116 protein-coding genes and 1 tRNA gene (2 of these 117 cut by a window edge) are annotated in these 111,479 nt (G+C 64.2%); 85 read left to right on the top strand and 32 right to left on the bottom strand.

Annotation, left to right across the window (positions count from 1 at the left end; translation table 11 throughout):
- The 12 genes from QO014_RS11780 to QO014_RS11725 form a co-directional block, all read left to right on the top strand.
- On the top strand, positions 1–38 hold the final stretch of the coding sequence (locus QO014_RS11780; protein WP_266348905.1) for a hypothetical protein. It extends 766 nt beyond the left edge of the window; the window shows 38 of its 804 coding nt (coding positions 767–804); its start codon lies beyond the left edge, outside the window; the stop codon is at positions 36–38.
- On the top strand, positions 39–329 hold the full coding sequence (locus QO014_RS11775; protein WP_266348904.1) for a hypothetical protein: 291 nt from the start codon (positions 39–41) through the stop codon (positions 327–329).
- Positions 326–1,750 carry a DnaB-like helicase C-terminal domain-containing protein gene (locus tag QO014_RS11770; RefSeq protein WP_266348903.1) on the top strand — a complete coding sequence of 475 codons (1,425 nt, stop codon included), beginning with the start codon at positions 326–328 and terminating at the stop codon, positions 1,748–1,750. The genes QO014_RS11775 and QO014_RS11770 overlap by 4 nt, the downstream gene beginning before the upstream one ends.
- 12 nt (positions 1,751–1,762) lie before the next feature.
- A complete protein-coding gene (locus tag QO014_RS11765) occupies positions 1,763–2,674 on the top strand; it encodes a hypothetical protein (RefSeq protein WP_266348902.1) in 912 nt (303 codons plus the stop codon).
- 29 nt (positions 2,675–2,703) lie between these two features.
- A complete protein-coding gene (nusG, locus tag QO014_RS11760) occupies positions 2,704–3,330 on the top strand; it encodes a transcription termination/antitermination protein NusG (RefSeq protein WP_266348901.1) in 627 nt (208 codons plus the stop codon).
- Between the two features lie 145 nt (positions 3,331–3,475).
- Positions 3,476–3,552 (top strand) — tRNA-Met (locus QO014_RS11755).
- Positions 3,553–3,795: 243 nt separating this feature from the next.
- On the top strand, positions 3,796–3,948 hold the full coding sequence (locus QO014_RS11750; RefSeq protein WP_266348900.1) for a hypothetical protein: 153 nt from the start codon (positions 3,796–3,798) through the stop codon (positions 3,946–3,948).
- Positions 3,920–4,405 carry a hypothetical protein gene (locus QO014_RS11745; RefSeq protein ID WP_266348899.1) on the top strand — a complete coding sequence of 162 codons (486 nt, stop codon included), beginning with the start codon at positions 3,920–3,922 and terminating at the stop codon, positions 4,403–4,405. Before QO014_RS11750 ends, QO014_RS11745 begins: the two co-directional genes overlap by 29 nt.
- A complete protein-coding gene (gene terL / locus QO014_RS11740; protein WP_266348898.1) occupies positions 4,362–5,855 on the top strand; it encodes a phage terminase large subunit in 1,494 nt (497 codons plus the stop codon). The genes QO014_RS11745 and terL overlap by 44 nt, the downstream gene beginning before the upstream one ends.
- Positions 5,856–5,961: 106 nt before the next feature.
- On the top strand, positions 5,962–6,186 hold the full coding sequence (locus tag QO014_RS11735; RefSeq protein ID WP_266348897.1) for a hypothetical protein: 225 nt from the start codon (positions 5,962–5,964) through the stop codon (positions 6,184–6,186).
- Between the two features lie 17 nt (positions 6,187–6,203).
- Positions 6,204–7,670 (top strand): DUF1073 domain-containing protein, encoded by a 1,467-nt coding sequence (locus QO014_RS11730; protein WP_370877127.1) that lies wholly within the window; start codon positions 6,204–6,206, stop codon positions 7,668–7,670.
- Positions 7,567–8,355: a phage head morphogenesis protein gene (locus QO014_RS11725; protein ID WP_370877126.1), complete on the top strand. Its 789-nt coding sequence runs from the start codon at positions 7,567–7,569 to the stop codon at positions 8,353–8,355. The genes QO014_RS11730 and QO014_RS11725 overlap by 104 nt, the downstream gene beginning before the upstream one ends.
- Here the strand turns inward: QO014_RS11725 and QO014_RS11720 are convergent.
- A complete protein-coding gene (locus QO014_RS11720; protein ID WP_266348895.1) occupies positions 8,352–8,771 on the bottom strand; it encodes a hypothetical protein in 420 nt (139 codons plus the stop codon). The genes QO014_RS11725 and QO014_RS11720 overlap by 4 nt on opposite strands.
- Positions 8,772–9,128: 357 nt before the next feature.
- On the opposite strand from QO014_RS11720, the gene QO014_RS11715 reads away from it, so the two are divergent.
- Positions 9,129–9,299: a hypothetical protein gene (locus QO014_RS11715; RefSeq protein ID WP_266348894.1), complete on the top strand. Its 171-nt coding sequence runs from the start codon at positions 9,129–9,131 to the stop codon at positions 9,297–9,299.
- Positions 9,300–9,348: 49 nt separating this feature from the next.
- Here QO014_RS11715 and QO014_RS11710 read toward each other — a convergent pair whose 3' ends face one another.
- Complete coding sequence (locus QO014_RS11710) at positions 9,349–9,639, bottom strand: hypothetical protein (RefSeq protein ID WP_266348893.1); 291 nt, start codon at positions 9,637–9,639, stop codon at positions 9,349–9,351.
- Positions 9,640–9,677: 38 nt separating this feature from the next.
- Between QO014_RS11710 and QO014_RS11705 the strand changes: the two genes are divergently transcribed.
- The 11 genes from QO014_RS11705 to QO014_RS11655 all read left to right on the top strand — a co-directional run bounded on the left by QO014_RS11705 (position 9,678) and on the right by QO014_RS11655 (position 17,450).
- Entirely contained in the window at positions 9,678–10,148 is a 471-nt protein-coding gene (locus QO014_RS11705) for a hypothetical protein (protein WP_266348892.1), read from the top strand.
- Between the two features lie 15 nt (positions 10,149–10,163).
- Positions 10,164–11,498, top strand: a complete 1,335-nt coding sequence (locus tag QO014_RS11700; protein WP_266348891.1) for a DUF2213 domain-containing protein — start codon at positions 10,164–10,166, stop codon at positions 11,496–11,498.
- Positions 11,499–11,527: 29 nt separating this feature from the next.
- Positions 11,528–12,025 carry a structural cement protein Gp24 gene (locus QO014_RS11695; RefSeq protein ID WP_266348890.1) on the top strand — a complete coding sequence of 166 codons (498 nt, stop codon included), beginning with the start codon at positions 11,528–11,530 and terminating at the stop codon, positions 12,023–12,025.
- Between the two features lie 104 nt (positions 12,026–12,129).
- Positions 12,130–13,194 carry a DUF2184 domain-containing protein gene (locus QO014_RS11690; protein ID WP_266348889.1) on the top strand — a complete coding sequence of 355 codons (1,065 nt, stop codon included), beginning with the start codon at positions 12,130–12,132 and terminating at the stop codon, positions 13,192–13,194.
- A 60-nt stretch (positions 13,195–13,254) separates the two neighbouring features.
- Positions 13,255–13,644 carry an STY1053 family phage-associated protein gene (locus tag QO014_RS11685; RefSeq protein ID WP_266348888.1) on the top strand — a complete coding sequence of 130 codons (390 nt, stop codon included), beginning with the start codon at positions 13,255–13,257 and terminating at the stop codon, positions 13,642–13,644.
- Positions 13,641–14,030: a DUF4054 domain-containing protein gene (locus QO014_RS11680; protein ID WP_266348887.1), complete on the top strand. Its 390-nt coding sequence runs from the start codon at positions 13,641–13,643 to the stop codon at positions 14,028–14,030. Before QO014_RS11685 ends, QO014_RS11680 begins: the two co-directional genes overlap by 4 nt.
- On the top strand, positions 14,027–14,518 hold the full coding sequence (locus QO014_RS11675; protein ID WP_266348886.1) for a hypothetical protein: 492 nt from the start codon (positions 14,027–14,029) through the stop codon (positions 14,516–14,518). The genes QO014_RS11680 and QO014_RS11675 overlap by 4 nt, the downstream gene beginning before the upstream one ends.
- Before the next feature lies 1 nt (position 14,519).
- Complete coding sequence (locus QO014_RS11670) at positions 14,520–14,885, top strand: hypothetical protein (protein WP_266348885.1); 366 nt, start codon at positions 14,520–14,522, stop codon at positions 14,883–14,885.
- Positions 14,882–15,505: a phage neck terminator protein gene (locus QO014_RS11665; RefSeq protein ID WP_442358274.1), complete on the top strand. Its 624-nt coding sequence runs from the start codon at positions 14,882–14,884 to the stop codon at positions 15,503–15,505. The genes QO014_RS11670 and QO014_RS11665 overlap by 4 nt, the downstream gene beginning before the upstream one ends.
- Complete coding sequence (locus QO014_RS11660; RefSeq protein ID WP_266348883.1) at positions 15,502–16,983, top strand: DUF3383 domain-containing protein; 1,482 nt, start codon at positions 15,502–15,504, stop codon at positions 16,981–16,983. The genes QO014_RS11665 and QO014_RS11660 overlap by 4 nt, the downstream gene beginning before the upstream one ends.
- Before the next feature lie 11 nt (positions 16,984–16,994).
- Entirely contained in the window at positions 16,995–17,450 is a 456-nt protein-coding gene (locus tag QO014_RS11655; RefSeq protein WP_266348882.1) for a phage structural protein, read from the top strand.
- Here QO014_RS11655 and QO014_RS11650 read toward each other — a convergent pair.
- Positions 17,447–17,599: a hypothetical protein gene (locus QO014_RS11650; RefSeq protein ID WP_266348881.1), complete on the bottom strand. Its 153-nt coding sequence runs from the start codon at positions 17,597–17,599 to the stop codon at positions 17,447–17,449. The two genes, QO014_RS11655 and QO014_RS11650, sit on opposite strands and share 4 nt — an antisense overlap.
- A gap of 49 nt (positions 17,600–17,648) precedes the next feature.
- Between QO014_RS11650 and QO014_RS11645 the strand changes: the two genes are divergently transcribed.
- From QO014_RS11645 to QO014_RS11630, 4 genes are read left to right on the top strand one after another with little or no spacing between them, the layout of a single operon-like run.
- Positions 17,649–18,086: a phage tail assembly chaperone gene (locus QO014_RS11645; RefSeq protein WP_266348880.1), complete on the top strand. Its 438-nt coding sequence runs from the start codon at positions 17,649–17,651 to the stop codon at positions 18,084–18,086.
- Between the two features lie 47 nt (positions 18,087–18,133).
- Positions 18,134–18,283: a DUF6889 family protein gene (locus QO014_RS11640; protein ID WP_266348879.1), complete on the top strand. Its 150-nt coding sequence runs from the start codon at positions 18,134–18,136 to the stop codon at positions 18,281–18,283.
- Entirely contained in the window at positions 18,276–20,240 is a 1,965-nt protein-coding gene (locus QO014_RS11635; RefSeq protein ID WP_266348878.1) for a phage tail tape measure protein, read from the top strand. The genes QO014_RS11640 and QO014_RS11635 overlap by 8 nt, the downstream gene beginning before the upstream one ends.
- Before the next feature lie 26 nt (positions 20,241–20,266).
- Positions 20,267–20,767, top strand: a complete 501-nt coding sequence (locus QO014_RS11630) for a phage baseplate protein (RefSeq protein WP_266348877.1) — start codon at positions 20,267–20,269, stop codon at positions 20,765–20,767.
- Here the strand turns inward: QO014_RS11630 and QO014_RS11625 are convergent.
- Together QO014_RS11625 and QO014_RS11620 are read right to left on the bottom strand one after the other, a co-directional pair.
- Positions 20,764–21,135, bottom strand: a complete 372-nt coding sequence (locus QO014_RS11625) for a helix-turn-helix domain-containing protein (protein WP_266348876.1) — start codon at positions 21,133–21,135, stop codon at positions 20,764–20,766. The two genes, QO014_RS11630 and QO014_RS11625, sit on opposite strands and share 4 nt — an antisense overlap.
- 17 nt (positions 21,136–21,152) lie before the next feature.
- The gene (locus QO014_RS11620; protein ID WP_266348875.1) at positions 21,153–21,407 is read right to left on the bottom strand and encodes a type II toxin-antitoxin system RelE family toxin; all 255 of its coding nucleotides are present in this window, start codon (positions 21,405–21,407) and stop codon (positions 21,153–21,155) included.
- A 63-nt stretch (positions 21,408–21,470) separates the two neighbouring features.
- Between QO014_RS11620 and QO014_RS11615 the strand changes: the two genes are divergently transcribed.
- From QO014_RS11615 to QO014_RS11545, 15 genes are all read left to right on the top strand, one after another.
- Positions 21,471–21,785 (top strand): phage baseplate plug family protein, encoded by a 315-nt coding sequence (locus QO014_RS11615; RefSeq protein WP_266348874.1) that lies wholly within the window; start codon positions 21,471–21,473, stop codon positions 21,783–21,785.
- Positions 21,785–22,729 carry a phage protein gene (locus QO014_RS11610; protein ID WP_407660752.1) on the top strand — a complete coding sequence of 315 codons (945 nt, stop codon included), beginning with the start codon at positions 21,785–21,787 and terminating at the stop codon, positions 22,727–22,729. Before QO014_RS11615 ends, QO014_RS11610 begins: the two co-directional genes overlap by 1 nt.
- Positions 22,729–23,391, top strand: coding sequence for a Gp138 family membrane-puncturing spike protein (locus QO014_RS11605; RefSeq protein ID WP_266348872.1), 663 nt, complete (start codon positions 22,729–22,731; stop codon positions 23,389–23,391). The genes QO014_RS11610 and QO014_RS11605 overlap by 1 nt, the downstream gene beginning before the upstream one ends.
- A complete protein-coding gene (locus QO014_RS11600; protein WP_503128677.1) occupies positions 23,388–23,741 on the top strand; it encodes a contractile injection system sheath initiator in 354 nt (117 codons plus the stop codon). The genes QO014_RS11605 and QO014_RS11600 overlap by 4 nt, the downstream gene beginning before the upstream one ends.
- A complete protein-coding gene (locus QO014_RS11595) occupies positions 23,741–24,910 on the top strand; it encodes a baseplate J/gp47 family protein (protein ID WP_266348870.1) in 1,170 nt (389 codons plus the stop codon). Before QO014_RS11600 ends, QO014_RS11595 begins: the two co-directional genes overlap by 1 nt.
- Positions 24,910–25,611 (top strand): DUF2612 domain-containing protein, encoded by a 702-nt coding sequence (locus QO014_RS11590; RefSeq protein WP_266348869.1) that lies wholly within the window; start codon positions 24,910–24,912, stop codon positions 25,609–25,611. Before QO014_RS11595 ends, QO014_RS11590 begins: the two co-directional genes overlap by 1 nt.
- A 19-nt stretch (positions 25,612–25,630) precedes the next feature.
- On the top strand, positions 25,631–26,893 hold the full coding sequence (locus QO014_RS11585) for a glycine-rich domain-containing protein (RefSeq protein WP_266348868.1): 1,263 nt from the start codon (positions 25,631–25,633) through the stop codon (positions 26,891–26,893).
- 10 nt (positions 26,894–26,903) lie between these two features.
- The gene (locus QO014_RS11580; protein WP_266348867.1) at positions 26,904–27,428 is read left to right on the top strand and encodes a DUF4376 domain-containing protein; all 525 of its coding nucleotides are present in this window, start codon (positions 26,904–26,906) and stop codon (positions 27,426–27,428) included.
- Positions 27,428–27,865, top strand: coding sequence for a DUF7338 family protein (locus tag QO014_RS11575; RefSeq protein WP_266348866.1), 438 nt, complete (start codon positions 27,428–27,430; stop codon positions 27,863–27,865). Before QO014_RS11580 ends, QO014_RS11575 begins: the two co-directional genes overlap by 1 nt.
- Positions 27,862–27,990, top strand: a complete 129-nt coding sequence (locus QO014_RS11570) for a hypothetical protein (protein ID WP_266348865.1) — start codon at positions 27,862–27,864, stop codon at positions 27,988–27,990. Before QO014_RS11575 ends, QO014_RS11570 begins: the two co-directional genes overlap by 4 nt.
- A gap of 73 nt (positions 27,991–28,063) precedes the next feature.
- On the top strand, positions 28,064–28,327 hold the full coding sequence (locus QO014_RS11565) for a spike base protein, RCAP_Rcc01079 family (protein WP_266348864.1): 264 nt from the start codon (positions 28,064–28,066) through the stop codon (positions 28,325–28,327).
- Positions 28,328–28,330: 3 nt separating this feature from the next.
- A complete protein-coding gene (locus QO014_RS11560; RefSeq protein ID WP_266348863.1) occupies positions 28,331–30,388 on the top strand; it encodes a hypothetical protein in 2,058 nt (685 codons plus the stop codon).
- 306 nt (positions 30,389–30,694) lie between these two features.
- Complete coding sequence (locus tag QO014_RS11555) at positions 30,695–31,537, top strand: glycoside hydrolase family 19 protein (protein ID WP_266348862.1); 843 nt, start codon at positions 30,695–30,697, stop codon at positions 31,535–31,537.
- A complete protein-coding gene (locus QO014_RS11550) occupies positions 31,534–31,788 on the top strand; it encodes a hypothetical protein (RefSeq protein WP_266348861.1) in 255 nt (84 codons plus the stop codon). Before QO014_RS11555 ends, QO014_RS11550 begins: the two co-directional genes overlap by 4 nt.
- A 126-nt stretch (positions 31,789–31,914) precedes the next feature.
- The gene (locus tag QO014_RS11545; RefSeq protein ID WP_266348860.1) at positions 31,915–32,154 is read left to right on the top strand and encodes a hypothetical protein; all 240 of its coding nucleotides are present in this window, start codon (positions 31,915–31,917) and stop codon (positions 32,152–32,154) included.
- A 211-nt stretch (positions 32,155–32,365) separates the two neighbouring features.
- Here the strand turns inward: QO014_RS11545 and QO014_RS11540 are convergent, their stop codons facing one another.
- Positions 32,366–32,707, bottom strand: a complete 342-nt coding sequence (locus tag QO014_RS11540) for a hypothetical protein (protein WP_266348859.1) — start codon at positions 32,705–32,707, stop codon at positions 32,366–32,368.
- Positions 32,708–33,004: 297 nt separating this feature from the next.
- On the opposite strand from QO014_RS11540, the gene QO014_RS11535 reads away from it, so the two are divergent.
- The 5 genes from QO014_RS11535 to QO014_RS11515 all read left to right on the top strand — a co-directional run bounded on the left by QO014_RS11535 (position 33,005) and on the right by QO014_RS11515 (position 38,049).
- The gene (locus QO014_RS11535) at positions 33,005–33,856 is read left to right on the top strand and encodes an ABC transporter ATP-binding protein (RefSeq protein ID WP_266348858.1); all 852 of its coding nucleotides are present in this window, start codon (positions 33,005–33,007) and stop codon (positions 33,854–33,856) included.
- Positions 33,810–34,643, top strand: coding sequence for an ABC transporter permease (locus QO014_RS11530; protein ID WP_266348857.1), 834 nt, complete (start codon positions 33,810–33,812; stop codon positions 34,641–34,643). Before QO014_RS11535 ends, QO014_RS11530 begins: the two co-directional genes overlap by 47 nt.
- An 18-nt stretch (positions 34,644–34,661) precedes the next feature.
- Positions 34,662–34,874, top strand: a complete 213-nt coding sequence (locus tag QO014_RS11525) for a ChaB family protein (protein WP_266348856.1) — start codon at positions 34,662–34,664, stop codon at positions 34,872–34,874.
- Positions 34,859–37,435 carry a magnesium-translocating P-type ATPase gene (mgtA, locus tag QO014_RS11520; protein ID WP_266348855.1) on the top strand — a complete coding sequence of 859 codons (2,577 nt, stop codon included), beginning with the start codon at positions 34,859–34,861 and terminating at the stop codon, positions 37,433–37,435. The genes QO014_RS11525 and mgtA overlap by 16 nt, the downstream gene beginning before the upstream one ends.
- Before the next feature lie 155 nt (positions 37,436–37,590).
- Complete coding sequence (locus QO014_RS11515; protein ID WP_266348854.1) at positions 37,591–38,049, top strand: hypothetical protein; 459 nt, start codon at positions 37,591–37,593, stop codon at positions 38,047–38,049.
- Positions 38,050–38,051: 2 nt separating this feature from the next.
- On the opposite strand, the gene gltS is transcribed toward QO014_RS11515, so the two are convergent.
- Positions 38,052–39,257: a sodium/glutamate symporter gene (gene gltS, locus QO014_RS11510; protein WP_266348853.1), complete on the bottom strand. Its 1,206-nt coding sequence runs from the start codon at positions 39,255–39,257 to the stop codon at positions 38,052–38,054.
- A 615-nt stretch (positions 39,258–39,872) separates the two neighbouring features.
- On the opposite strand from gltS, the gene QO014_RS11505 reads away from it, so the two are divergent.
- The gene (locus QO014_RS11505; protein ID WP_266348852.1) at positions 39,873–41,060 is read left to right on the top strand and encodes an efflux RND transporter periplasmic adaptor subunit; all 1,188 of its coding nucleotides are present in this window, start codon (positions 39,873–39,875) and stop codon (positions 41,058–41,060) included.
- Positions 41,061–41,072: 12 nt separating this feature from the next.
- Positions 41,073–44,219, top strand: a complete 3,147-nt coding sequence (locus QO014_RS11500) for an efflux RND transporter permease subunit (RefSeq protein ID WP_266348851.1) — start codon at positions 41,073–41,075, stop codon at positions 44,217–44,219.
- Positions 44,220–44,327: 108 nt separating this feature from the next.
- Here QO014_RS11500 and QO014_RS11495 read toward each other — a convergent pair whose 3' ends face one another.
- The 6 genes from QO014_RS11495 to QO014_RS11470 all read right to left on the bottom strand — a co-directional run bounded on the left by QO014_RS11495 (position 44,328) and on the right by QO014_RS11470 (position 50,464).
- On the bottom strand, positions 44,328–44,819 hold the full coding sequence (locus QO014_RS11495) for a DUF2934 domain-containing protein (protein ID WP_266348850.1): 492 nt from the start codon (positions 44,817–44,819) through the stop codon (positions 44,328–44,330).
- A gap of 229 nt (positions 44,820–45,048) precedes the next feature.
- Positions 45,049–45,822: an ABC transporter permease gene (locus tag QO014_RS11490; RefSeq protein WP_266348849.1), complete on the bottom strand. Its 774-nt coding sequence runs from the start codon at positions 45,820–45,822 to the stop codon at positions 45,049–45,051.
- Positions 45,819–46,751: an ABC transporter ATP-binding protein gene (locus QO014_RS11485; protein WP_266348848.1), complete on the bottom strand. Its 933-nt coding sequence runs from the start codon at positions 46,749–46,751 to the stop codon at positions 45,819–45,821. The genes QO014_RS11490 and QO014_RS11485 overlap by 4 nt, the downstream gene beginning before the upstream one ends.
- Entirely contained in the window at positions 46,748–47,947 is a 1,200-nt protein-coding gene (locus QO014_RS11480) for an ABC transporter permease (protein ID WP_266348847.1), read from the bottom strand. The genes QO014_RS11485 and QO014_RS11480 overlap by 4 nt, the downstream gene beginning before the upstream one ends.
- A gap of 203 nt (positions 47,948–48,150) precedes the next feature.
- Entirely contained in the window at positions 48,151–49,068 is a 918-nt protein-coding gene (gene osmF, locus QO014_RS11475) for a glycine betaine ABC transporter substrate-binding protein OsmF (RefSeq protein WP_266349305.1), read from the bottom strand.
- Positions 49,069–49,342: 274 nt separating this feature from the next.
- On the bottom strand, positions 49,343–50,464 hold the full coding sequence (locus QO014_RS11470) for an acyltransferase family protein (protein WP_266348846.1): 1,122 nt from the start codon (positions 50,462–50,464) through the stop codon (positions 49,343–49,345).
- Positions 50,465–50,571: 107 nt separating this feature from the next.
- Here QO014_RS11470 and QO014_RS11465 point away from each other — a divergent pair, with 107 nt between their 5' ends.
- Positions 50,572–51,915: an SGNH/GDSL hydrolase family protein gene (locus QO014_RS11465; RefSeq protein WP_266348845.1), complete on the top strand. Its 1,344-nt coding sequence runs from the start codon at positions 50,572–50,574 to the stop codon at positions 51,913–51,915.
- 69 nt (positions 51,916–51,984) lie between these two features.
- Here the strand turns inward: QO014_RS11465 and QO014_RS11460 are convergent, their stop codons facing one another.
- From QO014_RS11460 to QO014_RS11450, 3 genes are read right to left on the bottom strand one after another with little or no spacing between them, the layout of a single operon-like run.
- Positions 51,985–52,752 carry a cysteine hydrolase family protein gene (locus QO014_RS11460; RefSeq protein WP_266348844.1) on the bottom strand — a complete coding sequence of 256 codons (768 nt, stop codon included), beginning with the start codon at positions 52,750–52,752 and terminating at the stop codon, positions 51,985–51,987.
- 4 nt (positions 52,753–52,756) lie between these two features.
- Entirely contained in the window at positions 52,757–53,182 is a 426-nt protein-coding gene (locus tag QO014_RS11455) for a cupin domain-containing protein (RefSeq protein ID WP_266348843.1), read from the bottom strand.
- Positions 53,183–53,209: 27 nt separating this feature from the next.
- Positions 53,210–54,763, bottom strand: coding sequence for an amidohydrolase family protein (locus QO014_RS11450; RefSeq protein ID WP_266348842.1), 1,554 nt, complete (start codon positions 54,761–54,763; stop codon positions 53,210–53,212).
- A 121-nt stretch (positions 54,764–54,884) separates the two neighbouring features.
- Between QO014_RS11450 and QO014_RS11445 the strand changes: the two genes are divergently transcribed.
- The 8 genes from QO014_RS11445 (at position 54,885) to QO014_RS11410 (ending at position 62,672) form a co-directional block, all read left to right on the top strand.
- Positions 54,885–55,865 (top strand): LysR family transcriptional regulator, encoded by a 981-nt coding sequence (locus tag QO014_RS11445; protein ID WP_266348841.1) that lies wholly within the window; start codon positions 54,885–54,887, stop codon positions 55,863–55,865.
- 117 nt (positions 55,866–55,982) lie between these two features.
- The gene (locus tag QO014_RS11440; RefSeq protein WP_266348840.1) at positions 55,983–57,002 is read left to right on the top strand and encodes an extracellular solute-binding protein; all 1,020 of its coding nucleotides are present in this window, start codon (positions 55,983–55,985) and stop codon (positions 57,000–57,002) included.
- A gap of 162 nt (positions 57,003–57,164) precedes the next feature.
- Positions 57,165–58,037 carry an ABC transporter permease gene (locus QO014_RS11435; RefSeq protein WP_266348839.1) on the top strand — a complete coding sequence of 291 codons (873 nt, stop codon included), beginning with the start codon at positions 57,165–57,167 and terminating at the stop codon, positions 58,035–58,037.
- Entirely contained in the window at positions 58,034–58,828 is a 795-nt protein-coding gene (locus tag QO014_RS11430) for an ABC transporter permease (RefSeq protein WP_266348838.1), read from the top strand. Before QO014_RS11435 ends, QO014_RS11430 begins: the two co-directional genes overlap by 4 nt.
- A gap of 9 nt (positions 58,829–58,837) precedes the next feature.
- Positions 58,838–59,650, top strand: coding sequence for a nucleoside phosphorylase (locus QO014_RS11425; RefSeq protein WP_266348837.1), 813 nt, complete (start codon positions 58,838–58,840; stop codon positions 59,648–59,650).
- Positions 59,647–60,744, top strand: coding sequence for an ABC transporter ATP-binding protein (locus tag QO014_RS11420; RefSeq protein WP_266348836.1), 1,098 nt, complete (start codon positions 59,647–59,649; stop codon positions 60,742–60,744). Before QO014_RS11425 ends, QO014_RS11420 begins: the two co-directional genes overlap by 4 nt.
- The gene (locus QO014_RS11415; protein ID WP_266348835.1) at positions 60,741–61,694 is read left to right on the top strand and encodes a carbohydrate kinase family protein; all 954 of its coding nucleotides are present in this window, start codon (positions 60,741–60,743) and stop codon (positions 61,692–61,694) included. Before QO014_RS11420 ends, QO014_RS11415 begins: the two co-directional genes overlap by 4 nt.
- Positions 61,695–61,859: 165 nt before the next feature.
- The gene (locus QO014_RS11410) at positions 61,860–62,672 is read left to right on the top strand and encodes a creatininase family protein (RefSeq protein WP_266348834.1); all 813 of its coding nucleotides are present in this window, start codon (positions 61,860–61,862) and stop codon (positions 62,670–62,672) included.
- A gap of 25 nt (positions 62,673–62,697) precedes the next feature.
- On the opposite strand, the gene QO014_RS11405 is transcribed toward QO014_RS11410, so the two are convergent.
- The 3 genes from QO014_RS11405 to QO014_RS11395 form a co-directional block, all read right to left on the bottom strand.
- Positions 62,698–63,105: a response regulator gene (locus QO014_RS11405; protein ID WP_266348833.1), complete on the bottom strand. Its 408-nt coding sequence runs from the start codon at positions 63,103–63,105 to the stop codon at positions 62,698–62,700.
- A gap of 126 nt (positions 63,106–63,231) precedes the next feature.
- Positions 63,232–63,870 carry a response regulator FixJ gene (fixJ, locus tag QO014_RS11400; protein ID WP_266348832.1) on the bottom strand — a complete coding sequence of 213 codons (639 nt, stop codon included), beginning with the start codon at positions 63,868–63,870 and terminating at the stop codon, positions 63,232–63,234.
- Positions 63,860–65,365, bottom strand: coding sequence for a PAS domain S-box protein (locus QO014_RS11395; protein ID WP_266348831.1), 1,506 nt, complete (start codon positions 65,363–65,365; stop codon positions 63,860–63,862). The genes fixJ and QO014_RS11395 overlap by 11 nt, the downstream gene beginning before the upstream one ends.
- A 181-nt stretch (positions 65,366–65,546) precedes the next feature.
- Here QO014_RS11395 and QO014_RS11390 point away from each other — a divergent pair, with 181 nt between their 5' ends.
- Positions 65,547–66,251, top strand: a complete 705-nt coding sequence (locus tag QO014_RS11390; protein ID WP_266348830.1) for a helix-turn-helix domain-containing protein — start codon at positions 65,547–65,549, stop codon at positions 66,249–66,251.
- An 80-nt stretch (positions 66,252–66,331) separates the two neighbouring features.
- The gene (locus tag QO014_RS11385; RefSeq protein WP_266348829.1) at positions 66,332–67,861 is read left to right on the top strand and encodes a CYTH and CHAD domain-containing protein; all 1,530 of its coding nucleotides are present in this window, start codon (positions 66,332–66,334) and stop codon (positions 67,859–67,861) included.
- A gap of 62 nt (positions 67,862–67,923) precedes the next feature.
- Here QO014_RS11385 and QO014_RS11380 read toward each other — a convergent pair whose 3' ends face one another.
- Entirely contained in the window at positions 67,924–68,997 is a 1,074-nt protein-coding gene (locus tag QO014_RS11380) for an NAD(P)-dependent alcohol dehydrogenase (RefSeq protein WP_266348828.1), read from the bottom strand.
- A 149-nt stretch (positions 68,998–69,146) separates the two neighbouring features.
- Here QO014_RS11380 and QO014_RS11375 point away from each other — a divergent pair, with 149 nt between their 5' ends.
- The 4 genes from QO014_RS11375 to QO014_RS11360 all read left to right on the top strand — a co-directional run bounded on the left by QO014_RS11375 (position 69,147) and on the right by QO014_RS11360 (position 74,502).
- Entirely contained in the window at positions 69,147–69,977 is an 831-nt protein-coding gene (locus QO014_RS11375) for a universal stress protein (RefSeq protein WP_266348827.1), read from the top strand.
- A 91-nt stretch (positions 69,978–70,068) separates the two neighbouring features.
- Positions 70,069–70,551, top strand: a complete 483-nt coding sequence (locus tag QO014_RS11370; protein ID WP_266348826.1) for a nucleoside deaminase — start codon at positions 70,069–70,071, stop codon at positions 70,549–70,551.
- 93 nt (positions 70,552–70,644) lie between these two features.
- Entirely contained in the window at positions 70,645–72,810 is a 2,166-nt protein-coding gene (locus QO014_RS11365) for a hybrid sensor histidine kinase/response regulator family protein (RefSeq protein WP_307258052.1), read from the top strand.
- Positions 72,811–72,870: 60 nt separating this feature from the next.
- Positions 72,871–74,502, top strand: a complete 1,632-nt coding sequence (locus QO014_RS11360; RefSeq protein WP_266348825.1) for an FMN-binding glutamate synthase family protein — start codon at positions 72,871–72,873, stop codon at positions 74,500–74,502.
- A 96-nt stretch (positions 74,503–74,598) separates the two neighbouring features.
- On the opposite strand, the gene QO014_RS11355 is transcribed toward QO014_RS11360, so the two are convergent.
- Positions 74,599–74,796, bottom strand: coding sequence for a hypothetical protein (locus QO014_RS11355; protein WP_266348824.1), 198 nt, complete (start codon positions 74,794–74,796; stop codon positions 74,599–74,601).
- 195 nt (positions 74,797–74,991) lie between these two features.
- Between QO014_RS11355 and QO014_RS11350 the strand changes: the two genes are divergently transcribed.
- Positions 74,992–75,165 (top strand): hypothetical protein, encoded by a 174-nt coding sequence (locus tag QO014_RS11350; protein WP_266348823.1) that lies wholly within the window; start codon positions 74,992–74,994, stop codon positions 75,163–75,165.
- A 230-nt stretch (positions 75,166–75,395) separates the two neighbouring features.
- Positions 75,396–75,755, top strand: a complete 360-nt coding sequence (locus QO014_RS11345; protein ID WP_266348822.1) for a hypothetical protein — start codon at positions 75,396–75,398, stop codon at positions 75,753–75,755.
- A 52-nt stretch (positions 75,756–75,807) separates the two neighbouring features.
- Here the strand turns inward: QO014_RS11345 and QO014_RS11340 are convergent, their stop codons facing one another.
- Genes QO014_RS11340 through QO014_RS11330 form a run of 3 tightly spaced genes read right to left on the bottom strand, consistent with a single transcriptional unit; the run spans position 75,808 to position 78,528 of the window.
- Positions 75,808–76,872, bottom strand: a complete 1,065-nt coding sequence (locus tag QO014_RS11340) for a D-TA family PLP-dependent enzyme (RefSeq protein WP_266348821.1) — start codon at positions 76,870–76,872, stop codon at positions 75,808–75,810.
- A gap of 9 nt (positions 76,873–76,881) precedes the next feature.
- Positions 76,882–77,763: a MurR/RpiR family transcriptional regulator gene (locus QO014_RS11335; protein ID WP_266348820.1), complete on the bottom strand. Its 882-nt coding sequence runs from the start codon at positions 77,761–77,763 to the stop codon at positions 76,882–76,884.
- Positions 77,764–77,766: 3 nt separating this feature from the next.
- A complete protein-coding gene (locus QO014_RS11330) occupies positions 77,767–78,528 on the bottom strand; it encodes an SDR family oxidoreductase (RefSeq protein WP_266348819.1) in 762 nt (253 codons plus the stop codon).
- 152 nt (positions 78,529–78,680) lie between these two features.
- Between QO014_RS11330 and QO014_RS11325 the strand changes: the two genes are divergently transcribed.
- The 16 genes from QO014_RS11325 (at position 78,681) to QO014_RS11250 (ending at position 100,536) form a co-directional block, all read left to right on the top strand.
- A complete protein-coding gene (locus QO014_RS11325) occupies positions 78,681–79,052 on the top strand; it encodes a RidA family protein (RefSeq protein WP_266348818.1) in 372 nt (123 codons plus the stop codon).
- 14 nt (positions 79,053–79,066) lie between these two features.
- Entirely contained in the window at positions 79,067–80,551 is a 1,485-nt protein-coding gene (locus QO014_RS11320; protein WP_266348817.1) for a M81 family metallopeptidase, read from the top strand.
- Positions 80,552–80,952: 401 nt separating this feature from the next.
- Positions 80,953–82,110: a Gfo/Idh/MocA family protein gene (locus QO014_RS11315; protein WP_266348816.1), complete on the top strand. Its 1,158-nt coding sequence runs from the start codon at positions 80,953–80,955 to the stop codon at positions 82,108–82,110.
- Between the two features lie 11 nt (positions 82,111–82,121).
- Positions 82,122–83,006: a carbohydrate ABC transporter permease gene (locus QO014_RS11310; protein ID WP_266348815.1), complete on the top strand. Its 885-nt coding sequence runs from the start codon at positions 82,122–82,124 to the stop codon at positions 83,004–83,006.
- Positions 83,003–83,860: a carbohydrate ABC transporter permease gene (locus tag QO014_RS11305; protein ID WP_266348814.1), complete on the top strand. Its 858-nt coding sequence runs from the start codon at positions 83,003–83,005 to the stop codon at positions 83,858–83,860. The genes QO014_RS11310 and QO014_RS11305 overlap by 4 nt, the downstream gene beginning before the upstream one ends.
- Before the next feature lie 49 nt (positions 83,861–83,909).
- Positions 83,910–85,121 carry an ABC transporter substrate-binding protein gene (locus tag QO014_RS11300; RefSeq protein ID WP_266348813.1) on the top strand — a complete coding sequence of 404 codons (1,212 nt, stop codon included), beginning with the start codon at positions 83,910–83,912 and terminating at the stop codon, positions 85,119–85,121.
- Between the two features lie 249 nt (positions 85,122–85,370).
- Positions 85,371–86,462, top strand: a complete 1,092-nt coding sequence (locus QO014_RS11295) for an ABC transporter ATP-binding protein (RefSeq protein ID WP_266348812.1) — start codon at positions 85,371–85,373, stop codon at positions 86,460–86,462.
- 66 nt (positions 86,463–86,528) lie between these two features.
- Entirely contained in the window at positions 86,529–87,395 is an 867-nt protein-coding gene (locus QO014_RS11290; protein WP_266348811.1) for a MurR/RpiR family transcriptional regulator, read from the top strand.
- A 54-nt stretch (positions 87,396–87,449) separates the two neighbouring features.
- Positions 87,450–89,486, top strand: coding sequence for a beta-N-acetylhexosaminidase (locus QO014_RS11285; protein WP_266348810.1), 2,037 nt, complete (start codon positions 87,450–87,452; stop codon positions 89,484–89,486).
- Positions 89,483–90,925 carry a M81 family metallopeptidase gene (locus tag QO014_RS11280; RefSeq protein WP_266348809.1) on the top strand — a complete coding sequence of 481 codons (1,443 nt, stop codon included), beginning with the start codon at positions 89,483–89,485 and terminating at the stop codon, positions 90,923–90,925. The genes QO014_RS11285 and QO014_RS11280 overlap by 4 nt, the downstream gene beginning before the upstream one ends.
- A 624-nt stretch (positions 90,926–91,549) precedes the next feature.
- Positions 91,550–91,930 carry an endonuclease domain-containing protein gene (locus QO014_RS11275; RefSeq protein ID WP_266348808.1) on the top strand — a complete coding sequence of 127 codons (381 nt, stop codon included), beginning with the start codon at positions 91,550–91,552 and terminating at the stop codon, positions 91,928–91,930.
- Between the two features lie 374 nt (positions 91,931–92,304).
- Positions 92,305–93,741 (top strand): MFS transporter, encoded by a 1,437-nt coding sequence (locus tag QO014_RS11270; RefSeq protein WP_266348807.1) that lies wholly within the window; start codon positions 92,305–92,307, stop codon positions 93,739–93,741.
- A gap of 55 nt (positions 93,742–93,796) precedes the next feature.
- A complete protein-coding gene (locus QO014_RS11265) occupies positions 93,797–95,050 on the top strand; it encodes an aminopeptidase (protein WP_266348806.1) in 1,254 nt (417 codons plus the stop codon).
- Between the two features lie 200 nt (positions 95,051–95,250).
- Entirely contained in the window at positions 95,251–97,929 is a 2,679-nt protein-coding gene (mprF, locus tag QO014_RS11260; RefSeq protein ID WP_266348805.1) for a bifunctional lysylphosphatidylglycerol flippase/synthetase MprF, read from the top strand.
- Positions 97,926–99,347, top strand: coding sequence for a virulence factor family protein (locus QO014_RS11255; RefSeq protein ID WP_266348804.1), 1,422 nt, complete (start codon positions 97,926–97,928; stop codon positions 99,345–99,347). Before mprF ends, QO014_RS11255 begins: the two co-directional genes overlap by 4 nt.
- Before the next feature lie 148 nt (positions 99,348–99,495).
- A complete protein-coding gene (locus tag QO014_RS11250) occupies positions 99,496–100,536 on the top strand; it encodes an endonuclease/exonuclease/phosphatase family protein (protein ID WP_266348803.1) in 1,041 nt (346 codons plus the stop codon).
- Positions 100,537–100,547: 11 nt separating this feature from the next.
- Here QO014_RS11250 and QO014_RS11245 read toward each other — a convergent pair whose 3' ends face one another.
- The 6 genes from QO014_RS11245 to QO014_RS11220 form a co-directional block, all read right to left on the bottom strand.
- Entirely contained in the window at positions 100,548–102,437 is a 1,890-nt protein-coding gene (locus QO014_RS11245; protein WP_266348802.1) for a DUF2207 domain-containing protein, read from the bottom strand.
- Between the two features lie 9 nt (positions 102,438–102,446).
- Positions 102,447–102,995 carry a LemA family protein gene (locus QO014_RS11240; RefSeq protein WP_266349303.1) on the bottom strand — a complete coding sequence of 183 codons (549 nt, stop codon included), beginning with the start codon at positions 102,993–102,995 and terminating at the stop codon, positions 102,447–102,449.
- Between the two features lie 129 nt (positions 102,996–103,124).
- Complete coding sequence (locus tag QO014_RS11235; protein ID WP_266348801.1) at positions 103,125–103,970, bottom strand: ABC transporter permease subunit; 846 nt, start codon at positions 103,968–103,970, stop codon at positions 103,125–103,127.
- Positions 103,967–104,737 carry a taurine ABC transporter ATP-binding protein gene (locus QO014_RS11230; RefSeq protein ID WP_266348800.1) on the bottom strand — a complete coding sequence of 257 codons (771 nt, stop codon included), beginning with the start codon at positions 104,735–104,737 and terminating at the stop codon, positions 103,967–103,969. Before QO014_RS11230 ends, QO014_RS11235 begins: the two co-directional genes overlap by 4 nt.
- A 157-nt stretch (positions 104,738–104,894) precedes the next feature.
- Positions 104,895–105,911 carry a taurine ABC transporter substrate-binding protein gene (gene tauA, locus QO014_RS11225; protein WP_266348799.1) on the bottom strand — a complete coding sequence of 339 codons (1,017 nt, stop codon included), beginning with the start codon at positions 105,909–105,911 and terminating at the stop codon, positions 104,895–104,897.
- Between the two features lie 480 nt (positions 105,912–106,391).
- A complete protein-coding gene (locus QO014_RS11220) occupies positions 106,392–106,937 on the bottom strand; it encodes an RBBP9/YdeN family alpha/beta hydrolase (RefSeq protein WP_266348798.1) in 546 nt (181 codons plus the stop codon).
- A 194-nt stretch (positions 106,938–107,131) separates the two neighbouring features.
- Here QO014_RS11220 and QO014_RS11215 point away from each other — a divergent pair, with 194 nt between their 5' ends.
- Positions 107,132–107,629: a 2,4'-dihydroxyacetophenone dioxygenase family protein gene (locus tag QO014_RS11215; protein ID WP_266348797.1), complete on the top strand. Its 498-nt coding sequence runs from the start codon at positions 107,132–107,134 to the stop codon at positions 107,627–107,629.
- Between the two features lie 6 nt (positions 107,630–107,635).
- Positions 107,636–108,382 (top strand): SDR family NAD(P)-dependent oxidoreductase, encoded by a 747-nt coding sequence (locus QO014_RS11210; protein WP_266348796.1) that lies wholly within the window; start codon positions 107,636–107,638, stop codon positions 108,380–108,382.
- Here the strand turns inward: QO014_RS11210 and QO014_RS11205 are convergent.
- Positions 108,375–109,115, bottom strand: a complete 741-nt coding sequence (locus QO014_RS11205; protein WP_266348795.1) for a sarcosine oxidase subunit gamma — start codon at positions 109,113–109,115, stop codon at positions 108,375–108,377. The genes QO014_RS11210 and QO014_RS11205 overlap by 8 nt on opposite strands.
- On the bottom strand, positions 109,108–111,479 hold the 3' portion of the coding sequence (locus QO014_RS11200) for a sarcosine oxidase subunit alpha family protein (protein WP_266348794.1). Its footprint extends 604 nt past the window's final position; 2,372 of the gene's 2,976 nt are visible here — the last part of the coding sequence; its start codon lies off the right edge, out of view; it ends in the stop codon at positions 109,108–109,110. Before QO014_RS11200 ends, QO014_RS11205 begins: the two co-directional genes overlap by 8 nt.

The raw sequence follows: 111,479 nt of genomic DNA, 5'->3' as shown, positions 1-111,479 counted from the left end.
TGGCGACGGCCCGGGATGCGCGCCGGAGGGTCGCCTAGATGGCCGATGACACTTTCACCCTTCCGGATGCCAGCTTCGCCGAGGTCGCCGTCGACCTCTTCCTGATCGCGCGGGATCTGGCGGGGATCGTCTCGCAGCTTGAGGTCTTCGCGGCGCGCTGGCCGAGCACGGCCGCGACCATAACGCTTACCGATACCAAGGCCAGCGCCGAGCGGGCAGGGCAGATGTATCGCTTCGTCAAGGCGATGATCCCGCACGAGGCGGCCATTCGGTCGGCTGTTCAGGCGCTGCAGCCCGTCGCCGCCCCTCGCGAGGAACGGGCAGCATGAACCAAGGCCAGCCCGGTACCGCGTCGCGCTTGTTGCCGCAGAATATCGATGTTGAGCAGGCGCTGCTTGGGGCCATACTGCTCAACAACAAAGCGCTCGATCGCGTTGCCGGGTTTCTGGAGCCGGAGCATTTCGCCGAGCCGGTGCATGGTCAGGTCTTCGACATCGCCACAAAGCTGATCCGGTCCGATCGGGTCGCCAGTCCGGTCACCCTGAAGAGCTTCCTGCCGCCCGATCTCGCCATTGGCGATCTGAACGTGCCGCAATATCTCGCGCGCCTGGCCGCCGAGGCGACGACGATCATCAACGCGGAGGATTATGGCCGCGCGATCTATGATCTCGCCGTCCGTCGCTCGCTGATCAAGATCGGCGAGGACGTCGTCAATATCGCCTATGACGCGCCCGTCGACATGACGGCACGATCCCAGATCGAGGACGCGGAGGCTCGCCTCCTGCAGCTCCTCTCTGGCTCGGCGACGCGGGAGCGAACTGATGCCGCGATCGGTGATATTGCCGATCGGATTGTCCAGAATGTCGAGAACGAAGATGCTGCTTCGCGCGACGTCTGCACTCCGACCGGCTTCAATAACCTCGATCGCCGTATCAGCGGCGGCTATCGCCCTGGGCGGCTCTATGTGATCGCCGGCCGGCCCGGCATGGGAAAATCGGTCTTCGGCGTAGCGTCCAGTCGCCGTGTGGCGCGTAAGGGCGGCGGCGCAGCCTTCTACTCGCTCGAGCTCGATCAGATGGAAATCGGCGCCCGTGTCATGGCATCGGAATTGTCGATGTCGTCACGGCCGATGACCTATGCCGAAATCCTTACCGGCAATCTCGAATCGGGTGGGTACGAGAACATCCGTTGGGCGCGCGACAACCTTGCCGCAGCGCCATTGCATATCGACGCGGCCGGCGGCTTGTCGATGCACGAGATCGAATCTCGCGTCCGTATCGTCAAGGACCGCTTCGAACGCGCCGGCACGCCGCTCCGTGTCGTCTATATCGACTATCTCGGGCTCATCAAGGCGACGGACCGCTACAAGGGCAACAAGGTCCACGAGATGGGCGAGATGGCGCTGCACGCGAAGACGATGGCGAAGCGCCTGGGGATCGCTGTCGTGCTGCTGGCGCAGCTGTCGCGCTCCGTCGAGCAACGCGATGTCAAGCGGCCGTTCATGTCCGATCTTCGCGACAGCGGCAACATCGAGGAGCACGCAGATGTCGTCGGGCTGCTCTACCGTCCGGCTTACTATCTCGCGCAGGACGCGCGCGTGAAGGCCGGCGACCCGGAAGCGATGCAGGAGCTCGCCGACTGCCAGAACACGCTGGATCTCGATCTGGGCAAGAACCGCCTCGGCCCGACCGGGAACGTGCCCCTCTGGTGCGACGTCTCGCTCTCCGCTGTATCAGACCGACAGATGTGATTGGGGATCGGCATGAGCGGCTCCCCCTGGATGAAATTCTACCCGAGAGACTGGCGCGGGGATCAGGCACTTCGTGCCGTCTCCATTGGCGCCCGCGGTCTTTGGATGGAATGCCTCTGCATCATGCACGAGGCAGAGCCGTATGGGCACCTCCTGCTCAACGGCGAGATACCTGGAGATGACGCATTAGCGCGCATGACAGGAACATCGGTGGACGAACTCCGCGAGCACTTAGCGGAGCTTCGACAAGCCGGAGTTCTGAGCGTGACACGCAAGGGCATCATAACCTCTCGCCGCATGATCAAGGACTTTTCCAAGGCTCAGAAGGGCACCAACGCGGTCAATAAGCGCTGGTCGCAAGTCACTGAAACCACAGAAAAAAAAGACGGACCTAATAGGTCACCTAATAGGGTACCTACGCATCCACCTAATACCCAGAAGCCAGAGTCCAGAATCCAGAAAGAAGATGCTTCGCTGCGCTCAGCATCCGCGCCGCGCGGCAAGCAGGAGCTCGATGGGATCGAAGCGCGATGTCGGCAGGCTGCCGGCCTCGTCGACGACGCATCGCCAAGCTTGCTCGATCTATCGCCGATCAGGACCCTGCTCGACAAAGGGTGGTCGCTAGAAACCGACATTTTGCCGGTTCTGCGTTCAGCCGAAGCGCGGGGAAAGCGTGGCCGAACTTGGCTCTACTACGTTCGAATGGTCGAGGAAGCGAAGGCGAAGAACGACGCAATCGGACGGCCGCCGCCGTCCTCGAAGATCCCGGCCGACCAGGCGTGGCGGAACAAGATCCTCGAGTTCAAGCGCTCCGGCCTATGGCTCGCCGACTGGGGAGAGCGGCCCGGATCAGCAGGATGCCAGGTCCCGGCCGATATCCTTATCGAATTTGGATACGGGCAGCCAAAAAACGAGCGGGTTTAGATCAACAAATGTCAGCGATAGGGCCGAAAATGTCAGCACAGACGACAAATCCCGCAGGGCGCTGGTTCGTCTGCGCGCTTGGGTTCGGGGCCACCAGAAAGGCGCCGTTGCGCGGTGGGGAACCATCCGAGCACGAAACGGTGGTTGAGCTTTCCATGGCCGAGGCCGGCTTCACGAGCTATGTGCCGCGGATGAAGCATCGCTTTCGCAATCCCCGGTCGCGCAAGATCGTGGAGCGGAAACGCATCCTGTTCACGGGCTATGTCTTCGTCGCCGAACCGCGCGGTGGCATGGATTGGCTTCGGCTCAGGGCCTGCGACGGCATCGGCAAACCGCTGCAAATGGACGGATGGGTGCTGACCTGCCCGAATGGCTATGTCGAGAAGATGCAGGATGCACAAGCGGCGGGCCGGTTCGATCGCGACGACATCGTGACCGACGCGGAGAGCGGCCGCGCCAAACGCCACCTTGCGCGGCACCGTTTCGCCGTCGGCACACCGGTCCGGGCGAAAGACGGACCCTTCGCCGGCTTCAGCGGGCTCGTCGAGGATGTCGTCGGGCAGGGCCTGATCAAGGTCGCGATTGAGATATTCGGTCGTGCAACGCCCGTTGAGTTTGCCGATAACCAGTTGGAGGCGTTGCGATCTGCATCTTGACATCGCCCGCGAACACGTCCCATATCTGGCGCCAGACGACATCGGGGCGCCAGTGCGGACCCAAGCGAACGCTTGGATGGCAATACGCCGGCCCATCAGGGGAGAGCTTCGTCGCTCCCCGTCATCAAAAACTCGACCAAAATTCTGCGGGATAGAGCAGCCAGGTAGCTCGTCAGGTTCATACCCTGAAGGCCGGTGGATCGAAGCCACCTCCCGCAACCAAAAAGCCCGATAGGGCTACAGAGGCCCTTGGGCATCAGGATGATGCGGGGACGTTCGCGACGTAGCGCTCGGTAACGGCGTCCCGGCCGGTAAAAGTCCGGCCCACTGGCAGTTCGGCGCGGTGCGCCCACGTCAGTCTCGCCCAACACAGCCGGGGTTTGCGCCGGTGAGGACCCGAGCAGTGGTCATGGCAACGCTGGTGGATGGGATCGCCGGCCCGCGTCGAAGCCTCTCCAAGATCTGGTGACCAGCATGACCTGCATCGCCTGCAGCCGTCGCCGTAAGGCCATCAAGGCCGCCGCCTCGAAGGCCGGCGCCACCCTCAACCAGGCCGTGACGCGCGTCATCGCCTTCAAGAAGCGTGTCGATGTCCGTCCTCCCAAACGCACGCCGTGAGGCGTTTGCCCGGGCGCTCGCCACGGGCGCCTCGATCTGCGACGCGCAGGAGCAGGCAGGCTACAAGCGCAGCCGCGCAGCCGGCAGCCGCCTTGCCGGGCTCCCAGACGTGGCCGAACGGGTTGCCGAGTTGCAGGCCGTGGCCGCGAAGCGGATGGAAGTCACCATCGATTCCCTCGCGAAGGAACTCGAAGAAGCCAGATTGATCGCCATCGCAGAAAAGCAGGCGGCTGCGGCCGTATCTGCCACCATGGGCAAGGCAAAACTGTTCGGCTTCGGCGTCGAGAACAAGCGCATCTCCGGCCCAGGCGGAGGCGCCATCCCGGTCGAAATCGACCTCTCGAAGGTCTCGAATGAACAGCTCGACGCGCTGGAAGCCCTCTTCGGCAAGATTGCCGGTGGATCCGGCGGCGATGATGACGGCGATCCGAGCGGAGAGGCGGAAGCGGGAGGCTGAGGCCGAGCGCGAGCGCCTTGCTCGCGATATCGAAAAGATCCGGGCGCGTTGCCAGACGCTGGCCGGGTTCGTTCATGAGGCGTGGCATGTGCTGGAGCCCAAGGCCCACCTGGTCTGGGGTTGGGCTCTGGATGCAATGGCAGATCATCTCGAGGCGGTCACGCGCGGGGAGATCACGCGCCTCCTGACGAACTGCCCGCCGGGCCTGATGAAATCGCTGTTGACGTCGGTGTTCTGGCCGGCGTGGGAATGGGGCGCGGCCGGCCTTCCGCATATGCGCTATCTCGCATCGTCCTACAGCCAGGACAACGTGATGCGCGACAACACGAAGATGCGCAGGCTGGTCGAAAGCGAGTGGTACCGAACGCTGTGGCCGGAAGTCGCGCTGTCGCCGGACCAGAACGCAAAAGGCAAATTCGAGAATACGAAGTCTGGCGGCCGGGAAGGGCGCCCGTTCGCATCCATGACGGGCGGCCGTGGTGACCGCGTCATCATCGACGACCCGCATTCGACGGAAACGGCCGAAAGCGCGATCGAACGGGCCAACACGATCCGCATCTTCCGGGAATCGATCTCCGATCGCCTCAATGATCTCGACCGGTCGGCCATTGTGATCATCATGCAGCGCCTGCATGCTGATGACGTCTCCGGAACAATCCAGAGGTTGGGGCTTCCCTACGAGCACCTCTGCCTGCCCATGGAATTCGAGGCGCCGCGGAAGGCGACTTCAATCGGCTTCATCGATCCGAGGACGCAGGATGGCGAGCTTCTTCTGCCCGAGCGGTTCAGTCGCGATGCAGTCGAGAAGCTGAAGGTCGTCAAGGGCTCCGTTGCCTATTCCGGCCAATATCAGCAGCGCCCGACGCCTCGCGAAGGTGGCTTGTTCAAACGCGCCTGGTTCGACGGCAAGATCATTCAGGTGGCGCCAGTCGGCACGCGCTGGTGGCGCCATTGGGATCTGGCTGCGACGGCCAAGAAGACATCGGCAAGAACGGCCGGCGTCAAGATCGGCAAGGCGCCGGACGGCAGGATCATCGTCGGCCATGTCATCACGACACAGTCCGAAGGGCACGAAGTTCGTAAGATCATCCGCGCCACGGCAGAAACCGACGGCCGCGACGTCCGCATCAGCCTTCCTCAGGACCCGGGGCAAGCGGGCAAGGTCCAAAAGGCCGATCTGGTGGCGATGCTCGAAGGCTTCGTCGTTCGCGCGGACCCGGAGACGGGCGACAAGGTGACCAGAGCCGAACCGTTCTCGTCGCAGTGCGAGGCGGGAAATGTCTACCTCGTGCGTGCCGAATGGAATGACCCTTATCTGGACGAGATCTGCTTGTTCCCAGGAGGGTCGTTCAAAGACCAAGTCGACGCGAGCTCGGGCGCTTTCGGGCGGCTTCTGGACCCAAACGCTCACAACCCGGAAACATGGATAAAGGCCTTCGCCGATGGCTAGCGCATATGTCGAGTACGGCGTCGTGGCCCTTCCCGCCCCGACAGGCTTTTCGAGTGGGGCGGGCAGCTCTGTCTATGGAAAGTGCGCCGCTACCGAGGTGCTGACGTTGAGCGCGTCGCAGGTGGTCGGCACCGTGACTGGTGGCGCCGGCAAGAATTCGGTCCGCGTGACCGTGGATGCAGCCGCGTTCGTCGCGAAGGGGTCGACGCCGGACGCGTCCGCCACCACGGCCACATCTGCAACGGATGCAAAGCGCTATTTGGCGGCGGGAACGTCGATCGATCTTATCCTCTACGCAGGGCAAAAGATCGCCGTCCTGGCTGCATCGTAGTCGACTGACGAGGCATCATGACCAAGAAGCCTCGCTATCGGGTCCAGGCCGCCCAGCACCAGACGGCAGATTCGTTCCAGAATTTCGCAGCGCGCCTCGGCATCGGGGCGGAGAATGTCTCGTCCAGTGCGAACTATGGCTTCAACCCGATCACGCGCAACCGCGTGCTGTTGGAGTTCATGTACCGGGGCTCGTGGCTCGTTGGCCAGGCCGTCGATTGCGTCGCGGAGGACATGACGCGGGCTGGCATCGACATCGTGTCGGACGGCGCCCCGGATGACCTCGGCAAGGTCAATGAGGCGTTTGTCGATCTCGGTATCTGGGAAAGGCTCTCGGAAACCATCAAGTGGTCGCGTCTCTACGGCGGTGCGCTGGCGGTCTTACTTATCGATGGGCAGGACGTGGGAACTCCACTCAGGTTCGATACGATCAAGCGTGGTCAGTTCAAGGGCCTCCTCGTCCTCGATCGATGGATGGTCACCCCGGAATTGGCTGAGGAGGTCAAGGAACTCGGACCCGATCTTGGCCGCCCAGCATTCTACACCGTCACGGCGAACGCGCCGGCATATCGCGGAAAGAAGATCCACTACAGCCGCGTCATCCGTCTGGATGGCGTCGAACTACCATACTGGCAGCGGATTTCAGAGAACGGCTGGGGGATTTCGGTCCTCGAACGGCTCTACGACCGGATGGTCGCGTTCGACAGCACGTCGACCGGCGTCGCGCAACTGGTCTACAAAGCGCACCTGCGGACAGTATCCGTCGATGGACTTCGTGAAATCCTCGCGGCAGGCGGCGCGCCGGAAGCCGCTCTGATCAAGCAGTTCGAAATGATCCGCCTGATGCAGTCGAATGAGGGCCTAACCCTGATCGACGCGAAGGACACGTTCGAGGCGCACAACTACACATTCTCGGGCCTGTCAGACGTGCTGCTGCAGTTCGCACAGCAATTGTCCGGCGCCTTGCAGATCCCGCTCGTTAGGCTGTTCGGACAATCGCCGGCCGGGCTGAACGCCACCGGCGAAAGCGACATCCGCAATTATTACGATGGCATCGCAGCGCAGCAAAAGTCCAAGCTTCGCGGCGGTGTTTCGAAAATCCTCGATCTCGCCTGGCGGTCGTCGATCGGTGGGAACCCGCCGTCGAGCTACAGTTTCGTATTCAATTCGCTCTGGCTGATGTCGGATACAGAAAAGGCCACGATTGCCGTTGGCGTCACCGGCGCCGTCGCGCAGGCTTACGAAGCCGGGATCGTCGACCGCGAGACGGCCATGCGCGAGCTACGGCAGTCCGCCGATGTGACCGGTGTCTGGACGAACATAACGGACGAGGAAATCCAGGCGGCGGATGACGACCCGCCAGAGCCTAGCGAGGGCGGCGATGTGCGAGAACTGCCTGACCTTGCCGCAATTGTCGCTGACCTCGGTGCTGACGGCGGATCGGGCAGGGGCGAAATCAGTCTGGATCCGGGCTCGGAAGGCTGAGACCAACTATGCGAAGCAGCTTCGCAAGGTGGCACGGCACGTCGGAGATATCGTCAGTGGGTTCGATGTCGAGGACCTGTCATCGGCGCCGCTGATCGAGGAAGCGTTGCGGCGGTATGCCGGCGTCATCTCAGGATGGGCCGAAGCTGCCGGCAGCGCCATGGTGGCGGAAGTCGCGGCGCGCGACCTGCAAGCGTGGAACAGCATTTCGAAGGAGATGGGCTCTAGGTTGCGACAGGAGATCGCGAACGCCCCGACAGGGCAGGCAATGCGGAAGGCGCTGAACGAACAGACGAGGCTCATCACCAGCCTGCCCACGGAAGCCGCTGATAGGGTGCGCCAGATCACTCTGGAAGGCATCACCAAAGGCACGCGAGCCTCTGAGATCGCTGCGGAGATCATGCGCACCGGAGAGGTGACGCAGGGCCGGGCAAATACGATTGCTCGAACCGAGGTGAGCCGCACGACGACCGAACTGACCAAGGCTCGAGCGGAGCATGTTGGGTCGACACATTTCATCTGGCGGACGGCGGGGGATAGCGATGTCCGGCCGACGCACCGGGCCCTGAACGGCAAGGCGTTCCGATGGGATGATCCGCCGGAATGCGACCCCGGCTATCACGCATTGCCGGGCGCGATCTGGAACTGCAGGTGCTGGCCTGAGGTGGTGGTGCCGGAGGATTAGGGCTGGAACTGGCGCTTTGGCGCTGTCAGTTGGTCCTTAATCGCTTGCTGATCTATGAGCATCAGCACGAGATCGTAGGTGTTCTGGTACACATACGGGTTGTGCTCATCCATGAGCCTCCCGATCATTCCAGACGCCTGGGCACGTATTTCGCCCGATAGGTTCGGCCATAGGCCGACGAGCATGTTGTAGGTTGCCTGCTCAATGCTGATGCATCGATTGTACGCGTAGCGGTTGTCATCGAACCGCCAACTGCATGCGCGGTCGACATCGACAATTGGCAATTCGCTTGCCGCGGCATGATGGGTGGATCCGACCGCGAACAAGACGATCAAGGCCAGCACGACAAAGACGCCGCGCAGGAAGCCTGGGAACAGGATCGCGAAAAGGATCAAAACCAGTATGGCGACGATCATGGTGCTCTTCCAGAGGAAGCCGGCACGATCGCATCGCCTCAACCGGAAGTCTAGTCTTCGGGCGGGGGCAGATACCCATGCCCGACAAGCCAGTCCCGGATGATTCGACGGATGGCCTCGGATCGGGAAGGTTTATCGGTCTCGGACGCCGCAAAAGCGTCAATGCCATCTAAGTCAAGCCGTTGAAGGCGTGATCTGACAAGCTCGGAATCGATAGGAGGGCGACCGACCTTCGGAATTTTTGTGCTCATCAATTGACGTGCATCGAATTTATGAGCATAAAAATAAACGAGCCGAGATGAGGGTGCAACCTCAATCTCGGCCCTAACCGAAGCCGATCATATGAGGATCGAACTAATGGCTGCTCACCAGTCTATCACGCATGGACGCTCGACCAAGGCCGCCGCCGCCGTGGCACTCATTCTTCTCAAGGCGACGTTGGTCGCCGTTGACCTTGACGATGGCGGTACGGGTATCACCGTCGTCTTCAATGGCCCGGTTCTTTCGGGCGGGGAAGTCGTCAGGTAGTTCATAGCCGACCCCAGGGTGTCGCCTTGGGCGATTGAGAGAGAAGACCCTAGAACTGCTGCCCGTTGATAAGGCGCGATGCCGGCGGCTCGAAATCGAGCGCGGATTCGGCAATGCCTGACGCAGGATCTTCACCGGCTGCAATGCGTTTGAGCGCATCCCGGTAGTGCACGATGACTTCGGCTGCCTCCCATTCTGTCGTTTCCTCGGGAACGCAGGTGGGGACGGCGATCACCTTCCCGAGCGGCCTATTGCCCTCGTTCATGAATGAGGCGGCTGAGGCCGCCATATCCCGCAGTTCTTCCAGCAAATCGTCAACATCATACGGCGTGCTCGACATGGGCGCGGCGGCTCTGCTCATCCATTGGAGGATGCACCATGGTTCTTCCCGCATACGTCCGCAAGGGCAAGGCCTCCGCTGCGGTTGGCGATTTCGCCTCCCTTGCCGTCACGGGCGGCGCGACAGTCGGCGGCATGGCCACCGTTACCGGCCTGCTCACGGCCACCGCGAATCTCGCCATCGGCGGATTCGAGGTCCAGTCTGCAGCCGACGCGCTCACGGCCTATGCGGGCGGCGGCCAGACCAATGCGCTGCAACTGGCCAAGGGCGTCAACCGCATCTCGACCGTCGCGACGGCGGCGGACTCCGTGAAACTGCCCGCAAGCGTCGCCGGCATGGTCGTGTTCGTCATCAACGGCGCCGCATCGAACTCGATGCAGGTCTTCGGTGCCGGAACCGACACGATCAATGACGTCGCCACCGCCACGGGCGTTGCCCAGGCAGCGGGCAAGTCGGCCGTCTACATCTGCCCGGTCGCGGGCAAATGGTACCGCGTTCTGTCGGCCTGACCCGGAAGAACCGCCATGTGGTTCCTGCCGGAGGAAAAGATCGGCCTCACCAGATATCGCACGCCGGAGGGGTTCCTGGTCTGCGAGTCCGTCCCGATCGCGCGCACCGGCATCATGGCTTACGGGCCGGGAGAAATCCCGATCGAGCCGGGTACGGACGGCATTATCCGGATCGAGCGCTCTGAGAGCGATGTGTTCGACCCGAAGACGATCGCATCTTTCGCCGGCAAGCCGGTGACCGACGATCATCCTGACGAGGATGTGACCCCGGCTAACTGGTCACAGCTCGCCAAGGGCGAAATCCACAATCCACGGCGCGGCGATGGGATCTGGTCCGATTGTCTCGTGGCGGACCTCTTCATCAAGGACGAGAACGCGATCCAGATCGTCCTCGACGGCAAGGTTGAAGTCTCGTGCGGCTATGACGCCGATTATGAGCAGATCGCCCCCGGCCGAGGGCGCCAGCACAACATCATCGGCAATCATGTCGCCCTGGTCGAGAACGGCCGGTGCGGTCCCAGATGCTCCATAGGAGACAAATCCATGACGGCGAAGAAGAGCTTCGCGGACCGCATCCGGGCCGCGTTCAAGGCACGCGACGTGGCCGAAGAAGAGTTGGAGGAGGCGCTGAAGGAAGGCGTCCCCGCCGGCGAAGAGGCCAATGGCGCAACGCATGTGCATGTTCATCTCAACGGCGGCGAAACCAAGGCTGTCGAAGCCGAGAAGGCCGCGGACGAGGGTGAGCCGGCAGACCCGATCGAAGCCCGTTTTGGAAAGATCGAGGCCGCGATCACCGCCATCGCCGAACAGGTCGGCAAGCTGGTCCAGGCTGAGAAGGCCGAAGCCGAAGTCACCAATGCCGATGAAGACCCGGAGAAGAAGGAAGGCGACGACGCGACCAAGGATGAGGACGTGCTCGAGGAAGGCGACGTCACGCCGGCCAAGACCGCCGATGCCGCCGGGCTCGCCTCCGAATTCACCGATACCATCGCACGGATCGAAATCCTTCTGCCCGGCACGCGCGTTCCGACCTTCGATGCCAAGGCCGACGCCAAGAAGGTGCGCGACAATCTGTGCGCCCTCCGCCGCAGGGCCATGACCCAGGCGCTCGATGACAGCCGCGCTTCGGCGTTCGTGAAGCCGTTCGCGAAGGACGCCGCCGCCATCAAGGCCATGACGTGCGATGCCGCGAAAACCGCCTTCATCGCGGCGTCCGAAGTTGCCAGCGTCACGAACAACTTCTCGGCGATCGGCGCCGACAAGGCGACCCGAGACGCTAGCAATGTCGGGGTCAAGAGTATCGCCGACATCAATAAGGCGCATCGCGATTTCTGGGCCGCCCGGTCCTGAAGCACTCCCGCAGCCAAGGAAACTGAACCATGGGTAATGCAATCACCTACCGCATGGCGGCCGGAGTGCCCGGCGCCGTGAACCGTGTCGAACACGCGACGATCACCCCCGAGGTCATCGATTCCGGTACGCCTCCGACCGTCTATGGTGCCTTCGTGAAGGTCGTCACCGGCAAGATCCAGCCGTTGGCCTCCGGCGATGCCGGCACCGTCGCCAAGGGCCTTCTCGTCCGCCCGTTCCCGACCTCCGGAAACGGCACCGACGGTCTTGGAACATCGACCCCTCCGACATCCGGTATCTGCGACGTGCTCCGTCGTGGCTACATCATGGCGACGCTAAAGCTCGGCACCGCCGCCAAGGATGGCCAGGTCTATGCGGTCACCACCGCGGGCGGTTCGGTCGTGGTCGGTGATATCGTCACCTCCGCGTCGCCGGCTGGCGGCGGCACCGGCGTGGCGGTCACCAACGCGTTCTTCACGGGCCCGGCCGATGCCGGCGGCATTGTCGAGATCGCCTACAACATCTGATCCGACGGCCCAAAGCGGCCGTCCTTCCCCCGCCTCGAACCGCCCTTAGGCAAGGCAAGTGGCGCGTCATCACGACGGGCCCGTCCCTTGATGGAGCCTCCTTCATGTCATTCCATGCCCGCAGCTTCGCAGGGTCGACGGCGCTCACCCCGTCCCGCCCTGCGCTGATCCGTGCTCGCACCCGCGACGCGGCCCTTACCTATGACCGTCGCACCGTGGACAGCACGGGCGCCTTCCTCATCGGCGAACTGGAGCGTCTGGACCAGACCCTCCATATGCCGCTGGTGTCGGTCACCTGGTCCCGCGATATCGACCTCCGCGAGGATGTGTCGATCGCCGATGAAACGTCGTCCTTCACGAACTCCTCGTTCGCGGCGGCAGGCGGCATCAATCCCGGCGGCAAGTCGTGGATCGGCAAGGACGCCAACGCAATCTCCGGCGTCTCGATCGATATCGGCAAGACGGCCAATCCTCTGTACCTCTGGGGCACCGAGGTATCGTGGACCTTGCCCGAGCTCGAATCGGCGATGAAGCTCGGCCGTCCGGTCGATGCGCAGAAGTTCGAGGCGATGCGCCTCAAGAACAACATGGACATCGACGAGATGGTCTATGTGGGCGACACGACGCTCACGAAATACGGTCTGGTCAACTCGACCGCCGTCACGAACGTGACCAACGTCGCCAATGGCGCCGGCGGCTCGCCGCTCTGGGCGAACAAGACCCCGGATGAAATCCTTCAGGACGTGAACGAGCTTCTGTCCAGCGTCTGGGCTGCTTCCGCCTGGGCGGTGATCCCGACGGAGCTCCGCCTGCCGCCGGCCCGCTACAGCTACATCGTCGCCAACAAGGTGTCGAACGCCGGTAACGTTTCGATCCTGAACTACCTCCGCGAGAACAACCTCGCTGCCTCGAACGGCCAGAAGCTGAATATCCAGCCGCTGAAGTGGCTGAACGGCTACGGCTCCGGTGGCACGGCGGGCGATGAAACCACGACCAGCCGCATGATGGCCTACACCAAGGACCCGCAGCGCGTCCGCTATCCCATGACCCCGCTGCAGCGCACGCCGCTCGAATACCGGTCGCTCTATCAGATGACGACCTATTTCGGGCGCCTCGGCGTCGTCGAGTTCGTCTATCCCGAGACGGCAGGATATCGCGACGGCCTCTGAGGCCGTCCCAGGGCCGGCGCGTAGGCGTGCCGGTCCCGTTCCCTTTGCCGGAGAGCCCGAATGTCGCAAATCACCGTCCTGACGCCGTTTCTGCTCAATCTCGGCGGCACGATCAGGAAGTTCGAAGCCGGCGTTGTTGAGGTGGATGAAGAGGTCGCCTCGCACTGGTACGTCAAGCTGTTTTCGGAACAAGTTGCCGAGCCGGAGCCCCAAGCCCCGGCGCCATCGGATGAAGCTCAGGGCGCGCCCGAGCCTGACCGCGGCGCTCATCCGGAAGAGTCATCCGTCGCCGTTGAGGATGATGGATCGACGCATGTCGACACGCCGGAAGATGTCGATGAGAAGACCGCTCTCAAGGCGGAAGCCGAAGGTCTCGGGATCGAGGTTGACGGCCGTTGGGGTGTCGCGCGGCTGATGGCCGAGATCGAGGCCAAGAAGAACGCCGCATGACCGTCACCGTCTCATCGTTCCGAGCTGACTTCCCAGAGTTCGCCAGCATCGTGACCTATCCGGATGCCATGGTGGCGTTCTGGTTGACCACGGCGGCCAAGCTCCTGTCGATCGACCGATGGGCTGAATTGCTCGATCTGGGCACCGAACTGTTCATCGCTCACAATCTGGCGCTCGGCGCGCGAGACCAGAAGGCAGCGGTGGCCGGCGGCATCGGCGGATCATCGGCCGGCCTTGTTGCTTCCAAGGCTGTCGACAAGGTCAGCGTGTCCTATGACACCGGCGCCGCTGCAATTGAGGGCGCGGGTGCGTGGAACCTCACGACCTATGGCACGCGCTACATCCAGCTTGCGCGGATGATCGGTGCCGGAGGCCTCCAGTTGTGACCATCAAGATCACTGTCGATCGCGTCGACGACCTGATGAAGGCCATCAAGAGCCTGACGCAGGACCGGGTGCTCGTGGGCGTCCCGGCCGACAAGGGCGAACGCCAGCCCGGCGATGAAGACGAAGGCCCGATCAACAATGCGGCCCTCGCCTATATCCACGACAACGGCGCGCCGGAGGCGAACATCCCAGCCCGGCAGTTCATGATCCCCGGAATCGAAAACGCCAAGGACGCCATCGCGAGCCGGCTCAAGGCAGGCGCCAAGAACGCTTTGCTCGGCAAAGTGGATGCGGCCGATATCGCGCTGAACCGGGCCGGGCTCATCGCCCAGAACTCGATCCGCAGCAAGATCGACGATGGGCCATTTACGCCCTTGGCGCCGGCCACGCTCGCCAATCGCAGGCGACGCGGCCGATCGGGTGAAAAGCCCCTGATCGACACGGCCCAGATGCAGCGCAGCATCACCTATGTGGTGAGGAAGAAATAGCATGCCCTTGCTGGACGTATCCGATGTGCTCGCGGACCCGGATTTCGCGGACACGCTCACCCTAACGCGCGCGACGCAATCGGTCGGATCAGACGGAATCGCGACTCGAGCCGAGGTGGTGAGCACCATTTCCGGTGTCGTTACTTCGAACAGCGGCGATGTCCTGAAGCGCTTCCCGGATATGGCGAGGGTCAGCGGTTCGATCCTCGTCCACACCACGGCCCGTCTCGTGGCGAGCGATGGCCCCACGGAGGCCGATCGGCTGACTTGGCAGGGCCGCGATTACACGGTGTCGGTGCTCAATGACTATTCGTCCTATGGCGCCGGCTTCGTCGTCGCGGGCTGCGAGCTGCTGCAACTGACATGAGCAACACGAGCGCCACGGGCGGCTATCTGGTTCCGACCGGAACGCCCCCGGCTGAAGACCTCGATCTGGCGAAGGCGCTGCAAGCCGCCGTGGCCGGCATCACCGGATTGCCCGGCGATTTGGTCCGTCCGCGTTGGCAACCGATCCCGCCACAACAGCCGGCCGCCGATATGACGTGGGCAGCCGTAGGTATTGTCCGCGCCACACCCGATGCCAACGCGTCGATCATGCATATCCCATCCGATGCCGGCGGGGATGGTGCCGATCATATGCAGCGGCATGAGACGATCGAGGCACTGGCTTCGTTCTACGGCCCGTCCGCCTCGGCCAATGCCGCCCGACTCCGCGACGGTCTCGCGCTGCCTCAGAACCGCGACATGATCCGAACCGCAACGACCGATGCGGGCGTCGATATCGGCATGTCGTTCATCGAATGCGGGACGGTCATCTCCGTTCCCGATCTCGTCAATCAAACGTGGCTTCGCCGCTGCGACCTCCCCCTCGTTTTCCGCCGTCGTGTCGATCGGGTCTACCCCGTCCTCAACCTGCTTTCGGCTGAAGGTACCATCGAAGCCGATTCCGGCCACATGCAATCCTGGGCAACGGAGCCATCCACATGACCGCAGGCCTTTCCGTCAGCGATGTCGTCAATGTCGACATCGTCATGTCCCCACTGGCGACGCCGTACCGCAATTTCGGCGCCGGCCTCGTCGTGGGCTCGACCAATGCAATCGATACGCGCGAGCGCATCCGCAGCTATGCGACGATCGACGGCGTTTCGGGCGACTTCTCGACCACGGACCCCGAGTACAAGGCCGCGCTGCGGTTCTTCTCCCAGAGCCCCCAGCCCGATCTCCTCTACATTGGCAAATGGGCCGCCACGGCGACGGCCGGCACGCTCAAGGGCGGCGTTCTGACGGCGTCCGAACAGGTCATCAGCAATTGGACCGCGATCACCACCGGATCGCTCAAGATCACGGTCAACGGCACGCTGAAGACGCTCACCGGGCTCGATTTCTCAGCCCAGACCAATCTCAACGGCGTCGCGACTGTCCTGACCACGGCGCTGTCCGGCGCGACGGTGGTGTGGAACGCCATCTATGGTCGGTTCGAGGTGACCAGCCCGACCACGGGCGCATCGTCGACCCTGACCTATGCCACAGCGGCCGGCTCCGGCACCGACATTTCGGCGCAGCTCAAGTTGACCTCCGGCCTTGCCTCGGCGCCCGTCGATGGCATCGTCGCAGAAACGCTTGTGACGGCCCTTCAGGCGCTCGCGAATGTTTCGGGGGATTGGTACGCGGCGCTGATCGCGGCGACGCTGCCGAGCAATTCTGACGTTCTGGCGGCGGCCTCCTATATCGAGGCCAGCGCCAAGAAGCGCATGCTCGGTATCACAGTGCAAGCCACCACGGCCATCGACGGCTCGTCGACCACGGATATCGGCTATCTGCTGAAGGTCGGCAACTACAAGCGGACATTCGTGCAGTACAGCACGTCGGACGCCTATGCGGTCGCATCCTTCTTCGGCCGTGCCGCCACGGTGAATTTTGATGGGTCCAACACGACCCTGACGATGAAGTTCAAGACCGAGCCCGGCATCGTTGCGGAAACGATCACCGAGACGCAAGCCGCCGCGCTCAAAGCCAAGCACATCAACGTCTTCGTCAACTACGACAACGGCGCCGCCATCATCCAGGAAGGCGTCATGTCGAACGGCTACTTCTTCGATGAAGTGCACGGCACCGACTGGCTGGAAAATCGCATCCAGACCGATGTCTGGAACCTGCTCTATACCAGCTCGACGAAGATCCCGCAGACCGACGCGGGAACCCACCTGATCGTCATCACGGTCGAGGCGGCTCTTGAACAGGCGGTCACGAATGGCCTCGTCGCGCCGGGCGTCTGGAACGCGGCCGGCTTCGGCCAACTCGCGCAGGGCGACACCCTGACCAAGGGCTACTACGTCTATGCCCCGCCGGTCTCGTCTCAGTCGCAGGCCGATCGTGAGGCGCGCAAGTCGGTCCCCATCCAGAGCGCAATCAAGCTCGCTGGCGCCGTGCATTCGTCTGACATCACCATCAACGTCAATCGGTAAGGGCCAGGCTCATGAGCGGCACGTATAGCTTTCTCGACGTACAGGCGGCCATCGAGGGGCCCGGAGGGAAATTTGAGCTTGGTTCGGGATCCGGCAATGCGGAAGAGGGCATCACGATCGCCCGCGCCGAAGACAAGAACACCCTCACTATGGGCGCCGATGGTTCCGGCATGCATTCGCTGCACGCCGGCCGGCATGGAACGGTGACGATCACGCTGCTCAAGACCTCTCCGAGGAACCAGCAGCTCATGACGATGTACAATTTCCAGCAGACCAGTTCGGCGAATTGGGGCCAGAACTTCATCTCGATCCGGAATTACATTTCCGGCGACGGAACGACCGCCAAGGCCTGTGCCTTCAAAAAGGTCCCGGACCTCACCTACGCGAAGGACGGCAACACGCACCAGTGGGTGTTCGATGCCATCGCGATCGATACCATTCTCGGCAGCGGCACGCCGGAACTCTAATGGGAACCGTAGTCAGGCTGGTATTCGCTCGCGTGGATGAGGGCGCCGACAAATTCGTCGATTATGCTTTGGGCCGCCACGGTGTGGATGCCATGGCCATAAGTGGCGAGTATCTGACCATCAAGTGCCGCGTCGCGCTCATCAGCCATCCAATTTGCCGAGTCATCACCTTGCGATATGAACCAGTGGAGGGTCCCCATGGCTGAATTCGAAGTCGCGGGCGTTCAGTACAATTCCCGCAAGATGGACGCCTTCCAGCAGTTCCACGTCGCGCGCAAACTGGCGCCGGCCGTGGCGCCGTTCATGAAAGCGATCGGCCCTATGCTGGTCGCCAGTCAGGCGGCCGAAACGCAGCCGGCCGCACTGGTCGAAAGTCTTCTCCCCCTCATGCAGGCCATCTCGGACATGCCGGCCGATGACTGCGACTTCATCGTCCAGAGTTGTCTTTCGGTGGTGAGCCGCAAGCAGGCCGGCGGCGGTGGATGGGCGCCGGTGTGGAACAAGGACGCCAAGGTGTTCATGTTCGACGATATCGACATGACGGCGATGCTCGCCATTGCCGCTCAGGTGATCCGCGAGAACGTCGGGTCTTTTTCACGCGCCCTTCCGTCAGTCTTGAGCACCGCGGGCCGGTAGGGCCGAAAATCGACTTTGCCAGGCTCCCAGACGGGGAGGACTGGATCATGCGGCCGGTGCTCCGAAATCTCTGCCGCTACGAAAGCCTGATCGACGGATCGATTGACCTCGTCGACGTGGCCCGCATGAACGACGCCCTCGACGTTCAGGACGAAAACGCAGCCCGATACCGCGAGGCGACAAAGTCGAATGGCTGACGAAAACGTCCTCCGCGAATATCTGATCGCGCTCGGCTTCAAGGTCGACGCGCAGAGTGAAAAGCGGTTCCAAGGGTCGCTTGAGGCGGCGGCGAAGACGGCAGCGGCCGTTGCGGCTGGCCTAACGGCGGCGGCGACAGCCATCGCGGCAACCGTCGTCAAGATCGCCAGTGGGTTCGACGACCTCTACTTCTCTGCCCAGCGGACCAACACGTCCGTCACGCAGATCAAGTCGCTGACCTATGCCCTGTCGCAGATCGGCGGCACGGCATCTCAGGCCACTGGAGCGATCGAGGGGATTGCCCGCGCTTTGCGGACCAACCCCGGAACCGAAAGCCTCGTGCGGTCTCTCGGCGTCGATACGCGGGACGCATCGGGCAACCTGCGCGACACGGTCGATATCCTTATCGACATGAACAAGGCTTTGGAAAAGAAGCCTTACTATGTCGCGGCACAGTATGCCGCCGCGCTCGGGCTTGACGAGCAGACGTTCTATGTCATCCGCACCCGCGCGGAAGAGATCAAGAAGTACCAGGAGGAGTACCGCAAGCGCGCCGCCGAGATGGGCGTGGACCCGGACAAGGCCGCGAAGGCCGCGAACGAGCTGATGACGAACTTCCGCGACCTGCAAATGCAGATCGGGTTGGTCATCGACAAAATCGCGCTCGACCTCGGGCCGACGATCACCGGCTACATGAACGAACTCAGCCTGTGGATCGCCAAACACAAAGACGAGATCATTCAGGCGGTCAAGAATATCTCGGATGCGTTCGTTGCTCTCGCAAAGGCTATCCCTCCAGCGGTTGGGGCTCTCCAGCCTCTTCTTCAGGGATTCAACGACCTGACGCAGTCGCTTATCGGCGAGAACGGGTTTCAGGCAGCTCTTGAGATTGTCCTGCTCTACATGACCGGGAAGTGGCTTCTCGGGATGCTCGGCGTCCTCGGGAAGGTCAATATCCAGTTGGCCGCGGCAATGGCGCTTGTGGCCGGGGCCGAATGGCTGACGAAGGACATTCCCCGCGATATCAAGCAGGACCCTGCGACGGGTCTTTACTACAACGGGTATTCAAGCCAGCCGCAAAACGGCGGCGGCGGCGAAAGCTGGTGGTCGCGCCGGCCTCAATGGATGGGTGGTAGCGGCGGTTGGTTCGGCAGCAAGAGCGGTGGGAAGTCTGGCAAGCCGATCAGCGCGACGGACCTATCCATCTCGCCGGAAGGCCGCGCGCTTCTCGATACGATTGGGGCGACCGAATCCCCCGGCTATGACGTGATGTATGGCGGTGGCAAGTTCACCGACTTTTCCGACCATCCACGTCAGCCCAAGGTCATCACCTCCGGCCCCAACGCCGGAAGGACGAGCACCGCAGCGGGCCGCTATCAGTTTCTCGCATCGACGTGGGACCAGATCAAGAACGAGACCGGATTGCCGGATTTCAGCCCAGAAAGCCAAGACAAGGCCGCATGGTACCTGGCGCAGAAACAGTACAAGAAGATGACGGGCCGCGATCTTGAGACCGATCTGAAGAGCGGCGACAAGGATGTAATCGCCAATGCCGGCCGTGTCCTAAGCGGAACGTGGACATCTCTGCCCGGCGGAATAGAGCAGGGGCAGGGCGAAGGAACCATGATCGGCAACTTCAATGCGGCGCTCGAACGGGAGCGCGCGCGTGAAGCCGCCAATAAGCCGGCACCAGCCCCGGAGCCACCTAAGACAAAATGGCCGGACAACTACAAGCCATCCACCGACGACTATTGGTCCCCGCATACGTCGGCGCCCTTGCTGCCTGATAGCGTTGTCAACAACAGTGCATCGAGCAAGTCCGCAACGCTGCACCAGAAGACGGAAATCAACGTCTACGGCAGTTCGGACCCGACCATCACCGGGTTGCAGGTCGAGAAGGCTCAGGGTCGGATCAACAACAACATCCTGAGCAACGTGCAGGGCGCCGTTCAATGACTATCCTCGACGACGCCGTTGCCATCATGATCAAGCCGCGCCGGATCATCGGCACGGTCATCCCGGACGTTGTGGTGGAGGAGGTGGCTCGCGACAACCTGTTCGTCACGCAGCACCCGGTCGAGCAGGGCGCCTCCATCTCCGACCATGCCTTTTCCATGCCGGTGGAACTGGAGATGCAATGCGGCTGGTCGAATAGCACGGCCGGCTATGTGGGCTATATCGATCTGGTCTACCAGGAGATGCTTAGTCTCCAGGCGATGCGCGAGCCGTTTACGGTCTACACGCCATATCGCGCCTATCCGAACATGCTCATCTCCGCTCTGGAGCGCACGACGGATGAGCGGTCGCCGGGTGCCCTCTTGCTCCGCGTCGGCATGCGAGAAGTGATTATCGTCTCGACCGAGGTTGCGTCGATCGGCAACGCGAAAAGCTCTCAGGCGATCCCGCAGAAGACCACGACATCAGTTTCGGCCGGGACGAAGCAGGTCAAGCCATCGAATGGCTATGCCGGCAACGGTGCCTAGACAAGATCATCGATCGCTACACCGAGCGCATGAGCAATCGCTTTCATGGCGCCAATGCTGCCTTCTTTCTTTCCTGTCTCAATCTCCGACAGATAGGGGGGGCCTATTCCGGCAGATGACGCTAGGTCGCGAGCCGACATATTGCGGTATTGGCGCCAAACGCGGACAGGGCTTTCCCCGGCTAGCAAGCGGTCAACGACAGCAGCAGGGATAAGCTCTTCCTCACCAGCCGCCATACGGGCACGGAAGCGATGAACGGCGGCAACGTCGGCCGCGCTTTCGCCGGCTTCAACCATTGCGAGGTATTCGGCCTCTGGGATGACGGCAAGGCGCTCGCCAGCCGGCGTGGTGATGACCTGATAGGACATGGGCGGCCCTCCTTGGCCTAGTCGTATGCTTCCCCTCGCGGGGCAATTCGGATGATGGCGATCACGGAGCCATCCTCACTGAAGATCACGCGCCAGTCGCCAACGCGAAGGCGCTGGATGCCGGCCTCACCTTTCAACTCAGTCACGTTGTTGGCGAGCGCGGCGGGGTTGGCGGCATAGAGATCGATTTTCGCGCGGATCGTCTTGGCGACGTTCGCCGGGATTTTCCGGAGAGTCCGCAGGGCGTCTTTGCTGAATGCGATCTGTTTCATGGGCTAACTATAGCTATTAGCGAACTTATACGCAAGAGAAATGTTCTCTGAAAGCGAATTAATGTGACCACAACCTATGAAATCCCGCTTTCGGCAACGCCGCAGACGTTCTCCATCACGCTCGGGACAACGCAATATCGGCTGGGGCTGGCCTATCTCGACACGATCGAGGGCAGTTGGATCCTGAATATCTCGGACACGGACGGCAACAGCATTCTTGCTGGCGTTCCTCTCGTGACCGGCCACGACCTGCTCGAACAGTATGCCTATCTCGGTTTCGCCGGAGCGCTCTACGTCGCGACGGATGCCGATCTGGACGCGGTCCCGACCTTCGAGAACTTGGGCACGTCCAGCCATCTCTATTTTCAGGTCGACTGATGGCTCAGCAGTGGATTCGCGCCGTCAAGCTGACGGTCGGAGATGATAGCGAGGAGATGGACCTGTCCGCGTTGCGGATCAGGTTCCAAGTCAGGCAAGGCGATCTTCAGACCCCCAATTGGGCAGAGATCACGGTGACCAATCCGTCACCGAATACGATCGCGAAGGCGAAGAAGGAATACACGAAGGTCGCGCTCCAGGCCGGCTATGCCGAGAATTTCGGCACGATCTTCGAGGGCGAAGTCCGGCAGATCCGCAGCGGGCGCGAGAACCCGACCGATACCTACCTGACCATCCTCGCGACCGATGGCGGCAAGGCTCACAACTACGCCGTGGTCAACAAGACACTGGCGGCCGGCAATACCTTCCGGCAGCAGGTCGACGCCTGTCTGGAACCGATGAAGGCCATGGGCGTGAAGGTCGGCTATATCGCGGACCTCGGCTCGGCAAAAATGCCCCGCGGGACGGTGCTTTTCGGGATGGCGCGGGACTGCCTCCGCAACATTGCGCAGTCGACGAATACGAGCTGGTCAATCCAGAACGGTACGTTCCAGATGATCAAGAACGGGTCCTATGCGCCCGGTGACGCGATCGTGGTTAACAGCCGAACCGGGATGATCGGCCTGCCGACGCAAACTATCGACGGGATCGAGGTGATGATGCTCTTGAACCCGATGGTTCAGCCGGGGCGGCGCATCAAGATCGACCAGGCCAGCATTCAACAGGCCGCTTTGAGCCCGGCTTATACGGCCGAAGTCGCGAATTCGATGATTCCGAGCACGGCGGACGACGGCGTCTATCGGGTTCTGGTCGTGGACCATGCCGGCGATACCCGAGGCAACCCCTATTACACGACCGTGATCTGCATCCGGGCCGATGGGCAAGGCGTTGCCCCGATCGGCTTGGCCTCGCGCGGCATCGTGCTTGACCCGAGTGACCATTAATGGATCTTCGCCAGCGGTTCGCCGACCCGACAGAGCAGCAAGACGCAGCCGGCCGGGGGCTCCAGGCCGGCATGTGGACCGCCGTCCCCTGTACCATCGTCAGCGTCGATTACGGCAAGCAGACATGCTCCGTGCAGCCCACGCAGAAGGTCGCGGTGCGTAAACCGGACGGGTCGCAGGAATGGCAATCTCTGCCGGTCCTCCCCGATGCCCCGCTGCACTTCCCAGGCGGCGGCGGCGTATCGCTGACGTTCCCGGTGAAAGCCGGTGATGAAGCGCTGGCGATCATCGCCTCGCGTCCCACAGATAGCTGGCAACAGTCCGGTGGGGAGCAACAGCAGAACGCGCGCCGGATGCACGACCTATCCGATGCATTCGTGATGGTCGGGTTCCGCAGCAATCCAAAAGCGCTTTCGGGCATGTCGTCGGACGCGGTGCAGCTTCGCTCCGATGACGGATTGGCGTCGATAGCGCTGAAGCCAAACGGGCAAATGGACATCAACACGCCCGGCGCGATCAACATCGCGGCGGCTTCGGACGTCAACTACACCGGCACGATCAACGTCACGGGCGACATCGTCCTGAACGGGATCAGCCTCAAGACCCACAAGCATACCGGCGTCACGACGGGCGGCGACAACACAGGCGGGCCGGTCTCTTGAGATATCGCAAGGTTGACGAGAACGGAGACATGCTCTTCGGCAATGGGCAGCGCGACTATTGGCGCGACGTTCCGGAGGCCCCGGCTCATGCCGTCATGTCGCGACTCTATCTGTTCGAGGGCGAATTCTTTCTCGACATCACCGATGGCACTGCGTGGAAGACGCAGGTGCTCGGGAAGTATACCGGCGACACGCGCGACCCGGTTATTCGCGCACGCATTCTTGGCACCCAGGGCGTCGTGTCAATCGATGCCTATGACAGCAACCTGAACCGCGAAACGCGGGAATTCAAGGTCGCGTCCACCATCACGACCGTCTATGGGCAAACCGTCGTCACGGGGACTTTCTGATGGCCGCTCCGGTTTGCACGATCGATGAAACCGGCATCCACGTGCCGTCATACGACAGCGTTCTGGCCTATTTCCAGACCGAATTCCGCACCATCTACGGCAGCGACGTCGACCTCGGCAACGATACGCAGGACGGCCAGTGGGTGGCGATCCTCGCGCTCGGTCATTACGACGCCTGCACGATGGCCGCGGCGGTCTACAATTCGTTCTCGCCATCCACGGGGCAGGGCGCCGGCCTATCGAGCAATGTCAAGTTGAACGGCATTTCTCGCGCCATCCCGACCAATTCCATGGTCGACCTGACCATTGTGGGGCAGGCCGGGACGATCATCACGTCCGGCATCGCCTCTGATGGGACGAACCGCTGGTTCCTGCCGGCCTCCGTAACGGTCCCCCCAGGCGGCGAAATCGTTGTGACCGCGACGGCTGAGGACGCAGGGGCGATCACGGCAGCGTCTGGCACCATCACGACGATCGCGACGCCGACGCGCGGATGGCAGACCGTCACCAATGTTCTAGCGGCCGATCCGGGCGCTCCTGTCGAGAAAGACGCAGATTTGCGGCGCCGGCAGCGTGTATCGACCGCATTGCCGTCCTTGACCGTCTTGGAGGGCATCACGGGCGCCGTGGCGACGATCGAGGGCGTCACGCGCTATGCACCCTATGAGAACGACACGGATGTCACCGACGGCGATGGTGTGCCGGCGCACTCCATTTCGATGGTGGTTGAAGGCGGTGACGCTCAACTGATCGCCAATGCCATTGCGGCCAAGAAGACGCCCGGCGCCTATACCTATGGGACGACGGCGCAAACTGTCGTCGACCGGTATGGTCTGGCGCACACGATCCGGTTCTTCCGGCCGACGGCGAAGCGCGTCAAGGTTCGCATCGCTCTCACATCCATGATCGGCTACACGTCCGGGATCGGCGACGAAATCGCGGCAGCCGTGGCGGACTACATCACGGCGCTCGCCATTGGCGGGGATGTCTACCTGCACCGCCTCTATCTGCCGGCCAACCTCAATGGCGCGGCCGACGGCACGAAATACAACATCACCGCCCTGACGATCGCCTTTGATGGCGACGTGCTCGGCACCGCCGATCTGGTCCTGGCCTTCAACGAAGCCGCGATCTGTGACCCGGCCGATGTGACGCTCGTGGTGACGTAATGGCGACGTCTGAAGACTATGTCGGACTGATCACGTCCTACCATCGCGGGAAGCCGAAGTTCACCGCGACGATCGAAGTCAGCGCGGATGCCTCCGTCGCTCAACAGGACATGATCCGGAGCATCGTTGAGGCGTTTGACCTCGATGTCTCGATCGGGGCCCAACTCGACGTTGACGGCGAATGGATTGGGCGCAACCGATACATCAGCACGCCGCTCGATAACGTCTGGTTCTCGTGGGACACAGCCGGCCTCGGCTGGGAGCAGGGCGTCTGGAAGGGTCCGTACGACTCCACGACGGGCCTGACGCGGCTCGATGACGAGACCTACCGGCTTCTTCTCCGTGCCAAGATCGCCGCGAATTCTTGGGACGGCACGGTCGACGGCGCTCAGAACGCGCTCGATTACATCTTTGCCGATACCGGCACGATCGTCTTCGTCGAAGACCCGCAGGACATGACGATGACGGTTGGCATTGCCGGCGTCATCCCGTCCGCGCTGTTTCTGTCGATCCTGATCGGCGGGTACATCCCGCTCAAGCCGGCCGGCGTCAAGGTCAACTATTACCTGACCTCTGTCATGGGAGACCCGATTTTCGGGTTCGATGTCCCGTCTGAGGACGGTGTCCCGATCGCCGGATGGGATGAGGCCGCTTGGGCCGTCTCCCCGGAATACGCGCTGACGCACGACCTAGTGCCGTAGCCCTTCACCGGAGCATCATATGCCAACGAATGATTTCTTGCCGTGGGCCAGCGGCACGAGCCCCAATGTCATGGACCAGGCGACCTATGCCGGGTCGAGCGCGCGCACCGGCGGCGTTGTTGCGGGTACGGCGTCGTCCCTGCTCTACAACAAGGCACAGCGCCAGGCGGCCAATATGGCGGCGGCGATTGCGGCCTTCATTGTTCAGGAAGGTTACGACGCGCTCGACAATGCGGACGTTACCGCACTGAAGAACAACTTCATCAGCGCTCTTGGAGTGCTGATTGCAAGTGGTGCGACGCCGTTCGCCACGCTCGCCGAGGTCACGGCTGGAACCATCACTGGCAAGGCCGTCGATCCGGCCAAGTTGGCGGCTGCGGTTCAGGCTGGAACGTGGCGCTCCGCAATCGCTGGCGGCACCGCTAACGCTCTGACCCTGACGCTCGCTCCGGCCCCAACAGCCTATACGAGCGGGATGATCATCCCGGTCATTATCGGCACCACGAACACTGGAGCCGCGACGATCAACGTCAACGGCCTTGGCGCCAAATCGATCGTGAAACCGTCCGGTATCGCATTGACTGCGGGAGACCTGACGGCAGGGGCTCCAGCCCTGCTGATCTACAATGGCACATCATTCTCGCTTGCTGGCCTCACGAACAGGTCGCCGGGCGGGTCCTTGTTCACCGCAACGCCCGGCTCTGGCTCATTCACGGTGCCCGCCGGTGTCTACAAGATTTTCGTACGCGTCTGGGGCGCCGGGGGTGGCGGCGGCGGCGCATTTGCAACGTCCCCGACCAATATGGGCGCCTGCGGTGGAAGTGGCGGCGGATACTCTGAGGGCTGGTTGAGCACGACACCAGGCGCGTCGATCTCCTACACGGTTGGCGCGGCCGGGGCCGCCGGGTCCTACAACGGATCGACGGGCCTTCCCGGTGGCAACGGTGGCACGTCGTCGTTTGGTACGATTTCCGCCACGGGTGGGCAGGGCGGTCTTGGCGCGTCGAACAACTTCCCGACGCCGACTGCATCTCCTGGGGTGGGGTCTGGCGGCGATCTCAATCTCACGGGCGTTGGTGGCTGGACTGGTTTCAACTGCGGCACTGGCAACGTCGGCGGGGCCGGCGGCCCGGCGGCGGGCGGTGGCGGCGGGATCACGCTCGGTACGATCGGTACTGCCGGATATCCGGGGCAAGCCCCTGGTGGCGGCGGTAGCGGCGCGGCGGCGAGCGGAAACATTGGCGGTGCTGGCACTGCCGGCCAAATCATCGTGAGCTGGTAGGAGCCGCATCATGCAGTTTGCACGTATCCAGTCTGGCGCCGTTGTCGAGATTATCCCTGACATCGGCGTGCCGATCGTGGAACGGTTCAGCGCGGCGATCGTCGAAACTCTGATTGAATGCGGGGACGACGTCGCCGAGGGCTGGTCATATGACGGCGGCTCCTTCGCCGCGCCGACGGCTCCAGTGCCGAGCACGAGTGAACTCAAGGCCTATGCAGCGGCAAAACGCTGGCAGGTCGAGACCGGCGGGGTCATGGTCGATGGCGTCGACATCCGCACGGACGAGAAATCGCAGAACCGGGTCTCCGGAGCGGCGCTCCTCGCCATCAGCGACCCGGACCTCGCCACGATCGATTGGGAGGCACAGCCTGGCGTCTGGATTGAAGTCCCGGCCGCGACCATGAAGGCGATCGGCATCGCAGTCGGCCGGCACGTGCAGGCGTGTTTCTCGGCTCTCAAGGTGGTGCAGGCGGATATCGATGCCGGCACCATCACGACGATCGCTGAAATCGACGCCGCGGCTTGGCCGTCCTGATGATCATCATCCTTTGTGTTCTGGCGGCGCTCGCCATCCTCTGCGTGGTCATCCCCTCATGGCGATGGGCTATCTTCGGCAACGATGATGACGGCCTCTACGGCGATCCCGGCTGGGAGGTGGCGAATGCCCATAAATGGTGGGCTCGGCGCCGCTGGACCCTTGCCGTCGCGTGGTGGATCCGGAACCCGTTCCACAATCTCGTGTGGCACGTCCTCAACGTCGACCATGTCAAATCGATCTGGGTCAGTGACGAGCCCGGCGCCGTGGTGACGCGGCAATGGCCTCGCAAGACGCCGGGCCACATGTTCGCGCTTTATGACCTCCGGCCCTATGCCGCGTTCCGAGGCCCGAAGTGGGAAGGCTATTTCGGCTGGCGCGGGAGCGATGCGCTCCAGGCCCGGCCCGGCATCGCATTGCGGAGGACCAAGGCATGATCCGCATCACTCTCTTCCTCGCCGTCTTTGCCCTCGCGGCTTGCGCCACGCCACCGCAAGAGGGCCGCAATGCGCCCTATTGGGGCGAACTGGCTCAGGGCGTCGGGCAGGCCTACGGCAAGTAGGCCACTAGCCGCCCATCATTCCGGACGACCCTGCCGATGCGCGGGGCCATGACGCATTGCAGGAGCACGATCCATGCCCCAAATCGATCCGACAAAAGAGTACCAGTCGGGCCTCATTGGTCCGGCACGCCGGTTCTATCTTGTTGTGCCCTCCGATAGCGCCGATCTGCCGATCCGCCCACGAGCGCTCTATTGTTCGGTTGCCGCAATGGCGACGATGCGCGACGAGACCGGCACGGAAGTGCCATGTACGATCCCGGCCGGAGCAATCGTGGATATCCAGCCAGTTCGCATTTTGGCGGCCGGCTATTCCGGCACTCTGATCGCGCTGTACTGAACCATGCCCGGCATCGGACTTGGCCTCGGTCTTTGGCTATCATCGACGGTCCTCTCCACACCCGTCATTACGCCCGTGGCCCCGTTCGCGGCGACCGTGGCGCCGATGGCGTGCTGGTCGCTGCGCCGCGTCAACCCAAGCTATGCGGGCAATTGCCTGATGGCGAGCGGCGACGTCGCCACGACCAATGTGGCTTATGGCTTCGCCGCCGCCGGCAAGGACGCGCTGATCAACGGCGCCGCGCTCGACGCGCTCTATACGGCGAACCCGACGAACACCGAGCTTCGGTGCCGGACGCTCTATGACCAGGCGACGGTCGGGCCCTACAATCTCGTCTCGACCGCATCCACGACCGGCCAGCGGGTCAAGCGCGTTTCAGAGGGCGTCGGCGGATCGCCCGGCCTGCGCGCGCTCGCCCAGACGCAGGGCCTGACGACCAATTCCGCGGCCTCGACGGGCCCGTTCAATATCGGCGGCGCCACGGACAATCTCACCGTGATCCTGTCGCTGGCGATCTGCGGCTGGGGCGCAGCAGCACCCTTCGGGACATCGACGCCGGGCAGCGCGTCCAATGCGGCCGGAACGGCGCTGGGGTTTGGCGCGTCGACCTCCGAATTCCTGAGCCTTGCGGAGACCGACGACATCAACAGCGGCGAAGCCGTCTATGGCAGCGTCTGCATCCTCCGCGATGAGATCAACGCGATGTTCGAACGGTCCACGTCGTGGAACCGTCTGCGAACGATCGCCCTGAAGTTCGAAGGCCAGAAGGTCACGGGCTACATGGGGCAGACGAAGTGCTTCTCCTACACCATGTCGTTCAGCGCTCTTACCGGCGTCCGGCTCTGGCTCGGCTGCGCCTCCGGGCCGGTGGCCTCGGCCAATGCGGAGATCAAGGAGGCGATCGTCTATAACGCTGCCCTGTCGGACAATGAAATCCTCAGCATCATGAAGGAGGTCGGGACCTTCTGGGGCGCGCTGGGCGGGCCGATTGAAACGCTCGACACGAACCTCCTGCTCTGGGGGCAGTCGGAAATCGGCTGGCTGGAACAGGATGGCTGGTCGCTGCTGCGCGCGGAGTTGGCCAGCCTTCTGGGCGGATCTCCGGCCGTTCACCGCATACCGACGCAGGCCAACAATTTCACCGCCTTTGGCGGCTCGGCCTCCCAGCAAGGTTCGGTCGACACCGGCAGCGCGTCGAACTACTGGCGCGTCTATCCGCTCGTCGCCGGCGCGCCAGGTCGCGGACCGAATGGAACGACCGCCTATAACGCCGTCTCGGCCTATGCGACGAAGAATCGTCGCACGATCGCGATCTGCGACTGGGGACAGCAGGACGCTGCGGCCTTGGGCGGCGTCGCTACAGCGGCCACGAACACAGTCGGCAACCCGCTTTATGGCACGGCCACCAAGGCCGGGTTCAAGCAGGCGGTCAAAGACGAACTCGACGATCTCGAGGCCGCGCTTGGCCATCCGGTGGCGGCCGTCATTTACAACCTGCTGCATCTTCAGACGCCCGCCGGCAGCTATGCGGCTGGCTGGGAAACCGTGCGCCAAGCCCAGATCGAATTGGCGGCTGAAAGCAATGGCAAGATCTTGCTGCTGTGGGGGGCGAACGACGCGACACTGCGCGATTACATCCACTACGACACGACCTTCATCCAGACGAAATGGATCAAGCGCATCGCGCGCAAGGCCGCGAATGTGGCCAAGCCGTCACTCGGGCTCGTCGACCGCGGGCCGCGTTTCGTTTCAGCCAGTTTCACTGACGGCACGAAGACGGGGATCCGGGTCGCCATCGCGCATGTCGGCGGCACCGACATCAGCCCGTCGACGGGGATTTCCGGTTTTCGGGTTGTCGACACCGGCGGCGTCAAGACGATCGCTTCCGCTATCCGCGAGACCGCGACGACGATGCTGGTGTCCCTGTCGGCATCCTGCGTCGGCGCGACGACCATCCAGCTGCCATATGGCACGGATTACGACCTCGCGAACTACCCGGTCGACAATGCGAGCGGGGTGAACTGGCCGGTTGAGGGCTTCGGGCCGGTCACCGTCACATAGGCCTCGGGTGCAGCCGGAACCCGACATTCCGGCTCCCGCACCGGCAGACGAGTGCTCGGCGAAAGGGCGTGTCGGGCCCGATCGCCTCGGTATCGCGTCCAAGCTTTACCGCCACCGCGCGAAGATCCAGCCAGCCGTGGTGCTGGCACGCATTGCAATAGGCCGAGACCGCCACCTCATCGTCGATCAGGTCGCCAATCGTGCTGAGCGTATAGACGCGGCCTCGCTGCATGGGGCCGTTCTGACATGAGCCGGCGCCGGATGTCCACGGCGCAATAGCTAACCCCACATCATCGGAGACGAGACATGACTGCATATTCAGCGGCGGACCTTCGCGCACTCGCGCCGAAGGGCCTGCCGGCCATTCTGAACAGCCTCGCGCCGACACTCGGCCCGGTGCTCGCGAAATACGGCATCGATACGCCGCTGCGCTTTGCTCATTTCATCGCGCAGGCGGCGCATGAGACCGACGGCTTCAAGACGCTGATCGAATATGGCAGCGAGGCCTATTTCAACAAGCGCTATGGGCCGCAGACCAGCGTCGGCAAGCGGCTCGGCAATATCGAGCCGGGCGATGGCGCGCGCTTTCGCGGGCGCGGCATCTTCCAATGCACCGGCCGGGCGAATTATCGCTTCTACGGGCAGAAGATCGGCATCGACCTGGTGGGCGCACCCGACATGGCCGCGCAGCCGGCGAACTCGCTGGCGATCGCCTGCGAATACTGGAAGGCGAAGGGGCTGAACGCGCTTGCCGACCGCGACGATATCGAAGGGATTACCCGCAAGATCAATGGCGGGCTGAACGGCCTCGCTGATCGCAAGGCCTATCTGGCCAAGGCCAAGAAGATCTGGCCGGCCACGGCCGCGCCGAGGCCGGTGACGTCGGCGCGGGCCGATCCTCTTGCCGATATCGGGGTGCCCGCGCCGGCGCCGCTTCCCGATGCGCCGATCGCGCTCGAGGCGCCGCCGCCGCTCGCCGAATCCAAGACCGTGCTCGGCGCGATCACGGCGGTCTCGGGCTCGGGCGCGCTCGGGGTGCTCTCCTATGTGCAGAACCCGTATGCGCTGGCGGCCTTCGCGCTCGTGGTGGCGGCGGCCGGCTTCATCATCTGGCAGCGGGCAAGGCAGCGGAAGGCGTTCGGAACATGAGCGCGATTGCCGCGTGGTTCGCCACATCGCGCCTCGGGCGCTGGCTCGCGGCGGCCGGCGCGATCGCGCTCGCCATCGGCATTGCCGTTTTGAAGCTGCTCGCCATGGGCCGCGCACAGGAGCGCGCGACCCAACAGAAGGCCAAACTCCAAGCCATTTCGCAAAGGAAGAAGTCCGATGAGGATGTGGATCGCATGCGGGCTGCTGACGTTGATCAGTCTCTCCGCAAGTGGATGCGTGACGGCCGGTGATTTCTGCGACGTTTCGAGGCCTATCCGACCATCTGTGACCGATACGCTCTCGACCGAGACCGCGCGACAGATCCTCGCGCATGACGCCTATGGCGAGAAAGCTTGCGGCTGGAAATGAGAGACCAGATGGAGCCGGCCGAAACCTATGCCGACCTTCCCGAGGAAACCCGCCGCATGCTGGAAGATCTCCGGCCGGACGAGGTCGAGTTCCTGCAAAAGCTGATCCGCATGATCATGTCGTTCGGCTCTGTCGGCAAGTTCCTCGCGCTCGTCGGCGGCGCCATCATCGGCCTGGTCATCGGGCTGCCGATGCTGATCGACGCGCTGATGCGGATCTGGTCATGGATCCCGCACAAGGGGCCATGAAGTGAAGATTGGTCAGCCCGATCGATAGGTGCCTAGCGAAATGATGCCGCCTGCCTGTCGGCCGAATTGATTGACACGGTCCTCCGCTACCAAATTCTTCAACGATATCAGCGAATTGACGAGCACGCGGTTCCCCGTGGGGCTCCGTTTTTGGTCTTTTGGCATATTGCGACACGGTTCCGAGGGGCGCTGGAGTCCCGGCGGATCGCGGTCAGGCGATCGGTGCCGTGCAATCGCAGCTGGGATCGCCGGCCCCAGGTCCGGTGCAAACGCAAGCACCGCCGCCTCCGGAATAGGGATGCCAAACGCAGGAGCACAGGGCGGCCGCGCCCTCGGGGGCCAACACGACCTCATCCCCCATCAACGCGAAGCGCAGCTTCACTGTAATGGGAACGGAGACATCAATGTGCCCGTGCTCTCTGTCGTATTCTCCGGCCAATATCGCAAGCTTCGCGCGCGCCAATCCCGCCTCAACGACTTGCTCCTCGATGGATTGGCCCCAGTCGAGACCCCACTCCTTCACACGTCGTATCGTTTCGTAAATGCTCTCCATTGCGGCCTCCCTTCCAAGTTGGTCCTATACTTTATCACAATTTTTGCGCGAGTTCTTCATTTCATGCGCGCGACATCACCATTCGAGTACCGGCGCTCGGTGGCTGCGACCTGCGTGCGGGATAGTCGGGGATCGGGGCGGAGCGCGACGGTGCCGGAGCCTTCGCCGAGTGCCAGGTGAGACCGCGCCGTTACGTCAGGTTTGTCCTGAATCAATGCGCCTTGCTATGACATGCCGCACGATCCAGCCTATCAGAAATAGGCGAGCGCTCGATCTTGGATCGAGAGAGGTCTGGGCATGGACATTCGAAACGTCCCGGCGGAAACGGCGTCTGTCGCGCCGGGGTTCGAACAGGGCTATGCCGTTCGGACACGCGGTCTGACGAAGGCGTTCGACGGTCACGTCGTGGTCGATCACGTCGATCTCGAGGTGCGCGACGGCGAGATCTTCGGGCTGATCGGGCCGAATGGCGCCGGCAAGTCGACGCTGATCAAGATGTTGACGACGTTGCTGCCGCCGACGAGCGGCGAGGCGACGGTCGCGGGCTGCGACCTGCTGCGTGAAGCCAGGCTCGTGCGGGCTCGCATCGGTTATGTGCCGCAATTGCTCTCGGCCGACGGGGCCCTGACCGGCCGCGAAAACCTGCTTCTCTCGGCCCGGCTCTATCTGCTCCCGCGCAAGGAGCGCGCGGAACGGATTGCCGAGGCGCTCGCGATGACGGGCCTGGAGGGCGCCGCCGACCGGCCGGCGCAGAACTATTCCGGCGGCATGCTGCGCCGGCTCGAGATCGCGCAGAGCACCTTGCACCGGCCGCGCCTGCTCATCATGGACGAGCCGACCGTTGGGCTCGATCCCGTCGCGCGCAATGCGATCTGGGACCATGTGCGCGACTTGAGGACGCGTTTCGGCACGACCATCCTGATCACGACGCATGTGATGGAGGAGGTCGAGGCACTTTGCGACCGGGTCGGCATCCTGCATCACGGCCGGCTGGAAAAAGTCGGCACGCCGGCGGCGCTGAAGGCCGAGATCGGGCCGGATGCGACGCTGGACGATGTCTTCGCGCAGATCGCCGGCACGGATATCGAGATGGGAGACGAGCATGGAAACGCCCGCGAATCGCGTCGCAGTGCCATCGGCCACGGCTAGCGGCATCCTCGCCGCGGTGGAGGGCTACGCCACGCAGGTTCAGGCCGTTGCGGGCGCGGAGGTGAGCAAGCTCCGCCACGATCCGAGCGAGATCCTGACCCGCGCCATCCAGCCGGCGATCTGGCTGGTGCTGTTCGGCGAGGTGATGGCGCAGGTGCGCGGCATCACCTCGGATTCGACCCGCTATCTCGATTTCCTCGCGCCGGGCATCCTCGCCCAGAGCGTGCTGTTCGCGGCGATCTTCTATGGCATCGCGGCGATCTGGGAGCGCGATCTCGGCGTGCTGCATCGCTACATGGTCAGCCCGGCGCCGCGGAGCGCGCTCGTGCTCGGCAAGGCGCTCTCGGCCGGCATTCGTGGGCTCACGCAATCGGTCGTGGTCTATATTCTCGCGATCGTGCTCGGCATCGGGGTCGATCTCAATCCGCTTCATCTTCTGGGCGTCGCGGTCATCATCGCGCTCGGCTCGGCGCTGTTCTCGACCTTCTCGCTGATCATTGCTTGCATTGTCCGGACGCGGGAGCGCTTCATGGGCATCGGCCAGGTTCTGACCATGCCGATCTTCTTCGCCAGCAACGCGATCTATCCGATCGACCTCATGCCGGGCTGGCTGCAGGCGATCTCGCGGGCCAATCCGCTGACCTATCAGGTCGATGCGCTGCGGGCGCTGATGCTGACCGGAGGGCAGAGCAAGTTCGGTCTGGGCGTGGATTGCGCCGTGCTGGTGCTCGCCACCACCGTTCTCGTCGTCATCGCCGCCCGCATCTATCCGCGCATGACCGCCTGAGCGAGCAGGGGAGTTCCGATGCCATACGCCTTCGTCGATGACCTGCCGCCCTCGGTGCGCACGCATCTGCCGCTCCACGCGCAGGAGATCTATCGCGCCGCCTTCAACAATGCCTGGGTCGAATATGCGAGCCGGGGCGCCGAGGCGCGCGAGCAGATCGCCCACCGCGTCGCCTGGGCCGCCGTCAAGCGCCAGTATCGGAAGGAAGGCGACCAATGGATCGCACTTTGAGTGCGGGCCAGCCGCCGAAGCACGGCAACCAGCCTGAAGGCGGGCAGACCGCGTTCTGGACCGCCTCGAACGACCAGTTGCTGCAATCGCTCGCCTCGCGGCCGACGGGGCTCAGCACGGCTGAGGCGAACGAGCGGCTGAACCGCTACGGCCCCAACCTCGCCATCGTCAATTTTCGCGCGAGCCTCCTCGCCAAGCTCGGCAAGCGGCTGGCGGAGCCGCTGATCGCCATTCTGCTGATCGCCGCCCTGATCTCCGGCCTGACCGGCGATTGGCAGAGCTTCGTGATCATCGTCATCATCGTGCTCTTCTCCATCGGCCTCGACATCGCGCAGGAGCGCCATGCCGAATCGACGGTCGATGCGCTCAAGCGATCGGTCTCGGTCACGGCTTCCGTGCGGCGCGACGGCAAGATTATCGAGTTGCTCGTCGAGGACATCGTCCCGGGCGACGTGGTGGAGCTGCGCGCCGGCGAGCTGGTGCCGGCCGACGGCGTGGTGCTCACGAGTCACGAGGCGCTCGCCAATGAGGCGGTGCTGACGGGCGAGCCCTATCTGGTCGAGAAGCGGCCGGGCCCCTCGGTCGGCGCCTCGCTTTCCGATGCCTTCAACGCCCTGTTCGGCGGCACCAGCATTGTCGCCGGCGAGGCGGTCATGCTGGTGACGGCGACCGGCGGGGCGAGCCGCTTCGGCGCCATCTCGGCGTCGGTCCAGGAGAACGAGCCGCCGACCGCCTTCGAGCGTGGCGTGCATGCGCTCGGCATGTTGATCCTGCGCCTGACCGGCTTTCTCGTCCTGTTCGTCCTGCTGACGCAGCTGCTGCATCACGGGCTCTCGCTGGAGAGTTTCCTCTTCGCCGTGGCGCTCGCCGTGGGCCTGACGCCCGAACTGCTGCCCATGGTGATGACCGTGACGCTGGCGCGCGGCGCGGCGCGCATGGCGGAGCGCAAGGTCGTGGTGAAACGGCTCAGCGCCATTCACGATCTCGGCGCCATGGACGTGCTGTGCACCGACAAGACCGGCACGCTGACCGAGGCGAAGATCGCCCATGTCGGCAGTTTCGACGTCGCTGGCGGCGACAGCGCGCGCGTCAGCGAGCTGATCCGCCTGAACAGCCGTTTTGTGAGCGGCATGCGCAGCAATCTCGACGATGCGATCCTTGCGGGTGCTTCTCTGGTCCCGAATGACGGCTGGACCCGGCTCGACGACCTGCCGTTCGATTTCGACCGGCGGCGCGCCTCCGTCCTCGTCGCGCGCGCGGGCGAGGTCGAAATGATCACCAAGGGAGCGCCGGAGGCCCTGCTCGATCTCTGCACGGAGGTCGAGCGGGCAGATGGCACGCGCGTTCCGCTCGACGCGGCGGTCCGGGCGAAATTCACCGACCTCATGGAGCAGAAGGGCCTGCAGGGCCTGCGGCTGCTCGGGGTGGCCTTCCGGCCGATGCCGGCGGATTGCCGTGAGATCACCATGGCTGACGAGGCCGGGCTCGTGCTGGTCGGTTGCGCCGCCTTCGTCGACCCGCCCAAGGCGTCGGCGACGGATGCGGTGGCGGGTCTCATCGCCGCCGGCGTCCGCGTCAAGATCATCTCGGGCGACGCCGCGCCGGTGGTGCACCATCTGGTCGAGACGCTGAAGCTGCCCACGCGCGGGATTATGACGGGCGAGGAGATATCGGGCCTGACCGATGCGGCGCTTGCCGCGCGCGCCCAGCAGACGGATCTCTTCGTCCGCGTCTCGCCCGATCAGAAGAGCCGCATCGTCCGCGCGCTCCGCCGGCGCCGCCACACGGTCGGCTTCATCGGCGACGGCATCAACGATGCGCCCGCCATTCACGCCGCCGATGTCGGATTGTCGGTCGAGGGCGGCACCGATGTCGCGCGCGAGGCGGCCGACATCATCCTGCTCGCGCCCGATCTCGGCGTGCTCGCGGCCGGTGTGGCCGAAGGGCGGCGCACCTATGCCAACATCATGAAATATGTGCGGATGGGCACGAGCTCGAACTTCGGCAACATGCTGTCGATGGCGCTCGCCTCGCTCGTCCTGCCGTTCCTGCCGCTGGCGCCGTTCCAGATCCTGCTCAACAACCTGATCTACGACCTCTCGGAAATCGGCATTCCCTTCGACACGGCCGACAAGGAAACGCTGGCCCGGCCGCAGGTCTGGGACATGCGGGCGGTGCTGCGCTTTACGCTGATCATGGGCCCGCTCTCCTCGCTGTTCGACATCACGACCTTCGCGCTGCTGCATTGGGGCTTCGGCACGGATGTCGACACGTTCCGCACCGCCTGGTTCGTCGAGTCGATCGCGACGCAGATCCTGGTCATCTTCATCATCCGCACCGCCAAGCCGGTCTGGACCAGCTGGCCGCATCCGGTGCTGATCAGCACCTCGCTCGGGGCGCTGGCGATCGGTCTTGTCCTGGCCCTGACACCGCTCGGCCATTTCGTCGGCTTCGTCGCGGTGCCGCCGCCGATCCTCCTCGCGATCATCGGGATCGTGGTGCTTTATCTGGTGGCGGCGGAGGGGCTGAAGCGGGTCGCCATGCGGCTTCCGCGCCATTGACAGTCGCCGTGCTCAGGCGGCTCTGTGCGGCCAGCCGTGCGCGGGCCGCGCCGGCAAGCCGTGGGGCGGACTACGATGACTGGACATTATAGGGCGTCGAGGCGCCTGGGGGCGGCGTCGCGCGCCGCCGCCGATCAGGCGATGGAGCGACAGTCATGAAGGAGGATATGGCAGACGCGATCGTCTGGAGCGCCGATTGGCTCTGGGGCTTGCCGCTCGTGGTCTCGATGCTGATGCTGCATGTGCTGGGGCTCGGCCTGATCGACGAGGTCATCATGCGTTTCGTCAGACCGCGAGGCCTCAGGCCGGGCTCGATCGGCAATTTCGTGCAGGTCATGACGGTGGCTATCCTGGCCGCCACCCTCCTGCACGGCATCGAGGCGAGCGCCTGGGCGATCTCATACCGCGCGCTCGGCGCCGTAGCCGACAGTCGCTCGGCCATGCTCTATTCGCTCAACGCCATCACCGCCTTCGGCCACGCCAATATCTATCTGGCGCCGCAATGGCAGTTGATGGGTGCCCTCGAGGCGCTGAACGGCATCATGATGTTCGGGCTCACGACCGCTTTCCTGTTCGCGATCATGCAACGCGTCTGGCCCGAGGGCCGGCGCTGAAATCAGCGCATCATGAAGCCGATGACGAGCGCATTGGCGATATCGATGAAGAAAGCCGAGACCAGTGGCAGGATGATGAAGGCCGCCGGTGCCGGGCCATGGGCCTTGGTGACGGCCGTCATGTTGGCGATGGCCGTGGGCGTCGCGCCGAGGCTGATGCCGCTGAAGCCGGCCGAGATCACCGCTGCCTGATAGTCGCGGCCCATGGCGGGGAACACCACGAAGATCATGTAGAGCACCGCCACGATCGTCTGCAGGCCGAGCACGATGACGAGCGAGGGCCCGAGCCCGCCCAGTGTCCAGAGCTGCATGCTCATCAGCGACATGGCGAGGAATATATTGAGCGAGAGGTCGGAGATCAGCGCCAGCGATCGCGATCGCGTCGGCCAGAGCAGGCGCGGCATGACGCGCGGAACCGTGTTGGTCAGCACGATCGCGACCAGCAGGCAGACGACGAAGAGCGGCAGCTTGATGCCGGTCTGCGCCACCACCTCGTCGACCGCGAAGCCGATCAATATGGCGACGTTCAGGATCAGGATGGTCCTGAGCAGGCTGACATGATCAATATCGTTGCCCGGTGCCGGCCGCTGGGCATCGGGAAGGCCGACCGACGGCGCCTCGGCCGTCGTGCCGCTCAGATGATAGCGATTGATCAGAAGGCGCGCGACCGGGCCGCCGACGAGGCTCGCCACGACGAGGCCCAGCGTCGCCGATGCGATGCCGACCTCGAGCGCGTTGGCGAGGTCGAAGCGCGCGCTGATCAGCGGCGCCCAGGCGATCGTCGTGCCGTGCCCGCCGATCAGGGAGACCGAGCCCAGCAGGATATCGATGCCGCGCGGCAGGCCGAGCGCGGCAGTGCTGCCGACGGCGACTAGATTCTGCAGCACGAGATAGACCAGCGTCAGCGCCAGCAGGATGACGAGAGGCCGTCCGCCCGCGACAAGATCGCCGAGACGGGCATTGAGGCCGATGCCGGTGAAGAAATAGAGCAGCAGCATGTCGCGGGCGTTGAGATCGAAGGTGACCTCGATCCCGAGGACGCGATACGCCAGCAACGTCACGAGCGCGGCGAGCAGGCCGCCGGTCACCGCCTCCGGGATGTTCCAGCGCCGAAGCGGCGCGATGACCCGGTTGAGGCCCGACCCGACGAAGAAGACGACGATGGCGATGGTGAAGGTGAGTAGACCGGGGACCTGGATCGACGTCATCGGGAGGATTGCCTCTACATTTCGGGTGCCTCGTCCCTGCAAGACGAAATCCACCATTCGTATCGGCAGCGTTACGACGCCGCGCCGCGATGGTCCATCCCCTCGGCATCGAGATTCTGCACGTTGAGACCGGTATGGAGAATGGAGGCAACTGCGGCGCCGCGCCTCCGGCGCTTCGTCCGAACGACACTGTTTCCGTTTGTGGCTCGATGGCGTGACGGCATCGTTCAGTTACAAAATACTGGCTTGAGTGTTGTTCTGGCGAATTGCGCAAGTAGAGCGACAATTTCAGTCTCCCCGCCGGCTCCGGAACGCGATTGATGTTCAGACGGCTCCCCTGGTTTGGGATCGCCAGATATTTATGCGATTTCAACGGGTTGCTGGCCTGTTGCGCCGGTCGGCCTTGTGATCGTGCTGATCTCTTCTGTCGCAATCAGGCCTCGGCCCTATCGGAACTTCCATGTTTCCGGGAAACAGACAGCAACAAAAATCCGTTCGACCAACGTGGAATGATCAGTCAGAAATCGGGCTCTTTTTCAAAAGAGGCAATCGGCTCGTGGAAGTCGATTGGAAGGGCTGAGTGGAATGCTTCGATCGCGCCGGTTTGCAGTCGTTTTGATCTTTTCTGTTCTATCGCTGGCCGGCTGTTCGCAATCGGAGACGAAGGGCGGCGCGCCGGGCGCGCCGGGTGCGGGGGCGGCCGTCGAGGTCGGCGTCGTGACGCTGCACGCCCAGCCGGTCATGATCACTGTGGAACTCCCAGGCCGGACCAAGGCATCGGCTACGGCCGAGATCAGGCCGCAGGTAGCCGGCATCATCAAGGAGGTCGCCTTTACGGAGGGCGGCCAGGTCAAGGCCGGAGACCTGCTCTACCGCATCGATCCCGCCAGCTATGAAGCGGCCTATCAAGCCGCGCTGGCCGCTCTGCAGAAGGCGCAGGCAGCCGTGCCGAGCGCTCAGGCGAAGGTGGATCGCTATTCGAAGCTCGCCGGGGTCAATACGATCACCGAGCAAAATCTCGACGATGCCAATGCCACACTGTTGCAGGCCAAGGCCGATGTTGCGTCGGCGCAGGCGGCCGTCGACACCGCCAAGATCAATCTCGACCACACCCGCGTCACGGCGCCGATCTCGGGCCTGATCGGCAATTCGAGCATAACGCAGGGCGCGCTGGTGACGGCGAACCAGACTGATGCGCTCGCGACCATCCGGCAGATCGATCCGATGAATGTCGACCTGACCGATTCCAGCACCAATCTGCTGAGGATTCGAAACCTGTTCGACAGTGGCCGCATCACCAGGGCCGGCGAGTTGCCCAAGGTTCGGCTGAAGCTCGATGACGGCAGCGAATATGACCAGCTGGGCACGCTCAAGTCGCGGGAGGCCGTGGTCAGCGAGACGAGCGGGACATTCTCCATGCGCGTCGGCATCGCCAATCCGGCGACCATGCTGTTGCCCGGCATGTATGTACGGGCGGTGATCGATCTCGGCGTTGACGAGAAGGGTTTCCTCGTGCCGCAGCGCGCCGTCAGTCGCAATGCGAAGGGTCAGGCTACGGCCATGTTCGTCGGGGCGGATGGCAAGGTCGAGACGCGCGTGCTGACTGCGCTGCAATCGGTCGGATCGAGCTGGCTCGTCGATGACGGCATCGTCGACGGCGATCGGTTGATCGTCGACGGGCTGCAGAAAATTCGAGACGGGCAGGCGGTCACGCCGCTGGACGTCACGCTCGATGCCGCCGGTGTTGTCCAGCAATCCGACGCCGGCGTCGCGCCCGCGGCGGCGGCTCCGGCGAAGAACTGAGGCGAACGATCCATGGCCCAGTTCTTCATCAACCGCCCGATCTTCGCCTGGGTGATCGCGATCACGATCATGCTCGGCGGGTTGCTTGGCATCTATTCGCTCTCGATCGCGCAATATCCCAACGTCGCACCCACCACGGTCCGCATCAGCGCCACCTATCCCGGCGCGACGGCCGAGACCGTCGAGAACTCGGTGACCAAGGTCATCGAACAGGGCATGACCGGCATCGAGAATCTGGACTACATGTCGTCCTCCAGTTCCGCGAGCGGCAGCGCCACGATCACGCTGACCTTCAACAGCACCGCCGATCCCGACATCGCCCAGGTCGACGTTCAGAACAAGCTGCAACTGGTCCAGTCGTCGCTGCCCGACGCCGTGGTCAATCAGGGCATCACGGTGACGCGCTCGACGTCGAGCATTCTGATGGTCGCCAATCTCGTCTCGACCGATGGCAGCCTGTCGGCGCTGGAACTGGGCGATTACGTCACCAGCAATTTCGAGGACACGATCAAGCGCGTCGAAGGCGTTGGCGGCATGCAACTGTTCGGCTCGGGCTTTGCGATGCGCATCTGGCTCGATCCGGACAAGCTCGCCAAGTTCGAACTGACGCCAGGCGACGTCTCGACCGCCATCAAGGCCCAGAACGCCCAGGTCTCGGCCGGCTCGCTCGGTGGCGCCCCGATTGCGAGCGGCCAGCAGATCAATGTCTCGATCACCGCCCAGAGCCAACTCACCACGCCAGAGCAGTTCCGCAACATCATCCTGAAGACCGCAACCGACGGCTCCGTCGTCCGTATCGACGATGTGGCCCGGGTGGAGATCGGCGCGGAGAGCTATGGCTCAAGCGGCCAGTATAATGGCAAGCCCGCCGCCGGCTTCGGCATCAACCTCGCGATCGGCGCCAACGCGATCGATACGGCCGCACGCGTGCGCACCGCCATCGACCGGCTTTCGGGCAGTCTGCCTTCGAATATCGAGGTCGTCTACGCCTATGACACGACGCCGTTCGTCGAGCTCTCGATCGAAAAGGTCATCGAGACGCTGTTCGAGGCCGTCGTGCTCGTCTTCATCGTCATGTTCGTCTTCCTGCAGAATATCCGCGCGACGCTGATCCCGACGATCGCGGTGCCCGTCGTCCTGCTGGGGACATTTGGCGTTCTCGCTATTGCCGGCTTCTCGATCAACACGCTGACGATGTTCGCGATGGTGCTGGCGATCGGCCTGCTCGTCGACGACGCGATCGTCGTGGTCGAGAATGTCGAGCGCGTCATGGCGCAGGAGGGGCTGGGCCCGCGCGAGGCGACGCAGAAATCAATGAAGGAAATCACCGGCGCACTGATCGGCATCGCGCTGGTGCTCTCGGCGGTCTTCATTCCGATGGCCTTCTTCAGCGGCTCGGTCGGCGTGATCTATCGGCAGTTTTCCGTCACGATCGTGTCCGCCATGCTATTTTCCGTGCTGGTGGCGCTGGTCCTCACGCCGGCCCTCTGCGCCACCATGCTGAAGCCGGTATCGGGCCACCATGAGCGCAAGGGTCTCTTCGGCTGGTTCAACCGAACCTTCGATCGCGGGGCACGCCGCTATGAGCGTGGCGTGCACGGCATCATCAAGCGCCCGCTGCGCGTCCTCGCCATTTTCGTGCTGATGATCGGCGGCGTCTATGCGCTTTTCACCAGCCTGCCGTCATCCTTTATTCCGGAGGAGGACCAGGGCATGCTGATGACGATGATCCAGTTGCCCAACGGGGCGACCGAGGAGCGGACCAAGGCCGTCATCAATCAGGTCGAGGATTATTTCCTGAACCAGGAGAAGGATGCGGTCGTCAGCGTGTTCTCGGCCTTAGGCTTCAGCTTCGGCGGTAGCGGCCAGAATGCGGCCATGGCCTTCGTCAAGCTCAAGGATTTCGACGAGCGGACCGACAAGCGGCTTTCGGCCCAAGCCGTGGCAGCGCGTGCCATGGGCGCTTTCTCGAAGATCCGCGACGCCCAGGTTTTCGCGCTCACCCCGCCGGCCCTGCCCAATATGGGCAACTCCGGCGGCTTCGAAATGTATCTGCAGGACACTGGCAATGCCGGCCATGACGCGCTGATGGCGGCGCGCGACCAGCTCCTCCAGGCGGCCGCCAAGAGCTCGCTCCTGTTCGGTGTGCGCCAGAACGGGCAGGATGACCGCGCGCAGTTCAAGATCAATATCGATCAGGAGAAGGCGACGGCACTGGGCATCGACCTTGCCGCCATCAATACGACGCTCTCGACCGCGTTCGCCGGCTCCTACGTCAATGATTTCATCGATCGCGGCAAGATCAAGCCCGTCTATGTCCAGGCCGATGCGCCGTTTCGTATGCAGCCCGAAAGCCTCAATCGCTGGTACGTCAAGAACGCCAGCGGCGACATGGTGCCTTTCTCGGCCTTCATGTCGACGGAATGGACGTTTGGCTCCCCCAATCTCGATCGCTATGACGGAATTTCCGCGATCGGCATCCAGGGTTCGGCTGCCCCCGGCGTCAGTTCGGGCGCTGCCATGGACGAGATGGATCGGATCGTTGCATCGCTGCCCGGCGGGTTCACGACGGCCTGGACCGGTCTCTCCTATCAGGAACGCCTCTCCGGCAACCAGGCGCCCGCGCTTTATGCGATTTCGATCCTGGTCGTGTTTCTCTGCCTCGCCGCCCTCTATGAGAGCTGGTCGATCCCCTTCTCCGTCATCCTGGCCGTGCCGATCGGCGTGCTCGGGGCGCTCATCGCCGCCAAGCTCTTTGGCCAGTCGAACGACGTCTATTTCAAGGTCGGCCTTCTCACGACGATCGGTCTCGCGGCGAAGAATGCGATCCTGATCGTCGAGTTCGCGAAGGATCAGCAGGCGGCCGGCAAGGGCCTGGTCGAGGCGACCCTGCATGCGGCGCGGATGCGCCTGCGCCCGATCCTGATGACGTCGCTCGCCTTCATCCTCGGCGTCTTGCCGCTGGCGATCGCGACAGGTGCGGGGTCCGCTGCCCAGAACGCCGTCGGCGTCGGCGTGATGGGCGGCATGCTCGCGGCGACCGTGATCGGCATCTTTTTCGTGCCGCTATTCTACGTCGTCGTTCGCGGCGTCTCCGATCGTCTCCGCCGCGCTGGATCACCCGCCAAGCCCAAAGCAGATCCTACCATCGCTCGGTAGAGACGAGGGTTGCCTGCTATTGAAGGCAATGGAAGCAACGCCAAATGCAACGCGGCAAGCACGAAACGAACCTCTGTTGCCTTCGTTTCGTGCGCCGCGAGGGCCGGTTCAGGCGTGGCTGGCCGGCTTCGGAGTCTTGGCGGTCTTGGACGCCTTGGGGGCAGTCGCGGCCTTTCCATTAGCCGTCTTCGCAGTCTTGCTGGCTGCCTTCTTCGGGGCTGTCTCGGCCGTTTCGAACGTTTCCACCTTGGCCTCGATCGCATCCGTCTTCGGCGCGGTGGCCTCGGCGGCTGACGCTTCCGCGACCACGGCTGTCGTCGGCGGCGTCACGACGGCTGCGGCAGGCTCAGCCTCCACGGCCTTGGCCTTCGCGGCACGCTTCTTCTTCGGCGCTGGTTCCTCAGCGATTTCAGTGGGATGGATTGCCTTGGCGAGTTTGGCGGCGGCCTTGCCAACCTTCGTCTTGGCGGTCTCGGCCATTTCGATCAGAAGCAGCCGCGCGCGGTGCCAATGCTCGTCGTGCTGGCCATGCGGTTGGCCATCGGCAAGCCAGAGTTCGTAGGCCTTCACGCGGATCGCTTCGTCGCTCGGTTCACTCATGGAGGTCTCCTTGTCCAAACAGCTCTGTCCCGACCGCCAACGCCTGAACCAGTATCCGCGTTCCCCCGCCGATAGTCGGTCTGGCCGTCGACCTTAGCCATTCAATATAGATCGACAATAACAGTCCAGACGCGAAGACACATGATTCAGGTCAAGCCGGGGCGTCGACTGCCGTGAACTTCGCGCTCGTCGCGGCATGCCTCAACACAATTCTGTGCGACCGCCTGGTTCAGCCTCGCTTCCAACGGCTGATGAACCCGCCCAGGCGTTCGAAGGCGAGGTCGATCACCACGGCGAGCGTGCCGACGATCAGAGCGCCTTGCAGGACATAGGCCGTATTGAAGCCGCTGAGGCCGATGATGATGGGGAGGCCCAGCGTCTTGGCCCCGACTGTGGAGGCAATCGCGGCGGTGCCGATATTGATGATGACCGACGTGCGAATGCCGGCGATCACGACGGGCGCCGCCAACGGCAACTCGACGCGCAGAAGTCGACCAAGATGGCCGAAACCCAGCCCGCGCGCGGCTTCGCACGCTGCTTCCGGTACTGATTCAAGCCCTGCGACCGTCGCCTCGGTGACGGGAAGCAGGCCGTAGAGCGCAAGGGCGATCAGCGCGGGGGCCGGCCCGAAGCCGAGCAGCGGCACCGCAACGGCGAGAACGGCGACAGGCGGAAAGGTCTGTCCTGTCGCGACGATGGTCTCGATCAGCGGCCGGAATTCCCGCCCCGCCGGACGAGTGACGAAGATGCCGGCGGCAACCCCGATGATGACGGATATCGAGCTGGAAACACCGACCAGCCAGAGATGGGCGAGCGTCAGCGACCAGAAACTGTCCTGCTCGTAGAGCGGGCGTTCCTGGCCCGGAAACAGGAAGGCAAAGACCGGCTTCAGCGCGGGCATGCCGAAGACGAGTGCCAATAGAAGCAGGAACGCCCATGGCAGGGGATCGCGCAGCCAGGATTCTAGCGCCGGCCGATGGGGCGAGGCTGCGATCTCGCTCATGGGTGCGGTCCGACCAGATCTGCAAGGTGGATGGCGCCAAGCGGGCTGCCATCACTGTCAGCGACGGGCAGGCTGTCAACGCCGCGCGCAACGAGGGTTGAAAGGGCGTTGCGAAGCGTTGCGGTGGCAGCGATCGGTTCGCCAGAAGCGCTCCCGTCCCGCCTTACGCGTGACGAGACGGTCTCGATCGACAGCAGCTTGATGCCGATATCTTCGCGGCCGACGAAATCGGATACGAAATCGTTCGCGGGCCGGGCCAGTATGTCGCGCGGCGACCCCGATTGCACGATCCGCCCGCCATCGAGGATCACGATGCGCGAGCCGAGACGGATTGCCTCGTCAATATCGTGGGTTACCAGGACGATGGTCTTGCCGGACGCCTTGTGGATCCGCAGCATCTCGAGTTGCAGCGTATCGCGCGTCACCGGGTCGAGCGCGCCGAACGGCTCATCCATGAGCAGCACGTCGGGATCTGCGGCGAGCGCACGGGCAACGCCGATGCGCTGTTGCTGACCACCCGAGAGATGGTGCGGATAACGGTCCCGATATTGGGCGGGATCGAGGTTCAGGAGTTCCAGCAGTTCCGTGACGCGGTCGCGGATCTTCGCCTTGGGCCATTTCAGAAGCGATGGAACGGTGCCGATATTCTCTTCCACCGTCCAATGCGGGAAAAGTCCAATCGACTGGATCGCATAGCCCATGCGCCGGCGCAGCTCTTCCGGCTTGAACGAGCGTATTTCAGCGCCCGCAAATAGGATGCGGCCGGAATCATGTTCGATCAGCCGGTTGATCATCTTGAGCGTCGTTGTCTTGCCGGATCCGGAGGGTCCGATGAGCACGCAGAACTCGCCCTCTGCGATCGAGAGCGAGAGATCTTCGATCGCCTGCCAGCCGCCATAGGTCTTTCCGACGTGTTCGAAATCGATCATGCGGCACGACCCTTCAGGATGGAGATGACGAGTTTCAGGCTCGCATCGACGATGACGGCCAGCGCGATCAGCGGCACGACCCCGAGCAGGACGAGGTCGAGTGCGCTCGATCCGAGGCCCTGGAAGATGATGGCGCCCAATCCGCCCGCGCCGATCAGCGCCGCCACGGCCGTCAACCCAACCGCCTGCACGATGGTGACGCGGAGGCCGGCGAGAAAGACGGGCAGGGCAAGCGGAATCTCGACGCTTCTGAAGATCTGCGACGGTGTCAGGCCCATGCCGCTCGCGGCGTCGATGACGGCGCCGGGCACCTGCTCGAGGCCCGCGGAGGTATTGCGAACGATCGGCAGCAGAGAATAGAGCGTCAGCGCTATGACGGCCGGCGCGACGCCTATCCCCGAAATGCCGAACTGGCTGAGCACCGGAAACGTCGCGACGAGGCCGGCGAGAGGCGCGATCAGCAGGCCGAACAGCGCGATCGAGGGGATCGTCTGGATGATGTTGAGGACCGCGAAGAGCGGCCCGCGCAACGAAGGACGGCGAAAGGCGAGTATGCCGAGCGGTACGCCGATCAGGAGCGTCGGCACGAGCGTCATGGCGACGATCTGGATATGGGTCACGACCGCCGCGCCGAAAACGTCGCGCCGGGTGGCATATTCCTTCATGATCGATAGCTGGTCGGCAGAACCGGAAACCAGGACCAGCGCGATCGGGACAACCAGGATCAGACTGATGCCGATGCGGGTCGCCGGCCCGAATCCGGCGCGCTGCAGGGCGTCCGCGATCGCCAGTGCCGTGATGGCCTCGATCACCCAGAAGGCACCCCCAAATGACGTTCGCGCCGATGTCGACGCCGGATCGGCGAGCCGTGACGCCGCATCGCCCGCCAGCCAGAACAGCAGCGCCGCAAAGGCCGCGCCGATGAGCGCGATCAATATGTGGTTCGTTCTGATCTGGCGCAGGAACGGCCCGATGAGAAGCGCGAGCCCGGGAAGCAGGCAGAGGAACCGACCATCAGCGAGGATGGCACTCCATGCGACCGGTCGACCCGAGATCAGCCGGTTTGGTGCATGCGTCAGGAAACTGAGGCCGAAGCCCCCGGCGAGCGCGATCAGCACGAGCACCAGCAGCACGCGGTTCCTCAAATACCCGCGTTCGGGCGCCACATCCGTGTCGGAGGCGAGAAGCGGCTGCATACGGACCCGTCTTCGACATTGCTAATGGGGCGAGGCAGTAGGCTGCAAGCCCGTGGGAGCAGGGGGTGCCGCGCAATCTCTCACGACTGGTCCCAGCGCGGCAATCTCTACCCCGGTCTGGTGGGGCGACTACCTTTGGACCAGAACCGCCGTCCATGATCGTCGCGGCCGGGATGGCACCGGCCGCGACGAGCCGTATCGAACTACTTCACGAAACCCTTCGACTTCAGATACTCGGCCGCAACGGCCTTCGCATCCTGGCCATCGACCGCAATCTTGGCATTCAGCGCCTGCAGGGTCGGCGCATCGAAGGACTTGAACACCGGATCGAGCACGTCCTTGATCTGCGGATAAGCCGTCAGCACCGCTTCGCGGATGATCGGCGTCGGGGCGTAGACCGGCTGTACGCCCTTGTCGTCCGTGAGGGCGACGAGGTCCAGTGCCGCCAGCGCGCCATCGGTGCCATAGGCGAGCGAGCCATTGACGCCGGACGTCTGCTCGGCGGCCGCCTTGATGAAGGTGGTCGTGTCGCCGCCGGCGAGCGTCAGGATCTGGTCCTGACCGAGCTTGAAGCCATAGGCGGACTGGAACGCCGGCAGGGCGGCCGGGCTCTCGACGAACTCAGCGGAGGCAGCGATCTTGAAGGTGCCGCCGCCATTGATCCACTTCGCAAAATCTTCGAGCGATTTCAGGTTGTTGGCGTCGGCGACATCCTTGCGGACAGCGATGACCCATGTATTGTCGGCAGGCGCCGGCGTAAGCCAGACGATCTTGTTGGCGTCGTAATCGAGCTGCTTGACCTTGTCGTAGCCAGCCTTGGCATCCTTCCAGGCCGGATCCGTATCGACGGAAAAGAAGAAGGCGCCGTTGCCCGTATACTCGGGATAAATATCGATCTCGCCGGCCGTGATCGCGCCGCGCACGATCTTCGTGTTGCCGAGGGAGACCTTATTCACCGTCGGAATGCCATTGGCCTCGAGCACCTGGATGATGACATTGCCGAGCAGAGAACCCTCGGTGTCGATCTTGGAGCCGACCTTGACCGCATCGGCGGCGTGGGCCAACGGGGCGGTGGCCAAGGGGGCATTGAGCGCGATGGCGGCGGCGATACCCAGAACCATGCGTCGATTGAGACGTGCGATCATTGTTCAATTCTCCCAGGCAGGCCGCTTCGTCTGAAGGCGGCGGACGGTCGGTCGAAGCGCTCTGCTCGAAGATAGAGCCCGCGGGCCTAATGTCGACCGCTGGGTTCTGTTCCTTGAGGCTCGCCTAACTTAGAGGAACGCCACGCGCTTGGCTTGCATGACTATGGCGAAAAGCTTGGTCAATTGAACGGATATTCTCCACTGTGACGGAGCAGCGCCAAATCATTCCCCGACAGAGGCGTCGACCTTTTCAGCTTGCTTCAGCAGGCGGCAGAGAGGCGGCGCGCTTGCCACTGGTAAGCCGCTTTCCGAAATGCATGGATGGTTCCTCTATGCAGCGATAGCCGATTTCCGCCGCCAGAAGGGTGAAGACCACCACAAGCCCAACGATAAGCCAGTCCGGAATCGTATCGTGGAAAGATCGGAATAATATCAGCAAGATCGGAAGATGGAACAGATAGAGGCTGAAGGACACCCGGCCAAGCCATTTCAAGGCGGGGAAATCGAGCGCTTGGCTGACACTTCGGTTTGCGGCAGCCAATAGGATGAAGAAGCTTGCGGCGACGCCATAGACGAGTTCGGCGCCCGGGACCGCTGCGGGAAGAGCGAGCAGCGATAGTGCAATCAGAGACAACCCCAAAATGCTTGCGGGGCCGAGTTTCTTCATCGCACGATCCAGAGTTCCGAAGTGGATAGCGAGCAGGGTCCCGGCACCGAAGAATATCGAGTAGCTGAACGTGTCGAGCCACGAATGGACCGTGCTGTCATCTGTAAAGAAGAGCTTTGCGGCGCTCGATACAATCCAGATCGATCCGAAAACCAAGACAGCCGGGATTAGTCCTCTCAGCGCGATAATCACGATGAGCGGGAATACGAGCGATATCCTCAGTTCATGGACGAGGCTCCACATGACGTTATTGAGTGTCATGTCGTCCTGGCCTCCAGACAGGAGGAGGTGCCGCATGACCAGTTCGGCCGTCGGCTCGCCAGTCCATGATTTCTCGTTGAACCACATGCTGAGCGTGCCAACAGGTTCAGTGAACGACAGGAGGCACAGGAGTACAGCGACAACGATCGATACGGCGAACGGCACGTAAATCCGGAAGAATCGGCGTGTTAAGTATTGGATATAATTCGGATTTCTTCCAGGGGAGAAGTATAGATAGAGAACGAACCCCGAAAGCACGAAGAACAATATGACGGCCGGGCGGCCGCCGATGATTGCGCGCAACGGTGTATAGCGAAAATAGGTCGCCGGCTCGTACCATGCCTCCAGCGAAAAGACATTGACGCTGGCGAGGGCCGAGGGAAAAGTCATAAACAGGTGCGCGATCAGCACACTCAGTGCTGCGATGCCGCGAATTGAGTCCAAAGATGCTATCCGCACACCCGCCCCCCGGCCGGTAACCCATTGAGATCCCGTTGCAGTGCTGTGCACAATTGTGCGTTACGCGACGATACATAATCAAGAGGTGTTTGATGACATGGATCAATCGACGCGCATTTCTTGGTTTGGGGAGTTCGCTGGCCACAGGCCTTTGGCTCGTGTCCCATGGTGCCAACGCATCCGAGTTTCGGCGGCGGGCGATGGAGGGCGGCGGTGATGGGCACGTCAGAATGTTTGCCGGCAGCCGGGCCGAATTCCCCTTTGCCTTCAAGTCTGTGGCGGGAGGCGCGGCGGAGTGGACCGTCTCAAGATTGGCGTTTGCCAACCCCGGATGCGAGAAGACGGATCTGGAGGCGGTCTTCGTCAATCTGGCTTTGCCGCCGGAGCGCGGCGGGGCGGAGACGCCGGGTCCTGCGACGATTCGGGTCGCCGCGGTGCTCAGGATTGAAGGGGCCGCCGGCCGGCTCGGTGTTGCAGCGCATGATAGAACCGCAGTCGTCGTCAGCGTCGCGCCGGGCGAGGTCGGCAGGATCATCTGGCCGGACACTACGATCGCGGCGGGCGCCCGCTACTATGTCGACAGCTTCGTGCAATCCGATGTCGAACAGGGTGTTCCTGTCGCATATCAGACGAATGCCGAGCGCGGCGAAGGTGTAGCGCTTCTCGGCACTAATATAGGCGACGATATCCCGATCGATGCGAAAGTAGAATTCGCGGACGGGCGCTCTGCATTCGGCCCGTCTGCGCTCCTGGCGCGCCCAGTGGGACAGCGGCGGGGGATATCAGCGGCCCTGATCGTCGATTCGATCGGAATGGGGGCAGCCGAGGCGCGCAGCGGCGGTGACCTCAATGGCCAGCGCGGCTTTCTGGGACGTGGGCTTGACAAACTGGGCGTCGATAGCGGCAAGCTCGGAATGCACGGCTCCGTCATCGCGTCGTTTCTCGGGGACGCCTTCAAGGTGCGGCGGCAGATCATGAATGAGGCGGCCGATCTGCTGGTATTTCAGGTCGGTAACAATGATCTCAATCGAAGCCTCAGTGACATCATCAAGGACTGGTCGGCAATGGCCGACAACCTGAGCGATGGCGGACGCCTTCCGGCGATCGGCGTCATGCCCGGACCCAAAACGCGTTCGACCGACAATTGGTCGAGCCTTGCCGGTCAATCGGTCTATCCATCGGATTCATTCGCCGATCCGTTGACGAGCGCGGAAATCCGATTTGGCTTCCGGCACTGGATGGCTTCGCAGGTTGGTGACCGGCTGCTCGGCGTGATTGATCCGCTGCCCTACTGGAGCGACGCGCCGCAGCGCCCCGACTACTGGAAGCCGGGCGCGACCGCCGACGGTACCCATCCCTCGGCAGCCGCGCAGCAGGAGGCCGTGAAGGCAACCATTGCGCCGGATATTGCACGAATACTGGCGGCGGACGGCTGACCTTCCGTATCCTTCTCGGTCGATCGCAGTTCATCGAGCAGGACGCAGGCCGACCGGACCGCCCGACCGTCAGCCGATCCCCTCGATCAATCCGGTCGAGCCGATCACGAAGCCGAAGCATTGGCGGACGTTGTAGATCGTTGCCTGCATACAGAACTCAGGCGACGTCGTCGCCGAGCAATCTTCCAGCATGATTGTGTCATAGCCGCGGAAATTGGCGTCCTGCAGCGTACAGAGAACGCATTGGTCCGCATTGACGCCTGCGAATAGAACGGTCGTTACGCCGAGATTGCGCAGGATACTGTCGAGGGGCGTGTCGACGAAGCCGGACATACGGTATTTCGCGACATGAATATCCGTTGGCTCGATGGTCAATTCATCGACAATACCGGCCGACCAACTGCCGAGCTCCAGGACATGGGCGCCGCTTCGGGGCAGCGGATCGCCGAGACCGACGCTGGCGCCGTCGCCATTATAGACGTGGAGAAGGGCAGGCGAGAGGTTGAGCCGGTCGGGACGGTTTCCCCAGTTCAGCCAGATCACCGGCACATTCTCGCGGCGGAGCACCGGCAAGAGCGCCTGAAGCGGCGCGATCGGCGCGCGGGCCGGCGTTACGTCGACGCCGATATGGGCGAGCCAGCCCTCCGGGTGGCAGAAATCATTCTGCATATCGATGACGATGATCGCAGTCCGCGCGAGGTCGAGCGTCAGCTTCTTGTTGCCTGCATCGACGTTTACGGGCCTCGGTGTTGCCTGCGCGCGGACCATGTTGGCCTCGCCGGCATCAACCTGCCAGCAATTGGCCGGCGCCGAGCCGAGGCGGTTCAGAGGTGCCATCGGGTCATGCCTTTCCGGAGAGGACGGCGACGTCTTCGGCGTCAAGCGCGATCGGTGTGCCGCCGCGGATCAGTTCGGCGAAACCCTGGTTCGGCGTCATCACAGTCAGCGTGTAGAGCTTGCTGTCGCCGGTGTTCCTGACGACGTGCTCGTTGCCCGGGTTGAGCAGCAGCGCGTCGCCCTTCTTGATCGGCAATTCCTTATCGCCGCAGCGGGCGATACCCTCGCCATGCAGCACATAGAAAAACTCATGCGCCTCCGAATGCTCGTTCGGCGGTGTGGCGCCGCCGCGATTGAAGATCTCGATGACGAAGATGTTCGAGATCGCGTCCTTTTCCTCGTCGAAGAGGATCGCGAAATAGTTCGTGTCGGTCGGTGAAATCTGGAACGCCTTGGCGTTCGCGACAGTCTCGAAGCTGAAGGTCTTCACGGCAATATCCTCGTCAATCCAATCGGTTCATTCGGCGGCGGCAGGGTAGCCGAGCGCCTTGGCGGTGGAGGGCGGCATGCGGAGCGGCAGATGTCCGGCCGGCACGTCGCGATTCGTCGCCATAGTGTGCATCTGGTCGAGCCAGGGCCGCACCACAGCAGCGCCCGCGCTCATCGCCGGGCAATAATCGCGCCGGAATCGCTCGGCCGCTTCCGAAATCTCGGCGCGGATCGACTCTTCGTCGATCAGGGCGAGCTTGCGGTCCTTCATGACGACGCGGCCGTCGACAATCGAGGTCTGTACGCTGTCGGAATTAGCGCTGAAGGCAATCTGCTGGATCGGGTCGTGCAGCGGCAGGAAGCCCCAGTCATAGCGGTCGAGCAGGACGATATCGGCCTTCTTGCCGACTTCGATCGAGCCGACCTCATCCTGCATCAGGCTGGAGCGGGCGGCATTCCTGGTCGCCATCTCATAAACCTCGTGCGCCGAAACCCACTGGCGATAATCATGCGTGCCGATCTTGTGGATGCCGGACGCCGCCTTGATCGCCTGGAAGATGTCGGCCGAATCGGCTGAGGCGACGCCGTCGCAGCCGAGCGCGACATTGACGCCGGCATTCTTGAGCTTGCGGACTGGTGCGACGCCGGAGCCGAGTTTCAGATTGGCGAGCGGGTTATGGGTGATCGAGGCGCCGACATCGCCCATCATGGCTATGTCCTCTTCGGTCAGCCAGATTGCGTGGTTCATGGTCAGGCGATGCGTCATGCAGCCGACATCGGCGAGGAAGGCCGGCAGCGTCTTGCCGTATTTCTCCTGACCCGTGACGGCCTGCGTCTTCGTCTCCAGGACATGGCAGTGGATCGGCAGGTCCATGCTCTCGGAGAGTGCCGCGACCTCTTCGAGCAGTTCCGGCGAACAGCGCTGCGGGCCGCAGGGGCCGAGGATGATGCGCATGCCATCCTTGTCGTGCCACTTGCCGTGCAGTTCGTGAAAGAGCTCGATCTGCTCCTTGCGGCCGGGCGTGTGCAGCGCATTCAGCCGCGCCTTCAGTTCGTCCGGCATGATCTGGTTCAGGAAGGGCAGGCTCTTCAGGAAGCCCTCATCCCACATCGAGGCGGTGATCCACCCCTTGAGGCCGAGGTCACGATAGGCGGTGGCCGTCGCGTCGACGGCATCGGCTGTGAACGCCATGTTGATGACGTCGTCCTGCAGCGCGGTGACGCCCGAGCGGACCGAGACGATGCCGACCAGCAGGGCGCGCAGATAATGCTCGCGCCAGGTCAGCGTCGGCGCGCCGAAGGGCGGATAGACCTCCGAAAGCCAGATTTCGAGGGGCAGATTGTCATAGCGCCCCATCTCGAAGCCTTCATTCGAGTGCATATGCGCGTCGACAAAGCCCGGCATGACGATGCGCTTGCCTGCCTCGATCACCTCGATCCCGGGATAGGCGGCGGCCTGCTCGCTGAGGTCCGCGCCGATCGCTGCGATCTTGTCGCCGACGATCAGTACATCGCCTTTGTCGAGAACCGTGCCGGCTGCGTCGTTGGTGTGGATATAGCCTTGGCGGATGAGCAGGGGCATCAGTTCAGGTCCTTCGATTTCGATTGATCGTGGTCCGGCCGGCGCGGCGGCACGGATCGTGCTTTCGCTGGCGGAAGGGGGGGGCGCTCGCTACGAGCGAAAATGGAAAGGTGGGTCTGCCATGCTTCGCCACCAGGATCACGGTCTGGATATCCGCCTGATGCGGACATTCCAGATTCTGCTCGATGAATGCAGCGTTTCGCGTACGGCCGTTATTCTCGGCCAGAGCCAGCCCGCCGTCAGCCTCGCGCTGAAGCGGCTGCGCGAAATCATCGGCGATCCTCTGCTCGTCCGAAGCGGCAGCCGCCTCGTGCCGACCGAACGCGGCATCGAACTCGGCGCGCGCATTGAGCGGGTCCTTGCTGAAATTGACGGCATGGTGACCGATCACGTGCAGTTCGACCCTTCCGTCGACACGCGCAACATCCGCATTCACGGCGTTAATTGCCTCGGCATGTTCTTCCTGCCGCGCATCGTCGAACTGCTCAGGCGCGAGGCGCCGCTGATGCAGGTCGATTTCTGCGGCACGCCGGACGAGCGCGAAATCTTCAACGAGATGGAATCGGGCGCGATCGACCTCGTCATCGGTAACTGGCTGATGCCACGTGACAATCTTCGCGTTGCGCCGCTGTTCGACACCGACATGGTTCTGGTCATGCGCCGCGATCATCCGATGGCCGCGCGGAGCATGCTCTCGCTCGACGAATATCTCTCGCTCGATCACCTCTCGCCGACGCCCTATATCAGCGCCGCGATCAGCCCGGTCGATGGACGGCTGGCGCAACTCGACAAGAAGCGCCGCATCGCGCTCACCGTTCCGGAATTCACGCTTGTGCCGCCGGTGCTGGCGCGCACGGATCTCGTCTTCACCTCCAGCCGCCCGTTTGCCGAGCAGATGGCCGCGACCATGCCCTTCGCCATCATCGAGGCGCCGGCCGAGTTCGAGACCATGAAGTTCTTTATGCTGTGGCATGAGCGGGTTCATCAATCGCCGTGCAGTCGTTGGCTGAGAGGCCTGGTGCGCCGCGTTGCGGGTGAACTCAACGAACTCGGCAACCTACATTCGCGCAAAGCCGGTCTGCGCGACATAATCCCGGCCTAATAGACACTATCAGCACTGCGGCACTTTCTCGTTTTCCCTGATCGGCTTCAATCGGATGCCGTTCATGCAAGAACCAGGGGAACGAAAGACATGCGCGCTCAAATGACTCACCGCGCGATGGCTGCCGCACTTGCGGCATCGATCGCTCTGCCGATGACCCTCTCGCCGGTCATGGCTCAGGATTTCAAGGGCAAGACCCTCGTGGTCGGTGTCTGGGGCGGCGATATCGAGCGTCTGCTGCGCCAGAACGTCGTCGGCCCGCTCGAGGCCGAGACCGGCGCCAAGGTCGAGCTGGTGCTCGGCGGCACCGGCGATCGCCTCGCCCGCATCTATGCCGAGAAGGCCAATCCGACGATGGATATCGCCTTCCTCAACATTTACGAGGCGCCCCAGGCGCTCAAGGACGGCGTCGTCGAGGCGCCCGATCCCAAGAGCCCGCTCTATACCGAGATCTGGGACGGCATGAACGATGGCTGCTACGCCATGTCGCTCGTCGGCCTCGGCATCGCCTACAACAAGAAGCTCGTGCCGAATGCGCCGGAATGGGCCGACATGTGGAAGCCGGAATACAAGGGCAAGATCGCTGTGGCGAGCTATCCGGGCTCGGAGGGCGACGGCCTGCTCGGCGTTGCAGCACGCCTTGCCGGCAAGGACGAGCATGATGCCGATGCGGCTTTCGCGAAAGTCTCCGAACTGAAGCCGATCGCGCTCACCTACACCAATCTCGACGAAGCCTTCGCCATGATGGATGCGGGCGAAGTCGCCATGGCGCCGATGATCTCCGGCTATGTGCTCTCAGCGCTCAAGACGCATCCCGATATCGGCTTCTCCTTCCCGAAGAACCCCGGCCCGGTCCTGGTTCGCGACATGCTCTGCCTCGTCAAGAACTCGCCCAATCCCGAGCTCGCCAAGAAGTTCGCTGAACTCGCACTCGGCGTGAAGAACCAGACGGACTATGCCGAGCAGCTCTATTTCGGCCCGACCAACAAGAACGTGAAGCTGCCGGAGAATGTCTCGGTCGACGTGATCGACACGCCGGACGAGGTCAAGGGCCTGCTGCAGATGGATTGGCCTTATGTGATCACGCAGCGCGCCGACTGGACGCAGCGCTGGAACAAGGACGTGCTCGGCCAGTAAGGCAGGCCCGACCCCTTCCTTCTCCTCTCCCGCTTGCGGGGAGGTTGGGAGGGGGCTTGCAAGACTCCGCCCGAGTCCAGCGGTCCCCTCTCCAACTCTCCCCGGCGAGCGGGAGAGAGGGCTCGCCGGAGCTATCCGGAGCCGACTAACAGCGAAGGTGCCATGAACAGTTCGAACCCATCCTCGAAGGCGGCGCTCTTCCTGCTTCCTGCCGTGCTGCTGTCGGCGGTCGTGTTCCTGCTGCCCTTCGTCTGGCTGGTCTATACGAGCTTCAAGACTCAAGGGTCCGGCTCGCTGCTCTTGGCCGACGGGCTGACACTGAAGAATTACGGCCGGCTGCTCGACGATCTCTATTTCGTGCAGGCCTTCGGGCGTACCGTCTGGATGAGCGCACTCGCGACTTTGCTCTGCCTCGTCATCGGCCTGCCGGTTGCCCGGTTGATCGCGACATGGTCGGGGCGCGCCAAGGGGCTGCTGCTCGCGCTGATGCTGGTGCCGCTCGTCTCTGGCGCGCTGCTCCCCTCGCTCGGCATGATCCATTTTCTGGGGCCGCTCGGCGTCGTGAACGGCACGCTCAAGATGTTCGGCCTCATCGACACGTCGATCAAGTTTCTCGGCACTACGACGGGCGTCATCCTCGGCATGGTGCAGGCCTTCCTGCCGCTGATGGTGCTGCCGCTGGTCAACACGCTGTCGCGCATGCCGCGTGATGTCGAGGCGGCGGCGAATTCGCTCGGCGCCGCGCCCGTCCGCGTCTGGTTGCGCGTGATCCTGCCGCTGGCGATGCCCGGCATTATTGCCGGGTCGGTGCTGGTCTTCTGCGCTGCGTTCACCTCCTTCGTGACGCCGCAGGTGCTGGGGCAGGGCAAGATCGCCACCTTCGGCACTGTCGCCTATCAGCAGGCGGCGCTGGTGCTCGACTGGCCGTTCGCCTCGACGCTCGCCGTCGTCGTGCTGGTGGCGATCGGCCTGCTCCTGATCCTCACGGCGCAGTTCAACCGGCTGATCGCTCGCAAGCGGAGGATCGCATCATGAGGCCCTCCATCGCCGCTCGGGTGGCCCAGACGATCTGGACGGTGCTCGCCTATGCCTTCCTGCTGGCACCGATCCTGGTGCTGATCCTTGCCTCGTTCAACGACGCCAAGTTCTTCCGCTTCCCGCCGCAGAGCTTCTCGCTGCATTGGTACGAAGCAGCGGCCGCCTCGGGCGAATATCGCAGCGCGCTCGCGTCGAGTTCGATCATCGCGCTGATCGCCGGCACGCTCTCCATCCTCGTCGGCTCGCTCGCGGCGTTCGCGCTGGTCCGCTTCGACATGCCGGGCAAGCGCTGGATCGAGGCGATCCTGCTCGCACCGCTCGTCCTGCCTCTGATCGTCTGGGCGATCGCGCTCTTACAGATCTATGCCTGGCTCGGCATGAGCGGCACGCTGGTCGGGCTGGTGCTGGCCCATGCTGTGATTACCGTGCCCTATACGGTGCGCATCATGGTTTCGACCTTCGAGCGCATCGATCCGGTGCTCGAATCGGCGGCGGCCAGCCTCGGGGCGACGCCTTTCGCGGTCGCGCGCCGTGTCATCATTCCGCTCGCCATGCCCGGCCTCGTCACCAGCGCCGCCTTCTCGCTGCTGATCTCGTTCAACGACGTCATCGTGTCGTCGCTGATCGCGGGCGCGCGCTGGATCACCTTTCCCGTCCGCCTCTACGCCCAGCTTCGCAGCGAAGGCGTGGATCCCATCACGCTGGCCATCGGCGCTACCATCATCGCGGTGATCCTGATCGCCGCGATCGTGGGCGAATACGCGCTGAAATGGTCGCGGCATCTGTGAGAAAACCCCATGAGCGCTGATTATCCCTATCTCGACCGCATGCCGAAATTCGAGCGCGACGGCATTCCCTCGCTGACCGGCTTTCGCCGCGAGACAATCGCGAAATCGGTTGTGCTCGCCGTGCGCGATCCGCTGGTGGTGGGCGAGGGCGCCTCGGAAGATGCGATCGCCTCCGAGCTCGAGGGCGCCGAGATGGTGGCGCGCACCGGCCTCTTCACCACGATCTCCGGCACCTATCGCGGCACGCCGGTCTCGGTCGTGCTCGGCGGTAGCGGCTCTCCGGAGGCCGAACTCGCGCTGATGGACCTCTTCAACTACACCGATTGCGACACCGTCATCCGCATTGGCGGCTGCGGCGGCTGGGGCAGACAAGTCAAGGTCGGCGATGTCGTGATCTCATCGGGCGCGGTGCGCGACGAGGGCATGACCAAGGCGCATGTGAAGGTCGAATATCCGGCGGTCGCGGATTACCGCGTCGTCGCCGCCATGGTCGCCGAGGCCGAGGCGATCGCAGCCCCCTATCATGTCGGCGTGACCCGTTCCGGCGACAGCGAATATACCGGCTGGGGCAAGCCGGGGCCGGGCGGCTACCTGCAGGAAGAGCACAAGCAGATCATCGACTATTGGAGCCGCGCGGGCATCCTCAACACCGATCGTGAGAGCGCCGCGATCCTGACGCTCTGCGCGCTTTATGGCCGTCGCGGCGGCTCGGTCTGTTCGGTCGGCGACAATGTCGTCACCGGCGAGGCGCATAAATCCGGCTCAGGCCAGAACAAGGCGATCCTCGTTGGGCTCGGCGCGCTGGCGCGGCTCGCCTCATGAGCGCGGCCGCCGCCCCCCATCTCAAGATCGAGCAGGTCACCAAGCGCTTCGGCGAAACCGAGGTGCTCAAGGACATTTCTCTCTCGATCCCGAAGGGCGCCTTCGTCGCGCTGCTTGGGCCGAGCGGCTGCGGCAAGTCGACCCTGCTCAAGATTATCGCCGGGCTCGAGGCGCCGTCGGGCGGGAGCGTCCATCTCGGCGGCCAGTCGCTGGATGGTGTGCCGGCTTACAAGCGCGATATCGGCGTCGTGTTCCAGAGCTACGCGCTGTTCCCGCACATGACGGTCAACGATAATGTGCGCTTCGGCCTCGACATGCGCGCGATGCCGAAGGCCGAGGCCGCCACGCGCGTGGGTGAGGCGCTGGAACTCGTGAAGCTTGGCGGCTATGGCGAGCGCATGCCGTCGGAGCTCTCCGGCGGACAGCAGCAGCGCGTCGCGCTCGCCCGTTCACTGGCGATCCGGCCGCGTCTGCTGCTCCTCGACGAGCCGCTCTCCAATCTCGACGCCGTGCTCAGGAAGAGCGTCCGCGTCGACATTCGCGAGCTGCACGAGCGCGTCGGCGCCACGACGGTCATGGTCACCCATGACCAGGAAGAGGCGATGAGCATGGCCGATACGGTCGCGGTCATGGCCGAGGGGCGCATCCTGCAACTCGGCACGCCGGAAGCGATCTATGAGAGGCCGGCGACGCGTTTCGTCGGCGGCTTCGTCGGCAATCCACCAGCCTCGCTTGTGCGGGCGCTGAAGCGCTTCGAGGGCGGCTGGCTGTTCGGCGATACGATCTGGCGGCCGGAGGACAGGCTCGCGGCCCGCATGGACCGCTTCAACCGCGTCGATCTCGTGGTCGGCCTTCGTCCCGAGCGGATCGCGATCGTCGCGCCTGACGCGCCCGGCGCCCTTCGGGCCGAAGTGCGCTCATCGGAATATCTGGGCGGTGGCCGTCTTGTTCATCTCGATCTCGGCGGGCAGAAGATTGCCGTCGAAGCCGCCGGGGCTGCGCCGAAGACGGGAACCTCCGTCGGACTCATGCCGGACGCCGGTGCGGTGATGCTGTTCGACGCGGAAACCGGCGTCAGATTGGAACGTGAATGACCAGGCCGCATGTCTACTGTCTCGGGACCGTGGTGCTCGACCGGATCGTCGAAGTCGATCGCCTGCCGGGGCCTGACGACAAGGTATTCGTCAAGGCGAAGCGGGAAGGGCCGGGCGGCCCGGCGCGCAATGCGGCCGCCGCACTCGCCGCCTGGGGCGAGACGGTATCGCTCGCCTCCGTCGTCGGCGACGATCCGATCGGCATGAAGCTGCTCGCGCGCCTCGATGACGAATCGATCGGTTCCGAGGCGATCGACGTGCTGCCCGACCTCGAGACGGCAGCGACGCTGATCATGGTCGATGACGCCGGCGAACGGGCGATCGTGATCGAGCCGGTTCCCGATGCCGTGCTCGCCAAGATCGGACGCAGCCTGAAGCCGGCGGCGGGTGACGCTGTCGTCGCGAATTTCTTCCATGTCGAGGCTCTCGCGAGCACGTTCGATCGTGCGCGGCAGGCGGGCGCCTTCGCCGTGCTTGATCTCGAACTGCCGGAGCTTCTGCGTTGGGGCTGGGACGCCGCATTCCGCGCCGCCGCGAGCGCCGATGTCGTCATCACCAACAGTCAGGTCGTGCGCGCCTTCGCCGAGCGCGAGGGGCTTGTTTCGGCCAGCGCCGAGGACGTGGCGCGATCGCTCGCCTCCCGCCTGCGGCCGGCCGGCGGACGCGTCTGCGTCACCCTCGGCGCAGCCGGCGTCGTTGCACGCGAGGGCGATGCGTTGATGAGGGTGGCAGCCCTTCCGGTCAAGCCGCGCGATACGACCGGCGCTGGGGACCGTTTCATGGCGGGGCTGGTGCGGGCGCTGCTCGACGGCGCCATGTTTGACGTCGCCTTGCGCCGGGCCGTCGCCGCGGCCGGGCTTCTCCTCTCCGGCGATCCGCATGACTGGGGCGATGCCGAACGGGCCGCGCGCAGCCTGACGCTGGTGACGCTCGGCGAGGCCGTGGGATGACCACCCTTCCTGCTCCTCTCCCGCTTGCGGGGGAGGTCGGGAGGGGGCTAGCCGCTCCGGACTGTCTGGGAGGCCCTTCTCCAACTCTCCCCCGCTTTGCGGGAGAGAGGGTGGCCGGAGCCTTCCGGCCCATTGCATCATTGATCTGGAATAGAGAGTTCAACCATGCCCCTCACGCTCCCGCCTTCACGCCAATGGATTGATCTGACGACATTCGAGGCGGGTGCTCTGCCGCGCGAGACGGTCGTGCTGCTGCCCGTCGCGGCCGTCGAGCAACATGGGCCGCATCTGCCGATCGGCACCGATGCGCTCATCAATCGCGGCATCGTCGCGCGCATGCTGGAACTGCTGCCGAAGGATGTGCCGTTTCTGGTCCTGCCGGAGCAGACAGCGGGAACGTCGCAGGAGCACATCGACTTCGCCGGCACGATTTCCTTCGAGCCGCCGCATCTCATGCGGATCTGGTCGCATGTGCTGGTGAACGTCCGGCGCGCCGGCATCAATCGCGTCATCATCTTCAACAGCCATGGCGGCCAGACGGGGCTGCTTGCGCCGGTTGCCGTGGACCTCCGCGCCAAGCTCGGCATGTTCGTCGCCTATGCGAGCTGGTTCGATGCGGGCTACCCGGAAGGCCTCTTCAGCGACGAGGAAATCCGGCACGGGATGCATGGCGGCGCGATCGAGACCAGCCTGATGCTGCACTTGCGCCCCGATCTCGTGCGGACCGATCTGATGGCGGACTTCCATTCGAAGTCGGTCGATCTGGACGTGGTTGCCAAGCAGATCTCAGCGAATCCAGGCGATGGGCGTCTGGGCGGATTTGGCTGGAAGGCGGCGGATCTGAACAGCCAGGGCGTGACCGGCGACGCATCGGTGGCAACGGCCGAGGCTGGCCGCATTCTGCTCGATCATCTCGCCGGTGCGCTCGCCCTGCTCGTCCAGGAGATGGCGAAAGCGGTCGACACGATCGAAGGCTGAACCCAACCCGCGCCGGGCGATGGTCTCAAGGCGATCGGGGGGGCGTCTGTCCGGCAATCGCGTTGCGGATATCCGTGAGGAGGCCGTTTTCCAGAAACGGCTTCTCGACGATCGGGACACCCAGGGCCGCAGCGCGGGCCTTCACCGCATTGGTCGCCCGGACGGTCATCAGAATTGCCGGCAGTGTCACGCCGGCTGCGCGCAGATGGTTCACCAATTGCAGGCCATCCATGGTCGGCAGGTAGTAATCCACGACAAGGCAGCCGCGCTGTGGCAATGCGCCTTCGGCCAACAGGGCGGCGGCATTCAGGTAAACCTTGGATTCCAACCCCTCCGTGTCGAGCGCGAATTTGAGGGAGTGGAGAATTGCCTTGTCGTCATCGACGATGATGACCACCGGATTTTCCGTCTCGTTCGATAGCAACTGATCCACATCGATATCCTGTATGCGAGCCTCCGGTCGAATATCATGCGGGGGAGTTTGCGCGGCTGCCTTGCGATGGATCAAACGCGGTTGAGGATGAGGTGCTTAGGCGACTTCGCTCATCACGCGGAAATCCTAAGCCGTCGGGCCGTCGTCCTGGGCGATGTTGATGCCGGCGGCCAGCGCCATGCGGACGAGATCGGACAGGCTGCTCGCGCGCATCTTGCTCATGACGTGGGCGCGATAGATCTCGATGGTGCGGGGGCTGATGTCGAGATCATACGCCATGCGCTTGTTGGCGTGACCGGCGACAAGTCCTTCGAGGACCTGCCGCTCGCGCTGTGACAACGTCGCGAGCCGCTCCAGGATCGAGCTGCGCTCTGCTTCCTTGCGGGCATCATGATGGTTGGTGTTGAGCGCAGCCCCGACAGCGGCAAGGATTGCATCGTCGCTGAACGGCTTCTCCAGAAAGTCGATGGCACCGCCCTTCATGGCGGTCACCGCCAACGGAACGTCGCCATGTCCGGTCATCACGATGACAGGCAGGACGATGCCGCGGTTCTTCAAGGTGACGAGCAGTTCGAGGCCGGTCATTTCGGGCATGCGGATATCGGTGACGATGCAGCCCGTCGTGTCGCCGGCGAAATCCTGCAGGAAGCGAACAGCCGAATCGTAGGTGCGTACGGTCAGCTCCGCAGAGGACAGCAGGAAGGCCAACGATTCACGCGCGCCCTCGTCGTCGTCAATGACGTGGATCATCCCTTCACTGGCCATCAGCCGTTTCGTCCTGCTGCGCTGCCCTTACCGTAAAGCGAAAGATCGTGCCACCTTCGGGATTGGAATCAACCCAAATTTCGCCGCCATGCGACTCGATGATGGTACGACAGATCGACAGTCCCACGCCCATGCCATGCGATTTGGTGGTGGCAAAGGCCTCGAAAAGTCGCGGTGCCATGTCCGGCGCAATGCCGCTGCCGGTGTCGGACACGCTGATCATGATCATGTCCTCGCGTCGCTCGTCGGATATGATCAGCTCGCGCCGCTCGCAATGTTCCATCGCCTCGATCGCATTGCGGATCAGGTTGAGCAGAACCTGCTCGATCTGGATCTTGTCGACCAGCACCAGATCCGCTTGAGGATTGATGCGCAGGCGGACGTTGATTCCCTTCTCCTTGACGCCGAGAAGCGCCAGGGCGCTCGCCTCCTCCAGCAGCTTCGCGACGCTCTCCACCTTCTTTTCGGTTTCGCCGCGGGAGACGAACGAGCGCAGGCGCTGAATGATCTGGCCTCCACGCAAGGCCTGCTCGGCGGCTTTCTCCAGGGCCTCGCCGATACGCGGCGAGAGGTCGGGCGTGCGTTCGATCAGCCGGCGCAAGCCGTTCAGATAGTTTGAAATCGCTGCCAGTGGCTGGTTCAGTTCGTGCGCCAGCGCGGATGCCATTTCGCCGAGCGCGGTCAGCCGCGTGATATGGACCAGTTCGCTCTGCAACTCCTGCAGGCGCGCCTCCGTCTTCTGTCGCTCGGAGAGATCCCTGATGAAGCCGGTGAAGTAGCGCTGATCACCCGACCGCATCTCGCCGACGGCCAGCTCGATCGGAAAGGTCGTGCCATCCTTGCGCTCGGCCGTGACGACGCGGCCGATACCGATGATCTTGCGCTCGCCAGTGTCCATGTAGCGATGCAGATACTGGTCGTGATTGCCGCGGTAGGGCGACGGCATCAGCCGTTTCACATTGGTGCCGATGACTTCGGCCGCGCTATAGCCGAACAGCCGCTCCGCAGTCGTGCTGAAGGAGCGGATGCCGCCGAATTCGTCGATGACGATCATCGCATCCGGCACGGTTTCCAGGATCGACTGGAGATGAGCCTCGCGCGCTACAAGATCGCGGGTTCGTGCGAGCGCGCGGATGCGCGAGCGCAACAGCCATTCGCCGAGCAGAGCGACGCTGATGCCGGTCAGGCCGAAGAGCACCGCCGCGCTCACCTCCGTCGCCATGTCGCCCTGGCTCGGCGTCACCCAGACACAGACGATGATGCTCAACGCGGTCGCCGTGATCCCCGGCGCAAGCCCACCAATGCCGGACGCGAACAGCACGGGCGGAACAAAGATCAGATAGCGCGCCTGGCTCTGGACGATATCGGAGAAGGCGAGGTCGAAGAGCAGCGCGATCAGCACCGCCGCGATAGCCAGCAGGTGGTGCATCCACTGTCGGCGCGGTGCGGCGAGGAATTGCCACAGCGCCTGACGTTCCTCGGTTTCGGTGGCCAATCCGCAGGTTCCAGCATTCGGGATTCGGTGATCGCGCCAGACTACTCGAATTTGTCGCGGTTGTCCGAGTCGCTCAGCTGGGACCCAACTAAGGGATGTCCCTTAGGGGGATGATCTGAATTTTCATGGCCCGGGCCGCGCGCTACCCCTTCGTCATCATCCCAACGTCGAGGTCGCGATCATGTTGATGTCGAACACGCAATCGCTGGAAGCCAAGCGTATTCCGAGTGCCGTGGACTGGGTCGCGTCGAGGAGCCTCGCTGGAGCCGGGCGCCGCGTCGAGGACGTGTTCGAGCAACTCGGCATCCCCGTCTCCTTCGAGAAGGACGGCGAGATTTGCGCGGAGTCGGAGCCGGCCGAATATATCTACAAGGTCGTGAGCGGCACGGTCAGGAGCACCAAGATCCTGGATGATGGCCGCCGCCAGATCGGCGCGTTCTACATGGCCGGTGACATATTCGGTCTCGAGCCCGGCGACGATTATCATTTCTCGGCCGAGGCGGTGACGCATGCCGAAGTTCTTGCCGTGAAGCGCAGCACCGCTTTCGCCTGGGCGAGCCAGGACGGCGATTTCGCCAGGCTGCTCTGGAACGTGACGGCCCAGCATCTGCAGCGCGCGCAGGATCATATCCTCCTCCTCGGCCGCAAGACCGCGCTGGAGCGTGTCGCGACTTTCATCCTTGAAATGGCCGATCGCCTCGCCAAGGAGGGTGCGCTCGAACTCCCGATGATGCGCCAGGATATTGCCGACTATCTCGGGCTGACGATCGAGACCGTGTCGCGCACGATGACGCATCTGGAAAGCACGCACGCTATATCGCTGAACAGCTCGCGCCAGATTGCGTTGCGCAGCCGTTCGGGCCTGAACCGCGTCAATGCCTGCTGAGGCGGCGGGCTAACGTTTTCCGGCCATTCGGCTATGATGGTCCAGTCCGAGGCCGTTGACGGCACGGGAGGCGGGCCGAAATGCCTGATTGTCGCGAACATGAGCTCAAGATCGCCATAGCGCCTGATCGGCTCGATGAAGCGATCGCCTTCGAACCGGATTCACAGGCCCTGACGCGGGGCCCGATGCAGACGCGACGACTCGTCAGCACTTACTTCGATACATCCGATCACGTCCTGTTCCGCCATGGCTATGTGCTCAGGATCAGGCAGGACGGCGTCGAGCCGACGCAATGCCTGAAGGGCACGACCCATTCCGGCTCGGTCGGCACACGGTTCGAGCATGAAGTCGCAGCCCCTGCGTCCACGCCGGACATCGACCTGTTCGGACCGACGGTTGCGGCAGAGCTGGAATCGATCCTGGAAGGCGCGCCGCTCGTCGCGATCTTCACAAGCCAGATCGAGCGCACGGTCAGGACGATCGAGTGGCACGGCGCCACCATCGAACTGGCGGCCGATAGCGGCGAGATCGTCGCTGGCAGCAAGGCTGAGCGGGTGGCCGAGTTCGAGATCGAACTGCGCGCCGGGCCGCTGCAGCCACTCTTTGAAATCGGGCTTCTCTTCGTTGATCGTTTCGCTGCCGGCCTGATGCAGCAGAGCAAGTCCGAGCGGGGCTTTGGTCTCCTCGGTCATGCGCCCGTGCCGTGCCCGTCCGAGCCACCCGAGCTTGACGAGGCGATGCCGACCGGACAGGCGATCGCGGCGGTTCTGCAGGCCTGTCTCGACGGTTTCGTCGGCAATTGGCCTGCCATCATCGTCGGACACAATGCGGACGCCGTTCACGAGGCCCGCGTGAGCCTGCGACAGCTTCGCTCGGCTCTCAGCCTGTTCGGGCCGTCTCTGCCGGCGGGACAGGCGCGCAGCCTGTCCGACGGCGCCAGGCGGATTGCGGCCGTGCTGGGCGAGGCGCGCAATCTCGATGTTCTGCACGACTTTCTGAGGGAGCCGGCTGGCGACGACCCCGAGGCGGCCAAAGCGCGTCGGCGCCTGATGCGACGAATAGCCAGGCGTCGGCACGCGGCCTATGCAGAGGCCGCCGCGAGGCTCGCGGACAGCAATACGGCGCGCTTCGTGCTCGCGCTGCAGCTTTGTATTCTCAATGTCGGCGAAATGCCGAATGCAACTTTTCCCGGTTCGATCGAGATGATCGCCGAGGAGGGGTTGGCGGCTTTGCTCGGGAAGGCGCTGAAGCGCCACAAGGATCCGGCCCGGCGTTCGCCCGTTTCTCGTCACAGGCTGCGCATCGCGCTCAAAAAGCTCCGCTATGCGGCGGACTTCTTCAGTAGCCTTTATGACGAGGATCAAGCGGGTCCCTATGTGGAGCGGCTCGGTTCGCTGCAACGAGATCTAGGCGAACTCAACGACCAAGTCATGATCGAGCGCCTGATTGCCACGCTGCAACTGGGCGATGTCGGCCGGTTCGTATCCATGCCGAAACTGCCAGGCCGCGAGATGCGCCGCACGCTCGGTTCCCTTTCCCGAGACTGGCGCCGCTTCCGCAAGGCGCGTCCCTTCTGGATTGCCAGGTCGCGCCGCTCGCGCACGGCCTGACGCTGTTTGCAGAGTTTGCAGATCGCGGGCGACACGATTGCCTGCGTCGCCCGCGATCTCGATCAGGGCGTGATCGCGACTTTCAGGACGCCATCGCGCTGGTTGGCGAAGAGTTCATAGGCCTCTTCGATCTGGTCCAGTTTGAAGCGATGCGTCACGAGCGGCTTGAGGTCGACCCGCTGCGATTCGATCACGCTCATCAGGCGGCGCATACGCTCCTTGCCTCCCGGGCAGAGCGTCGTGACGATCTTGTTGTCGCCAAGCCCGGCCGAAAAGGCATCGAGCGGAATGCGCAGATCGGTCGAATAGACACCCAGGCTCGACAGCGTCCCGCCGGGACGAAGCGCCCTCAGGCCCGATTCGAAGGTCGTCTGCGTGCCGAGCGCTTCAATCGCCACGTCGACGCCGCGTCCATCGGTGATGCGGGCAATGGCATCCAGCGGGTTCTCCGCCTTGAAGTCCACTACATGTGTGGCGCCGAGCTTCTTGGCGACCTCGAGGCGAGCCGGCACGGTGTCGACGCCAATGATGGTGGTGGCGCCCATGAGCTTGGCACCGGCGACGGCGCAGAGCCCGATGGGACCGAGCGCGAAGACGACGACCGCATCGCCGATCCGGATCTTGCCGCTCTCGGCGCCTGAAAAGCCAGTCGACATGATGTCTGGACACATCAGGACCTGCTCGTCGGTCAGGCCGTCCGGCACCGGGCTCAGATTGGCGATCGCATCGGGAACCAGCACATATTCCGCCTGGCAACCATCGATCGTATTGCCGAATTTCCAGCCGCCCATGGCCTTGAAGCCATGCTTGGTGCCGGCGCCGTCCTGGGAGCCGCAGCCGCAGAGGCAGGCATAGGAATGGCCGCTCGGCGTAATCGCGCCGGCGATCACACGCTGTCCCTCCCTGAAGCCCTGAACGGCGGAACCGAGCTTTTCGATGATGCCGACCGGTTCGTGGCCGATGGTGAGGCCCTTGGCGACCGGATATTCGCCCTTGAGGATGTGAACGTCGGTCCCGCAGATCGTGGTCGTGGTCAGGCGGATCAGCGCATCGAGAGGGCCGACATCGGGAATCGGCTTCTCGTCGAGCACGATCCGGCCCGGTTCGACAAAGATCGCGGCTTTCATCTTGGGCATGGCCATATTCCTCCGAACTTACCGACGATGACGCCATCATAGGTAGGGCGGCCGCTTGCCTCTGGCGTTGATCTGGGTCAACGCTCTCTGACCCCGAAAGCCTAGATTGCCGCGATCGGTTTGAGCGCGTGCGCCGCAGGAGATGAGCGATGAACCCGGCAACCTTGATGGTCCATGTCGATGATGGGAAGGCTGCGGCAGCGCGCATCCGTCTCGCCTGCGATCTGGCGGAGCGCTTCGGCGCCGTCCTGATCGGTATTGCCGGAGCCGTCCCGGAGCCGCCTTTGGCCGATCCCTTCGCGGCCGGAGCGATGGTGGGTGAACTCGCCATGCTCGAGCGGGAGCGGGCGGAAGACCTGCTGAAGAACGCAAAGGCGCTGTTTGATTCGGTTTCCGGCACCACGGCGCTGACGACCGAATGGCGTTCGGCGATTGCCTATCCATCCGATCTGATCGCGCGTCAGGCGCGGGCGGCGGATCTCATCATCGTCGGGCGCGATACCGGTACCAGCGCACCGAACCACTCCGTGAGCGCGGGCGACGTGCTGATGAAGACGGGACGTCCCGTCCTCATCGTACCGCCGCAGGCCGAGACACCGGCCGCCGACAATGTCCTTATCGCCTGGAAGGATGGGCGCGAGGCACAGCGTGCGGTTGTCGATGCGCTGCCATTTCTGCGCCTCGCGCAGAAGACCTCGATCCTCGCGATCCACGAGCCCGGCGAAGCCGAGCCGGCTGAGAACGCGGTGAAGGATGTTGCCGGTTTTCTCGCGCGGCACGGGGTGCCGTCGCAGACCTTCGTTCAGCCGACGACGCCCTACGCCGATGGTTCCCAGATCCTAGCCTTCGCCCATCAGCAGGGCGCTGATCTGGTCGTGATGGGTGGATATGGTCATGCCAGGCTGAGAGAATGGGTATTCGGCGGCGTTACGCATGACGTTCTCGCCGACAGCACGATCTGCTGCCTGCTCAGCCACTGAGTGGCCGCCGAGGCCGTTCGTCGGAATTCTCGCTTGCGTCAGGACGCGTCGAAGGCTTCGATGGCGCGCCCTGTATTCTTGGAGACGCCCGATGACCGCGCTGCCTGCGCTCGATCACGACCACTTCATGCGGCTGGCCTTTCGCGTGGCGGAGGAATCACACCGCAACGGCCAGCATCCCTTTGGCGCCATTCTCGTGGGGGCGGACGGCACCGTGCTCATGGAGCAGGGCAATGGCTACATGCCGAACCGCGACATGACCGGCCATGCCGAGCGCGTGCTGATGACACGGGCCGGCATCGAATATGGCCCGGAATTCCTCGCCGGGTGCACGATGTACACCTCCGCGGAGCCCTGCGCGATGTGCGCTGGGGCCGCCTATTGGGTCGGCCTCGGCCGCGTGGTCTACGGACTGAGTGAGCGCCAGCTCAAGGACATCACCGGAAACCACCCGGAGAATCCAACGCTCGATCTCTCCTGCGAGATCGTGTTCGCGGCCGGCCAGCGCCATGTCGAGGTCGTCGGCCCCATCCTCGTCGAGGAAGCGCAAAAGCTGCATGAGGGCGTCTGGTAGGCCTGTCGCGCAGTCCGGGTCTGGAGCCGTTAACGCTTTCAACCTATGAATTCCTCAATCGATTGAAGAACGACATCATCGAAGGGATCATTCATGCCGGCTTCCGGGCGCCGCCGCATTCAGTTCGACGTGACGCGGCTTGTCGCGCTGATCGGGCTGCTCGGCATCGTGTTGACGCTCGTCGGCTCGACCCTGATCTCATGGATGGAGTATCAGCGCCGCATTTCGGACGCGCGCGACGAGGTGGTGACGGAAGCGTTCTTCCTGTCGGACCACGCGCACCGGCTGTTCGAGGTCGGTCGCGTCGCGCTGACCGGCGCAGCGGTATTGGTCGCTGACCGGTCCTGGGACGACATTGCCGGTTCTTCCGCACTCCACGAGCAGATGACGGGCCTGATCCGGTCCATGCCCTATGTGGAAGACGTCTGGCTCAACGATCAGACAGGCCAATTGCGGGCGACGACATTTTCCTTCCCGGCTCCCGTCTCGAACGCCACCGATCGCGAGAATTTCAAGGCCGCGCAGCAGCCCGTCGACGAGATCTTCATCGGACCTCTCATCATCGGGCGCGTCACGCATCGGCCGACATTCCTGCTGAGCACGCGGATGGAGGACGACCAGAAGCGGTTCCGCGGCATGGTCTCGGTCACCGCCGATCTGACCTATTTCAGTGATTACTGGAAGGCCATCACGCTGCCCTATGATGCGCGCGTGACGCTGAGCCGCGCACCCACCATGGAAATGCTGGCGCAGGTTCCCGATGACGGGACGATGGTGCATCCGCCGGGGCTCGAAGCGGCGGTGGCCGAGTTGCCGGCCGAGGGCATCTATTCCGGCGACGAAGGCGGCGAGCGTTTCGGCGCGTTTCGCCGGGTCGGTGATTATCCGATCTATCTGAGTGTCGATATATCCCGCGCGGCGGTGGTGGGCGGCTGGCTAGCGTGGTTTGGGCGTTTCCTTCCCATCTCCCTCGGTGCCGTGGTGGTCTTCAGCGTGCTCACCTGGCTTGCCGTCCGCGCATCGCGCATGGAGCGGAACTCGAGCCTGTCGCTTTCGGAAGCCAATCGCGAGCTGACCTCGGAGATGGCGCGCCGCGAGAAGGCCGAGGATCAGGTTCGGCAGTTGCAGAAGATGGAAGCGATCGGCCAACTGACCGGTGGCATCGCCCATGACTTCAACAACATGCTGGCGATCATCATCGGAAGTCTGGGCCTGATCCAGAAGCGGATCGATCGTGGCAATTACGACGTCGCGAAATATGTCGCGTCCGCCCAGGACGGCGCGCATCGGGCCGCCGCGCTGACGCAGCGCCTGCTGGCCTTCGCCCGCAAGCAGCCGCTGGCGCCGCAGACGATCGACGCCAATCGCTTCGTGACCGGCATGTCGGAACTGATGCGTCGGGCGCTGACCGAGTCGATCCAGATCGAGACGGTCCTGAGCGCGGGACTGTGGAAGACGGCCGCCGATCCGGTTCAGCTTGAGAGTGCATTGCTCAATCTCGCCGTCAACGCACGCGACGCCATGCCGGATGGCGGCAAGCTGACGATCGAGACCGCCAATGCCAGCCTCGACCCGCCCTATGCCGCGCAGCACGAGGACATTCCGGCCGGGCAATATGTGTTGATCGCGGTGACCGACTCGGGAACCGGCATGGACACCCTGACGGTCGATCGCGCATTCGAGCCCTTCTTCACGACCAAGGGTGTCGGCAAGGGCAGTGGCTTGGGCTTGTCGCAGGTCTATGGCTTCGTTCGCCAGTCGGGCGGCCATGTGAAGATCTATTCCGAGAAGGGGCAGGGGACTACCGTCAAGATCTACCTGCCGCGCTATTATGGTTCAGACGCCGATGATGACCGCGCACGCGGCGCCGCCGAGCAGGCGCCGACCGGTTCGCCGGAAGAGGTCATTCTGGTGGTCGAGGATGAACCGGCCGTGCGTCGGCTCAGTGTCGATACGTTGCGCGATCTCGGCTATACGGTGCTTCATGCCGACCGGACTGCAGGAGCGCTCGATCTGATCGCCCAGCATCCGGAGATCAAGCTGCTGTTCACCGACATCGTCATGCCGGAAATGAACGGCCGCCAATTGGCCGAACGAGCGCAGGCGATGCGGCCCGGACTGAAAGTTCTCTACATGACCGGCTATACGAGAAACGCGGTCGTCCATAATGGACTTCTCGATCCGGGCGTTCGGCTTCTGGGCAAACCCTTCTCGATCGATCAGCTCGCGACGAGTGTTCGCGACGCCCTCGATTCCTGAAGCAGGACTACCGCCTGCAGCGTCATCGTTGCGGCTGCGTGCTCGGGAGGAGCCTGTTCGATGAACGTCAAGCCGTTCGCGGTCCCGTCGGTTGCGAATCGATACGCTGTCTTCTTCGCCTGCATCGTGCTGGCGCTGATATTTCTTGTCCTGGTGGTCGAGACGCACCGCTTCTGGCTGCCGCTAGCGATTTTTCTCGGGCTGGTGGTCGTGGGCGTGGTCGATGTGCTGCAGCGACATCATGCGGTGCTGCGCAATTATCCCGTGATCGGACATGCGCGCTTTCTGTTCGAAGCCGTTCGGCCGGAATTGCGCCAGTATCTGTTCGAGGACGACGACGCGCAACTGCCCTTCTCGCGCACGCAGCGTTCGCTCGTCTATCAGCGCGCCAAGGACGAGCCCGACGAGCGTCCGTTCGGCACACTGTTGGACGTCTACGCAGCCGGATACGAATTCATCGGCCACTCCATGCGCCCTGCGCCCGTTCGCGATCCGGCGACGTTTCGGGTCCGTGTCGGCAACGATCAGTGTACCCAACCTTATGATACGTCGGTCCTGAACATTTCCGCGATGAGCTTCGGCGCGCTCTCCGCCAATGCCATCCGAGCCTTGAACAAGGGCGCGAAGCTCGCTGGCTTTGCCCAGGATACGGGCGAAGGCAGTGTCAGCGCCTATCATCTGGAAAATGGCGGCGACCTGATCTGGCAGATCGCCAGCGGCTATTTCGGCTGCCGCACTGCGGATGGACGTTTCGATCCGGAGAAATTCGCACGCCGTGCCGCCGACCCCCATATCAAGATGATCGAGCTGAAGCTCAGCCAGGGGGCAAAGCCCGGCCATGGCGGCATCCTGCCGGCCGACAAGGTGAGCGTCGAGATCGCCGAGACACGCGGCGTTCCGGTCGGAGTGGCCTGCATTTCGCCAGCGCGCCATTCGAGTTTCGAGACGCCGATCGGCATGATGGAATTCCTGGCCGAGCTGCGGCGCCTTTCAGGCGGCAAGCCTGTCGGTTTCAAGCTGGCCGTGGGGCACCCATGGGAATTCATGAGCATCGTCAAGGCGATGCTGCATACCGGCATCGTGCCCGACTTCATCGTTGTCGACGGGTCCGAAGGCGGGACGGGCGCCGCGCCGGTCGAATTCACCGATCATATCGGTGTGCCGATGCGCGAAGCTCTGTTGCTCGTCCATAATACGCTGGTCGGGGCGGGCCTTCGTTCGCGGGTCAGGATCGGCGCCAGTGGCAAGATCATCTCCGCCTTCGACATCGCTGCGACGTTGGCCATCGGCGCCGACTGGGTCAACAGCGCCCGTGGCTTCATGTTCGCGGTCGGCTGCATCCAGTCGCTCAGTTGCCACACCAACAAATGCCCGACGGGCGTGGCGACGCAGGACAAGCTCAGGCAGCGAGCCCTGGTCGTGCCCGACAAGGCGGAGCGGGTGGCGCGCTTTCACGACAACACGATGCATGCACTCGCCGAAATGCTGGCTGCCGCCGGCCTCAATCATCCGTCGGAGCTCGCGCCGCACCATCTCGCACGACGTGTCTCGGCTACCGAGATCCGGCTTTTCTCAGATCTGCATCGTTTCCTGAAGCCCGGCGAACTGCTGACGGAGAGCAATGATGCTCCATTCTATACAGCGAGTTGGCGGACCGCGCAGGCCGAGAGCTTCGACCCACTTCCGAGCTGACCGATGCCGATCAGGTTCTCAGAGCCAGCAATGCAATTGGGCGTGTTGTTCGATGCGGCGAGAGCCGGAGAATATCAACAGGCCTTGGTCGATCTTTCAGTGAAAGCTGATCTCAAGATCTTCGATCTTGGGAACAAGATCACGATCATAAATCTCTCGCTGCGAATCATCGAGCGCAGTGACGCCGCCGTCGATCACCAGCTTAATGATGCGGCTTGCATTCGAGCGACGACTGATCGTCCCGTCCTCGATCAAGCGATCCAACGCGGTCGATAGGAAAATTCGACGCGACATATTCAACCATCCTGTCGATAGATCCTTTCAATAAGAATCTGCCTCATCGAGGATTCGGTCAAGGGATGGTCATGATCGGGGTGTGCTTGATGCAATTCGTCCACAATTTCATTGCAATGGCTTGCCGGCAGCGGGGAATTGCGCCATTGCAGGCTTCTTACCGGACTATCGAGTAGAGCCCACAGGAAGGTGCTCATGAACAAGAAGTTGGCCGCGCTTCGCGTGCGGCTTATCGAGGCGCAGCGCAAGCTCGTCGATCAGGCGGCTCAATCGGGCACTCTCCCTACCGACAGCGCCTTGCGCAAGATTTCCGATCTCGAGAACGCCATCATGGCCGTCGAGCACATGATGGAGGAAGCAACCGCCTGAGGCCGTTGTAATGTTGCCCGCCTGTTCGGTGATCCGCCTGGCAATCGATTGCAAGGGTGGCCGGGTTGTTAGAAAGCTGCGAAGATCGACTTCGCGTTCGTTACCTGGCTTCAACACCGCGTTATTGATGACTCATCGTCGCTTCGACGGTGACAAATCGTGGCGGCTCGGCTTAGGATCAACGACCTGCCGTATCGTCACCGTCAGCAATCGCGCTGTTAGGAGTCTGGATGTTATTCCCCCGCTTCCGCTCGAAGGAACGCGATCTTCGCGGCGATATAGAGCGTTTCGCGTCGATCGATTCTGCGGTCGCCCGGGCCATCACCGAGGCCGAGCAGGAGCTTGCGGGTCTGACGACACGCCTCGACGAGGCGCGTTCGCGTGCGGCGTTTCTCTACGGGGACGTGATTGATTCCGAGGATGACATCGACGAGCGAAGCACGACGCTGATCCAGGAAGCGGAACGCTTCCTGGTCCGTGGCGAGAAGCGCCGTGGTGAACTGGCCGAACATCTGGCCATGCTCGGCGCAATCCGCGATCAGGTGCAACTCGCGACCGACGCCGTGCGCGCCGATATGGCGAGTGAGTAGCGACGGCTCGTCGCTCTGCTCCTTCCGCCGCAATTTGGTTCGGCTTCGTTGCTCACTCCACCTTGCCGCGAGCTGACACGGCCGCCGTCTCGACGACGTGGTCGCCTGAAACCAGGTGAACCCTGTCATAGAGGTTCGAGACCGGACAGGCGTGGTTCGGCACGATGCGGAGGCGCTCGCCAATGGCGGGCTTTTGCGCCGATCCCGAGAGGTCGATCGTGCCGTGCTCCTCGCTCAAGCCGCTGATCACCGCATCGGGATATCCCTGGATGACGCCGAAACCGCTGAGGCCGAGGAGGTCGCTGGTCAGCGCCTTGGAGCCCGCGTCGATGATGGCCCGGTTCTCCGTCGGACGGCTCACGACCGTCGCGAGCACGGTCAGCGCGCAGTCCTCCAGCGTGCCGACGCCTTTCGCGACCTGATAGCGATCGAGATAGATGTAGGTACCCGGGCGGTATTCGGTCGCGATCGGCGTTTCATGGGCAGACCAGATGTCGGGCGTGCCGCCGGTCGAGACGATTCGCGGCGGAAGGCCAGCCGCGGACAGCTTCTCGACGGCCTCTCCCAGCCAGGCGCGCGCGGCCGGCGCCGCACCCGCCGCCGGATAGGTCATGATGCCCCCGAAGACGAGGCCGTTCCTCGACGCGATGATTCGGGCGAGGGCGACGGCGTCGTCGGGCGTCTGGACGCCACAGCGTCCCATGCCGGTGTCGCATTCGACGAGGACCGTCAGCGGCTTGCCGACATCGGCGAAGGTGCTGGCATAGCCATTGACCACGAATTCGCTGTCGGCCGTCACGGCGAGCGTGGTGCGCTCGTTCAGCGCGCGGAGACGGGACAGCTTTTCCGGCCCGACGAGGTTATAGGGCAGGAAAATGTCTTCGATGCCCGCATCGGCCATCACCTCCGCCTCGCCGAGCTTCTGGCATGTAATGCCGATCGCGCCGAGTTCGAGCTGGCGCTTGGCGAATAGCGGCAGCTTGTGCGTCTTGATATGGGGGCGCAAATGAACGCCATGCGCGTCGGCATAATCCTGCGCGCGCTTGAGATTGGCATCCGCGCGATCGATGTCGATCAGGACGCACGGCGTTTCAAGCGTATCGATACTCTGTGGCATGGGGGCTCTCTAGTCGCCGAGCGGCAGATTGGGGTCGTTGATCTTCAGGGTATTCAGGCTCTGCTTGATGCGCCGCAAGCCTTCGAGAACCTTGGGCCCAAGGGCGTCGGCCGTCGCCATGGCGAGCATGTCGACGATGCCGATCAGCGCGTAGCGTGCGGGTGAGGGACGATAGATGAGATTGCCATCCTCCGGAATGGCAAAGGTGATCGCAAGGTCGGCGGCCTGCGCCAGTGGCGAGCCTGGCGCCGTAGCGACGATGCTGCCGGCCCCATACTGACCGGCGATCGCGACAGAATCGACGACCGATTGCACATGGCCGGAAATCGAGAAGCCGACCACGATGGTGTCGCTGTTGGCGACCGAGGCGGTCATGCGCTGCAATTCGCCATCCGTGTGCGCCGTCACCAGCAGGCCGAGCCGGAAAAGGCGATGCTGCAATTCGATCGCGGCGATCGAAGATGATCCGCCGGAGCCGAAGGCGAGGACCGAGCGCGCGCGAGCGATACGCCGGCCGGCTTCGGCGACGAGCGTCGGATCAATCTGGTTGCGCAGCGTGTTGAGCGCGGCAATGCCGCCATCGGCAATGGTGTCGACGATGCGCCGCTCTCCGGAGATCTCGCTCGGCCGTTCCGAGAGATAGATGCCGCCGACGGCGATCGCCTGGGCCAGGCGGAACTTGAACTCGCGGATGCCGTCGCAGCCGAGCGCGCGGCAAAAGCGGGTCACCGTCGGCTCGCTGACGGTTGCCCGACGTGCCAGATCGACGATGGAGGCCTGCGAGGCGAATTCGAGATCGGCCAGCACGACCGTCGCGAGCTTGCGATCGGACCGGCTGCCGTCGGTCTCGATCCGCCTCAATCTCGCGATGACGTCGACGATCGGAAGCAAGACCTAGCCTCCGAGGATTTCCCGAACGAAGCGGAGATTGCCAGCCGTGAGCCCGGCATCGACGGCAATCGACAGGCCGGTGATGCCGCCGGAAAGCGGCGATGCCAGGAAGATGGCCGTGTTTGCGACCTCTTCCGGCGTGACGAGCCTTCCGAGCGGATAGTATTTGGCGACTTCCGCCAGGAGGCCCGGGTCCTTGGCGATCCTGTGATCCCAGGCCGGCGTGCGGACCGAACCGGGGCAGATGCAATTGGCGCGGATGCCGTCTCGGCCATTCTCCACGGCAAGAGCCCGCGCATAGGCGTTGAGAGCCGCCTTCGCTGCCGAATAGGCCGGATTGCCGAAATGCTGCAGCCCATTGACCGAGGACACCAGCACGATCGATCCGCCGCCGGCCGCGATCATCGGGCCGAGCGCCGGCGCGACCAGATTATACGTGCCGGTCAGGTTGATCGCGATCTCGCTGTCCCAGACTTCCGGCGTGACATGGGCCATCGTCTCTGCACGGGTGAAGCCTGCATTGCCGATAATGGCTGCGGGCGCACCGCTCCGGGCGATGATCGTGGCCATCGCGGCCGTCGTGGCGTCTCGATCCGTCAATTCGAAGACGGATGTATCGACGCCGTCCAGTCCTGCCAGGAGATCGGCGTCCCGGTCGCAGGCCGTGACGCGTGCGCCCGCCTGCCTGAAGGCCGACACCAGCGAACGTCCGATGCCGCCGCCGGCGCCCGTGATCACGACGTGTTTCGCTTCGAGTCCGAACATGCTGTGCCTCCGAATTGGTGTCAGCTTCGCTCCAATCTGAAAAAAAGCAACATGGTGTGGCTCAATTTTGCTGCTTGACGGCCGATTATGTTGGGAATTTACATGAGGCCTCGCGCGCTTCAGGCGCTGCTCACCCCTCGGAGCTCGATCCCATGTTGAAGAAGATCGCCTACGGCACGTCGCATGTGCCGCTGTCGCCGGCCGTTCGCGCGGGCGATTTCGTCTACATCTCGGGTCAGGTGCCGGTTGGATCGTTCGGCTCCATCGTCGAGGGCGGGATAGAGACGCAGACCCGGCAGGTGCTCGAAAACGTCAAGGCGGCGCTGGCGCTTGCCGGTTGCACGATGGATCAGGTCGTGAAAACCTTCGTCATCCTCGAGGATGCGCGTGATTTCGGCGGCTTCAACAAGGTCTACGCCACCTATTTCCCGACCGAGCCGCCGGCGCGGACGACGGTCGAGGCGCGGCTGATGGTCGACATCAAGATCGAGATTGAAGCCATCGCCTATGCGCCTCAGGCCTGACGGGCTGATCGATCATGCGCATCTTCGCTGCCTCGCTCGCAACCGAAACCAACACGTTCTCGCCGGTTCCAACGGACCGGGCGAGCTTCGAGATGGCCTTCTATGCAGGGCCGGGGCAGCATCCCGATACGCCGACGCTCTGCTCATCGCCGATCGTGGCGCTGAGGGCGCGCGCGAAGGCGGACGGGATCGACCTCGTCGAGGGCACGGCCACCTGGGCGGAGCCCGGCGGGCTCGTCCAGAAGGCGAGCTATGAGGGGCTTCGAGACGAAATTCTCGACCAACTCCGTGCCGCGATGCCGGTGGATGGTGTCGTGCTCGGCCTCCACGGGGCGATGGTCGCACAGGGCTATGACGATTGCGAGGGCGACCTGCTCGAACATGTCCGGGCGATTGTCGGTCCCGATATCATCGTTGCGGCGGAACTCGATCCGCACAGCCATCTGACGCCGAAGCGTGTCGCCAATGCCGACATATTGGCTTCGTTTCTGGAGTTTCCGCACACGGACTTCTATGAGCGTGGCGAGCATGTCGTCGACCTCGCGCTCAGGGCGATCCGTGGCGAGATCAAGCCCGTCATGTCGGTATTCGACTGCCTGATGATCGACGTGTTTCCGACCAGTCGCGAGCCGATGCGCTCCTTCGTCGATCGGATGAAGCTGTTGCAGGGCAAGGACGGTGTGCTGTCCGTATCGCTCATTCACGGCTTCATGGCGGGTGATGTTCCGGAACTCGGCACCAAGGTCCTCGTCATCACCGACGATCGGAAGGAAGAGGGCGACGCGCTGGCGAAGCGGCTCGGCCTCGAAGTGTTTTCGCTCCGCGGCAAGACGATGATGCCTCAACTCGACACCGAGGCGGGCCTCGACAAGGTCGCAGCGCTGGTGGCGGCGCGGCCCGGCAGGCCGGTGGTCGTTGCGGACACCTGGGACAATCCCGGCGGAGGCGTTGCGGGTGACGGGACGCTCATCCTGCGTCGTATCATCGAACGCGGCATGGACCGTGTCGGCGTTGCGACGATCTGGGATCCGATCGCGGTCACGTTCTGCCTCGCGGCCGGCGAGGGCGCCCGCATCCAGCTCCGCTTCGGCGGCAAGGCAGGGCCCGATGGCGGCGCGCCGATCGATGCAATGGTCGAGGTTCTGCGCGCAACACCCGAATCCTGGCAGAGCTTCGGCGCCAGCCGCGTCACGCTCGGGCCGACGGCGCTGATCCGCATCCTCGGCACCGAGATCGACGTGATCCTGAACACGAACCGGACTCAGACCTTCGAGCCGGACGTCTTCTCCAATCTCGGCCTCGATCCGTTGGCGAAGGACATCCTGCTCGTCAAATCGACCAACCATTTCTACGCCGGCTTCGTGAAGATCGCCTCGGAGATCGTCTATATCGATGCGGGCGCGCCCTATCCGTCGAACCCGAGGGTGACGGATTACAGGAAGCTGGCGCGCGGGATCTGGCCGCGGGTCGAGAACCCACATGGGGATCTGGTCGAGTAGCCGCTCACTGTTTCTGCGAGCGCGCTTGCGCGTGAAACCGCGTTCTGCGGGGCTGCGAAAGCGTGCCTATTGCATCTCCGGGCGCAGACTTGGGTGCGCGGACCGTTCCGTTCCGAATACACCCTCGATGAACGCCGACTTGTTCCTTGCCCCTTTTGGGTCGCGGGCGGCCCGCTGGCCTCTCCGCGCGGTCGGCTCTTCGCGACTGCCTCGCAGAAATAAAACCAATTCTGAAAAGGTATTACATCCTTCGACCAGAATTGAAATTTGTAATGGAAGAAAGCGTGTTTCCCGCTTGACACTTGCCGCCGCTGCGCCATGATCATGGAAACGATTTACATAAGGGTGGCTGGATCCGAAGAGATCTGGACTGCCTGCCCAGAGCGTTGAACGGGAATTTCATGAAAGTCGGCATTGTCGGCCTTGGCTATCGCCTTGGCTATCTCGCGCGCATTTTCCAGGCGTCGCTTCCGGATTTTCAGGTGGTCGGCTATGTCGATCCCGAGCCGGCTGGTCTCTCCTATACGAAGCAGTTCGATGTTCCCGTCGGCAATGCCTACGAGACGCTGACCGAGCTGCTGGAGAACGAGGCGCTCGACCTGCTGATGGTCGGCTCGCCGAACCATCTCCATCTCGGCCATATCCGCATCGGCCTCGATCATGGCGTGAAGGTCTTCAGCGAGAAGCCCGTCGTCACGACCGTCGAGGAAACGATGCAGCTGGCGCGGCTGATCGGCCAATACGGCTCCGACAATGTCATGGTCGGCCTCGTGCTGCGCTATGCGCCGCTCTATGTCGATCTGCGCAAGGCACAGGCCGATGGCCTTCTCGGCGATATCGTCTCGATCGAGGCGTCCGAGCACATCGCGCCCTATCATGGCGCGTTCTTCATGCGCGACTGGCGCCGCTATGAGAAGTATTCGGGCTCCTTCATGCTCGAAAAGTGCTGCCACGATCTCGATCTCTACAATGGCGTGATCGGCGCGCGGCCGGCACGGGTCGCGAGTTTCGGCGGTCGCAAGAGCTTCATCCCGCAGAACGCTCCGGAAGGGCTCGGCATCAATGATGTCGAGGTCTATCATCGCAAGCCGAGCGGCTGGATGGGCACCGACAAGGTGTTCGACAGCGACGCCGACATCATCGATTTCCAGACCGCGATCGTCGAATACGCCAACGGCGTTTCGATGACCTTCCACACCAATCTGAACGTGCCCGACGAATTCCGCCGTTTCTGCGTGATCGGCGCCAAGGGCATGGCGGAAGGCGATTTCGTGCGGAACTTCTTCAAGGTTCATGACGCGCGCACGTCGGCCAAGCTGATCGACACGACCTATTCCGGCTCGGAGCTCTCGGTCCATTACGGCGCCGACGAGCAGATGGCTCGCGATATTGGCGAGCACATGGTGCATGGCGCGCCGCTGCCGGTCTCGGTGGTCAACGCGCTCGAAGCCGGCCTGCTCGCCATCACCATGGACGAGGCGCGGCGGACCAAGTCGGTGGTCGATATGGCCGATATCTGGAAGCGCTTCGATACGGCGCTTGCCGACGGCGGCAGCTAAGGAGGGGGCGGATGACGCGGTCTCAAAGTGCCACGCTCTTCGCCTTCGCGCTTCTGGCTCCAGCGCTCATCTACATCGCCGCCATCGTCGCCTATCCCTTGGCTGACACGTTCCATCTGTCGTTTACCGATGCGGCGCTGAAGAAGGCCGTCAACTGGGTCGGCTTTGCCAATTACCAGAAGATGTTCCGCGGCAATTTCGCGGAAGTCATCGTGCGGACGTTCGTGTGGACCTTCTTCTCCGTCTCTTTCAAGATGGTGATCGGAACCTGCGCTGCCGTTCTGCTGAATGCGTCCGTGCCGGGCAAGACGCTCTTCCGTGTCCTGACCCTGCCGCCCTGGATCGTGCCGATGGCCATCGGCATCTTCATGTGGGGCTGGATGTATAACGGCCAGTTCGGGATGATCTCGGGCGTCCTCCAGAACATAGGCATTCTCGACCGGCCGCTGCCCTGGCTCGCCTTTGGCGGCACGGCATTCTGGGCCACGATCATCACCGATGTGTGGATCGGCGTGCCGATGGTGACGATCTACATGCTGGCCGCGATCCAGTCGATCCCGCGCGATCTCTATGAGGCGGCGTGGACCGACGGGGCAGGGCGCTTCTATCGCTTCCGCCGCATCACGCTGCCGATGATCCGCCCGTCCATGGTGACGATGTCGATGCTGTCGCTGATCGCGACGTTCAATTCGTTCGACATCATCTGGATCCTGACCCAGGGCGGCCCGAACGGCGCCACGACGACGATGATCATCGATACCTACAAGGTCGCGATCGGCTCCTACAAATATGGCGAGGGTGCCGCGCGTGCGGTGATGATCTGCATATTCCTCTCCGTGTTCTGCTTCTTCTACTTCAAGGTCATCAATCGGTTCTCGCGTGGAGAGACACGATGAGCGAACGGCCCATGATCGATCGCTACACCTGGTATGAGACGCTCGGCGTTTATCTGGGATTGCTGGTCTTCCTGTCCTTCGTGCTGGCGCCCTTCGTCGAGGGATTCCTGGTTTCGCTGAAGCCGTTGGAGCACCTCTTCTCATCGCCGTACCGCTTCTGGCCGGAGGATGGCTCGTTCGACGCCTATTTCACGATGTGGGAGCATGTTCCGCTTCTCGGCCGCTACATCGTGAACAGCCTCTTCATCTCCACGGTCATCACGATCGTCGTCGTGATCATCGTCGTGCCGGCCGCGTATGCCTTTGCACGGTTTGAGTTCCGCGGCAGCGGTCCGCTGCTCGGCATGTTCCTCGCCGTGAACATGTTCTCCGGCGCGGTGCTGCTGATCCCGCTCTACCGGCTGATGCGCACGCTGGGCCTGCTCAATACCTATTTCGCGATGATCGTGCCCGGCGTGGCCTTTCTGATCCCGACCGGGATCTGGCTGCTGCGCACCTACATGCTGCGCATTCCGCGCGAGCTCGAAGAGGCCGCCTGGGCCGATGGCGCCGGACGTCTCTATACGCTCAGGCGCGTCGTGCTGCCGATCGCGCTGCCCGGCATCGTGGTCGTCGCGATCGCAACCTTCATCGGCGCCTACGCCCAGCAATTCATCTTCGCCCTGACCTTCAACTCGAAGTCGGAATACATGCCGCTTGCCGTTGGTCTCTTCTCCTTCTTCGGCAAGGAGCGTGTCGTCTGGAACGAGCTGATGGCGGCAAGCTTCGCCGGCATCCTGCCGGTGATGATCGTGTTCGTTTTCCTGCAGCGCTACCTCGTCGCCGGCATCACCGCCGGTGCCGTTAAACAATGAAATTGCTCCCATCCAGAGGGGGCGGGTTGAAGGAAGGGATGGTTAAGTCATGACGGTTCATTCGAAAATCATCGGCGGGGCGATCGTCGCTCTGCTGGCCTCGACGGCGTTTTCGTTCGCCGAAGACAAGACGGTCAGCATGATCCAGTGCGGCGACGCGATCGCCGAGACCTATCCGGATCTGATCAAGGCCTGGGAAGCCAAGAATCCCGGCTTCAAGGTTTCGACCGAGATCGTCGGTTGGGCGCAGTGCCAGGACAAGATCACGACGCTCGCCGCCGCCGGCACGCCGGTCGGTCTCGCCTATGTCGGTTCGCGCACGCTGAAGCAGTTCGCGGACAACGACCTCATCATCCCGATCCCGATGACGGATGCCGAGAAGGCCGCCTATTATCCGCACATCGTCGAGACGGTCACGTTCAAGGATCAGGTCTGGGGTATCCCGGTCGCGTTCTCGACCAAGGCGCTGTTCTGGAACAAGGACCTCTTCGCCAAGGCTGGCCTCGACCCCGAGAAGGCGCCGACCACCTGGGACGAGCTCTATAACGACGCGAAGACGATCAAGGAAAAGACGGGTGTCCCCGGTTACGGCCTGCCGGCCAAGACCATGGACAACACGATGCACCAGTTCCTGCACTACGTGTACACGAACAACGGCACCGTGATCGACGGCGAGACCATCACGCTCGACAGCCCGCAGAACCTCGCCGCGCTCGAATTCATCAAGAAGCTCGTTCCCGTCTCGGAAGAAGGCCCTTCGGCCTATGACCAGGACGACATGATCAAGCTCTTCAGCGACGCCAAGGTCGCGATGATCGAAGGCGGCCCGTGGGTCCGCAACCAGACGAGCAAGGCCATCAAGTGGGGCGTTGCGCCGCTCCCGACCGGTCCCGAGGCCAAGGGCCCCGGCACGCTGCTGATCACCGACAGCATGGCCGTCTTCAAGGGCACCGGCGTCGAGGACCAGGCGGTCGACCTCGCCAAGCTCCTGACCAACCCGGAAAACCAGTTCGCCTATGAGAAGACCCATGGCCTGACGCCGCTGCGTCCGGTTGCCGGCGTCGACACGCTCGTCAGCGAAGATCCGAGCTGGAAGCCGTTCCTGGACGGTATCGCGAATGGTGGCCCGGAGCCGCTCTTCCTCGACTATAAGGGCTTCCAGAACGCCATGATCGACATGGTCCAGTCGGTCGTGACCGACAAGGCCACGCCGGCCGACGCGCTGAAGAAGGCCGCTGGCGAAATCGGCCAGTTCCAGTAAGCCGCAGGGTCCGCTCCGGCGCGGCCTTCGGGCCGGCCGGAGGGGCTTGAACCCTCTCCGCGCGAAAGGGTCGGGACCGCGCAAGCGGTCCCGCGACAGGCGCGGGACGCCGTTCGCCGGACGTTTGCGTCCACCGCATGACCGGCGCCCCGATCCTGAAAGTGCCTGCCGTGCTTTCGATCTCCCGTCGCGCGGGAGGTTCAGGACAGCTCTACGCCTTCGAACGCAGTACGACCGGAGACCGAAACGTTGAGTCAGCTCACCCTTTCCCGCCTGAAGAAGTCGTTCTCCGGAACCGACGTCATCAAGGGCGTCGATCTCGAAGTCTCGGAGGGCGAGTTCGTCGTTTTCGTCGGCCCGTCGGGCTGCGGAAAGTCGACCCTGCTCAGGATGATCGCCGGCCTCGAGGAGGTCACGTCCGGCGATATCGTCATCGCCGGCAAGACGGTGAACGACCTGCCGCCCGTCAAGCGCGGCATCGCCATGGTTTTCCAGTCCTATGCGCTCTATCCGCATATGACGGTGTTTGAGAACATCGCTTTTCCGCTCCGCGTCGAGAAGCGTCTCGAAAATGATATCCGCACGCGGGTCGAGGCGGCGGCGCGGGTGCTGCAGCTCGATACGAGGCTGGAGCAAAAGCCGGGCACGCTCTCGGGCGGCCAGCGCCAGCGTGTCGCGATCGGCCGCGCCATCGTGCGCGAACCCAAGATCTTCCTGTTCGACGAGCCGCTCTCCAATCTCGACGCGGCGCTACGCTCCGACATGCGGATCGAACTGACGCGCCTGCACAAGAAGCTCGGCGCGACCATGATCTATGTGACGCATGATCAGGTCGAGGCGCTGACGATGGCCGACAAGATCGTCGTGCTGAACGCCGGCCGGATCGAGCAGGTCGGCTCGCCGCTCGATCTCTATCACCGGCCGCAGAACCGCTTCGTCGCCGGCTTCATCGGCAATCCGAAGATGAACTTCCTCGAAGGCACCTGCACCGCCGCGAACGCGTCCGGTGTTTCGGTCGATCTCGGCCCGCTCGGCACGATCAACCTGCCGCGTGCCGGCGCTGCCGATCTGGTCGGCAAGCGGCTGACCGTCGGCATCCGGCCCGAGCATGTGCGTCTCGGCTCGGATGGCGCATTCGCCATGACGCTGCGGCCCGGCATCATCGAGCGGCTGGGCATCCACACCGTCGCCTATTCGCAATTGCCGAACGGCGACACCTTCATCGCGTTGTTCGAGGGCGATCCGGTGATGTCCGACGACGCGGATGTCGCGGTCTCGATCGTACCGGCCGATTGCCATCTGTTCGACGCCGAAGGCCAGGCCGTCGCCCGTCCGGCATGATCGACGGGCCAACGCGCTGAACGGCCGGCATGGATGCCGGCCCGGTTCGCGCCGGGAGGAATGATCATGCTCGATCTCGTCGGGCTGCTGCAGGCCGAAAGGGAGAGCTTCAGCCGCTCCGAGCGCCGGCTTGCCGATATCGTGCTCGCCGATGTGCAGGCCGCGGTGAACGCCTCGATCGTCGAGCTCGCGGCGCGCGCGGATATCTCGCCGCCGACGGTCACGCGCTTCTGCCGCCGTCTCGGCTGCCAGAGCTTCGGTGACTTCAAGGTCCGCCTCGCTCAAAGCCGCTTTCTCGGCCAGCGCTACCTGATCCCGCCAGCCGGTCCCGAGACCGCGAGCGAGATCGCGCGCCATATCGTCAACTGCGCCCAGTCCTCGCTCTATTCCTTCTTCGAGGCGATCGATGCCGATGCGATCGAGGATGCGGCGAGCCGCATCGTGGCGTCGAGCTATGTGCTCTCCTTCGGCTCCGGTGGCGCTTCCACCATGGTGGCGAACGAATTCGAGACGAGGCTCTTTCGTCTGGGACTGCGCGTCAGCGCCTCGACGGATCATCAGGCGCAGATGATGCGCACGGCAGGCGCGCCCAAGGGCACGGTCATCATCGCGTCCTCGACCAGCGGGCGGAACATGCAGCTCGCCAATACGCTGGCGATCGCCGGCGAATATCACATTGACCGGATCGTGCTGACCCGCCCCAATTCGCCCGTCGCCGAGCATGCCGATGTGCTGCTCGCCATCGACGTGCCGGAGCAGAACGACATATTGCGGCCGTCGCATGCCCGTTACGCTTTCCTCGCCATGATCGATACGGTCGCGCAGACGGTCGCGACCCGCATGCAGGGACGCGCGATCGAGAGCATGCGCCGGATCAAGCATCAGCTCGTCATCAACCGAGACGGCGACGATACCCAGCCGCTCGGTGACTGAACGGGTTCGTCCAGCCTTCATCTTGTTTTCTTCATCCGCACGGATCGACACAGAATGACCTTCGCTACGCCGGCCGCCTTCCGCCTCGAAACCCGATGGACTCCGCCCGCCGAGGGGCGTCCGCTCGCCTATGCGCTGACGCTGACCAATCTCTCCGCCGAGCCGATCCGTGACTTCCAGCTTTGCGTCAGCGGCCCGGCGCGGATCGATCCGGCCGCCACGATCGAGGGCGGCGCGCTCGTCGCGCGGCTTTCCAACCATTCCGCCTTCGCGCCGCCGGCCGGCTTCGTGCTGGAGCCGGGCAAGTCCTGGACGGTCACGGCGCATGGCCTTTCCTATCCGCTGCGCCACTGGAGCGACGGTACCAATGCCGCCTATGTCGCCTTCGCCGATGGCGTCACGGCGCCGGTCTCCGTCGAGGCGACGCAGTCGACCGGCGACAACGCGCCGCTGAAGCGGGGCGCCGTCATCTACAAGGTGCCGGCGCGGGCGCCCGTTACGATTTCGGTCGTGCCGTGGCCGAACGCTGTCGCCGTCACGGGCAGCGCGCCGACGCCGGTGGGCTTCGCCCCCGAGGGCGAGGCGCCTGAGGCCAAGGCGGCGATCGAGAGCTTCTCCATGCTCGCCGACGCGCTTTTCCCCGCCGATGCGATCGTGCGCGGCGCGGCCGAGGGCGGGCTCGCCGTGCGCCTCGTTGTCGAGGCCGGGCTTGCCGTCGAAGGCTATCGCCTGGCCTTCGCGCCGGACGCGGTGGTGCTGAAGGCCGCGACGGAAACGGGCTTCCTCTATGGCCTGATCACGCTCGGGCAGATGCTGCGCGGTGCACGCCGCTACCCCAACACGTTCCTGTTCCCGGCCGGCGGCACGATCGACGACGCGCCGGCGCAGGGCTGGCGCGGCACGCATCTGGACGTTTCCCGGCAGTTCTATTCGACCGGCGAGGTGAAGGCGTTCCTGCGCATTCTCGCCTGGAACAAGATGAACCGGTTCCACTGGCATCTCTCCGATGACGAGGCGTGGCGCATCGAGATCGAGGCCTATCCGGCATTGACCGAGATCGCGTCCTGGCGCGGCCATGGCCTCGCTCTGCCGCCTCTGCTCGGCTCGGGCCCGCAGCCGACCGGCGGCTATTACACCAAGGCGGCGGTGCGCGAGATCGTGGCGCTCGCCACCGCGCTCGGCATCGTCGTGGTGCCGGAGATCGACGTGCCTGGCCATTGCTATGCGATGCTGCAGGCGATCCCCGAATTGCGCGATCCCGACGAGCACGGCACCTACAGCTCGGTGCAGGGCTTCCCGAACAATTGCATCAATCCGGTGCGCGAGGAGACCTATCAGGTCCTCGAGACCATCTTTGACGAGCTGATCGAGCTCTTCCCGTCGAAGATCATCCATATCGGCGCCGATGAGGTGCCGCTCGGCGCCTGGTCGGGCTCGCCGCTGGCGCTCGCCAAGCTGCGCATGGTCGGCAGCCCGGAAATCGCCTATGCCCATAGCCGCCGCCTGAATGTCGAGACCAATCATGACGGCGCCGACGAGATCGACGGCTCCGGCGCTGCGATCCTGCAGGCGCTGTTCCTGGAGCGGATCAGCGCCTTTCTCGCCTCGCGCGGCTGCATCACCGGCGGCTGGCAGGAGGCCGCGCATGGCGATGTCATCGACAAGGCGAAGTCCTATCTCGTCGGCTGGCGCACGGTCGAGGCATCCGCCGAACTCGCCGGCCAGGGCTATGACATCGTGGTGAGCCCGGGACAGGCCTATTATCTCGACATGTCGAACGGCACCGAATGGTCGGAGCCGGGCGCGGGCTGGGCGGGCTGGTCGAGCCCGGAGAAGGCCTATCATTTCGACCCCGTGGCGGGTTGGAGCGACGCACAGAAAAGCCGTTTCCTGGGTGTCCAGGCCTGTATCTGGTCGGAGCCGATGACCGATCGTGCCATCTTCGACCGCCTCGTCTTCCCGCGCCTTTCGGCCATCGCCGAGACCGGCTGGACGAAGGCGGAGCGCAAATCCTGGCCGCGCTTCAAGGCGCTCGCCGGCTTGATGCCGATCCTTTACGGCTGGCAGGACAATGAGGCGGGCGAAGCATGAGGATCGCAGTTGGCGGCATCCATACGGAATGCTCGACCTATAATCCGCTCCTCGCCCGGCTCGAGGATTTCACCGTGCTGCGCGGCGCCGAGATTCCCGCCGCCGCCGATTTCGCCGTGCTCGGCGAATGGGACTGGCAGATCCTGCCGACGCTGCATGCCCGGGCCATTCCCGGCGGCCCCGTCGAGCGCGCGACCTATGAGGCGCTGAAGGCGGAGTTTCTCGACCGCCTGCAGGCGAGCCTGCCGATCGACGGGCTCTATCTCGCCATGCATGGCGCGATGAATGTCGAGGGCATGGACGATGCCGAGGGCGACTGGATCGCCGCCGCGCGGGCGATCGTCGGCGATGAATGTCCGATCTCGACGAGCTACGACCTGCACGGCAATGTGAGCGAGCGCGTCATCGACGCGATCGACATGTTCTCCGCCTATCGCACCGCGCCGCATATCGACGTCACCGAGACCAAGCGGCGAGCACTGGCGCTGCTCCATCAGCGCCTCACCACCGATGTCAGGCCCTTCGTGGTCTGGGCCAAGGTGCCTGTGTTGCTGCCGGGCGAGCGGACCAGCACGGTCGACGAGCCGGCGAAATCGCTCTATGCGCGCCTGCCGGAAGTCGATGCCGTGCCCGGCGTGCTCGATGCCTCGATCATGGTCGGCTATGTCTGGGCCGACGAGCCACGCGCCACCGCCTCGATCATCATGACCGGCACGGACCGGGCCGTGCTCGCCGCCGAGGCGGTAAAGCTCGCCGCGGCCTGTTGGGAGGCGCGGAACGATTTCGTCTTCGGGCCGAAGACCGGCTCGATCGAGGAATGCCTCGACTGGGCCGCCGAGGCGGGCACCAAGCCCGTCATCTTCGCCGAATCGGGCGATAACCCGACCGGCGGCGGCGTCGGCGACCGGGCCGACGTGCTCGGCGCCGTCCTTGCGCGAGGCGCGAGCCACGGCAAGGCGGTCTTTGCCGGCATCACCGACGCGCCCGCGACGGAGGCTGCCTATGCTGCCGGCGTCGGGGCCACGGTCACGCTTTCGATCGGCGCGACGCTCGACCCGTCGAGCACGCCGGTCAGCGTAGTGGCGGAGGTCGCCGTCCTGCTCGACGTTGCGGAGCCGGCCCGGCGCGAGGCCGTGGTGCGGGCAGGGGATGCGACCATCATCCTGACCGCGCGCCGGCGCCCGTTCCACGACATTGCCGACTTCACCAAGTTCGGTTTCCATCCGGGCGATTTCGATCTCGTCGTCGTCAAGTCCGGCTATCTCTCGCCGGAACTCGCACCACTCGCCAATCCGAACCTGATGGCGCTGTCGGAAGGCGTGGTCGACCAGGACATTCCCCGCATCGCCAATGTGCGGCGCACGCGGCCCGTCTTCCCGTTCGACGCGGATTTTGCGTTCACGCCCAGGGCGACGCCCTCGAAGCGCGCGCCGGGCTGACGGCGCGGCTGGCCGATGACGCGCCGTCTTCCCCATCCCGTGCCGTCATCCCCGCGAAAGCGGGGACCTCAGCCGAGGCCTCGGTTGTGACAGGCAAGAACCGCTCAGGCTGGATGGATCCCGGGTCTCCGCTTCGCTCCGCCCGGGATGACGGCCTGTGGCCGGGTTGGGCGGGTCGCTCGAACCGTCATGGCCGGGCTTGTCCCGGCCATCCACACCTTCCTGACAGGGGCCCGGCGCACCACGATCGCAAGCAAGACGTGGATGCCGACAATAATGCGGGCATGACGGCTCAGATGTTGGACCACAAGCGTCACCCCAAGCTCGATCCAAACCCTCCCCCTGAGGGAGGGTCAAAACCGCAAAGCGGTTTTGGGGAGGGGGCGCGTTGATCGGGCTGTCCCCTGTCCTATCCGACATCCGCCGACACCAACCGCCAAGCACGCTTCGGCAAGGGCCGAAGCTACCCCCGCCCCGAAAGTGCTGCGCACTTTCGACCCGCCCTCCAGGGGCGGGTTTGACGGCGCCTCATCCTACAAGAATCGACCGCTGGCTCGTGATCGCGCTTTACGACAACTTGTGCCTGTCGAATGATCGGCGTCAGAGACAGGTATTGGGGTCATCATGCCGCGACGCGAGGTCGAGCCGCGCTTGCGTGGTTTTGCGAAATCGATGCGCAAGGCCATGACGGAGGCGGAACTCCATCTCTGGATGCATCTGCGCCGTCAGAAACTGCGTGGCTTCAAGTTTCGCCGGCAGGTGCCGATCGGTCCCTTCATCGTCGATTTCTTCTGTGCGGAACTGCGATTGATCGTCGAGACCGATGGTGGCCAGCATTTCGACGACGAAGCCGTGGCCGCCGACGCGCGCCGCACGGCCTGGCTGCAGGCGCAAGGCTATCAGGTGCTTCGCTTCACCAATCGCGATATCGTGCAGAACATGGACGGCGTCTGGGCCGTCCTAGCGGAGTTGGCCCGCCAGCGCCGGCCCAAACCCTCCCCCTGAGGGAGGGTCAAAACCGCGAAGCGGTTTTGGGGAGGGGGCGCGTTGATCGGGCCGTCCCCTGTCCTATCCGACATCCGCCGACACCAACCGCCAAGCACGCTTCGGCAAGGGCCGAAGCTACCCCCGCCCCGAAAGTGCTCCGCACTTTCGACCCGCCCTCCGGGGGCGGGTTAAGCGGAGCCGCTGCCCCGCCGTCATATCTGGTCCAGCGTGGCCGTGCCCCTCTGCCAAACTGCCCTCCCGCGCGGCCCCCACATCTCCCACCATCCGCCCGATCCTTTCCCGCTTGGCAACACTCCCTTGATGATGATTTCCTTGTCCTGCGGCGGGGAACGCGCGATGAGAGGTCGAGGCCCACCAGAATATTCCCCGGCATGACCCTTTCAGACGCGCGTAAATCGAACTGGATCGCCTATCTCGTCGCCGGTGCCTTCTTCATGGAGAACCTCGACGGCACGGTGATCGCGACCGCCCTGCCGCAAATGGCGCATTCCTTCGGCGTTTCGGCCGTCGACATGAATGTCGGCATGTCGGCCTATATGCTGACGCTCGCGATCTTCATTCCGGCCAGCGGCTGGGTGGCCGACCGTTTCGGCGCGCGGACGGTGTTTGCCACCGCCGTCGCGATCTTCACGCTCGCCTCGCTCCTCTGCGCGATCAGCGAAGGCCTCGTCTCCTTCACGCTCGCGCGCATCCTGCAGGGCGCAGCCGGCGCGATGATGGTGCCGGTCGGCCGGCTGGTCGTGCTGCGCAACACGAGCAAGGCCGAGCTGATGCGCGCCATTGCGACGCTGACCTGGCCGGCTCTCTCCGCCCCGATCCTAGGGCCCCCGCTCGGCGGCTTCATCACCACCTATGCCTCTTGGCACTGGATCTTTCTCCTGAACCTGCCGCTCGGCATCGCGGCGCTGGCGCTTTCCTTCTGGCTGATCCCTAACGATCGCAGCCTCATGCGCCCGACCTTCGACTGGATCGGCTTCGTGCTGACGAGCCTTGCCTGCGCCGGGCTGATGTACGGCCTCGACCTGGTCGGGCAGACGGAGACGAAATGGCTGGTCGGGGCCGGCATCCTCGCGGCGAGCGTGGTGTTCGGCTGGGCCGCCTTGCGCCATTCGCGCCACCACGCCCATCCGATGCCCGATCTCTGGGGCCTCTCGGTGCAGACCTTCGCCGTGACGATGAGGGGCGGATCGCTCTTCCGCACCGCCGTCAGCGCCGTGCCCTTCCTGCTGCCGCTGATGCTGCAGATCGGCTTCGGGCTCGATCCGTTCCAGGCCGGCCTCTATGTGCTGGCGCTCTTTGCCGGCAATCTCGGCATGAAGCCAGGCACGAGCTGGGTCCTCAGGACCTTCGGCTTCCGCACGACGCTGATCGGCAATGGCATCTTCTTCATCCTGACCATGTTCGCCTGCGCCTTCCTGACGCCGGAGACCCCGCCCGCGATCCTCGTTGTCGTGTTCGTCCTCTCCGGCGCGGCGCGGTCGATGCAATATACGGCGATCAACACCATCGCCTTCGTCGATATTCCGCAGGAGAAGATGGCCGGCGCCAATACGCTGTTCAGCCTGGTGCAGCAGATCACCTTCGGCCTCGGCATTGCGCTCGGTGCGATCGCGCTGCGCCTGTCCGACATGTTCGCGACGACCGAAACGGCGACGCTGACGCTCTCCGACTTCCACACCGCCTTCCTGATTATCGGCGGCGTGGCGATCCTGGGGCTCGTCGACAGTTTTGCGCTGCCGCACGATGCCGGAGCCATCGTGAGCAAGCATCGCCGCCGCGAAAGCGCCACGGCTGCGCCTCGCTCTTGACGCGGTCGGCCGCGAGCCTGATATCTCGGCCCATAGCGCCATTGGAGTTCTTGCCATGACCATCGTTCAACGCGACCCGTTCCTGACCCACGACGTGAAGCTCGACCGCCTCGGCGAAGTCGCGGTTCGGGTCGGGCTCGGTCTGGAGAAGGGGCAGGAACTGGTCATGACCGCGTCGATCGACGCGCTGCCGCTGGTCCGCCGCATCACCGAACATGCCTACAAGGCCGGCGCCTCGCTGGTGACGACGCTGTTCTCGGATGAAGAATCGACGCTGATGCGCTTCAAGCACGCGCCGGACGGCTCGTTCGACGTCGCGTCGGGCTGGCTCTATGACGGCATGGCCTCGGCCTTCAGGAACGGCGCGGCACGCCTCGCCATCGCCGGCGAGAACCCGTCGCTGCTGTCGGGCCAGGACCCGGACAAGGTCTCGCGCGCCAATCGTGCGCGCTCGAAGGCCTACCAGCCGGCGCTGGAACTGATCGCCGGCTTCGACATCAACTGGACGATCGCCTCCTATGCGACGCCCTCCTGGGCCAAGGCGGTGTTCCCGAACGAGCCCGACTCGATCGGCGTCGCCAAGCTCTGGGATGCGATCTTCGCCGCTTCGCGCGTCGACCGCGTCGATCCGATCGCGGCCTGGGCGGAGCACAACAAGGCGCTGCACGCCCGCACCAAGCTCCTGAACGACAAGCGATACGCGGCCGTGCGGTTCATCGGGCCCGGCACGGATCTGACCGTCGGCCTCGCCGACGACCATGAATGGGAAGGCGGCGCGTCGACGGCCAAGAACGGCATCGTCTGCAACCCGAACATCCCCTCCGAGGAAGTCTTCACCACGCCGCACAAGGACCGCGTCTCGGGCCATGTGACGAGCACCAAGCCGCTCTCCTACCAGGGCACGCTGATCGAGGACATTGCGGTGCGCTTCGAGGAAGGCCGCATCGTCGAGGCGACGGCCCGCAAGGGCGCCGACGTGCTGTCCAAGGTGCTCGATACCGACGAGGGCTCGCGCCGGCTGGGCGAGGTCGCGCTGGTGCCGAACTCTTCGCCGATCTCGGCGAGCGGTCTTCTGTTTTACAATACGCTCTTCGACGAGAACGCGGCCTGCCATATCGCGCTCGGCCAAGCTTACGCCAAGTGCATCCGCGGCGGCGACAAGATGAGCCCCGAAGAACTGGCCGCCAAGGGCGCCAATAAGAGCTTGATCCACATTGATTGGATGATCGGATCGGGCCACATCGACATTGACGGCATCGGGTTTGACGGTCGCTCGGAGCCGATCATGCGGATGGGCGAGTGGGTCTGAGCCCCGCTCGCTACACTTTGGCGTGATCGGCGACGGAAACTGTTGCCTGTTGCGCCGCTGCGGCCTCAATGCGGCCCAATTCGGGGCTCTTCACACTGCATACAACGCAACCCAAGCAAGGGCGGTCGCGCCTCTCGAGCCGGATCCAGCCGGCGATTTGGTGCCGCGCGCTCGGGTAGACCATGATCGAAGACGTCTTGATGTCCGAAAGGCCGCGCGAGAGCAGGGTCGAGCAACGCCGCGAGAAGCCGGCGACCGTCGTCGTCCCGATTGCTGCGAATGACGATCCGTCAGTCGCGCCGCCGCCGGGACGGTTGAGGCGGATTGGCGACGCGATCGCGCCCTGGCGTCCGGCGATCACCGGCGTCGTCGCCATTGCGGTGCTGGTCCTGGTCTGGCTAGCGATCAGCAAGCTGATCCGCGAGGTGCGCTATGACGATGTGATCAGCGCGCTGCATGCGACGCCGATCTCGGCGATCGTCGCCGCCATCGTGCTGACCTTCCTGAGCTTTCTGTCGCTCACGGTCTATGACTATACCGCTATTCGCTACATCGGCCGCCGCGTGCCGCTGCCGCTGGTGGCGCTGACGGCGTTCTGCTCCTATGCGGTCGGCAATATGGCGGGTTTCGGCCCGCTGACCGGCGGCGCGATCCGCTATCGCTTCTATTCGCGCATGGGCTTCGAGCCGGCCGATGTCGGCCGCGTCGTCGCCTTCATTACGGTCGCCTTCGGCCTCGGCCTCGGCGGCGTGACGGCGCTGGGCCTCGTCTTCAACGCCAGCGAGGTCGCGGCGCCGATCAACCTGCCGCCGGTGCTGCTCACCGGCCTCGGTGTCGCGACGCTGCTGGGGCTGGTCGCGCTCGTCGCCTATTCGGCCTTCGGCAGCGGCCGGGTCGGCTTCCGCGGCATGGCGATCACCTTGCCCGGCCCCGGCATGATGATCGCGCAGTTCATCGGCACGCTGATCGACGTCACGACCTCGGCGGCGGTCCTCTGGGTGCTGCTGCCGGCCAATTCGGTCGACCTGCCGGCCTTCGTCGCCGTGTTCGCGGTCGCGATCGGCCTCGGCGTGGCGAGCCATGTCCCGGCCGGGCTCGGCGTGTTCGAGGCGGTGATCGTCGCCGTGATCGGCCGCACCGCGCCGCTCGACCAGATCCTCTCCGCGCTCTTCCTCTATCGCATCATCTATTACGGCCTGCCGCTGATCGTCGCCTCGGCGCTGGTGGCGACCATGGAGGTGCGGCGCGCCGCCGCCGGGCCGCGCGCCTCGCGCCTGCTTCGGACAGGCGCACGCCTGTCGCCACGCGTCCTCTCCGCGCTGACGCTGACGCTCGGCGCGGTGCTGATCCTCTCCGGCGTGACGCCGGCTGCCGATGAGCGGCTCGACCTGCTCTCGAACATCCTGCCGCTGCCGATCCTGGAAAGCGCGCATTTCATCGAGAGCGTGCTCGGCCTCTGCCTGATCGTCATCGCGCGCGGACTCGCCCATCGGCTGGACGGCGCCTGGTGGGCGGCCATCTGTATCGTCGGCGTCTCGGCTGTTCTGTCGCTCCTGAAGGCGCTCGCGATCACCGAATCGATCGCGCTGACGCTGCTCTTCTGCGCGCTGTTCGCCACGCGGCGCGAGTTCACCCGGCCCGCCTCGCTATTGCACCAGCGGCTTTCGCCGGGTTGGCTGCTCGCCATGGCGACGGTCGTGATCTGCGCCGTCGCGGTGCTGTTCTTCGTCTATAGCGATGTCGACTATTCGCACGAGCTCTGGTGGCAGTTCGAGTTCTCCGAGGAAGCGCCGCGCAGCCTTCGCGCCCTGCTGGGTGTCGTCATCGCCTCGGGCTTGATTGCGGGCTGGTCGCTGCTGCGGCCCTCCAAGGGCAAGACGGGCCTGCCGACGGCGGAGGAGATCCGCCTGGCGACTGAAATCGTCGCCCATCAGCCCCATCCCGACGCCAATCTGGTGCGCATGGGCGACAAGACGCTGCTCTTCTCCGAGGACGGCTCGGCCTTCATCATGTTCGGACGCCAGGCCCATTCCTGGGTCGCACTGTTCGATCCCGTCGGGCCGCGCAAGGCCTGGCCGGAGTTGGTCTGGCAGTTCGTCGAGATGGCGCATGCCGCCGGCGGGCGCGCGGTGTTCTATCAGGTTCAGCCGCAGAACCTGTCGCTCTATGCCGATTGCGGCCTGCGCGCCTACAAGCTCGGCGAGGCGGCGCAGGTCGACCTGACCCAGTTCGATTTGAAGGGCGCCAAGCGCGCCAGCCTGCGCCACGCCCATAATCGCGGCGCGCGCGACGGCCTCTCCTTCGACCTGCTCACGCCGGAGGAGGTCACGGCCGAGATCGACGCGCTGCAGGCCGTCTCCAATCTCTGGCTGTCGGAGCACAGGGCGCGCGAAAAGCGCTTCTCGCTCGGCGCCTTCGACCGCACCTATGTGTCCGGCCTGCCGGCGGCGGTGATCCGGCGCGAGGGGCGGATCGTCGCCTTCGCGACGCTGCTCACGACCAACCAGAAGCAGGAAGCGACCGTCGATCTGATGCGTTTTGCGCCCGACGTACCGCCCGGCACGATGGAATATCTCTTCGTCTGCCTGCTGCTCAGGCTGAAGAGCGAGGGCTATCACTGGTTCGATCTCGGCATGGCGCCGCTCTCCGGCCTCGCCGAGAGCCCGGCCGCGCCGTTCTGGCATCGCATGGGCCGCGCCGTCTTCGAGCACGGCGAGCGGTTCTATAATTTCAATGGGCTCAGGGCCTTCAAGGCGAAGTTCCAGCCCGAATGGCAACCCCGCTATCTCGTCATGTCCGGTGGCGCGAGCCCCGCGCTCGCGCTGACCGACGTGACCGTGCTGATCAGCGGCGGCCTCAAGGGTGTTGTGGGGAAATGATGCGTCGTCTCGCTCTGGCTCTCATCGCGTCATGCCTCGTCGCTCCCGCCTTCGCGCAGGATGCCGCGCCGGCGGCCGCCACGGCAAATCCCGCCGCCGCCACGCCGCCGCAGTTCACCGCCGGCCTGCTCGGCAAGCCCGAGATCCTGTTGCCCAAGGGTGATGTCACGGGCGCGGTGTTCCTGTTTTCCGATAAGGGCGGCTGGTCGGCCAATGAGGAGACGCTGGCCGCGACGCTGCAGAAATCGGGCGCGATCGTCGTCGGTGTCGACACGCCGAAATTCTTCGCCGGCCTCGAGGTCGACAAGGAGGACGAGTGCGTTTACCTCGTTTCCGATATCGAGGACCTGTCGCATCAGATCCAGCGCGCGCTCGGCACGCCGAACTATCATTCGCCGATCATTGCCGGCGTCGGCATTGCCGGCACGCTCGGCCTCGCCATTGCGGCGCAGACGCCGGACGCCACGATCGGGCACACCGTCGCCATCGATCCGGCCAAGGCGATCCCGCTGGTGAAGCCGCTCTGCACCGACGCGCCGCGCACGGTGGAGAATGGTGAGAGCGTCTATGGGCTCGCGACGGGCGACCTGACCAATCCGGTCGACGTGCTCTACACATCCGCCGCGCCCGCCGATGGCCGCGCCCATGTCGTCGAGTTGCAGAACCAGGGCTTCAAGATCAAGTCCAAGGACGCAAGCGTCGGCGCGTTCGCGGCGCTCGAGGCAAGGCTCGAGCGGATCCTCGCGCCGAAATCGACCAGCGACGATCCGTTGGCAGACCTGCCGCTGGTCGAACTGGAAGCGACGCCGAAATATTCCACCATGGCCGTGATCTATTCCGGCGATGGCGGCTGGCGCGATATCGACAAGTCGATCGGCGAAGCGTTGCAGAAGCAGGGCGTCCCGGTCGTCGGCGTCGACTCGCTGCGCTATTTCTGGTCGAAGAAGGAGCCGGCCCAGACGGCGGCCGACCTGAAGCGGATCATCGATACCTACACCGAGAAATGGGGCATCGATCACGTCGTGCTGATCGGCTATTCCTTCGGCGCGGATATCCTGCCCTCGGCCTATAACAATCTCGCCGTCGAGGAGAAGGACCAGGTGGCGGAGATATCGCTGCTCGGCCTGTCGCCGGATGTCGATTACGAGATTTCGGTCGGCGAGTTCCTCGGCACCAATTCCAGCGACGGGCAGACGCTGCCGGACCTGAAGCTGATCAAGCCGTCGCTCATCCAGTGCATCTATGGCGAGGAGGAGGACGATACGGTCTGTCCGAAGCTCGATGGCACCGGCGCGGAACTGATCAAGACGACGGGCGGCCATCATTTCGACGGGGATTATGACGCGCTTGCGGCCAAGATTCTCGACGGGCTGAAGCGCCGCGTGGCCGATGGCAGCAATCCGCAGGCGCAGAAATAACGCTGTGTCGGCCGGCCTGCGGCCCAAGACGGGGCTCGCCGCGGCGCACAAACTGCGCTAATTTCGCTGCAGCGCAGCATCAGGCCGCGCCGGTCTGCAAGCGGGTGCGGTCTCCATGTCGAACGATCAGGCGTCGCAGGACAGCGTCATGTTGAGTGCTGTCGCGTCGGACGCGTCCGTCTGGTCGTTCCTGCCGCCGCTCCTGATCGCGGCGAGCCGTTTCGCTTTCGATGCGTCTGTTCTGGTCGTATTCGGTCTCGCGGTAGCAGGCTATTTCGGCATGTCGGCCTGGCTGTTCGACATGACGAATTTCTTCCGCCCCCATATCGCCGCGCTCGCTCTTCTCGTGCTGCTCTTCGCGCTGTTGTCGCAATCGCCGTTGCGCGCGGTTGCGGGCCTCGTCGTGCTCATCATCGCCGCCTATCCGCTGATCATACGGTCCGTGCCGGCCGCGGCCGCTGCCCAAGGCGTCGCTGCCCAAGGTCCGGCCGACCTGCGCGTGATGAGCGCCAACGTCCTGTTCGACAACCACCATGCCGACGCGTTCCTGCGCCTCGTGGCGGATGCGAAGCCCGATATCATCGTCGGCGCCGAGGCTGGCGGGCACTGGCAGCCCGTGTTCAAGGCGATCCCGGGCCTGGACCATGTCGTCGGTCCGGAGTTCGGACCTCAGGAAGGCGTGGTGGTCGCGAGCCGCTATCCGCTCCGCGCGACGCAATTGAACTTTTCTGCCGGTTGGCCCCGTCCCGAGATCGGCGGCGGCGTGCCGCTCCGCGTCGAGGTCGATCGGCCGGGCGCGACGCGGCCGCTGGTCATCTATGCGATCCATCCGCCGACGCCGCGCTCCTGGGCTGGTTGGCGGTCGCGCAATCTCTATCTGGCGCAGATCGCCGCGATGGTGCGCAAGGAGGAGGCGACGGCGGATGTCATCGTCTCAGGCGATTGGAACACGCCGTCCTGGTCGCCCTTCTATCGCCGCTTCCTGGTCGATGCCGGCGCGTTTGCGACCGATGGCAGGGCGTGGCCCAGCCCGACGCGCTTCTTCCGCGAATTCGGCGCGCCGCCCGCGCTCGGCTCCCCCATCGACCATATTGCCGTGACGGGGAATATCGGGCTGGCGGGCATGCATGTCGGCAGCGATTTCGGCTCCGACCATCTGCCCGTCATCGCGAACCTGTCGTTCCACTGAGCGGGCAGACGTTACCAGCCCGATCCGCCGCCACCGCCGCCGCCACCGCCCGACGAGCCGCCGCCCGAAGAGCCTGAGCTCGAACCCGGCGCCGTTGCCGCCGCGGCGACGCTTTGCGACAGGCTCGATCCCAGCCGGTTGACCAGCCCCGTCGCGTCGCGATGGCTGCTCGTCATGTACCAGTGCGCCACCGCCGCCGAGGCGCCGGCCGCGGCGAGGACGTCGGCGAATTTCGCCGCCCAGGCGTTTTCGACGTCGAGCGCGATGGCATAGGGCAGGTAGCGCTCGAAGAGTTCGGGCGTCTTTTCCGGCGGGTGGAGCACGTCCAGCCGATGCTCCTCCGCAATGCCGAGATAGTGGCGGAAGCCGGCAATCGCGTCGCGCAGCTTCTGGCCGGCCGGTGTCGGCGAGCGCATCCAGAAGAAGGAGGAGGTGAGCGCCGGCATGAGCGCGAAGGGGAGCAGCAGGGTGACATAGTCGAGTGGCCCGCGTGCGACCGAGACGACCGCGCCGATGCCCGCGCCGGCAAAAGCGACCGCGAAGACCGTCACGATCAGGAAGCCGATGATGCGGGCGAACAGCCCGCCGCCGCTTCGATCGGCGCCGAGGGCGGTGGCGATGACGATGCTCGGCACGGAAGCGAACACCAGCCCGACCAGCGTAGCGACGCCGCGATCGCCGCCGGAGGTGAGGAAGAGGCCGACCGCGACGGCCCCATATATTGCGAGCGTCAGCGCCACGCCGGCCGAAAGCCAGCCCTTGTTCCAGCGGAAGATCGTGCCGGCATAGGCTGCCGCCAGTCCGCCCCGCAACGCGCCGCGGGCACTCGACAAGGCGACATGGTTCGCCTGCGCGACGACAAGCTCGTCGGCGCCGCGGAACAGCGCCTGCTCGGCGGCCTGTTCCGGCGCGGCGATGGGCTTGCCGCCGGATTGCCGGGAAAGTACCAGCTGGCGTTCATTGTCGGTCAGCTTCAGCCGGCCATGCACGCCGAGGTCGACGATCGCGGCGGTGAAGGCACGGTTGTCGAAATCCATCTCGGCGATATAGCGCGTCGCCGCCGCCGAGAGGCCTTCGGGCGGCGAGAACAGCGGGATGACCGGCCCGCGCTCCGGATCGCGGCCGACCCGCTGCCAGGCGACCAGGAAATAGCCGAGGCCACCGATCGTGCCGGCGATCGCGAGCAGGGCGGCGAGATTGTCGCTGAGCCACCATAAGGTGCGCTGGCCGCTGGTCGGTGGCTCGACCACGCCCTTCGGCCATGCGGCGGCGACGGTCAGCCCGCTGCCGGGCGGCAGCGGCATGATGGTGCGGAACACGATTTGCCCGGGCGTGCTCGACGCCACCAGCGCATCGCGGCCATTGGCGCCCTGCGGCCCGGTATAGACGGCGGTCTTTCCGAACGGGACCGGCTGGGGCAGGGTGATCCGCGCCTCCACCTTTTCGATCGGAAAGGTCCAGTCCGTCCCGGTCGCGTTCCAGTAGAGCTCGTCATAGGTGTCGAAGAAGCCGATCTGGCGCGTCGTGCGGTAGCGGATGGCGTATTCGTGCTCGCCCGGTGCGATGAAACTATCGGCCGAGCCGATGCGGATGCGCTCGCCATTGCCGAGCGATTCCATCGCATAGGGTTCGGCCGCGCCGTCGCGCTCGACCGACAGGACGGAGAAGCCGACGACGATCGAGGCGCCGTCCGGTCCGATATAGCTCGTGGGGAAGTCGCGCAGGATGCCGTGGCGGATCTGGTCTCCCTCGGCGACGATCCGGATCGTCTCGGTGACGTCGAGATCGCCGTTCTTCTCGACCGTGACATCGCTGACGAAGCGCAGGATGCGCTCCTCCGCCATGGCCGGCGCGAGGGCCGCGACGAGCAGCGCAATTCCCAGGATGAGGCGGCGCATCATGCCGCCGATCTAGAACGACACTTTGGGCGGTATCGAGGCGCTCGCGCGATCCTCGATCTCGTAGAACGGCTCGGCATGGAAGCCGAGCGGGCCGGCGACGAGCACGGCGGGGAAGGACTGGACGGCGATGTTCAGGTCGCGGACGGTGCCGTTATAATAGCGGCGCGCCATCTGCATCTGGTCCTCGATCTCGGCCAACTGGCCCTGCAGTTCGCGGAAATTGGCGTCGGCCTTCAGTTCCGGATAGGCCTCGGAGATCGCGATCAGCCGGCCGAGCGCGCCGGAAAGCGCCTGGTCGGCGGCGGCCTGGCTCTTGACGTCGCCGGCCTGCATCGAGGCGGCGCGCTTGTCGGCGACATCCTCGAAGATCGCCTTCTCATGCGCGGCATAGCCCTTCACCGTCTCGACCAGATTGGGGATCAGATCGGCCCGGCGTTTCAGCTGGACATCGATGCCGCTCCAGCCCTCATGGACGAGGTTCCGTTTGCGGACCAGGCCGTTATAGAGCGTGACGCCATAAAGGACGGCCACGACGATGACGGCCAGCACGATCCAGATGGTCATGTTGTCTCTCCCCGAGAACCCTCCCTGACCATTGCGGCCAGTTCTCTGGCCTCTTCATACCGCGCTTGCGGGCGAAGGTGAAATGTCAGCCGGCCGGTTCGGGGGGACCGATCGGAGACGGCGTCAGGCCTTGCCGGCCCAGGGCACCAGCCAGCGCTCGAGCAGGCGGATCGCCGCCTCGAAGGCGAAGGCGACGGCCGCGATCACCAATATGCCCATGATCACGACATCGGTGACGAGGAACTGCGCGGCCGACTGGATCATGAAGCCGAGTCCACGCGAGGCGGCGACCAACTCGGCCGCGACCAGCGTCGACCAGCCCGTGCCGAGCGCGATGCGTATGCCGACCAATATGCTGGGCAGCGCACTCGGCAGCACGACATGGCGCAGCAACTGCGCCTTGGTCGCGCCGAGCGCGCGGGCGGCGTTCAGCCGGTCGGTCGCGACGCCCTTCACGCCCGTGGCGGTCGCGATCACGATCGGCGCCAGCATAGCGATGCCGATGATCAGGATCTTGGATGGCTCGCTAATGCCGAACCAGATGATGACGAGCGGCAGGTAGGCGAGCGGCGGGATCGGTCGAAGGATTTCGATCAGCGGGTCGAAGATGCCGCGCCCGATCGGGCTCGAGCCGATGGCGAAGCCGATCGGAACGGCGACCAGCGTCGCGGCGAGGAGGGCGGCGAAGACGCGGCCGAGGCTCGCCAGCAGATGCTGCAGCAGCGTGGCATCGACGAAGCCATCGCGTGCGACCGTCACGAACTGATGCGCGACATCGATCGGCGCCGGCAGGAAGACGGGCGAGACCAGCTTCAGCGTCGCCGCGACCTGCCAAGCGCCGAGCAGCAGCGCGAGCGTCAGCGCGGTGACGATCGGCACGATCGACCGCTTGGTGCGGGTCGTGGTCTCCTTTGCCGGCGCGGCCTGATCGGCCGGTGCGAGCACGGCTTCGGCGAGATCGAGGCTCATGCGGCTTCCCTTTCGAAGATGGCGTCGAGCAGGCTTTCGCGCGCGGCGACGAAGTCCGCGCTCGCCTTGATCGCGCGGGCGCTTTCGCCGGCGAGCCGACGCTTGCCGAAATCGACGGCGAGCGTGCGGACGATGCGGCCGGGGCCGGGCGCCATCACGACGATGCGGGTGGCGAGGAACAGCGCCTCCTCGACGCCGTGCGTGATCAGCAGGAAGCCGGCTTGGGTGCGACCCCAGACATCGAGCAGCAATTCCTGCATGGCCTCGCGCGTCATCGCATCGAGCGCGCCGAGCGGTTCGTCCATCAGCAGGAAGGTCGGGTTGGCCGCAAGCGCGCGTGCCAGGCCGACGCGTTGGCGCTGGCCGCCGGAAAGGCGCCAGATCGGCCGGTCGCCAAGGCCGGGCAGGCCGACAATGGCGAGCCGTTCATCGGCGATCCGCCGTCGCTCGGCCGCGCCGATGCCGGCAAGGCGCGGCCCGAAGGCGACATTTTCCGCCGTCGACAGCCAGGGAAACAGCGCGTCGTCCTGGAAGACGACCGCGCGATCGGCGCCGGGACCCTTCACAGCGGCATCGTCGACAAGGACGCGGCCGCTCGTGGGCGTGACGAAGCCGGCGGCGAGGTTCAGAAGCGAGGTCTTGCCGCAGCCCGATCGTCCCACCACGACGACGAATTCGCCCGAGCGCAGCCCGAGAGAGACATTGGCGAGCACCGGCGCACCGCCATCATAGCTGAGCGAGATCGAATCGAGGGTCAGATGGGGCAATTCCGCTTCTCCTGCAGGCTTGGAGCGCTCCGCTCGGTCACCCCCTTGATGGAGGGTCTGGAGCGAGCCCCCCGAAAACGCGAAGAGGCCCGTTCCGCGCCAGAGGGTTCGCGGAACGGGCCCAGTCGCGTCGCGGCGGCCGCCAGCCGCGACGACTTCAGTTCGACGCGAGGGCGTCAGTGACGAATTTGGCCGTGACGTAGCCGGAATAATCGGGAAGCACGGCCGGGATCTTGCCCTGTTCCTTCAGGAAGGCCGAGGCATCGGCGATCGCCTTGACGGTGCCGCCGCCGAGAAGTTCGGCCGAGGCCTGCTCTTCGAGGAGGGGGAAGTGATAGCCGAGCAGCAGGGCCGGGACGTCTTCGACCTTGGCGCCTGTCAGCTTGGCGATCTTGGCGGCCTCGGGCGACTTGGCGTCCCATTTGGCGCCATTGGCCTTGAAGTCCGCATAGGACTTGCCGGTGACCTTGACGAACTGCTTCACGACTTCGGGATGCTTCTCCGCATAATCCTTGCGGACGATCCAGGCGTCGAAGGTGGGAGCGCCCCATTTGGCGACTTCGGCCGAACTCGTCAGGACCTTGCCGTTTTCCTTGATCTTGCCGAGCGCCGGATCCCAGACATAGGCCGCGTCGATATCGCCGCGCTCCCAGGCGGCCGCGATCTCCGGCGGACGCAGGTTGAGGATCTCGACCGACTTCGGATCGATGTCCCAATGCTTCAGCGCCGCGAGCAGGCTGTAATGGGTGGTCGAGACGAAGGGCACGGCGATCTTCTTGCCGACGAGGTCCTTGGGCTCCGTGATCTTGGCGCCGTCACGCACGACCAGCGCCTCGGATTCGCCGATGAGCCCGACGATGAAGAAGGTCTCGATCGGTAGTTCGCGGCTGGCGGCGGCAGCGAGCGGGCTGGAGCCGACATAGCCGATATCGACCGCGCCGGAGGCGATGGCGGCGATCACGTCGGCGCCGGAATCGAATTTCTTCCAGTCGATCTTGGCGCCGGTGGCGGTCTCATAGGTACCGTCGGCCTGCGGGATCTTGGAGGGCTCGACCACGGTCTGGTAGGCGATGGTGAGCTTGGTGTCGTCGGCGCGGGCCTGGACGCCGGCGGCGAGCGTCAAGCCGACGGCGGCGACGCTGGCGACGAAAGTTCGACGCGTGAAACGGGACATGGGATTTGATCCTGAAATGGGCGCACAAGGGCTCATCGGCTGGACGGCCGCGCGCTCGAAAGACGAAATGGGTTTGGAAGACCGCGAAAGCGGTGGCGCCGTGTTCGGCGCGTCAACAGAGCCGGTTGGTCATGTGCGTGCTCCCCTCGGGGCTTAGCCGTTGTTGGCGCGGGGCAAGCCGATCCTGAAATCGCCGCGACGGTCGATCATCCGACCGTGTGACAAGCCTATGAATGCGGACTATTTCTATAAAGGTAGTGGTTTTCAAAGTTTCGACATCCGCGAGTAGTTCGTTTCGCCGATCTCGTCCGTCGTGCGCGAAAGCTTTCGTCGTCGGGCAGGGCACGCGGTCCGACCCCGTTTCACACAGAAAGCGGGCAGGCGAGGCGATCGCTATCGGTCAAGGATGCCAGATCGGCATGACGATGCCTGGCCGGAATGGCTCAGCCGGGCAAGGCCGACGGGCGGGCATAAGCCCCTTCAGGCGGCTGCGCGGGTCTTCATGCCGCTGAGGCGGTCGGCGAGGCGGAAGCCTTCGTCCCAGCGGCCATGGCCGCTCTCGGTGTTCACATGGCCGGCGCGGCCGAGATCGGCAAATTCGGAGCCCCAGCGCTCGGCGAGGAGGCGGCCACGCTCGAAGGTGATGTAGGGGTCGTTCCGGCTGAGGGCGAGGAGGCTCGGGAAGGGCAGGGCGGCGAGGGGCGCGGGCTGAAATCCGGCGAGCGTATGGTCGCTCGGCAGGGCATCGATATCCGGCGGCGCCACCAGCAGCGCGCGGCCGACCGGCGCATCGGGAAAGCGCTCGGCATAATGGGCGACGAGCAGACAGCCCAGGCTGTGCACGACCAGCATCGATCCCGGCGCCTGCCGGACCGCGCCGTCGAGCCGGACGATCCAGTCTTCGAGCACGGGAAAATCCCACTCGTCCTGTTCGACGACACGCGAATCCGCGTCGAGCTCGGCCCAGAATCGCTGCCAATGACCGATGCCGGAGCCTTGCCAGCCAGGGATGATCAATCTCGACATGGTTGATCCCTCCGTTTCGGATCGCTGCGCGGGTCTAATCCTGGAAGATAGGTCATGCAATCCGCGTACCGAAGAAATCAGCGCCCAACATCCCGCGGGCGGAGGGATTTTCTTTCCGCGTCCATGGACGGGCTTGGAGGGCGGCGCGGTTCGGGGCAGTGTCTCGGCAAAGAAGCGTTACGGGAGGAAGACGCATGTATCAGTTCATGAAGGGCTCGGCGCACCAGCTCGCCGCGCCCGAGATCGCAGTCGCGGCGATACCGGAGGATGAGCGCGTCTGGGTGCCGCAGGCGCCGGATGTCTGGTTCCGGCCGCTGATGCTCAATACGCGCCATGGCCAATGGTGCAACCTGCTGCGCGTGCGCCGCTCCGGCGTGCTGTCGCGCCACCTGCACCCAAACCCGGTGCACGGCTTCGTGCTCAAGGGCAAATGGCATTATCTCGAGCATGACTGGATCGCGAGTGAAGGCTCCTATGTCTTCGAGCCGCCGGGCGAGATCCACACGCTGACCGTGCCGGACGATTGCGCCGAGATGATCACCTTCTTCAACATCACCGGCTGCATGATCTATCTCGACGGCGACAACAAGCATGTCGGCTATGAGGACGTGTTCACCAAGATCGACATGTGCCGGAAGCACTACATCGATGTCGGCCTCGGCGCCGATTACGTCGACCAGTTCGTGCGGTAGGGCCTCATGAGCATATCGGGAGAATGGGCGGCACCATGGTTTGCCGGCCGCAGCGTGCTGGTCACGGGCGGGACATCCGGCATCGGCGCCGCGATCGCGCGCGGCTTTCTGGAAGCGGGCGCAAACGTCTTGGCGGTCGGATTCGCGCAGGGCGAGATCGATGCGCTCGCGGATGATCCGCTCGCCGCGGCCGATCTCCGCCGGCTCGACGTGCGCGACCGGGCGGCGGTCGATCAACTGGTCGGCGGCCTGCCGGCGCTCGATGTCGTGGTGAATGCGGCCGGCGTGATCCGGCGTGGCGAAGAGCTCGATCCCGACATTTTCGATGCGGTGCTCGACGTGAACCTTTCCGGCGCCATGCGCGTCGCGACCGCCGCGCGGCCGCTTCTGGCCAGGAATGGCGGATCGATCGTCAACCTCGCCTCGATGCTCTCCTTTTTCGGCGGCGGGCTGGTGCCGGGCTATGCCGCGTCGAAGGGCGGCATCTCGCAACTGACCAAATCGCTCGCCATTGCGTTTGCGGCCGATGGCATTCGCGTCAACGCGATCGCGCCGGGCTGGATCGAGACGGTGCTGACGGCGCCGCTCCGCGCCGACCCCGCGCGATCCGAGCCAATCCTGGCGCGCACCGCGCTGAAGCGCTGGGGCAAGCCGGAGGATCTCGTCGGCGGCGTGCTCTATCTGGCCTCGCCGCTTGCGAGCTTCGTCACGGGGACGACGCTCGTCATTGATGGCGGTTATTCGATCACGTGAAATCGAGGCCGAACTCGCCGGACGAGGCGACGAGCCATGACCAGAAGCTCAGGCTGAGCGAGCGGGCGAGGATGATCTCGTAGGTCGGTGAGGAGTCGATCTGACGGATCGTGACGCCGATATGGGCGATCTGCGTGATCGCCACATCGCCGGGCTTGAACGCGCTTTCGTGCAGATCGATGGGCAGGCCCTTGGCGAGCGTATCGTGGACATTCGGGCCGGAGAGGCGCAGCACGGCCCGGCCGTCGCCTTGCGCGGAGATCGCGGCGAAGGCGCCGATCGACTCGCGCAGTTCGGTCTCGATATCGACAAAGCCACCAGCCGGACTCCCTCTCCCTCTTGTGGGAAAGGGTGGGGTGAGGGCCTTGCTTGCTGTCGTTTCGCTGGCGGCGTCTTCAAAGGAAGCGAAGGCCCTCACCCCAACCCTCTCCCGCAAGGGGGAGAGGGGGCCGATTGTGCCGGTGGCGAGGGCGAGCCATTGGTCGGGGCCGGACCAGAGGAAGGCGAGTTCGTCATTCCCAACCCAAGTCGGGCGGATCGGCAGCTTCAGGCCATAGATTTCGCGCACGGTGTCGCGGAGCGCGGCGGATTGGCCTTTGCGGGCGATGATTGTCGCCATAGCCAGATCGGTGCGCTCGCTCGCGATGACCCCCGGCGGGCCGTCCGTCTGTCCGCTGCGGCCGCGCGGGATGCCGGCGAAGGCGCTGGTGGGGGAAAGCACGATCTCAGCCACGGAGCTTTACTCCCTCCGGATCGACGAAGACCGGCGCCACGATCTCGACCGCGATATCGCCATTTCGAACCGGATCATAGGCGCGCACGATCTCGCCGATCCGCTTTTCGCCGCCCGAAATCAGGCCGAGGCCGATCCAGTGGCCGAGCGTCGGCGAGAAGGCGACCGAGGTCATGTAGCCCTGATCGTTGGCCGCCACTGCCTCGGTATCCAGCTGGATGAAATGGGCGCCGGCGCGGAGCCGCTCCGTGCGGTCGACGGGGCGGAAGCCCGCAAGGCGCGGGCGGTTCGTATCGATCAGCGCGGCGCGGTTGGCGAGCGTGCGGCCGATGAAGTCCTTCTTCGCCGAGACCATGCGGCCAAGACCCAGATCATGCGCGGTCGTGGTGCCGTTCAGCTCGTTGCCGGCGACATGACCCTTTTCCACGCGCATGACGCCGAGCGCTTCTGTGCCATAGGGCACGATGCCGAACGGCGCGCCGGCTTCCATCAGAGCTTGAATCAACGCATTCCCGTAAGACGCTGGCAAGGCAATCTCATAGGCCAGTTCGCCGGAGAAGGAGAGGCGGAAGAGCCGGCCCGGAATGCCGCCGACCGAGATCGCGCCCGCCGCCATATAGGGGAAGGCGGCATCGGAGATATCGTGCTCGGGATCGATCACGGTGCGCAGCACATCGCGTGATTTCGGCCCGCTCACTGCATATTGCGACCATGCCTCGGTAACCGATACGAGCGCGACATCGAGCTCCGGCCAGAGCCATTGATGGCAGAATTCGAGATGCTGCATCACCTTGGCGGCGTTGGCGGTCGTGGTCGTCATGAAGAAATGGTCGTCGGCGAGCCGCGCGGTCGTGCCGTCATCCATGACGAAGCCGTCCTCGCGCAGCATCAGTCCGTAGCGCGCCTTGCCGACCGGCAGCGTCGAGAAGGTGTTGGTGTAGACGCGGTCGAGGAAGGTCGCGGCGTCGGCGCCCTGGATATCGATCTTGCCGAGCGTCGAGACATCGCAGACGCCGACCGACGTCCGCACCGCGTTGACCTCGCGGTTGACTGTCGCGAGCCAGTCCGCCTCGCCGGGACGCGGGAAATATTGGGCGCGCAGCCATTGGCCTGCCTCGACGAAGACGGCCCCCTGCCGCGCCGCCCAGTCATGCGAGGGCGTCAGCCGCGTCGGCCTGAAATCCCTGCCGCGATGATGGCCGGCCAGCGCGCCGATCGCGACCGGCGTGAAGGGCGGGCGCGCGGTGGTGGTGCCGATCGCCGCGATCGGCTTGCCGGTCAGCTCCGCCATCAGGGCGAGACCGAGCACATTCGCCGTCTTGCCCTGATCGGTCGCCATGCCGAGCGTCGTGTAGCGCTTCAGATGCTCGACCGCGTGGAAGCCCTCGCGATTGGCGAGCTCGACATCCTTGACCGTCACGTCGTTCTGCAAATCGACGAAGGTCTTGCCGCGCGCGGCCGTCGTGGTGAGCAGCGGGCCGATGCCGGTTCCTTCCGGGTCGACCTCGGGCAAAGCGGGCTCGTCGCCGTCGAAGCCCTCCCCCTCGGCTGCGTCCAGCCCGGCGCGGGCGCCCTCGGCGAGGCAGTCGCGAAGCGCGAAATCGCCGGCGGCGGCGCCGATGACCGTCGTGCCGGGCGGCGGCGTGCCGGGCAGGAAGGCGGCGCGGTCTTCGTTCCAGACCGGCTTGCCGCCGAGATGGGTCGAGAGATGGATGCTCGGATTCCAGCCGCCGGAGACGGCGATCAGATCGCAATCGTAGACGATGGTGCGGCCGCGATCGGTTTCGACCACGGCGGCCTCGACCTGGCGGAGGCCGATGGCGCGGCTGATGATGCCGGTGACGAAGGCCGCGCCGACGCGATCGGCGAGGTCGATCGAACTCGATGGCGGCCGCGGGCGCGGATCGACCAGCGCGACTACGGCGATGCCGGCGGCGGTCAGGTCGGCAACCGTGCGGGCGGCGTCGTCATTGGTGGCGAAGACGATGGCGCGGCCACCCGGCGCGACAGCATGGCGGTTCAGATAGGTGCGGACGGCGCCGGCGAGCATGACGCCCGGCCGGTCATTATTGCCGAAGAGCAGCGGCCGCTCGATCGCGCCGGCGGCGAGGACCGTGCGCCGGGCGATAATGTGCCAGAGCCGTTGGCGCGGCGTGAAGGGCAGGGGCTCGGGCAGGTGGTCGGAGACACGCTCGAGCGCGCCATAGACGCCGCCGTCGTAAGCGCCGAACACGGTCGTCCGCGTCATGATGCGGACGTTGGGCATTTCGTCCAGTTCCGCCTCGATCTGCGCCACCCATTGCGGCGAGGGCTGGCCGTCGAGCCGGCGCCGGTCGCCGAGCAGGCGGCCGCCGAGGCGGAAAT

It is taken from the genome of Kaistia dalseonensis (assembly GCF_030814715.1).
Taxonomy (GTDB): Bacteria; Pseudomonadota; Alphaproteobacteria; order Rhizobiales; family Kaistiaceae; genus Kaistia; species Kaistia dalseonensis.
This window is presented reverse-complemented; position numbering and strand designations above follow the sequence as displayed.

Excerpts from the sequence above, each read along its gene's own strand:
- QO014_RS11775 (WP_266348904.1), top strand. The coding sequence starts at position 39 with ATGGCCGATGACACTTTCACCCTTCCGGATGCCAGCTTCGCCGAGGTC.
- QO014_RS11770 (WP_266348903.1), top strand. The coding sequence starts at position 326 with ATGAACCAAGGCCAGCCCGGTACCGCGTCGCGCTTGTTGCCGCAGAAT.
- QO014_RS11765 (WP_266348902.1), top strand. The coding sequence starts at position 1,763 with ATGAGCGGCTCCCCCTGGATGAAATTCTACCCGAGAGACTGGCGCGGG.
- nusG (WP_266348901.1), top strand. The coding sequence starts at position 2,704 with ATGTCAGCACAGACGACAAATCCCGCAGGGCGCTGGTTCGTCTGCGCG.
- QO014_RS11745 (WP_266348899.1), top strand. The coding sequence starts at position 3,920 with ATGTCCGTCCTCCCAAACGCACGCCGTGAGGCGTTTGCCCGGGCGCTC.
- terL (WP_266348898.1), top strand. The coding sequence starts at position 4,362 with ATGATGACGGCGATCCGAGCGGAGAGGCGGAAGCGGGAGGCTGAGGCC.
- QO014_RS11730 (WP_370877127.1), top strand. The coding sequence starts at position 6,204 with ATGACCAAGAAGCCTCGCTATCGGGTCCAGGCCGCCCAGCACCAGACG.
- QO014_RS11725 (WP_370877126.1), top strand. The coding sequence starts at position 7,567 with ATGTGCGAGAACTGCCTGACCTTGCCGCAATTGTCGCTGACCTCGGTG.
- QO014_RS11720 (WP_266348895.1), bottom strand. The coding sequence starts at position 8,771 with ATGATCGTCGCCATACTGGTTTTGATCCTTTTCGCGATCCTGTTCCCA.
- QO014_RS11715 (WP_266348894.1), top strand. The coding sequence starts at position 9,129 with ATGGCTGCTCACCAGTCTATCACGCATGGACGCTCGACCAAGGCCGCC.
- QO014_RS11710 (WP_266348893.1), bottom strand. The coding sequence starts at position 9,639 with ATGTCGAGCACGCCGTATGATGTTGACGATTTGCTGGAAGAACTGCGG.
- QO014_RS11705 (WP_266348892.1), top strand. The coding sequence starts at position 9,678 with ATGGTTCTTCCCGCATACGTCCGCAAGGGCAAGGCCTCCGCTGCGGTT.
- QO014_RS11700 (WP_266348891.1), top strand. The coding sequence starts at position 10,164 with ATGTGGTTCCTGCCGGAGGAAAAGATCGGCCTCACCAGATATCGCACG.
- QO014_RS11695 (WP_266348890.1), top strand. The coding sequence starts at position 11,528 with ATGGGTAATGCAATCACCTACCGCATGGCGGCCGGAGTGCCCGGCGCC.
- QO014_RS11690 (WP_266348889.1), top strand. The coding sequence starts at position 12,130 with ATGTCATTCCATGCCCGCAGCTTCGCAGGGTCGACGGCGCTCACCCCG.
- QO014_RS11685 (WP_266348888.1), top strand. The coding sequence starts at position 13,255 with ATGTCGCAAATCACCGTCCTGACGCCGTTTCTGCTCAATCTCGGCGGC.
- QO014_RS11680 (WP_266348887.1), top strand. The coding sequence starts at position 13,641 with ATGACCGTCACCGTCTCATCGTTCCGAGCTGACTTCCCAGAGTTCGCC.
- QO014_RS11670 (WP_266348885.1), top strand. The coding sequence starts at position 14,520 with ATGCCCTTGCTGGACGTATCCGATGTGCTCGCGGACCCGGATTTCGCG.
- QO014_RS11665 (WP_442358274.1), top strand. The coding sequence starts at position 14,882 with ATGAGCAACACGAGCGCCACGGGCGGCTATCTGGTTCCGACCGGAACG.
- QO014_RS11660 (WP_266348883.1), top strand. The coding sequence starts at position 15,502 with ATGACCGCAGGCCTTTCCGTCAGCGATGTCGTCAATGTCGACATCGTC.
- QO014_RS11655 (WP_266348882.1), top strand. The coding sequence starts at position 16,995 with ATGAGCGGCACGTATAGCTTTCTCGACGTACAGGCGGCCATCGAGGGG.
- QO014_RS11650 (WP_266348881.1), bottom strand. The coding sequence starts at position 17,599 with ATGGCTGATGAGCGCGACGCGGCACTTGATGGTCAGATACTCGCCACT.
- QO014_RS11645 (WP_266348880.1), top strand. The coding sequence starts at position 17,649 with ATGGCTGAATTCGAAGTCGCGGGCGTTCAGTACAATTCCCGCAAGATG.
- QO014_RS11640 (WP_266348879.1), top strand. The coding sequence starts at position 18,134 with ATGCGGCCGGTGCTCCGAAATCTCTGCCGCTACGAAAGCCTGATCGAC.
- QO014_RS11635 (WP_266348878.1), top strand. The coding sequence starts at position 18,276 with ATGGCTGACGAAAACGTCCTCCGCGAATATCTGATCGCGCTCGGCTTC.
- QO014_RS11630 (WP_266348877.1), top strand. The coding sequence starts at position 20,267 with ATGATCAAGCCGCGCCGGATCATCGGCACGGTCATCCCGGACGTTGTG.
- QO014_RS11625 (WP_266348876.1), bottom strand. The coding sequence starts at position 21,135 with ATGTCCTATCAGGTCATCACCACGCCGGCTGGCGAGCGCCTTGCCGTC.
- QO014_RS11620 (WP_266348875.1), bottom strand. The coding sequence starts at position 21,407 with ATGAAACAGATCGCATTCAGCAAAGACGCCCTGCGGACTCTCCGGAAA.
- QO014_RS11610 (WP_407660752.1), top strand. The coding sequence starts at position 21,785 with ATGGCTCAGCAGTGGATTCGCGCCGTCAAGCTGACGGTCGGAGATGAT.
- QO014_RS11605 (WP_266348872.1), top strand. The coding sequence starts at position 22,729 with ATGGATCTTCGCCAGCGGTTCGCCGACCCGACAGAGCAGCAAGACGCA.
- QO014_RS11595 (WP_266348870.1), top strand. The coding sequence starts at position 23,741 with ATGGCCGCTCCGGTTTGCACGATCGATGAAACCGGCATCCACGTGCCG.
- QO014_RS11590 (WP_266348869.1), top strand. The coding sequence starts at position 24,910 with ATGGCGACGTCTGAAGACTATGTCGGACTGATCACGTCCTACCATCGC.
- QO014_RS11585 (WP_266348868.1), top strand. The coding sequence starts at position 25,631 with ATGCCAACGAATGATTTCTTGCCGTGGGCCAGCGGCACGAGCCCCAAT.
- QO014_RS11580 (WP_266348867.1), top strand. The coding sequence starts at position 26,904 with ATGCAGTTTGCACGTATCCAGTCTGGCGCCGTTGTCGAGATTATCCCT.
- QO014_RS11575 (WP_266348866.1), top strand. The coding sequence starts at position 27,428 with ATGATCATCATCCTTTGTGTTCTGGCGGCGCTCGCCATCCTCTGCGTG.
- QO014_RS11570 (WP_266348865.1), top strand. The coding sequence starts at position 27,862 with ATGATCCGCATCACTCTCTTCCTCGCCGTCTTTGCCCTCGCGGCTTGC.
- QO014_RS11565 (WP_266348864.1), top strand. The coding sequence starts at position 28,064 with ATGCCCCAAATCGATCCGACAAAAGAGTACCAGTCGGGCCTCATTGGT.
- QO014_RS11560 (WP_266348863.1), top strand. The coding sequence starts at position 28,331 with ATGCCCGGCATCGGACTTGGCCTCGGTCTTTGGCTATCATCGACGGTC.
- QO014_RS11555 (WP_266348862.1), top strand. The coding sequence starts at position 30,695 with ATGACTGCATATTCAGCGGCGGACCTTCGCGCACTCGCGCCGAAGGGC.
- QO014_RS11550 (WP_266348861.1), top strand. The coding sequence starts at position 31,534 with ATGAGCGCGATTGCCGCGTGGTTCGCCACATCGCGCCTCGGGCGCTGG.
- QO014_RS11545 (WP_266348860.1), top strand. The coding sequence starts at position 31,915 with ATGGAGCCGGCCGAAACCTATGCCGACCTTCCCGAGGAAACCCGCCGC.
- QO014_RS11540 (WP_266348859.1), bottom strand. The coding sequence starts at position 32,707 with ATGGAGAGCATTTACGAAACGATACGACGTGTGAAGGAGTGGGGTCTC.
- QO014_RS11535 (WP_266348858.1), top strand. The coding sequence starts at position 33,005 with ATGGACATTCGAAACGTCCCGGCGGAAACGGCGTCTGTCGCGCCGGGG.
- QO014_RS11530 (WP_266348857.1), top strand. The coding sequence starts at position 33,810 with ATGGAAACGCCCGCGAATCGCGTCGCAGTGCCATCGGCCACGGCTAGC.
- QO014_RS11525 (WP_266348856.1), top strand. The coding sequence starts at position 34,662 with ATGCCATACGCCTTCGTCGATGACCTGCCGCCCTCGGTGCGCACGCAT.
- mgtA (WP_266348855.1), top strand. The coding sequence starts at position 34,859 with ATGGATCGCACTTTGAGTGCGGGCCAGCCGCCGAAGCACGGCAACCAG.
- QO014_RS11515 (WP_266348854.1), top strand. The coding sequence starts at position 37,591 with ATGAAGGAGGATATGGCAGACGCGATCGTCTGGAGCGCCGATTGGCTC.
- gltS (WP_266348853.1), bottom strand. The coding sequence starts at position 39,257 with ATGACGTCGATCCAGGTCCCCGGTCTACTCACCTTCACCATCGCCATC.
- QO014_RS11500 (WP_266348851.1), top strand. The coding sequence starts at position 41,073 with ATGGCCCAGTTCTTCATCAACCGCCCGATCTTCGCCTGGGTGATCGCG.
- QO014_RS11495 (WP_266348850.1), bottom strand. The coding sequence starts at position 44,819 with ATGAGTGAACCGAGCGACGAAGCGATCCGCGTGAAGGCCTACGAACTC.
- QO014_RS11490 (WP_266348849.1), bottom strand. The coding sequence starts at position 45,822 with ATGAGCGAGATCGCAGCCTCGCCCCATCGGCCGGCGCTAGAATCCTGG.
- QO014_RS11485 (WP_266348848.1), bottom strand. The coding sequence starts at position 46,751 with ATGATCGATTTCGAACACGTCGGAAAGACCTATGGCGGCTGGCAGGCG.
- QO014_RS11480 (WP_266348847.1), bottom strand. The coding sequence starts at position 47,947 with ATGCAGCCGCTTCTCGCCTCCGACACGGATGTGGCGCCCGAACGCGGG.
- osmF (WP_266349305.1), bottom strand. The coding sequence starts at position 49,068 with ATGGTTCTGGGTATCGCCGCCGCCATCGCGCTCAATGCCCCCTTGGCC.
- QO014_RS11465 (WP_266348845.1), top strand. The coding sequence starts at position 50,572 with ATGACATGGATCAATCGACGCGCATTTCTTGGTTTGGGGAGTTCGCTG.
- QO014_RS11460 (WP_266348844.1), bottom strand. The coding sequence starts at position 52,752 with ATGGCACCTCTGAACCGCCTCGGCTCGGCGCCGGCCAATTGCTGGCAG.
- QO014_RS11450 (WP_266348842.1), bottom strand. The coding sequence starts at position 54,763 with ATGCCCCTGCTCATCCGCCAAGGCTATATCCACACCAACGACGCAGCC.
- QO014_RS11445 (WP_266348841.1), top strand. The coding sequence starts at position 54,885 with ATGCTTCGCCACCAGGATCACGGTCTGGATATCCGCCTGATGCGGACA.
- QO014_RS11440 (WP_266348840.1), top strand. The coding sequence starts at position 55,983 with ATGGCTGCCGCACTTGCGGCATCGATCGCTCTGCCGATGACCCTCTCG.
- QO014_RS11435 (WP_266348839.1), top strand. The coding sequence starts at position 57,165 with ATGAACAGTTCGAACCCATCCTCGAAGGCGGCGCTCTTCCTGCTTCCT.
- QO014_RS11430 (WP_266348838.1), top strand. The coding sequence starts at position 58,034 with ATGAGGCCCTCCATCGCCGCTCGGGTGGCCCAGACGATCTGGACGGTG.
- QO014_RS11425 (WP_266348837.1), top strand. The coding sequence starts at position 58,838 with ATGAGCGCTGATTATCCCTATCTCGACCGCATGCCGAAATTCGAGCGC.
- QO014_RS11420 (WP_266348836.1), top strand. The coding sequence starts at position 59,647 with ATGAGCGCGGCCGCCGCCCCCCATCTCAAGATCGAGCAGGTCACCAAG.
- QO014_RS11415 (WP_266348835.1), top strand. The coding sequence starts at position 60,741 with ATGACCAGGCCGCATGTCTACTGTCTCGGGACCGTGGTGCTCGACCGG.
- QO014_RS11410 (WP_266348834.1), top strand. The coding sequence starts at position 61,860 with ATGCCCCTCACGCTCCCGCCTTCACGCCAATGGATTGATCTGACGACA.
- fixJ (WP_266348832.1), bottom strand. The coding sequence starts at position 63,870 with ATGGCCAGTGAAGGGATGATCCACGTCATTGACGACGACGAGGGCGCG.
- QO014_RS11390 (WP_266348830.1), top strand. The coding sequence starts at position 65,547 with ATGTTGATGTCGAACACGCAATCGCTGGAAGCCAAGCGTATTCCGAGT.
- QO014_RS11385 (WP_266348829.1), top strand. The coding sequence starts at position 66,332 with ATGCCTGATTGTCGCGAACATGAGCTCAAGATCGCCATAGCGCCTGAT.
- QO014_RS11380 (WP_266348828.1), bottom strand. The coding sequence starts at position 68,997 with ATGCCCAAGATGAAAGCCGCGATCTTTGTCGAACCGGGCCGGATCGTG.
- QO014_RS11375 (WP_266348827.1), top strand. The coding sequence starts at position 69,147 with ATGAACCCGGCAACCTTGATGGTCCATGTCGATGATGGGAAGGCTGCG.
- QO014_RS11370 (WP_266348826.1), top strand. The coding sequence starts at position 70,069 with ATGACCGCGCTGCCTGCGCTCGATCACGACCACTTCATGCGGCTGGCC.
- QO014_RS11365 (WP_307258052.1), top strand. The coding sequence starts at position 70,645 with ATGCCGGCTTCCGGGCGCCGCCGCATTCAGTTCGACGTGACGCGGCTT.
- QO014_RS11360 (WP_266348825.1), top strand. The coding sequence starts at position 72,871 with ATGAACGTCAAGCCGTTCGCGGTCCCGTCGGTTGCGAATCGATACGCT.
- QO014_RS11355 (WP_266348824.1), bottom strand. The coding sequence starts at position 74,796 with ATGTCGCGTCGAATTTTCCTATCGACCGCGTTGGATCGCTTGATCGAG.
- QO014_RS11350 (WP_266348823.1), top strand. The coding sequence starts at position 74,992 with ATGAACAAGAAGTTGGCCGCGCTTCGCGTGCGGCTTATCGAGGCGCAG.
- QO014_RS11345 (WP_266348822.1), top strand. The coding sequence starts at position 75,396 with ATGTTATTCCCCCGCTTCCGCTCGAAGGAACGCGATCTTCGCGGCGAT.
- QO014_RS11340 (WP_266348821.1), bottom strand. The coding sequence starts at position 76,872 with ATGCCACAGAGTATCGATACGCTTGAAACGCCGTGCGTCCTGATCGAC.
- QO014_RS11330 (WP_266348819.1), bottom strand. The coding sequence starts at position 78,528 with ATGTTCGGACTCGAAGCGAAACACGTCGTGATCACGGGCGCCGGCGGC.
- QO014_RS11325 (WP_266348818.1), top strand. The coding sequence starts at position 78,681 with ATGTTGAAGAAGATCGCCTACGGCACGTCGCATGTGCCGCTGTCGCCG.
- QO014_RS11320 (WP_266348817.1), top strand. The coding sequence starts at position 79,067 with ATGCGCATCTTCGCTGCCTCGCTCGCAACCGAAACCAACACGTTCTCG.
- QO014_RS11315 (WP_266348816.1), top strand. The coding sequence starts at position 80,953 with ATGAAAGTCGGCATTGTCGGCCTTGGCTATCGCCTTGGCTATCTCGCG.
- QO014_RS11310 (WP_266348815.1), top strand. The coding sequence starts at position 82,122 with ATGACGCGGTCTCAAAGTGCCACGCTCTTCGCCTTCGCGCTTCTGGCT.
- QO014_RS11305 (WP_266348814.1), top strand. The coding sequence starts at position 83,003 with ATGAGCGAACGGCCCATGATCGATCGCTACACCTGGTATGAGACGCTC.
- QO014_RS11300 (WP_266348813.1), top strand. The coding sequence starts at position 83,910 with ATGACGGTTCATTCGAAAATCATCGGCGGGGCGATCGTCGCTCTGCTG.
- QO014_RS11290 (WP_266348811.1), top strand. The coding sequence starts at position 86,529 with ATGCTCGATCTCGTCGGGCTGCTGCAGGCCGAAAGGGAGAGCTTCAGC.
- QO014_RS11285 (WP_266348810.1), top strand. The coding sequence starts at position 87,450 with ATGACCTTCGCTACGCCGGCCGCCTTCCGCCTCGAAACCCGATGGACT.
- QO014_RS11280 (WP_266348809.1), top strand. The coding sequence starts at position 89,483 with ATGAGGATCGCAGTTGGCGGCATCCATACGGAATGCTCGACCTATAAT.
- QO014_RS11275 (WP_266348808.1), top strand. The coding sequence starts at position 91,550 with ATGCCGCGACGCGAGGTCGAGCCGCGCTTGCGTGGTTTTGCGAAATCG.
- QO014_RS11270 (WP_266348807.1), top strand. The coding sequence starts at position 92,305 with ATGACCCTTTCAGACGCGCGTAAATCGAACTGGATCGCCTATCTCGTC.
- QO014_RS11265 (WP_266348806.1), top strand. The coding sequence starts at position 93,797 with ATGACCATCGTTCAACGCGACCCGTTCCTGACCCACGACGTGAAGCTC.
- mprF (WP_266348805.1), top strand. The coding sequence starts at position 95,251 with ATGTCCGAAAGGCCGCGCGAGAGCAGGGTCGAGCAACGCCGCGAGAAG.
- QO014_RS11255 (WP_266348804.1), top strand. The coding sequence starts at position 97,926 with ATGATGCGTCGTCTCGCTCTGGCTCTCATCGCGTCATGCCTCGTCGCT.
- QO014_RS11250 (WP_266348803.1), top strand. The coding sequence starts at position 99,496 with ATGTTGAGTGCTGTCGCGTCGGACGCGTCCGTCTGGTCGTTCCTGCCG.
- QO014_RS11245 (WP_266348802.1), bottom strand. The coding sequence starts at position 102,437 with ATGATGCGCCGCCTCATCCTGGGAATTGCGCTGCTCGTCGCGGCCCTC.
- QO014_RS11235 (WP_266348801.1), bottom strand. The coding sequence starts at position 103,970 with ATGAGCCTCGATCTCGCCGAAGCCGTGCTCGCACCGGCCGATCAGGCC.
- tauA (WP_266348799.1), bottom strand. The coding sequence starts at position 105,911 with ATGTCCCGTTTCACGCGTCGAACTTTCGTCGCCAGCGTCGCCGCCGTC.
- QO014_RS11220 (WP_266348798.1), bottom strand. The coding sequence starts at position 106,937 with ATGTCGAGATTGATCATCCCTGGCTGGCAAGGCTCCGGCATCGGTCAT.
- QO014_RS11215 (WP_266348797.1), top strand. The coding sequence starts at position 107,132 with ATGTATCAGTTCATGAAGGGCTCGGCGCACCAGCTCGCCGCGCCCGAG.
- QO014_RS11210 (WP_266348796.1), top strand. The coding sequence starts at position 107,636 with ATGAGCATATCGGGAGAATGGGCGGCACCATGGTTTGCCGGCCGCAGC.